Annotated in this window: 106 protein-coding genes and 1 pseudogene (2 of these 107 only partly in view); 71 read left to right on the top strand and 36 right to left on the bottom strand. The window is 69.4% G+C overall.

Annotated features, from left to right (window positions below; genetic code table 11):
* The 15 genes from M4V62_RS19070 to M4V62_RS19000 all read right to left on the bottom strand — a co-directional run.
* A protein-coding gene (locus M4V62_RS19070; RefSeq protein WP_249588455.1) for a hypothetical protein crosses the window boundary here: on the bottom strand, window positions 1-1,048 show its 5' portion. The gene continues 35 nt to the left of window position 1, outside the view; the window shows 1,048 of its 1,083 coding nt (coding positions 1-1,048); it begins with the start codon at window positions 1,046-1,048; its stop codon lies off the left edge, out of view.
* A complete protein-coding gene (locus M4V62_RS19065) occupies window positions 1,045-1,719 on the bottom strand; it encodes a hypothetical protein (protein ID WP_249588454.1) in 675 nt (224 codons plus the stop codon). The genes M4V62_RS19070 and M4V62_RS19065 overlap by 4 nt, the downstream gene beginning before the upstream one ends.
* 191 nt (window positions 1,720-1,910) lie before the next feature.
* Window positions 1,911-2,606, bottom strand: a complete 696-nt coding sequence (locus M4V62_RS19060) for a hypothetical protein (RefSeq protein WP_249588453.1) — start codon at window positions 2,604-2,606, stop codon at window positions 1,911-1,913.
* Window positions 2,603-3,298 carry a hypothetical protein gene (locus M4V62_RS19055; RefSeq protein ID WP_249588452.1) on the bottom strand — a complete coding sequence of 232 codons (696 nt, stop codon included), beginning with the start codon at window positions 3,296-3,298 and terminating at the stop codon, window positions 2,603-2,605. The genes M4V62_RS19060 and M4V62_RS19055 overlap by 4 nt, the downstream gene beginning before the upstream one ends.
* The gene (locus M4V62_RS19050) at window positions 3,295-4,077 is read right to left on the bottom strand and encodes a hypothetical protein (RefSeq protein ID WP_249588451.1); all 783 of its coding nucleotides are present in this window, start codon (window positions 4,075-4,077) and stop codon (window positions 3,295-3,297) included. The genes M4V62_RS19055 and M4V62_RS19050 overlap by 4 nt, the downstream gene beginning before the upstream one ends.
* Window positions 4,077-5,429, bottom strand: coding sequence for a putative T7SS-secreted protein (locus tag M4V62_RS19045; RefSeq protein ID WP_249588450.1), 1,353 nt, complete (start codon window positions 5,427-5,429; stop codon window positions 4,077-4,079). The genes M4V62_RS19050 and M4V62_RS19045 overlap by 1 nt, the downstream gene beginning before the upstream one ends.
* Entirely contained in the window at window positions 5,426-5,767 is a 342-nt protein-coding gene (locus M4V62_RS19040) for a hypothetical protein (RefSeq protein ID WP_249588449.1), read from the bottom strand. The genes M4V62_RS19045 and M4V62_RS19040 overlap by 4 nt, the downstream gene beginning before the upstream one ends.
* A gap of 147 nt (window positions 5,768-5,914) precedes the next feature.
* A complete protein-coding gene (locus M4V62_RS19035; protein ID WP_249588448.1) occupies window positions 5,915-7,342 on the bottom strand; it encodes a hypothetical protein in 1,428 nt (475 codons plus the stop codon).
* Window positions 7,332-9,404, bottom strand: coding sequence for a hypothetical protein (locus tag M4V62_RS19030; RefSeq protein ID WP_249588447.1), 2,073 nt, complete (start codon window positions 9,402-9,404; stop codon window positions 7,332-7,334). Before M4V62_RS19030 ends, M4V62_RS19035 begins: the two co-directional genes overlap by 11 nt.
* A gap of 443 nt (window positions 9,405-9,847) precedes the next feature.
* The gene (locus tag M4V62_RS19025; RefSeq protein WP_249588446.1) at window positions 9,848-10,642 is read right to left on the bottom strand and encodes a hypothetical protein; all 795 of its coding nucleotides are present in this window, start codon (window positions 10,640-10,642) and stop codon (window positions 9,848-9,850) included.
* Between the two features lie 44 nt (window positions 10,643-10,686).
* Window positions 10,687-11,604: a hypothetical protein gene (locus M4V62_RS19020; RefSeq protein ID WP_249588445.1), complete on the bottom strand. Its 918-nt coding sequence runs from the start codon at window positions 11,602-11,604 to the stop codon at window positions 10,687-10,689.
* A gap of 143 nt (window positions 11,605-11,747) precedes the next feature.
* The gene (locus tag M4V62_RS19015; RefSeq protein WP_249588444.1) at window positions 11,748-13,019 is read right to left on the bottom strand and encodes an enoyl-CoA hydratase/isomerase family protein; all 1,272 of its coding nucleotides are present in this window, start codon (window positions 13,017-13,019) and stop codon (window positions 11,748-11,750) included.
* 1 nt (window position 13,020) lies between these two features.
* Window positions 13,021-13,335 (bottom strand): hypothetical protein, encoded by a 315-nt coding sequence (locus tag M4V62_RS19010; protein WP_249588443.1) that lies wholly within the window; start codon window positions 13,333-13,335, stop codon window positions 13,021-13,023.
* A gap of 319 nt (window positions 13,336-13,654) precedes the next feature.
* Window positions 13,655-14,647, bottom strand: a complete 993-nt coding sequence (locus M4V62_RS19005) for a hypothetical protein (RefSeq protein ID WP_249588442.1) — start codon at window positions 14,645-14,647, stop codon at window positions 13,655-13,657.
* 23 nt (window positions 14,648-14,670) lie between these two features.
* Window positions 14,671-15,429 (bottom strand): hypothetical protein, encoded by a 759-nt coding sequence (locus M4V62_RS19000; protein WP_249588441.1) that lies wholly within the window; start codon window positions 15,427-15,429, stop codon window positions 14,671-14,673.
* Between the two features lie 177 nt (window positions 15,430-15,606).
* Between M4V62_RS19000 and M4V62_RS18995 the strand changes: the two genes are divergently transcribed.
* The 7 genes from M4V62_RS18995 to M4V62_RS18965 all read left to right on the top strand — a co-directional run bounded on the left by M4V62_RS18995 (window position 15,607) and on the right by M4V62_RS18965 (window position 24,699).
* A complete protein-coding gene (locus tag M4V62_RS18995; RefSeq protein ID WP_249588440.1) occupies window positions 15,607-16,608 on the top strand; it encodes a BtrH N-terminal domain-containing protein in 1,002 nt (333 codons plus the stop codon).
* Between the two features lie 117 nt (window positions 16,609-16,725).
* Window positions 16,726-17,367 (top strand): hypothetical protein, encoded by a 642-nt coding sequence (locus M4V62_RS18990; protein WP_249588439.1) that lies wholly within the window; start codon window positions 16,726-16,728, stop codon window positions 17,365-17,367.
* A 34-nt stretch (window positions 17,368-17,401) separates the two neighbouring features.
* A complete protein-coding gene (locus tag M4V62_RS18985) occupies window positions 17,402-17,899 on the top strand; it encodes a hypothetical protein (RefSeq protein WP_249588438.1) in 498 nt (165 codons plus the stop codon).
* Window positions 17,900-17,926: 27 nt separating this feature from the next.
* Complete coding sequence (locus M4V62_RS18980; RefSeq protein WP_249588437.1) at window positions 17,927-18,664, top strand: hypothetical protein; 738 nt, start codon at window positions 17,927-17,929, stop codon at window positions 18,662-18,664.
* Window positions 18,665-18,682: 18 nt separating this feature from the next.
* On the top strand, window positions 18,683-23,431 hold the full coding sequence (locus tag M4V62_RS18975) for a DUF6531 domain-containing protein (protein ID WP_249588436.1): 4,749 nt from the start codon (window positions 18,683-18,685) through the stop codon (window positions 23,429-23,431).
* 316 nt (window positions 23,432-23,747) lie between these two features.
* Window positions 23,748-24,083, top strand: a complete 336-nt coding sequence (locus tag M4V62_RS18970; protein ID WP_249588435.1) for a hypothetical protein — start codon at window positions 23,748-23,750, stop codon at window positions 24,081-24,083.
* Window position 24,084: 1 nt separating this feature from the next.
* Window positions 24,085-24,699, top strand: a complete 615-nt coding sequence (locus tag M4V62_RS18965) for a hypothetical protein (RefSeq protein ID WP_249588434.1) — start codon at window positions 24,085-24,087, stop codon at window positions 24,697-24,699.
* 93 nt (window positions 24,700-24,792) lie between these two features.
* On the opposite strand, the gene M4V62_RS18960 is transcribed toward M4V62_RS18965, so the two are convergent.
* Window positions 24,793-25,632, bottom strand: coding sequence for a S1 family peptidase (locus M4V62_RS18960; protein WP_249588433.1), 840 nt, complete (start codon window positions 25,630-25,632; stop codon window positions 24,793-24,795).
* Between the two features lie 350 nt (window positions 25,633-25,982).
* Between M4V62_RS18960 and M4V62_RS18955 the strand changes: the two genes are divergently transcribed.
* The 16 genes from M4V62_RS18955 (at window position 25,983) to M4V62_RS18880 (ending at window position 38,716) form a co-directional block, all read left to right on the top strand.
* Entirely contained in the window at window positions 25,983-26,582 is a 600-nt protein-coding gene (locus tag M4V62_RS18955; RefSeq protein WP_249588432.1) for a hypothetical protein, read from the top strand.
* Window positions 26,583-26,922: 340 nt separating this feature from the next.
* Window positions 26,923-27,654 (top strand): RcpC/CpaB family pilus assembly protein, encoded by a 732-nt coding sequence (locus tag M4V62_RS18950; protein ID WP_249588431.1) that lies wholly within the window; start codon window positions 26,923-26,925, stop codon window positions 27,652-27,654.
* A gap of 17 nt (window positions 27,655-27,671) precedes the next feature.
* Complete coding sequence (locus tag M4V62_RS18945; RefSeq protein WP_249588430.1) at window positions 27,672-28,526, top strand: hypothetical protein; 855 nt, start codon at window positions 27,672-27,674, stop codon at window positions 28,524-28,526.
* Window positions 28,523-29,833: a TadA family conjugal transfer-associated ATPase gene (locus tag M4V62_RS18940; protein ID WP_249588429.1), complete on the top strand. Its 1,311-nt coding sequence runs from the start codon at window positions 28,523-28,525 to the stop codon at window positions 29,831-29,833. Before M4V62_RS18945 ends, M4V62_RS18940 begins: the two co-directional genes overlap by 4 nt.
* A gap of 7 nt (window positions 29,834-29,840) precedes the next feature.
* A complete protein-coding gene (locus tag M4V62_RS18935; protein ID WP_249588428.1) occupies window positions 29,841-30,902 on the top strand; it encodes a type II secretion system F family protein in 1,062 nt (353 codons plus the stop codon).
* Window positions 30,899-31,834, top strand: a complete 936-nt coding sequence (locus M4V62_RS18930; protein ID WP_249588427.1) for a type II secretion system F family protein — start codon at window positions 30,899-30,901, stop codon at window positions 31,832-31,834. Before M4V62_RS18935 ends, M4V62_RS18930 begins: the two co-directional genes overlap by 4 nt.
* Window positions 31,835-31,916: 82 nt before the next feature.
* Window positions 31,917-32,168 (top strand): hypothetical protein, encoded by a 252-nt coding sequence (locus tag M4V62_RS18925; RefSeq protein ID WP_249588426.1) that lies wholly within the window; start codon window positions 31,917-31,919, stop codon window positions 32,166-32,168.
* Between the two features lie 120 nt (window positions 32,169-32,288).
* On the top strand, window positions 32,289-32,672 hold the full coding sequence (locus M4V62_RS18920) for a TadE family protein (RefSeq protein ID WP_425575240.1): 384 nt from the start codon (window positions 32,289-32,291) through the stop codon (window positions 32,670-32,672).
* On the top strand, window positions 32,672-33,130 hold the full coding sequence (locus M4V62_RS18915) for a TadE/TadG family type IV pilus assembly protein (protein WP_249588424.1): 459 nt from the start codon (window positions 32,672-32,674) through the stop codon (window positions 33,128-33,130). The genes M4V62_RS18920 and M4V62_RS18915 overlap by 1 nt, the downstream gene beginning before the upstream one ends.
* The gene (locus M4V62_RS18910) at window positions 33,127-33,606 is read left to right on the top strand and encodes a Tad domain-containing protein (protein ID WP_425575241.1); all 480 of its coding nucleotides are present in this window, start codon (window positions 33,127-33,129) and stop codon (window positions 33,604-33,606) included. Before M4V62_RS18915 ends, M4V62_RS18910 begins: the two co-directional genes overlap by 4 nt.
* A 337-nt stretch (window positions 33,607-33,943) precedes the next feature.
* Window positions 33,944-34,561, top strand: a complete 618-nt coding sequence (locus tag M4V62_RS18905; RefSeq protein ID WP_249588423.1) for a hypothetical protein — start codon at window positions 33,944-33,946, stop codon at window positions 34,559-34,561.
* On the top strand, window positions 34,558-35,616 hold the full coding sequence (locus tag M4V62_RS18900) for a hypothetical protein (RefSeq protein ID WP_249588422.1): 1,059 nt from the start codon (window positions 34,558-34,560) through the stop codon (window positions 35,614-35,616). Before M4V62_RS18905 ends, M4V62_RS18900 begins: the two co-directional genes overlap by 4 nt.
* 37 nt (window positions 35,617-35,653) lie before the next feature.
* Entirely contained in the window at window positions 35,654-35,959 is a 306-nt protein-coding gene (locus M4V62_RS18895; RefSeq protein ID WP_249588421.1) for a DUF6317 family protein, read from the top strand.
* On the top strand, window positions 35,956-37,284 hold the full coding sequence (locus tag M4V62_RS18890) for a putative T7SS-secreted protein (RefSeq protein WP_249588420.1): 1,329 nt from the start codon (window positions 35,956-35,958) through the stop codon (window positions 37,282-37,284). The genes M4V62_RS18895 and M4V62_RS18890 overlap by 4 nt, the downstream gene beginning before the upstream one ends.
* A 101-nt stretch (window positions 37,285-37,385) precedes the next feature.
* Complete coding sequence (locus M4V62_RS18885; protein WP_249588419.1) at window positions 37,386-38,036, top strand: hypothetical protein; 651 nt, start codon at window positions 37,386-37,388, stop codon at window positions 38,034-38,036.
* Window positions 38,033-38,716, top strand: coding sequence for a hypothetical protein (locus M4V62_RS18880; RefSeq protein WP_249588418.1), 684 nt, complete (start codon window positions 38,033-38,035; stop codon window positions 38,714-38,716). Before M4V62_RS18885 ends, M4V62_RS18880 begins: the two co-directional genes overlap by 4 nt.
* A gap of 69 nt (window positions 38,717-38,785) precedes the next feature.
* Here M4V62_RS18880 and M4V62_RS18875 read toward each other — a convergent pair whose 3' ends face one another.
* The 3 genes from M4V62_RS18875 to M4V62_RS18865 form a co-directional block, all read right to left on the bottom strand.
* A complete protein-coding gene (locus M4V62_RS18875) occupies window positions 38,786-39,136 on the bottom strand; it encodes a hypothetical protein (RefSeq protein ID WP_249588417.1) in 351 nt (116 codons plus the stop codon).
* Window positions 39,137-39,506: 370 nt separating this feature from the next.
* Entirely contained in the window at window positions 39,507-40,595 is a 1,089-nt protein-coding gene (locus M4V62_RS18870) for a hypothetical protein (RefSeq protein ID WP_249588416.1), read from the bottom strand.
* Complete coding sequence (locus M4V62_RS18865; RefSeq protein ID WP_249592894.1) at window positions 40,592-41,224, bottom strand: hypothetical protein; 633 nt, start codon at window positions 41,222-41,224, stop codon at window positions 40,592-40,594. Before M4V62_RS18865 ends, M4V62_RS18870 begins: the two co-directional genes overlap by 4 nt.
* A gap of 534 nt (window positions 41,225-41,758) precedes the next feature.
* Between M4V62_RS18865 and M4V62_RS18860 the strand changes: the two genes are divergently transcribed.
* The 7 genes and pseudogenes from M4V62_RS18860 (at window position 41,759) to M4V62_RS18830 (ending at window position 51,407) form a co-directional block, all read left to right on the top strand.
* A complete protein-coding gene (locus M4V62_RS18860) occupies window positions 41,759-44,764 on the top strand; it encodes a BTAD domain-containing putative transcriptional regulator (RefSeq protein WP_249588415.1) in 3,006 nt (1,001 codons plus the stop codon).
* A 97-nt stretch (window positions 44,765-44,861) separates the two neighbouring features.
* The gene (locus tag M4V62_RS18855; RefSeq protein ID WP_249588414.1) at window positions 44,862-45,587 is read left to right on the top strand and encodes a prepilin peptidase; all 726 of its coding nucleotides are present in this window, start codon (window positions 44,862-44,864) and stop codon (window positions 45,585-45,587) included.
* A 71-nt stretch (window positions 45,588-45,658) separates the two neighbouring features.
* Window positions 45,659-46,858: a cyclic dehypoxanthinyl futalosine synthase gene (mqnC, locus tag M4V62_RS18850; protein ID WP_249588413.1), complete on the top strand. Its 1,200-nt coding sequence runs from the start codon at window positions 45,659-45,661 to the stop codon at window positions 46,856-46,858.
* Between the two features lie 7 nt (window positions 46,859-46,865).
* Window positions 46,866-47,465, top strand: coding sequence for an imidazolonepropionase-like domain-containing protein (locus tag M4V62_RS18845; protein ID WP_249588412.1), 600 nt, complete (start codon window positions 46,866-46,868; stop codon window positions 47,463-47,465).
* A 225-nt stretch (window positions 47,466-47,690) separates the two neighbouring features.
* Complete coding sequence (locus M4V62_RS18840) at window positions 47,691-48,383, top strand: demethylmenaquinone methyltransferase (protein ID WP_249588411.1); 693 nt, start codon at window positions 47,691-47,693, stop codon at window positions 48,381-48,383.
* A 228-nt stretch (window positions 48,384-48,611) separates the two neighbouring features.
* Window positions 48,612-48,680, top strand: a pseudogene (locus tag M4V62_RS43915) (zinc-ribbon domain-containing protein); the annotation flags it as partial.
* Window positions 48,681-48,788: 108 nt separating this feature from the next.
* Entirely contained in the window at window positions 48,789-51,407 is a 2,619-nt protein-coding gene (locus M4V62_RS18830; RefSeq protein ID WP_249593233.1) for a hypothetical protein, read from the top strand.
* Between the two features lie 73 nt (window positions 51,408-51,480).
* On the opposite strand, the gene M4V62_RS18825 is transcribed toward M4V62_RS18830, so the two are convergent.
* Complete coding sequence (locus M4V62_RS18825) at window positions 51,481-51,768, bottom strand: serine/threonine kinase (protein WP_249592893.1); 288 nt, start codon at window positions 51,766-51,768, stop codon at window positions 51,481-51,483.
* A gap of 94 nt (window positions 51,769-51,862) precedes the next feature.
* On the bottom strand, window positions 51,863-52,387 hold the full coding sequence (locus M4V62_RS18820) for a GNAT family N-acetyltransferase (protein WP_249588410.1): 525 nt from the start codon (window positions 52,385-52,387) through the stop codon (window positions 51,863-51,865).
* 97 nt (window positions 52,388-52,484) lie between these two features.
* Here M4V62_RS18820 and M4V62_RS18815 point away from each other — a divergent pair, with 97 nt between their 5' ends.
* Genes M4V62_RS18815 through M4V62_RS18800 form a run of 4 tightly spaced genes read left to right on the top strand, consistent with a single transcriptional unit; the run spans window position 52,485 to window position 54,886 of the window.
* Window positions 52,485-53,774, top strand: a complete 1,290-nt coding sequence (locus M4V62_RS18815) for a geranylgeranyl reductase family protein (protein WP_249588409.1) — start codon at window positions 52,485-52,487, stop codon at window positions 53,772-53,774.
* A gap of 59 nt (window positions 53,775-53,833) precedes the next feature.
* The gene (locus tag M4V62_RS18810) at window positions 53,834-54,106 is read left to right on the top strand and encodes a ribbon-helix-helix domain-containing protein (protein ID WP_249588408.1); all 273 of its coding nucleotides are present in this window, start codon (window positions 53,834-53,836) and stop codon (window positions 54,104-54,106) included.
* The gene (locus M4V62_RS18805; RefSeq protein ID WP_249588407.1) at window positions 54,103-54,522 is read left to right on the top strand and encodes a PIN domain-containing protein; all 420 of its coding nucleotides are present in this window, start codon (window positions 54,103-54,105) and stop codon (window positions 54,520-54,522) included. Before M4V62_RS18810 ends, M4V62_RS18805 begins: the two co-directional genes overlap by 4 nt.
* Window positions 54,523-54,559: 37 nt before the next feature.
* Complete coding sequence (locus M4V62_RS18800) at window positions 54,560-54,886, top strand: putative quinol monooxygenase (RefSeq protein ID WP_249588406.1); 327 nt, start codon at window positions 54,560-54,562, stop codon at window positions 54,884-54,886.
* A gap of 81 nt (window positions 54,887-54,967) precedes the next feature.
* On the opposite strand, the gene M4V62_RS18795 is transcribed toward M4V62_RS18800, so the two are convergent.
* A complete protein-coding gene (locus M4V62_RS18795; RefSeq protein WP_249588405.1) occupies window positions 54,968-55,786 on the bottom strand; it encodes a C40 family peptidase in 819 nt (272 codons plus the stop codon).
* A gap of 1,033 nt (window positions 55,787-56,819) precedes the next feature.
* Between M4V62_RS18795 and M4V62_RS18790 the strand changes: the two genes are divergently transcribed.
* From M4V62_RS18790 to recQ, 15 genes are all read left to right on the top strand, one after another.
* Entirely contained in the window at window positions 56,820-57,179 is a 360-nt protein-coding gene (locus M4V62_RS18790) for an NADH-quinone oxidoreductase subunit A (protein WP_003992243.1), read from the top strand.
* 20 nt (window positions 57,180-57,199) lie between these two features.
* Window positions 57,200-57,754 carry a NuoB/complex I 20 kDa subunit family protein gene (locus M4V62_RS18785; protein ID WP_160506582.1) on the top strand — a complete coding sequence of 185 codons (555 nt, stop codon included), beginning with the start codon at window positions 57,200-57,202 and terminating at the stop codon, window positions 57,752-57,754.
* Window positions 57,751-58,473, top strand: coding sequence for an NADH-quinone oxidoreductase subunit C (locus M4V62_RS18780; RefSeq protein WP_249588404.1), 723 nt, complete (start codon window positions 57,751-57,753; stop codon window positions 58,471-58,473). The genes M4V62_RS18785 and M4V62_RS18780 overlap by 4 nt, the downstream gene beginning before the upstream one ends.
* The gene (locus M4V62_RS18775; protein ID WP_249588403.1) at window positions 58,473-59,795 is read left to right on the top strand and encodes an NADH-quinone oxidoreductase subunit D; all 1,323 of its coding nucleotides are present in this window, start codon (window positions 58,473-58,475) and stop codon (window positions 59,793-59,795) included. Before M4V62_RS18780 ends, M4V62_RS18775 begins: the two co-directional genes overlap by 1 nt.
* A gap of 38 nt (window positions 59,796-59,833) precedes the next feature.
* Complete coding sequence (gene nuoE, locus M4V62_RS18770; protein ID WP_249592892.1) at window positions 59,834-60,640, top strand: NADH-quinone oxidoreductase subunit NuoE; 807 nt, start codon at window positions 59,834-59,836, stop codon at window positions 60,638-60,640.
* The gene (gene nuoF, locus M4V62_RS18765; RefSeq protein ID WP_249588402.1) at window positions 60,640-62,001 is read left to right on the top strand and encodes an NADH-quinone oxidoreductase subunit NuoF; all 1,362 of its coding nucleotides are present in this window, start codon (window positions 60,640-60,642) and stop codon (window positions 61,999-62,001) included. The genes nuoE and nuoF overlap by 1 nt, the downstream gene beginning before the upstream one ends.
* Window positions 61,998-64,511 carry an NADH-quinone oxidoreductase subunit G gene (locus M4V62_RS18760; protein WP_249588401.1) on the top strand — a complete coding sequence of 838 codons (2,514 nt, stop codon included), beginning with the start codon at window positions 61,998-62,000 and terminating at the stop codon, window positions 64,509-64,511. The genes nuoF and M4V62_RS18760 overlap by 4 nt, the downstream gene beginning before the upstream one ends.
* Window positions 64,511-65,884 carry an NADH-quinone oxidoreductase subunit NuoH gene (nuoH, locus tag M4V62_RS18755; protein ID WP_249588400.1) on the top strand — a complete coding sequence of 458 codons (1,374 nt, stop codon included), beginning with the start codon at window positions 64,511-64,513 and terminating at the stop codon, window positions 65,882-65,884. The genes M4V62_RS18760 and nuoH overlap by 1 nt, the downstream gene beginning before the upstream one ends.
* Window positions 65,877-66,548: an NADH-quinone oxidoreductase subunit NuoI gene (gene nuoI, locus M4V62_RS18750; protein WP_249588399.1), complete on the top strand. Its 672-nt coding sequence runs from the start codon at window positions 65,877-65,879 to the stop codon at window positions 66,546-66,548. Before nuoH ends, nuoI begins: the two co-directional genes overlap by 8 nt.
* Window positions 66,545-67,360 (top strand): NADH-quinone oxidoreductase subunit J, encoded by an 816-nt coding sequence (locus M4V62_RS18745; RefSeq protein ID WP_249588398.1) that lies wholly within the window; start codon window positions 66,545-66,547, stop codon window positions 67,358-67,360. The genes nuoI and M4V62_RS18745 overlap by 4 nt, the downstream gene beginning before the upstream one ends.
* Window positions 67,357-67,656, top strand: coding sequence for an NADH-quinone oxidoreductase subunit NuoK (gene nuoK / locus M4V62_RS18740; RefSeq protein WP_249588397.1), 300 nt, complete (start codon window positions 67,357-67,359; stop codon window positions 67,654-67,656). Before M4V62_RS18745 ends, nuoK (M4V62_RS18740) begins: the two co-directional genes overlap by 4 nt.
* Before the next feature lie 14 nt (window positions 67,657-67,670).
* Entirely contained in the window at window positions 67,671-69,566 is a 1,896-nt protein-coding gene (gene nuoL, locus M4V62_RS18735) for an NADH-quinone oxidoreductase subunit L (protein ID WP_249588396.1), read from the top strand.
* A 5-nt stretch (window positions 69,567-69,571) separates the two neighbouring features.
* Window positions 69,572-71,143 (top strand): NADH-quinone oxidoreductase subunit M, encoded by a 1,572-nt coding sequence (locus M4V62_RS18730; protein ID WP_249588395.1) that lies wholly within the window; start codon window positions 69,572-69,574, stop codon window positions 71,141-71,143.
* Window positions 71,140-72,804, top strand: a complete 1,665-nt coding sequence (gene nuoN / locus M4V62_RS18725) for an NADH-quinone oxidoreductase subunit NuoN (RefSeq protein WP_249588394.1) — start codon at window positions 71,140-71,142, stop codon at window positions 72,802-72,804. The genes M4V62_RS18730 and nuoN overlap by 4 nt, the downstream gene beginning before the upstream one ends.
* A gap of 187 nt (window positions 72,805-72,991) precedes the next feature.
* Complete coding sequence (recQ, locus tag M4V62_RS18720; protein ID WP_249588393.1) at window positions 72,992-74,932, top strand: DNA helicase RecQ; 1,941 nt, start codon at window positions 72,992-72,994, stop codon at window positions 74,930-74,932.
* A gap of 114 nt (window positions 74,933-75,046) precedes the next feature.
* On the opposite strand, the gene fahA is transcribed toward recQ, so the two are convergent.
* Window positions 75,047-76,342: a fumarylacetoacetase gene (gene fahA, locus M4V62_RS18715; RefSeq protein WP_249588392.1), complete on the bottom strand. Its 1,296-nt coding sequence runs from the start codon at window positions 76,340-76,342 to the stop codon at window positions 75,047-75,049.
* 194 nt (window positions 76,343-76,536) lie between these two features.
* Between fahA and M4V62_RS18710 the strand changes: the two genes are divergently transcribed.
* Together M4V62_RS18710 and M4V62_RS18705 are read left to right on the top strand one after the other, a co-directional pair.
* On the top strand, window positions 76,537-77,814 hold the full coding sequence (locus M4V62_RS18710) for a carboxylate--amine ligase (RefSeq protein ID WP_249588391.1): 1,278 nt from the start codon (window positions 76,537-76,539) through the stop codon (window positions 77,812-77,814).
* A gap of 43 nt (window positions 77,815-77,857) precedes the next feature.
* Window positions 77,858-79,060 (top strand): FAD-dependent oxidoreductase, encoded by a 1,203-nt coding sequence (locus M4V62_RS18705; RefSeq protein WP_249588390.1) that lies wholly within the window; start codon window positions 77,858-77,860, stop codon window positions 79,058-79,060.
* Here M4V62_RS18705 and M4V62_RS18700 read toward each other — a convergent pair.
* Window positions 78,951-79,649, bottom strand: coding sequence for a hypothetical protein (locus tag M4V62_RS18700; protein WP_249588389.1), 699 nt, complete (start codon window positions 79,647-79,649; stop codon window positions 78,951-78,953). The genes M4V62_RS18705 and M4V62_RS18700 overlap by 110 nt on opposite strands.
* A 306-nt stretch (window positions 79,650-79,955) precedes the next feature.
* Between M4V62_RS18700 and M4V62_RS18695 the strand changes: the two genes are divergently transcribed.
* The gene (locus M4V62_RS18695; protein WP_249588388.1) at window positions 79,956-80,780 is read left to right on the top strand and encodes an HAD family hydrolase; all 825 of its coding nucleotides are present in this window, start codon (window positions 79,956-79,958) and stop codon (window positions 80,778-80,780) included.
* 139 nt (window positions 80,781-80,919) lie between these two features.
* Here M4V62_RS18695 and M4V62_RS18690 read toward each other — a convergent pair whose 3' ends face one another.
* Both M4V62_RS18690 and M4V62_RS18685 read right to left on the bottom strand, forming a co-directional pair.
* Window positions 80,920-82,908: a CocE/NonD family hydrolase gene (locus M4V62_RS18690; RefSeq protein WP_249588387.1), complete on the bottom strand. Its 1,989-nt coding sequence runs from the start codon at window positions 82,906-82,908 to the stop codon at window positions 80,920-80,922.
* A gap of 19 nt (window positions 82,909-82,927) precedes the next feature.
* Window positions 82,928-84,451: a peptide MFS transporter gene (locus tag M4V62_RS18685; RefSeq protein WP_249588386.1), complete on the bottom strand. Its 1,524-nt coding sequence runs from the start codon at window positions 84,449-84,451 to the stop codon at window positions 82,928-82,930.
* Window positions 84,452-84,758: 307 nt separating this feature from the next.
* On the opposite strand from M4V62_RS18685, the gene M4V62_RS18680 reads away from it, so the two are divergent.
* The 5 genes from M4V62_RS18680 (at window position 84,759) to M4V62_RS18660 (ending at window position 90,388) form a co-directional block, all read left to right on the top strand.
* Window positions 84,759-85,769 (top strand): polyprenyl synthetase family protein, encoded by a 1,011-nt coding sequence (locus M4V62_RS18680; protein ID WP_249588385.1) that lies wholly within the window; start codon window positions 84,759-84,761, stop codon window positions 85,767-85,769.
* 133 nt (window positions 85,770-85,902) lie between these two features.
* Complete coding sequence (locus tag M4V62_RS18675; protein ID WP_249588384.1) at window positions 85,903-86,853, top strand: CHRD domain-containing protein; 951 nt, start codon at window positions 85,903-85,905, stop codon at window positions 86,851-86,853.
* Window positions 86,854-87,101: 248 nt separating this feature from the next.
* On the top strand, window positions 87,102-88,370 hold the full coding sequence (locus tag M4V62_RS18670) for a LolA family protein (RefSeq protein WP_249588383.1): 1,269 nt from the start codon (window positions 87,102-87,104) through the stop codon (window positions 88,368-88,370).
* A gap of 121 nt (window positions 88,371-88,491) precedes the next feature.
* A complete protein-coding gene (locus M4V62_RS18665; RefSeq protein WP_249588382.1) occupies window positions 88,492-89,469 on the top strand; it encodes an ABC transporter ATP-binding protein in 978 nt (325 codons plus the stop codon).
* A complete protein-coding gene (locus tag M4V62_RS18660) occupies window positions 89,456-90,388 on the top strand; it encodes an ABC transporter permease (protein ID WP_425575242.1) in 933 nt (310 codons plus the stop codon). Before M4V62_RS18665 ends, M4V62_RS18660 begins: the two co-directional genes overlap by 14 nt.
* 58 nt (window positions 90,389-90,446) lie before the next feature.
* Here the strand turns inward: M4V62_RS18660 and M4V62_RS18655 are convergent, their stop codons facing one another.
* Together M4V62_RS18655 and M4V62_RS18650 are read right to left on the bottom strand one after the other, a co-directional pair.
* Complete coding sequence (locus M4V62_RS18655; protein WP_249588381.1) at window positions 90,447-91,028, bottom strand: flavodoxin family protein; 582 nt, start codon at window positions 91,026-91,028, stop codon at window positions 90,447-90,449.
* A gap of 155 nt (window positions 91,029-91,183) precedes the next feature.
* On the bottom strand, window positions 91,184-92,125 hold the full coding sequence (locus M4V62_RS18650) for a M28 family metallopeptidase (protein ID WP_249588380.1): 942 nt from the start codon (window positions 92,123-92,125) through the stop codon (window positions 91,184-91,186).
* A gap of 413 nt (window positions 92,126-92,538) precedes the next feature.
* On the opposite strand from M4V62_RS18650, the gene M4V62_RS18645 reads away from it, so the two are divergent.
* A complete protein-coding gene (locus tag M4V62_RS18645; RefSeq protein ID WP_249588379.1) occupies window positions 92,539-93,744 on the top strand; it encodes a hypothetical protein in 1,206 nt (401 codons plus the stop codon).
* Here M4V62_RS18645 and M4V62_RS18640 read toward each other — a convergent pair.
* The gene (locus tag M4V62_RS18640; protein ID WP_249588378.1) at window positions 93,672-94,547 is read right to left on the bottom strand and encodes an AraC family transcriptional regulator; all 876 of its coding nucleotides are present in this window, start codon (window positions 94,545-94,547) and stop codon (window positions 93,672-93,674) included. The two genes, M4V62_RS18645 and M4V62_RS18640, sit on opposite strands and share 73 nt — an antisense overlap.
* A 112-nt stretch (window positions 94,548-94,659) precedes the next feature.
* Between M4V62_RS18640 and M4V62_RS18635 the strand changes: the two genes are divergently transcribed.
* Window positions 94,660-95,511, top strand: coding sequence for an NAD(P)H-binding protein (locus M4V62_RS18635; protein ID WP_249588377.1), 852 nt, complete (start codon window positions 94,660-94,662; stop codon window positions 95,509-95,511).
* Window positions 95,512-95,610: 99 nt separating this feature from the next.
* Here the strand turns inward: M4V62_RS18635 and rarD are convergent, their stop codons facing one another.
* Both rarD and M4V62_RS18625 read right to left on the bottom strand, forming a co-directional pair.
* Window positions 95,611-96,639, bottom strand: a complete 1,029-nt coding sequence (gene rarD / locus M4V62_RS18630) for an EamA family transporter RarD (RefSeq protein WP_249588376.1) — start codon at window positions 96,637-96,639, stop codon at window positions 95,611-95,613.
* A 125-nt stretch (window positions 96,640-96,764) separates the two neighbouring features.
* Window positions 96,765-97,625, bottom strand: coding sequence for an NAD(P)H-binding protein (locus M4V62_RS18625; RefSeq protein ID WP_249588375.1), 861 nt, complete (start codon window positions 97,623-97,625; stop codon window positions 96,765-96,767).
* A gap of 91 nt (window positions 97,626-97,716) precedes the next feature.
* Here M4V62_RS18625 and M4V62_RS18620 point away from each other — a divergent pair, with 91 nt between their 5' ends.
* Window positions 97,717-98,124 (top strand): winged helix-turn-helix transcriptional regulator, encoded by a 408-nt coding sequence (locus M4V62_RS18620; RefSeq protein ID WP_249588374.1) that lies wholly within the window; start codon window positions 97,717-97,719, stop codon window positions 98,122-98,124.
* Between the two features lies 1 nt (window position 98,125).
* Here M4V62_RS18620 and M4V62_RS18615 read toward each other — a convergent pair whose 3' ends face one another.
* From M4V62_RS18615 to M4V62_RS18595, 5 genes are all read right to left on the bottom strand, one after another.
* Window positions 98,126-99,208, bottom strand: a complete 1,083-nt coding sequence (locus M4V62_RS18615; protein ID WP_249588373.1) for a 2-oxoacid:ferredoxin oxidoreductase subunit beta — start codon at window positions 99,206-99,208, stop codon at window positions 98,126-98,128.
* Entirely contained in the window at window positions 99,201-101,132 is a 1,932-nt protein-coding gene (locus M4V62_RS18610) for a 2-oxoacid:acceptor oxidoreductase subunit alpha (RefSeq protein ID WP_249588372.1), read from the bottom strand. The genes M4V62_RS18615 and M4V62_RS18610 overlap by 8 nt, the downstream gene beginning before the upstream one ends.
* Window positions 101,133-101,440: 308 nt before the next feature.
* Window positions 101,441-102,100, bottom strand: coding sequence for a response regulator transcription factor (locus M4V62_RS18605; RefSeq protein WP_249592890.1), 660 nt, complete (start codon window positions 102,098-102,100; stop codon window positions 101,441-101,443).
* A gap of 179 nt (window positions 102,101-102,279) precedes the next feature.
* Window positions 102,280-103,635, bottom strand: a complete 1,356-nt coding sequence (locus tag M4V62_RS18600) for a sensor histidine kinase (protein WP_249592889.1) — start codon at window positions 103,633-103,635, stop codon at window positions 102,280-102,282.
* 181 nt (window positions 103,636-103,816) lie between these two features.
* Window positions 103,817-105,007, bottom strand: coding sequence for a sensor histidine kinase (locus M4V62_RS18595; RefSeq protein WP_249588371.1), 1,191 nt, complete (start codon window positions 105,005-105,007; stop codon window positions 103,817-103,819).
* A gap of 264 nt (window positions 105,008-105,271) precedes the next feature.
* Between M4V62_RS18595 and M4V62_RS18590 the strand changes: the two genes are divergently transcribed.
* The 11 genes from M4V62_RS18590 to htpX all read left to right on the top strand — a co-directional run.
* Window positions 105,272-105,661, top strand: a complete 390-nt coding sequence (locus M4V62_RS18590; RefSeq protein WP_249588370.1) for an NADH-quinone oxidoreductase subunit A — start codon at window positions 105,272-105,274, stop codon at window positions 105,659-105,661.
* Window positions 105,652-106,344 carry an NADH-quinone oxidoreductase subunit B gene (locus M4V62_RS18585; RefSeq protein ID WP_249588369.1) on the top strand — a complete coding sequence of 231 codons (693 nt, stop codon included), beginning with the start codon at window positions 105,652-105,654 and terminating at the stop codon, window positions 106,342-106,344. Before M4V62_RS18590 ends, M4V62_RS18585 begins: the two co-directional genes overlap by 10 nt.
* Entirely contained in the window at window positions 106,341-107,411 is a 1,071-nt protein-coding gene (locus tag M4V62_RS18580) for an NADH-quinone oxidoreductase subunit C (protein ID WP_249588368.1), read from the top strand. The genes M4V62_RS18585 and M4V62_RS18580 overlap by 4 nt, the downstream gene beginning before the upstream one ends.
* Window positions 107,408-108,376 (top strand): complex I subunit 1/NuoH family protein, encoded by a 969-nt coding sequence (locus tag M4V62_RS18575; protein WP_249588367.1) that lies wholly within the window; start codon window positions 107,408-107,410, stop codon window positions 108,374-108,376. Before M4V62_RS18580 ends, M4V62_RS18575 begins: the two co-directional genes overlap by 4 nt.
* On the top strand, window positions 108,376-108,936 hold the full coding sequence (locus tag M4V62_RS18570) for a NuoI/complex I 23 kDa subunit family protein (RefSeq protein WP_249588366.1): 561 nt from the start codon (window positions 108,376-108,378) through the stop codon (window positions 108,934-108,936). The genes M4V62_RS18575 and M4V62_RS18570 overlap by 1 nt, the downstream gene beginning before the upstream one ends.
* Window positions 108,933-109,562: an NADH-quinone oxidoreductase subunit J family protein gene (locus M4V62_RS18565; RefSeq protein ID WP_249588365.1), complete on the top strand. Its 630-nt coding sequence runs from the start codon at window positions 108,933-108,935 to the stop codon at window positions 109,560-109,562. Before M4V62_RS18570 ends, M4V62_RS18565 begins: the two co-directional genes overlap by 4 nt.
* Window positions 109,562-109,966: an NADH-quinone oxidoreductase subunit NuoK gene (nuoK, locus tag M4V62_RS18560; protein ID WP_249588364.1), complete on the top strand. Its 405-nt coding sequence runs from the start codon at window positions 109,562-109,564 to the stop codon at window positions 109,964-109,966. The genes M4V62_RS18565 and nuoK (M4V62_RS18560) overlap by 1 nt, the downstream gene beginning before the upstream one ends.
* The gene (locus M4V62_RS18555) at window positions 109,963-111,957 is read left to right on the top strand and encodes an NADH-quinone oxidoreductase subunit 5 family protein (RefSeq protein ID WP_249588363.1); all 1,995 of its coding nucleotides are present in this window, start codon (window positions 109,963-109,965) and stop codon (window positions 111,955-111,957) included. The genes nuoK (M4V62_RS18560) and M4V62_RS18555 overlap by 4 nt, the downstream gene beginning before the upstream one ends.
* Window positions 111,958-111,963: 6 nt before the next feature.
* Window positions 111,964-113,553, top strand: a complete 1,590-nt coding sequence (locus M4V62_RS18550; RefSeq protein ID WP_249588362.1) for an NADH-quinone oxidoreductase subunit M — start codon at window positions 111,964-111,966, stop codon at window positions 113,551-113,553.
* The gene (locus tag M4V62_RS18545; protein WP_249588361.1) at window positions 113,550-115,088 is read left to right on the top strand and encodes an NADH-quinone oxidoreductase subunit N; all 1,539 of its coding nucleotides are present in this window, start codon (window positions 113,550-113,552) and stop codon (window positions 115,086-115,088) included. The genes M4V62_RS18550 and M4V62_RS18545 overlap by 4 nt, the downstream gene beginning before the upstream one ends.
* Before the next feature lie 187 nt (window positions 115,089-115,275).
* Window positions 115,276-115,343: the 5' end (the start) of a zinc metalloprotease HtpX gene (gene htpX, locus M4V62_RS18540; protein ID WP_249588360.1), read on the top strand. 796 nt of this gene lie beyond the right edge of the window; 68 of the gene's 864 nt are visible here — the first part of the coding sequence; the start codon lies at window positions 115,276-115,278; its stop codon lies beyond the right edge, outside the window.

Here is a 115,343-nt window from a genome sequence, read left to right as displayed (position 1 = left end):
TGTCCTGGACGGCCTCGATCGTGCCGTCGGGCATGCCGACCGCCCCTGCCTGGCCCGTGCCCGTCCAGCTGATCTCCCAGGTGAGGGAGGCCTTGAGCGGGTACGTCTTGCCGCCGGACGAGCGGCGGTACGTGATGCCGCAGGGCGGGGTCTCCTTGGACTTGCCCTTGGCGTAGGGCTCACCGATCTTGCCGTCGGCGATGGGGCATTCACCGTTGGCGGGGATGGTGGTGGCGTCCTTCGCGCCGGGGTCAAGGGTGAGGGACTTGGGGGTGGCGGTCGTGGTCGCCTCGAGGTTGAAGCCGGGGACGTTGATGGCCGCCGTCGCCTTCACGTCGTCGAAGACGGCCTTGTCGAGCCAGGCCCACGTAGGCAGGTTCACCTTGGTGACGGCCTCGGGCGCGAGGGTGACCTTGGTGCCGGGCAGCTCCATGTGCTGGTAGGCGAGCGCCGCGAGGATCTCCGGCGTGATGGCCTCTTCGTACTGGGGCGGCGCGGGCTCGCCGTTGTCGACCCAGAAGGGGATGTCGCTGCACGACATCCGCTTGAGAGCGTCCGGCTCGTTGGGGTTCTCGACACCTGCCCAGAACATCCCCTCGCCGTCCTTGTCGACGTTGTAGTCCTTGTAGCCGGGGGTGTCGGTCCAGCCGTAGTCGTCCTCGTAGTGGCGCTTGAGCTGGCCCAGGGCGGTTCCCCCCGAACCCAGGCCGGGGGTGTCCAGCTGGTCCTCGATGTCGGCGGACATCTTCTTCTTGAAGTCCTTGGCACCGAGGTACGGGGCGTACCAGCAGGGCGGCGGGTCCCAGTTGACGTCCGCGGAAGAGACGTTTCCGCTGCCGCCGTTCTTGGTGACGGCCCCTGAGTACTGGACCTTGGCGGCGGCGTAGATGCCGGTCTTGTCGCTGCCGCCCTGTTCCTCGGTGCTGGCTCCCTTGTCGTTCTTCTCGGGCTCGCCCGCGTAGGCGGAATCAGCAAGGACGAGGGTGCTGAGAACAAGCGTCAGAGCCGCTGTGCCGGTGCTGAGTGCCTTACTTCGTGACCTGTTCACTGGCACTTCTCCGCCTTCGTCTCGACGAACACCTTGGATGCCTGCCACGGGCCCTTGCCCGTGGGGGACTTGACCATGATGATCCTGAAGTGATCGAAGTCCCCGATGCTGGGCTTCGTCTTCTGGATCTTTCCGGTCTTGACCTCTTTGCCGTAGAACTTGCTGGAGTCCACGCAGGTCGTGACCTCTGCCGACTTGCCGTTCGCGGTGGACCGTGTGGTGGCTTGGTAGTGGCGCCGGGTGCCGGTGGCGGTCCAGCCGCCGTCGACCCGACCGTCGATCTGGGTCTTCGCGTAGCGCAGTCCCTCGCCCGTGGCGTAAGTGATGACGGCCGGGTCCTTGGCCGTGCGCTTGTCGACGCCGCGGTAGATGGCGCGGAAGAAGTTGGCGGCGTCGTCCATCGCGGCCGCCTCGTTCTTGTTCTTCGGCTTGTCCCAGTCGAAGACGAGGTCCATGTCCTTGGGCAGCGTCAGGTCGACGCCGTCCGGCTTGTCGTCCGCCGGGGCGCCCGACGCGTCGGGCGACTTCTTCGGCTTGGCGGCCCCCTGATCGGCGCCGGCGATCTTGTCGTTGTCCTTGGACTTGCCGTCGTCTCCGCTGCCGCACGCCGTCAGGAGCAGGGCAGCGGTCGCGGCGAGCGCGGCGGTGACGGGCATGGTGCGGCGATTCACGGTCGGCTCCCGGTGGGGCGAGGGGTGTCTCCAGCAGGCTGACGCTATCCGTGGGGTTGTTGGTTCCGCCAGGTTTGATATCGGCGCAAGTCGCCTGTTTTCGGCGGACCGTCATCGTGTCGTGACGCGGGGGTGTGCCCCAGCAGAGGCCCCGGCTGCCTTGTGGCCGCCGGGGTGCATCGGTTGCGCGTTCAGAGGCGACCAGGCGGGGGTGATGGCGGGGGCGGTGGCGTGACAGGTGCGGGAGCGGCAGCCAACTCCCTTGACAGGCAATCGTGTTCACGGCGTACGCCGATCACTGCCGCCCATGTCACGGCCGCGCAGGACACCGACGCAGTCGCCATGATGGACAGGAGCCAGAGCGTGGCGTCGGGCGCTGTATTGCTGGGGTCGACCTCGCCCTTGGGGTCCACGTAGAGGCTGATGTGTTCGCCCGTGGCAGCGCCTCTGCAGCCGCCGAAAGGGCCCTCCGCCACGCGGCCGTCGTCGTAGCGCACCTCGCACGTGGTCCGGTCGCCCTCCTGAGCCGTGGCGATGACGACCCCGCCGACCTTGCGACCACGGTCCTCCAAGACCTCGTCCTGGACGAGGAAGAGGGCGAAGAGGACCAGCGCGGCCGTCGCGAGGATGAAGACCGTCAGGGGCAGCCGCCGCTGGTCCGTCGCCACGGCGATGAACCAGAGCAGGCCCAGCGAGAGAGCCAGGCCGGGCAGGAGGAGCCAGCGGCTGATGATCGTGGAGGTCATGGCGGCGACCAGCAGCGCGATGGTGGTCGTGACGGCGTAGAGGCGGCGGGGGTGTGGTCCGCGGAAGGCGCGCGCGAGCCACGTGGGCGGGCGTCGGGTGTCCAGCCCCGCCGGCTCCCCGCGGTCCGGGTCCTCCCTCACATCCGTCCGAACCCTTCCCGCGTCCGGCGGCCCGAGCGCAGTCCCGCCGAGCCCGCCGAGCCCGCCCAGGTCACGGCGCCGACCAGGATCACTCCCGCGATGCCGGACGCCGCGTAGGTGCCGGATGTACTGGGTGCCGATGTCTGCGGGCCCACCTCGCCCTCCGGGTCCTCGATGACGGTGAGGGTGGCGCCGCGGCGCAGGTCCGAGCATCCGTCCCGCAGGTGCTGGGGCAGGACAGTGCCGTCCGCGCGACTCAGTTTGCAGGTCGCGTCGTGTTTCGGGCGCTGCGTCACGCCGGTCACCGTCACCTCGGTCGAGCGGCCCCGTGCGTCCAGGACGTCGGCGGTGTGGCCGGTCCAGGAGAACAGGCACAGGGCGATGGCCGAGGCCGCGTACAGGAGCGTGAAGTACCAAGCCCGGCCGAAGTAGTTGACCTCGGTGAGCAGGATGAGGAGGTAGCTCAGGACCACTGCCATGACGACGTACGCCACGACGCCGTCCCTGCGTACGTGCGTGAACAGAAGACGCGCGACGAGCGGCAGTGCGCATGCCAGCAGGCCGAGGGCCAGCGCCCGGAACGTCAGGGCGGCGGGCGAGAGCCGGTACTCGATGCCGGTGAGGCGGCTGCTGAGGGTGTGCGCCGCGAAGGGTGGGTGGTCGGCGTCGCTCGATCCGCCGGTGCCGGTCATTTGAGGGCCTCTTGCCTGCCGTGCTCCGATGGTCCGTGGCGCTCCGGTGGTCCGTCGTGCTCCGATGGTCCGTGGTGCTCCGATGGTCCGTCGTGCCCCGATGCCTCGTTTCCGGACGGCCCTTCGTCGTCGAACGTCGAGTTGCCCCCGATCAGCGCGACCACCCCCGCCAGCGCAACCACCTGCTCGGACTCCAGGCAGTTGCCCACGACCAGCAGCCCGCGTCCACCGCTGGGCGGGCAGGAGAGCGAGAGCGCCAAACCGATGTGGCTGTCGTCGCCCCCGAGGTCCGGGTGGGGGAACAGTGCCAGCTCGCCGTCCGGGGACATCGAAGGCTGCGAGATCACTCCCAGACCGACCCCCATCCGTGTCGGATACGCCTCTGTGTACACGAGCCGTCCGGTCAACTCCTGACCCAGCAGCCGCGATACGACCTCGCCCAGGTCCAGGTCGTTGCCCACTCTCGGCACCTCGACCACCGTGGCCATGATCTGCCAGACCGCAGGCCCTGCCTCCGAATCCGGGACGGTGACCAGGCCGTACATGATCACCCCCTGTTCCCGGAGCGCCTGCCGCCAGGCCATGAGCGCGGCCGTGAAGTCGGCGCGCAGACCCGGCTCGCGATGCGGATAGCTGCGGTCTATGAGGTCGGTGCAGCGGGCGTGGGCGGCCTCCTCGTCGATGTCGGCCGCCAGGTCGAACCAGTCGTCCGGTGCGAAGAGGCGGACGGTGCCGGTGTCCGGCGTCTGCCGTGCTGAGGTGGACGTCGGCGCGGGCATCAGTTCGTGCTCCGGTTCTGGGGCGGGACGAACGGACCGGTCGGTGTCGGTAACCGGCCCAGGTCCAGGTCGGGCAGTTTCGGCATGGTGAAGAGGTCGGGCTTCCTGGCGTGCGCGATGTCGTTGATCGCCACGGCACCGCCGCCCGGCACAAGGCCCATGAAGTTGCCGCCGTTCGTCATCAGGAAACGGGCTCCCTGGAAGGAGAACTCCGGTGTGTGCAGGCCGCCCTGTCCCATCCCGCTCGCGAATCGGAAGTAGCCGGGCACCTTGGGCAGTCCGCCCCCGCCGATCTTCATCGTCTGGGCCGCGATCTTCGGGTAGCTTCCGGCCGCGCCCGCCATCTTCGTGAGCTTGAGACCGGTCGCGAAGGCCGCGCCACCGAAGGCCAGCGTGACCGCGTCGATGATGACCGTGGGATCGGTGAGCGCCTTCATGAAGCTGCCAGTGGTGCCGACAGCCGACAGATAGTGGCTGGCCAGCGCGACGCCGCCCAGGATGAGCGCGGGCAGCGCGAGGAACTGGAGGCCGGGTATCAGGGACAGCAGCCCGAGCACCGTACTGGCGAAGCCCGCGATGTCACCCAGCACCTTCAAGAGCGGCGCGAGCTCCTTCAGCGCCGCCTTGATGTCATCGAGGATGGCATCTCCGATCTCATCGATCGCGTCGGCCAGCCCTCCGATCGCATCGCCGATCCTGTCCCAGAACCCCGGTTCGTTCGGCGCCCTGTCCATCGCGTGCTTCAGCCGCCCGGCGACGGCCTCGCCCTCATCCGTATAGCTCTGCCGCAGCCGCTCGGCGCGCCCGCGGATCTCCTCGAGGTCGGCGTTGGCCGAGTGCGCCGCCTTCTCCTTCTCGCTGCGGTCCGCCTCCTGCCGCTCCCTTCTGGCCTTGCCCTCATGGGACTTGTCCTTGGCGACGTCCAGCAGGCCAGGCTTCGGCGGCAGTCCGTCGAGGGCCTTCTGAGCGGCGCCCGCGCGCTCCTTGGCGCGCTGGGCCTCGTCCTCCAGCTGCTCGGCGTACGCCTGCTTGCTCTTCATGTACGCCGACCAGTCCTCCAGGGCCTTGGCGGCGTCGGTGAAGGAGTCGCGGGCGTCGTCGACCCTGGGCCGGAAGTTGTCGTGGAACTGCTCCCGAAAGGCCTCCGCCGCCTTGCCGCGCCAGTCGCCGCGGCCCGTGCCGTTCAGTACGTGGGCCATGTCGCGCAGGGCGTCGGCCGTGCGGCGCACGATGCCGGCGACGTCGATGGCGGTCGGCAGATCGCCGGGGCAGGGGCAGTAGCCGATCGCGGGGAAACGGGCGTCGGCGGCGGGATCGGGGCGCAGCCACGGCGGCTGCGGGCTGCCGCTCACGCGGCCTTGGCCCGCGTGGGGGTCGCGCCCTGGGGCGCGGCGTTGCCTTCGGGCTTCTTGCGGAGTTCGGTCTCGATCTGTTCGTCCAGATCGTCGAAGCTCTTCTTGATCTTGCCGAGAGCCTTCGACGCGGACTTTGAGAACTTCGCCAACTCCTTGATCCCGTAGGACCATTCGTCACCGAAGTCGTCCATGCGCCTGGCCAGCTTCGGGACCCCCATCGAGGCGCCGTCGACTTCTTCCATCTCGCGGCACGGCTTCTTCATGACGTCGGAGATGTTCCCGATGTCGCGCTGGGTCCGCTCCAGCATGGCGTAGTCGATGTAGAGGTCACTCATGACGTAAGTGGACTACGGGGGGGTGGAGTTCAGGGCGGGCTCAGTGCGGCCTTGATGCCGGGCTGATGTGGAATTGACGAGGCGTTGACGGGCTCTCTTGCCGACGAGGACGACCTCGGCCTCGCTCCGACCGAGGACGGGCAGACCTCACGCCCGCCCCCGCCCCCGCCCCCGCGAAAAGTCCCCCCGCCCCACCCGCGCCGCAAGCCCCTCGCTCTCGCCGTCCGCGTCCCGGAGCAGCGACCCGTACCCCGTGGCCGCCCACACGCTCCGCTCGCCCGGCACCTCGAAGTACGGCACCCTGCGCCCCTCGGGGCCCTCGTCCGTGAGCACCTCCGGCGCCCGGCGTGCGCGGACCGCGGCCCCGCACTCCTCGCATGCCGCGACGTGCAGCTGCTCGCGCCGCCCCAGGGGGCGCCACCGGATGCGGAGGTCGGCGCGGCCGTGCAGGGGGTTGAAGAAGCAGAGGGGAAGCGGCGGTGCCGTGGAGCCCTCGACGTCCAGCGCGTCCCGGTCCAGCGCGTCCCGGTCCAACGCGTCCCGGCCCTCCGTCACCAAGGCCAGCACACCCGCCAGGTCCGGCAGGCCGCGCGCCGCGTCGAGGACGGTGCCTGCTGCGGCGTATGCGTCAAGTGCGCCTTGCAGGCCAGGAGTTGAGGTGTCCGCGGACTGGACCGCCTCGCCCAGTGCGAGGACCTCCGCCTCGGTCTGGCGACGCAGCGCCGCCTCGTCCGCGGTACGCGCCGCCGCGAACACCGCCTGGGGGAAGGCGAAGGGCGAGCCGGTCGCGCTCGGGTAGCGCTGGGGGCGGCCGCGCCTCCGGCGGCGTACGCCCACGAACGCGAGCAGAGCCCCGGCCGCCAGGGCGAGAGCGACGGCCACCGAGACCGGCAGCAGCCAGGGGGAGCCGCCGTCACCCGCACCGTCGGCGTCCTCGCGAGGGAGGCCGCCGCTCCCGCTCCCGCCGTCACCGTCCCCCAGGTGCTCCGTGGCGTCCTCGTACAGCTTCGTGCCGTCGCCCTCCGCGATCAGCTCGATCGCCTTCTCCGTCTGATCCGCGAGCCCCGCGTCCTTCATCTCGTCAAGGAAGCCGACCGCGCCCACCGCGTCGCGAGCCTGGTGCTTCTCGCCAGGCCACTCGAAGCCGTGCAGATCACCGGTCCACCTGTCGCCGCCCGTCACGAGAACGAGTTCGCGGCGGTCGGCGCGATCGATGCGGTCGTGCACGACCTCCGCGAACGCGTCGGCCTCACCGTCGTACGCGTCGCCCTGCACGATCGGCACCAAGGCCACCTTGATCGGCAGTCCGGTCCTCTCGATCTGCCGTACGAGCTGCTTCTGTCGGGCGGGAGGCACGGAGTCGGTGTACGCGGCGTCGACGTACACGGGTGACGTGCGCAGCGCGTCGGCCACCTTCTCGCCCGGACTCGGGGTTGCGGGCGCTCCAGGCGCTCCAGGCGCTGCGGGCGCTCCGGGAGCCCCGGGCGCCTGTGCGGCCGCAGGCAGCGCCGTCGCGACGAGGGCCGCGAAGGCGACCACCGCTGTCGCGAGGGCACGCTTCACGTCACTGGACACCGGCGTACTCCCTTACCTGGCGGATGAGTTGAGAGATCCCGTCACGAGCCGCGGGCAGCGGGCCCGGCGCCTCCTCGTACGGCACGCGCTCACCGCGTCGCGCGCCCGGGAGGGTCAGCCGGAGCGTGTGCGCGAGGCGGGGCTGCACGGCGACAAGGACGCGGCACTGCGCGCACACCGGAATGGTGCGCAGGCGCTGGTCCTCCGCCGCGTACCGGGCGTCGCGCCACCCCGTGGCCGGGCCGTGCAGCGGGTTGAGCGCGCAGCAGGTCTTGTCGGCCCCGACGAGCGCGCCGCGGCCCGCCCGTGCGAGGACGACGGCGGCCGCGAGGTCGGCGGGTGTGGCGTCGTCGTCGACGTGCCCGTCGGGGTCGCGGTCGGCGAGGAGCGTAGCGGTGTCGAGGCAGTCCCAGACGCGGGTGCGGACGGCGGACGCGAGCGCGCTCTGCTCGTCCGCTGCATCGAACTCCCGGGCCAGGGCGTCGAGTTCGTCGCGCGCCGTGCGGCGCAGATAGTCGTGGGAAGGGTCCGGGGGAGCCTCGAAGGACGTGGTGGCGGAAGACGTGGTGGCGGAAGGAGAAGACGTCGTACGCGGCCGTCGGAGGCCCGGCACCGCGAGGCGCAGGATGCCGAGCAGCGCGGCGACGATCCCGAAGACGAGCGCTGCCGCGACCGCGCCGACCATGAGCCCCGGCCAGAAGTCGCCGGAGAAGAGCGGGGAGAGCGCGTTCTCCTCGACGGGGTCCGGCTCGTCGTCCATGCCGAGCGAGGAGGTCTCGGGCCGGTCGGTGCGCGGCGCCTTGTCGAGGTACGTCATCAGGTCGTCGAGCCGCTCGCCGAGGCGGTGGTCGGTGGAGCGGTCGTCGTCATCGCCGTAGCGGATGGAGTCGGGCAGTTCGAAGGCGACGAGATTGGCGTCGATGCGTACGTCGTAGGTGACGACGTCGATGGAGCCGCCGAGGGGATCGGCGACGACGTACACGCCGTGGTCGCCCTTCGCGCCCATCTTCTGCCGCACGGCCTCCACGAAGAGCTCGGGCTCGCCCCCGGACTCGTCCTCGGTGAGCTGCGGCACGAGCGCGACGAAAACCGGCCCACGGTCGAACTTCGCGATGCGCTCGCCGAGTTCACGCCTCTGCGCGGGGTCGAGGACGTGCGGACTCTCGGGATCGCTGTAGACGGGACCGGGACCGCCCTTCCGCAGCCCGTCGGCGACACGATCGACGCGGCTCGACAGGTCGGTGGCGGTGGGTGGCGGCGCGGCGTCGGCCGTCTCCTGGCCGAAGACGAGGGAGGCGCCGAGGGCGATCGCCCCGGCGACGAGCACGGCCGCCCCGGCCTCGACGCGACGCGCGGTGAGGCGACGGGGCGGGCCCGCCGCCTTGGGGGCGGCGCCGACACCCGTCACGCGACGGCGCCACCACCGGCGTACGTACGGACTGAGGCCGATGACCAGGAGTGGTACGCCGCTGAGCGCGATCCCGGTCACGAACGACTGGTTGTCGCGATCGACGGGATCGATGTGCAGCTTCTCCTCCTCCCCGTGGGCGGCGGCGTCCTCCTGGCGGGCGGCCTCCGCGCGTTCGGCGGCCTTCTCGCTGCCCTGCGCGATGACGTCGGTGAACCGCTCGAAGCTGAGCAACGGGCCTGCATCGTACGGAAGTTCATAGAGCGCGACAGTCGACGCGTCATCGGCGGGCGCCCGCACCCCGAAGGCGGTGGCCTCCGCGACGCCCATGTCGTCGACGAGCACATACAGCCCGTCCCGCCCCAGCCGGTCATGCACGGCCGCGAGCAGCCGGTCAGCGCCGACGCCCTGATCGGGCAGTACGAGGACGTAGGTGGGCACCTTGGTCCGCTGGGCCAGCTTCTTGAACTGCGGGGCGGTGGAGCGGGGGATGTCGCGGGGGAGCTGGTCGGTCACGTAGACGGGGTCGGCGCGCAGGAGGTCGGCGAGGGCGGCGGGTTGGGTGGGGGCGGGCTCAGTGGCGCTCGCGCTCGCGGGGTGCGCGGCGGCCGCGCCGAAGCCGAGCAGGAGGAGGGAGCAAAGGGTGGCGAGCACGGTGAGGCGGCGCCGGCCGCGGGGGCGGACGCGGGGTACACGATGGCCGCGAGGTATGCGATGAGGACCCTGCGCCCACGCGCCGTCGGCCCTGTTCCCCATCACGCTCACCCGTCCCACCCCGTAACTCATTGGGCGCACTTTACTGTCGCGACGGAGGCGTTTCCATGGGGGTGCTGTTACGGGCCGGTGCGGGAGAGCAGGGCGTCGGAGGGCCCTTGGCCTCCCCTCCGCCCGGCCCCATGACCATGTCCCGCAAGCCATTGCAGAGGCCGCGGGACGCGCTGACCCGGTCCGACACCCGAATCGCGATGCGGAATGCGCCGCAGGGGCGCCGGGTGACGAGGGGTGCACCGGCAGCCGAATGTGCGGCGGCGAAGGTCATGACTGTCATCCGCTGGAGGGTCTCGCCGGGGGCGGTTGTCCAGGGCGTCGTGGTGGTGTCAGCCCGCGGAGCCCGACGACACGGGGTCCGCGGAAGGGCTTGAAGGGTCTGTGGGGGCTTCTTCCTCGTCCTCCGAAGGCTCGGTGAAACTCACCGTGCGGAGGACGGCCGCCATGATGTCGCAGAACTCGGTCCAGTAGTCCGTGGACGCGGTGTAGAGAGTGAAGATCGCGGTGAACGGGCCGGTGGGAAAGGGGACATGGACCTGGATCTGGCCGGTGAGCAGATCCACCGCCTCGCCGGTCGCGGTCACTTTCGGACTGAGCTGGTACTTGGTCAGCGTGATGCAGGAGACTGCGGGTCCGCACGGCAGGTCGAGCCAGCGTGCGTCGTTGTGCGGCTCTCGGGAGAGGACCGCGAGGATGCCCTGGGCGGCGACGTCGGTGTCCTTCGCGGACTGGTCCGTCGGAACGGCCGCCACGGTGAAGGCGCACTGGGCGACACCGTCGGCGCCTTCGTATCGGGCCTCGAACCCCCCGCCGTCCTCGCCCTCTGCGGCCCCTTCGGCTTCCTCGGCGGTGGAGAAGAGCCCCATCGCCGAGTACGAGATGCCGTTCCCCGCCATGAGCTCGGCCAGGCCCTCGTAGTAGGGCGCGGCCGGCTCCCAGATGCTTTCGTCGCCACGGGAGTAGAGGCCGCGTACGAACTCGTGGGAGCGTTCGGCGCGCTCCTCGGGGGTGGCGGCCAAAGGGAGGGCGAAGAAGCCGTCGGGGACGTTGAACCAGAGGGGCGGGGGTTCCTCGTCGGCGTGATGGGGCAGCGTTCCGCTCGTGGAGTCGACGGAGGTTGTCATCGTGGTGGGACCGTCCTGGTCGGAAGAGGATGCGGCGTCGGGTTCTAGAAGTCGTCGGGGTGGCGGTCCTCGCACTCCACCTCAGCGCCTTCGGCATCCATGGTCATGTCGTTCTCGGAGAGGCCGAAGAACGAGTCGACTTCGTACGACCTGATGAAGGAGATCTGGTAGTGGCCGCAGGGCAGGCGGCTGACCACCGGGGCACCGGCGTCCGACGACGCCGGAGACGCCGCGACGAAGGCCTCGACTGTGGTCCGCTGTGCCGGTGTGAGGTCGTCGAGCGGGATCAGTTCGAGGGGATGGCGCAGGTACCGGGTGAACTTCTCCTGCGTGACGGCGTGCAGCCTGCACCAGGAGTCGTCACTGAAAATGACCTTGACGTCAGTCCCGTCCTTGAAGGGCTTCGGCTCCACTCGGCTGATCCGGGAGCGGGGGACCTCCCAGAGCACTTCGTCCTCGATGAGGCGATCGTTCTTCTTGGAGTGGGGGAAGCCCACGATGACCAGTCGGCGGTCGGTGACGATCGCGTGCGTGCGGTAGTGCTTCTCGGGTGAGCGCGCGGGATCCAGCTGCCAGGGCAGGGTGCGGGCGACGGAGCCGGAGGCGGCCCACAGGACAGGGAAGTCCTCGATCTCGTCGGCGGGTTCGTCCGGAGTGCCGGAGCCTGACCCCGGTCCCGAGCCGCCGCTGACATTCCCCCCGGCTGAGCTGAGTACGGCCATGATGGCGCCCCCGAGGGCGATCAGTCCGCCCTTGCCGACGTTCCGCGCGACCGAGCCGCCCGTCGAACGAGCCTGGTACACCGGTCCCTCAGGCCAGCCGGGCAGCTCACTCTGGATGTCACGTCGCTCGGTGTCGCGAAACCAGCGCATGCCCCGGACACGCGTGGCTTCGCCGGTGGCGAAGGTGACGTACGCGCGGGTGAGGAGCGTTTCGCCCGGTTCGGGCTGCCAGGTATCCATATCGGCAAGTATCTTCCTGTGTGGTAATCCTGGGGCCTTTGACGTGCGTGAACCTGTTTCCGTCGTCCTGCGTCGACCTCACACTTCGCGCCGGGAGCTCAGCCGCCCGATGCTCGGAAACTTGATGTCCAGCCGGATGACGCTCACCCGCCCGACGCGGATTTCTCGAACTGGTCACCAGGGAAGAGCGCCTCTCCCACGTGCTGGTGGATGCTCTCGACCTTGGGGAAAATCTTGAGACCTGCGTCCATGGCGATACCGGCCCCAAGGGGGTTGATGTTCACCCCCGGGATGAGGTTGGCGCCCTTGGAGCCGAGCCACTGGCCCGCGTGGTAACCCTGGTTGGCGATTCCGCCCATGCGCGATGCCAGACCGCTGGTGGCATGGGAGACCTCGTAGACGTTGTCTGCCATACCGCCGAGCACCACCTTGCCGGGCAGCAGCTTGATCCCGCCCTTGACGAAACCCGCCTGCTCCCCGGTGGAGATCAGCATGCGCGCCTTGCCGATGTTGGTCGCCTGGAACCCCTTGCCGAGGTTGCCGGCCTTGGCCAGGCCGGCGGTCCTGGCCAGCTTCGAGGTCTTGCCGGCCACCTTGATGCCCTTGCTGAACGCCCCGATCCCCGGCATCAACCCCACCGCGTCCATCCCGATCTGCATCCAACTCACGTCCGCGCCAGCTGCCTTGGCGACGCCGTGAGCCGCCAGCGCGAGCCCGCTCGCGATGAGTGCGGCCGTACCGAAGATCGCCGCGAGCGGCGGGAAGGGGAGCGTGATGATGGCCAACAGGCCCAGCACCGCGGTCAGGTCACTCAGCAGATCGCCGATCAGCGCGATCATGTCGGCGTGATCCTTGATCCACTGACCCGTGGCGTCCCACGCGTCAGCGACTCCCTTGGTGAGCTTGTCCCAGAAACCGGGCTCGTCCGGGGCGATGTCCCCAGCCTTGTCGAGCTCCTTGCTGATGGCTCCGGCGGCACGGCTGTAGCGGTCTTCCAGGTCGTGGACCTGCTGCGTGACACCGTCGACGTCTCCCGACGCCTTGGCGGACTCCTCGCTGTTGGGCTTCGCCTCTTCGCGGGCCTCCAGCTTCCGCCCGGCCGACTTCTCGAGCCGGTCCGCCTCGTCCTGGAAGTCCTGGAGCTCACCCGCCCACTTGTGCAGCGCCCGGGATGCCTTGTCGAACGACTCGTGGCTCTTGCGGACGAGCGGCGTGACGTCCTGGCCTATGTACTCCGTGAAGGCGAGGGCGGTCTTGCCCTTCCACGCCCCGCACTCGATCCGCTCCAAGTCCCGTACGGCGTGGCCGAGTTCCGTCGCGAGTCCACCCAGCTTCTTCGCTAGCTCCCGGGTGTCCGTCACGTCCCCAGGGGTGGGGTCCCAGCCGATGTGCGGGAAGGCAGGACGCTTTGCCACGTCACTTGCCCTTCTTCTTCGAGTCCGCCTTCGCCGACTTGAGCGACTCGGCAAGCTCTTGGTCCAGCTCGCTGAACTTCTCGCCGATCTTGTCGATCATCTTGACGGCGCCGTGCGTGTGCTTGCCGAGCTGTTTGACGCCGTAGCCCCACTCGTCGGCGAACTCGTGCACGTCCTCGACGAGCTTGCCCGCGCCGACGGCCGAGCCGTCGGTGTTGCGCAGGGCGCGGCGCGCGGCGTCCATGCGGTCGCTGACCGTGGAGAACGTCTTGCGGAGGTCTTCGAAGATCGTGTCGTCGAGGCGTAGGTCGCTCATGTCCGCTGCGTGTTTCCCCTCGGCGGTCATCGTCGGCTTGCAGGCGCGCGGGAAGGGCGCCGGGACCGACGATAACTGTGGGATGCAGGGATTCGCCAGGGCGAACGCTTATGAGGTGCGGAATGATAGGGAGGTATGTGCAGAACCGGTGCACGCTCGCCTGTTCAGGGTCAGGAGACCTTGCTTCTTCTTTGCCTTCCGCTTTGCTTCCATTTACTTTCTGGGCGTCCCGACCCGGCGGGGACCGACGCGACGGCGCGTGGGCCATCGGGGAAGTGGCGGCTCGGCGTGTGACGAGCCGCCAACCGGACCCGCTTGATCAGCGGTTGACGGACTGGACCTCCTCGACGGTGACCGGCTGATCGTTGCCGTACTCGCCGTCGGGAAGGTCACCGCCCGCGCCATCCGTGCCGGTCCAGGTGATGTCCCAGGTGGCGGTGGCCTGGAGGTTGAAGGTGCCGTTGCCGGAGGAGCGCTGGTAGGTGACGCCGCAGGGCGGCTGCTCCTTGGACTTGCCCTTCGCGTACGGCTCACCGATCGAACCGTCGTCGTTGAGCTCGCACTTGCCGGAGGCGGGGATCCGCACGGCATCCTCGGTACCCGGCTTGATGCTGAGCGCGACGGGCTTCGCGGTCGTCGTCGCCTCGATGTGCAGTCCGGGCGCGTCGAGCGAGGCGGTCACGGACACGGGGCTGAAGTCACCCTTGTCGAGCCAGGCCCAGGTGGGGAGGTTCACCTTGGAGGGGCCGTCGGGGGCGAGGGTGACCTTGGTGCCGGGGACCTTGATCTGCTCGTACGCGAGGCCTGCGAGGATTTCTGGATCGATGACCTGCGGGACGTCCTCAGGGGTCTCGCCGTTCTCGACCCAGAAAGGCTCCCTGTCGCACTTGAACTGCTCGGCCATGGAGGCATTGGGGTTCTGCTGGGCCCCCCACCACATGCCGTCCTTCTCCTTGTCGATGTTGTAGCCGTCCTTGGCGTACGCCTGGTTCTGGTCCGACATGTCACCGAGTACGTCACGGGGTGCGTCGGGATCATGCCGCGCCCCGAAGTAGAGCCGCTGGCGGTACTCCTGGAACTCGGTGGCCTTCCACTCCGGCGCGTACCAGCACCCGGGCGGCGTCCAGTTGGTGTCGACGGAGGCCACGGGGCCGCCGCCGCCCTTGTTGTTGCCGGTGGAGGTGTAGGTGATTTTGGCGACGGCGGCTACGGTGTCGCCGTCCTTTTTCCCGGACACGTTTCCGTCGCCGAACTCCGTGCCTGCCAGGGCCGGGCTCGCGGCCGCAAGCACCAGCGATATGCCGGTAGTCAATAGAACCAGCGGCTTCCGCACGATCATGACCTGCACTCCTCAGCCCCGTCGCGCACCTGAGCCTGCTTGGCCCTCCACAGACCCTTGTTGCTGTCGGAGGCGGTCATGAGGATTTCCCAAGAGGCGAAATCCTGGACGCTCGGCTTGGTGCGGTGCACCTTATCCGTCTTAACTTCCTTGCTGAAGAACTTGGTGGCGTCGCTGCAGAAGGAGACGACAGCCGACCTCTTGTTCTTCACCACGTCAACCTTGGTGCCGCTGAATTTCTGCTCACCCGTGACCGTGTAGCCGGCGTCGACGTTCTTCTTGATCTGGTCCTTCGCGTACTTGAACGCCGGTCCTTGGTACTCCGAGTAGAACTTGTAGGCGGCGTCTTCCGGGTCTTGCTTCACGATTCCGTGCCGGATCGCCGTCACGAAGCTCTGCGCGTCCTTCACGGCCGCTGCCTGGTCGGCGTCCGGAAGGCTGCTCTTCTCGAAGACAAGGTCGATGTCCGAGGGAAGTTTCATCTCGGGCCGGTCGATCGCTGGTGTCTCGCTCTTCTTCGCGCTCGGCGACGCACTCTTCGCGCCCCCGTCATCCGCCCCAGCGATCTTGTCCTTCCCCGAGTCCTTGTCGTCCCCACCCCCGCATCCGGTCAGGAGCAGGGCAGTGGCAGCCGTCAGCGAGACGACGGCGACGGGCAGGGTGCGACTGCGGTTCACGTGGGACTCCCGGTGGGGCGACAGTTCTGCAAGCCATCCGAAGGTACTGAAGTGGTCAATGGATTCGCCAGGTTTCACAATGGCAAGTAGTGAATGTCTCGTGAGGTGAATGGCCGTACAAAGTCACCCAGTTCGGTCGCAGCGGGGACGAATGGCCCGCCCGTCACCGCCCGTCACGAATAGCCGGAATGGAAGGCTCCACAGACGCGTAGACAGACGATGCACGTGAAGGGTGGGGGAGGAAGAATGAGCGGCATGGCCAAGGTGAAAGACATCGATGCCCGCGGTATGCAGCACTGTGAGACGACAGCACTGGGCGTGCTGCTGCGGCATGAGGGGCTCGACTTGTCCGAGCCCATGCTGTTCGGGCTCGGCTCCGGGCTGTCCTTCATCTACTGGGACAGCAAAGCCATGGGCTTTCCCTTCCTGGGAGGCCGGGTCAAGCCGTTCGAGCTCACCAGGAACCTGGCCGCCGTACTCGGGCTCGAATTGCTGGTCGAGGAGACCACGTCCCCGCGCAAGGCATGGCAGAACGTGGCGGCACCCATCGACGCCGGTCGGCCGGTGGGCCTTCAGCTCGACAGCTACCACCTGGACTACTTCAGCACCAAGGTGCACTTCGGCGGGCACGTCGTGGCCATGTACGGCTACGACGAACAGGACGCCTACCTGGTGGACACCGCCCCGCAGGGCGGAGCCGTCTCGACCGGCCTCGCCGCCCTCGCCAGGGCCAGGGCCGAGCGCGGCCCCATGACCGCCAGGCACCGCTCCTTCACCATCACGGCGCCCGGCAGCCTGCCGTCGCCCAGCAGCCTGCCGTCACCGCAGGACCGGATCATCCCCGCGATCAAGACCTGCGCCGACGCCTTCCTGAACCCGCCCATCGCGAACCTGGGCCACCGGGGCATCGAGAAGGCCGCCAAGCAAGTGCCGAAGTGGCTGCAGCGCAGCGAAAACCCGCGGGAGGACCTGCCACAGGCCGCCGTCCTCATGGAGAGGGCAGGCACCGGCGGCGCACTGTTCCGCAATCTCTACCGGGACTTCCTCGCCGAGTGCGCCCAGCAGATCGACAGCAGCCACCTGCGCACCGGCCACGGCCTGTATGCCGAGGCCGCCACCCTCTGGACGCAGGTGGCCGCACTCGTCTCGACAGCAGGCGAATCCGACGACGCGAAGCACCTCGCGCAAGCAGGCTCGATCCTCCACGAGCTCTCGCGCATCGAACGCGAGGCGATGCAGGCACTCAGCATGCTCTAGGGGCCGGGCGGCCGGGCGGCCGGGCGTACGGGCGTACGGGTGGCCCTCGCCACGGGATCGGAGTGCCGCCTCGTACGCTGACAAGCCAGAGTCAACAAAGGGGACGGGGACAACAGCATGGCCCGCTACACCGAAGCGCAGACCATCGCCCGCGGCGGATTCAGCATCAAGGTGCCGGAGACCTGGTGGGAGTTCGACGTCCGCCCGGAGTCGCGCGACGCCAGCATCCGCCAGATGATCAACGACCGCGTACGCGAACGTCCCGAGCTGGAGCCGCACCGCAACACCTTCGAGGGCTTCCTGCGCAAGGCGTCCAAGGAGGCCTGGCAGTCCGGAGCCCTGTACTGCGGCTGCATGGCGGAGAGCTTCGGCGGCGACGTGCCGATCACCGGCTCGGTCACGGTCTCCCTGGTCGGCGCCCGCACGTCGAGCGGCGACGTGCTGCCGACCGACCCGGCGGCGATCGTGGCCCAGCTCGGCGTACGGGAGGCCAAGCGCGAGGGCGACACGTACCGGAAGGTGACGACGGTGGACATACCGGGCGTGGGGATGGCGGCCAGGACGTTCGGCATCGAGGACGTCTCGGTCCCCGGCGACGACCGCACGATGCGCGTCGTACTGATGCAGACGTTCATTCCGGTGCCGGGGCAGGAGGGCAAGGTCGCACTGGTGGCGGGGAGCAGCCAGGTCCTGGACCTGGCGGAGTCGTTCTTCGACATCTTCGATGCGGTGACGTCCACCTTCCGCTTCGCGGAGTAGCGGAGTAGCGGAGCAGGAGGGAAGGGGGAGGGGCATGGAGATCCGTTTGAATCCTCCGGACGGCATCCCTCCGGTGTTCATCGGGATGCCCTTCGAGGAGGCCGTGAAGGCGGCGGAAGTCTGGGGAGACGTAAGGGTGTTGGGGCCGACGTCCCTCGATCCGACGGTCAAGATTCAGGCGGTGAACGACGGGTTCGACGTCCTGCTGATCCTCAGGGACCAGAAGACGGTCAACGCGGTGGATGTGTCGGGCCCGGATGGCGACGACGGCGACGGCGACGACGGCACGGACCTCCGAGTGCTGTACGACGGAGTTGACGTATTCCGCACCCCTGCACGCCAGTTGCTGCCAATGTTCGCGGATCGGGGACATCGGATCGACGACACCGATCCAGAATCCCCTGTCGTCCTGGATCTCACGATCGCCTTCTCCCGTTGGACGTCGCAAGATGTCCCGGTGGACCCGGAAGACGGGCTGCCCCTCTACTTCACGGCGGCCCTCGTCTCGAACGAGAACCCCCGTACGCCCTGAGGTCCGGCCACATCGAACCCGCATGACATGAGCGAGAATCCCCGCATGGCGATGGCACGGCACTGGTACGCATCCGCCCCCGTCGTGGACGGACTGCCCCTGCTGGACGAACCGGGCTTCTGGGCGGCTCATCTCGCCGATCTCGGTGAAGGCTTCCCGGCAGACGCGTTCGGCGTCGACGCCGCGGATGCCGGTGCCGCTCTGGAGCTGCTGCACGACAGGTCGGCCTGGCCGATGTTCAGGGTGCCGCTGGCCGGCGGCTTTGCGATTCTCGTGCACTACAACAGCGGTGAGCACTTCACGACCACGGACTACTTCCTCACGCATAGGGACTGGCCGGACTCCCGAGCCCTCGTCCTCGCCAGCGACGATCAAGACCGCATCGGCCCCGGCCTGTGCTGGCCGGAGCTGGCTGCTCTCCTCACAGCCCCCGCGGGATCCACCGGAATCACGGACCCTCACGCCCGGCTGCTGCTCCTCCTGCCCGTACTGGGCGACACGGAGGCTCCGCCCGAGGCAGTGTCCGCGGTCGTCGAAGCACTGGTCGCCCAGGGAGCCCCGCCCGCCTGCGAGGCGCTGGCCCTGCGTTTGCTGGCGGGGCATCCCATGTGGGGCGCCGCGACGTGGACGTACGACGACGACGATGAGCAGAGCTGGATCTGCGACGGCGAACACAGCCCGCGGCAAGACCCGTTCGGGGAGCACCTGCCCGACGCGCAGCGGGCTTCGCTGGAGGCGGTGTTTGCCGGGCGTACGCCGGGATAGGTTCAGTGGCGGGTCCAGGTGGGGAGGCGTCAGGCCCAGTCGGACCCGGAGCTATCTGAGCCGCCTTCGGATCACCCGTTGTTGCCGCTGCCCTCCGCCGTGCCGCCTTTCCGTAGTCCGCACGCAGCTAGTAACTTCGCATGTGCGTACGAGCGCTTGTGGGGCGGAAGCTACGGGGGTTGCGGGATGGCGGGGAATCGTCCGGCGGATTGGCATGTCCTGGACTTGGACAGGGACCCGACTCCCGGCGATCCGGACCGTGTGCGGAACCTGGCGAAGAATCTGCACGATTTCGCCGACGACGTGTCGAAGGTCCTCCGCGACATCAAGGGGATGGCGGGCGAGGACGCCATCCTCACCTGGGCGGGCAAGACGGCTGAATCGTTCACGGCGGAGTTCGAGGACGCGCCGGGCAAGCTGAAGAAGCTCAAGAAGAGCTACGAGATGGCCGGCGACGCCCTCTCCACGTACTGGCCGGAGCTGGAACGCGCCCAGGCCCTTGCCGACAAGGCCCTGGTCAAGGGCCGTGAGGCGCAAGGGGACTTGTCCTCCGCGCAGACCCGGCTGACCTCCGCCGACTCGTGGATGGACAAGGCGGGCAAGGAGGCCGACAAGTACAAGGACGACAAAGACTCCGGCAAGGACGTCCCCAAGCCGGACCCGGACAAGGTCAAGGCCGCCACCCGCAACGCCAACTCCGCCGAGAAGGCCCAGACGGCTGCCAAGTCCGATGTCTCCGCCGCGAAAAGCAACCTCGACGCCGCCAAGAAGATGGCCGAGGACGCGCGCAAGATGCGCGAAGACGCCGCCGGGACCGCGAAGAAGAAGCTGGAGGACGCCTCCGACGCGGGTATTCAGAACCGCAAGTGGTGGGAGGAGGTCGGCGACTGGGTCACCGACAACTGGGACACCATCGTCGCCGTCTGCAAGGTCGTCGTCGCCGTACTCGGCGTCATCGCCATGATCATCGGCGGGCCGATCCTCGGCGCCATCGTCCTCATCGCCGCCCTCGTCGTCCTCGCCGACACCCTCAACAAATACGCCAACGGAGAAGCAGGCCTACTCGACGTCGCCTTCGCCGCCCTCGACTGCATCCCCGGCATGAAGGGCCTCACCTCCCTCCGCGGTCTCGCCAAGGGCGCGATGGGCCTCAAGGCCGGGATGAAGGGTCTGTCGCTCGGCGTCAAGGGCCTGGGGAAGGGCGCTCGTGCCATGGGGCGGCAGGTGAAGAAGCTCTTCACCTGCGGCGACCCGATCGACATAGCCACCGGCGACATGGTCATGTCCGCAACCGACGTTGAGCTGAGTGGCATGCTTCCTCTTGTGCTGGAGCGCCACTACCGCACGAGCGTCAGCAATGGCCGTCTCTTCGGGCGCAGTTGGACTTCCACTCTCGATCAACGGCTGCGACTTGAAGCCACGAGCGCACTGCTCGCCACCGCCGACGGGATGATCCTCGTCTATCCGGTGCCGGAACCGGACGTGCCTGTCCTCCCCGTGGAGGGCCCGGCCTGGCCGTTGTGCTGGGACGGCCACCCTGGTGGCACGCTCACCGTGGAGCAGCCCGAGACCGGCCTGAGGCTTCACTTCCGACCGTCGCAGGGGGGTTCCCCTGACGAGCTTCCGCTGGCCATGATCAGCGACCGAAACGACAACACCATCGAGGTCACATACGACACCGACGGACTGCCTGACGAGGTCACCCACCACGGTGGTTACCGCGTCGGCGTGACGTGCGCGGACGGGCGGGTCACAGAGCTATCCCTGCGCAGCCACCCCGAGCAGCCCACACTGGTTCGATTCGGGTACGACGAGCACGGACGCCTGGCCGAGGTGTACGACTCCTCCGGACAGCCGCAGAAGCTCTTCCACGACGACCAGCACCGCATCAACGGCTGGGAGGACCGCAACGGTGCGTGGTACCGGTACGAGTACGACCCCGATGGTCGTTGCGTGGCCACGCGCGGAGTGGACGGCCTGCTCAACAACACCTTCGACTATGACGACGAGGCACACGTCACGACCGTGGTCGATGCACTCGGATTCAGCACGCGCTTCCAGTTCAATGACTCCTACCAGCTTGTCGCCGAGACCGATCCCATGGGGAACACGGTGCTGCAGGAGTGGGACCACCGCGACCAGATGGTGTCCTGGACCGATGCGCTCGGCCGTACCCTCCGCATGGAGCGGGATGACATGGGCAACCTCACGAAGGTCCAGTTGCCCGACGGGGCCACCTCCAGAGTGAGTTACAACGACCTCAACTTGCCGGTGGAGCAGGTTTCCTATGACGGCACCACCGTGCGGCAGGAATGGGACGAGCGGGGCAACTGCATCTCGCTGACAGAGGCCGACGGGGCCACCACGCGGTTCACCCGTGGGGGAACAGGTGCTCTCACATCAGTGACCGACGCGTTGGGGGCGGTGTCCCGTTTCACGAACAACGAGGCCGGGCGGCAGCTCACCGCGACGGAACCACTGGGCGCGACGACCCGGTACGAGTACGACCCCTTCGGCCGCCAAACCGCCATCAGCGACCCCTTGGGCGCGACGACACGGCTCCTCTGGACCGTCGAAGGGCAGATGGCGGCCAGGACACATCCCGACGGTTCCATCGAGTCCTGGACGTACGACGGGGAGGGCAACTGGCTGACGCACACCGACGCACTCGGCCAGGTTACCCGCCACACCTATGGAGCCTTCGGGCTGTTGGTTTCCCGCACCACCCCGGATGGAGCCCGTTACACCTTTACCCACGATGCCGAGCTCAGGCTGATCCAGGTGATGGGGCCCGCGGGGCTCGCATGGGACTACGCGTACGACCCGGCAAGCAGACTCATATCGGAGTCCGACTTCGACGGCCGCACCATCGCCTACCAGTACGACGCAGCCGGACAACTCCTGAGTCGCACCAATGCCGTGGGGCAGACGACGACCTTCACCTATGACGTGGCGGGGAATCAGGTCGAGAAGTGCGTGGACGGCGTGACGACGGTCTACACGCACGATGCCGCGAGCCGTGTGCTGACGGCTGTCAGCCCCGATGCCACGCTCACGTACACGTACGATCAAGTGGGCCGCAAGACCACAGAGGCCGTCGACGGTCGCACACTGTCCACGTCGTACGACGCCCTGAGCCGTCCCACCCGACGTACCACCCCAGCGGGGGCCACCAGCACGTACCGCTATGACACGGCGGGGCGCCGCACGACGCTCACCGCCTCGGGCCATGCCCTGACGTCTGTGTACGACGACCTTGGGCGCGAGATCGCCCGCGGCATCGGGGGCACGGGCACCTCCCTCGCCCTGAGCTGGGATGCCGAGGGACGTCTCACCGAACAGGCGTTGACCGGCTCGGGAGGCTCACGGCCGCACTTGCGCCGGGCCTACGCCTACCGGGCCGACGGCAACGCCGTGTCGGTGGACGACTTCGCGACGGGCCGGCGGGAATTCGATCTCGACACGATGGGCCATGTCACGGCCGTGCGCGCCGACGGCTGGAGCGAGTCGTATGCCTACGACGCGTCGGGCAATCAGACGCGGGCCGCGTGGCCGGACGCGTTTCACGGCGCCGACGCCCGGGGCGATCGTTCCTACTCCGGCAGCCGTGTCACGCGTGCCGGCTCCGTCCACTACGAGTACGACGGCGCCGGACGTGTCGTATTGCGCCGCAAGACACGGCTGTCCCGCAAACCGGACATCTGGCGGTACAGCTGGGACGGTGAGGACCACCTCACTGCTGTCACCACCCCGGACGGCACCTGCTGGCGGTACGCGTATGACTCGCTTGGGCGTCGCGTCGCCAAGCGGCGGCTGGCCGCGGACGGGGAGACGGTCGTTGACGAGATCCGCTTTGTCTGGGACGGCCCGCACTTGGTGGAGCAGACGGCCTGGCCGTCGAACAGCCCCGACCAGTCGACGACGATCACATGGGATCGTGACGGCCTGATCCCGGTCGCCCAGACTGAACGGACGACGAGGGAAGGCGCACCCCAGGACGGCGCGAACCCAGGGGATGTCGACGAACGCTTCTTCGCCATCGTCACCGATCTCGTTGGCGCCCCGACCGAACTCGTCGACGAGGAAGGCATCATCGTCTGGCGGTCCGAGACCACGCTCTGGGGGCTCACCACGTGGAACGCGGACGCCAGTACCTCCACCCCTCTCCGATTCCCGGGCCAGTACTTCGACCCCGAGACCGAGCTGCACTACAACAACCTCCGTCACTACGACCCGACCACCGCGACCTACATCAGTCCGGACCCCTTGGGACTTGACGCGGGACCCAACCCACGTGCCTATGTGGCCAATCCCCAGCGTTGGACCGATTACTTGGGGCTTGTCTGCGATTCTGTGATCCTCGGCAGGAACCTGGCAGCGGACGGGCGTCCCGTGCTACCGGGTCAGGCCGCGGCGCATATTGTTCCCTCCGGAATCAAACGGCCGAAGTCCCTGGCGGTCGACAGTCGAGCCATATTGAAGCGGTACAACGTTGATATCAATGATGCGGCGAACGGGATACCTTTGGGTCATGCGAAGCCGCATAACTTTACACATCGGGACAAGTTCCTTATCAGGCTGAACCAGCATCTGGTGGACACGGAGGCAATCGGCTTGGCCCGTGGCCACAGTGTCGCTCAGATCGGTGCCTCGATCCGTCAGGAATTGCGGAGCATCGGTAAGCAGGTACAACATGAGCTCTCGCCCGGCCAGATGGTGAACGGTGCACCTTCACCCACCGCGACCTGGACGAGGCTGACACCCTGACGGAAAGTGGAAGGCAAGAGGTGGCAAGCGCATGACGACCGAAGGTCGAGAGGTTCCCATTTCCGTGTACCGACTGCTGCCAAGTATGCGGGAGTTCCAACTTCTTCGCTTCGATAGCTCCCTGGTAGATGTCATGCGCTGGCAGCTGAATGGCTCAGAGGGAGAACACCCCACTGATTTCGGTGTGGAGTGGACAGGTGACTCGCGTTGGCGTAAGAGTGACTTCCCCAATGGATCTCCTAGTGTGCCCACACTCAGTCGCCGTCTCGTTGACTGTCTGGGTGACGACCTCGCTGCGGCCGGCAGCCTCTTGCCGGTGCACTTCGAATCTCCCGAAAAAACCTCAAGGCCCCAGGCGCTCCAGGAGGATGAATACTTTCTCTACCTCGTGGAGCGCGCGGTCGACTGCCTCGACCTGCAGAGGTCTTCGCCTCCGGACCAGCTCGGTCGAATCCAGGAATCGGTGTTCCGCCCGGATGCCGTGCCCACGGAGCTCCCGGCGTTCAGGGCGACGCAATTTCCCACTGCGGTCTGCTGGAACGGCTGGATGGTGAAGCGCCTGACCGACCTCCTGGGGGATCAATTGGAGACTCGCCTCATCTGGTCGGAGGACCCGACGCTCACTCCGCACCCCAACCCCTGGGGATTCTGACGTGACTGTTTCCATGACATTCCTGGACCATATGCGTCGTGGGGCGAAGGAAATCCTGGATAGGTTTCCTGATGGTCTCAAGCCTGAGATCTATGTCGTCTCGTTCAACATCTGGCGTGTCAACTACGACCCCCGATTCCCGTTCCTGACCATCGGCTACAACACCGAGAGCGAGGTCCGCCGCGCACTGGACACGGAGTGTTCGTACGAGGGAGCGGCCCGGTGGGAGTATTCCTATTGGCTGTTGGAGGGATTCGAAAAGCTCGGGCGCGTTCCCGAGGATCCGGTCGGTGGTGAGCTCTACGTTGAAGAGATGAGGAAGAGGGGGATTTGGTACGACGGCGAGGCTGGGCCCCTTGAGCGACCGCAAGTCGAGGTCGGGGTGGAGGACATGCGGGATTCTGTGGACGAGCGGCTTGTTCTTGATTTCGATGAAGTGTGCATCGGCCTTGCCCGTCATCTGCATGACAGTGGTCAACTCGACGCCGCACTCGGCAGGGCAGTGCCGATTGTCGTCTTCGACATGGACCGTCCTGAGTGGGAGATCGAGGCGACAGAGGCAGCCAATCCTCCGAGCCTGATCGCTGAGTTCTCAGCCCATGTCGGTGGTTCGTGACGAGTAACGCAGGCGGGAGAGCCCAGGCCCTGGAGGGGCGGCCCCGGATCCCCCGCCCGCGCCCGTGATCCAGCGCGCGGGATCAGCCTCGGCTCAGCGGCGGTTCATCGCCCGCTTGATCTTCTTCCCCGCCGCCGACTCATCCAGCGTCTTCCACAGCTTCGACGAGCTTGTGGATGCGTACACGCCCGGAGCGCCCTGCGCCCCGCAGCCGTCGCCGTACGAGACGACGCCTATCTGGATCGGGGCCCTGCGGCCGGGGACGTTGCGGAAGATGGGGCCGCCGCTGTCGCCCTGGCAGGAGTCCTTCGTCTCTACTCCCGCGCAGAAGTTGACCTTTGAGTTGTACTCGGCGTAACTCGTCCCGCATTCCGCGTGCGAGAGGATCGGGACCTTTACCTCGCGGAGGCGGTCCGGGGTGTTGGGGAGTTCCGTGTCCGTGTTTCCCCAGCCCGCGACCGTTGCCTTCTGGCCCGGGCGGATCAGGGCGTCCGTGCCCTGCGTGGGGAGGGCGATCGGGGAGATGCCCCGCACCGGCTTGCTGAGTTGGATGAACGCTACGTCGTACGCCTCCTGGCCCTTCAGGTAGCGGGGGTGCACGACCACGCCGCCCTTGGCCACGTTGCGTATCTGGCCCTGGCCGGCCTTCGAGAGGACCGTGCGGCCCACCGCCACCTGGAGCTTCTTCGGCTTCAGGGGCTTGCCCGCGTCGTCCACCAGGCAGTGTGCCGCCGTCATGACCGTGTCCGCCGTCACGAGGCTGCCGCCGCAGAACTGGCGGTCGAGCGCGCTGCCGGAGCCCTTGTCCATCACCGCCGCCATGAACGGGTAGGCGTCGTTGGAGACTTCGGTGCCGCCGATGATCGCGTGCGCGGCGGGGGTGGTGGTGGCCAGCATGGCGAGCGTCGCCGTGGCCACGCCGGCTGCCGCCATGGTCTTGCGGGGCGCCGGTCGTGCGGTACGTCGTACGCGCGAAGAGTGCGAAGAGTGCGAAGAGCGCGAAGGACGCGAAGGACGCGAGGGAAAGGAAAGTCTCATGGGGGTTGAATTTCTCTTCCGTGTCGAACAAGCAGGATTCTGTTGTGCGGTACGCCGCCGACCCACGCGTTGTCGCTGCTGCGGGGCGTGGCGTGGCGTGCCGGACTGTGAGACGGGGGAGGGTGGGTGCGGGTTCATTGGAGGGCTGCGGGATGTCGAGAGAGGCAGGGCGGGCCGATGCGCCGAAACGCTTGGAACCGACACCACCCCTGACCGGGGCGTGGATCGACGCCTGGATTTCCCGTGTGCGGGCATCCCTTGCCGCCCACCTCGCCGACTTCGAGGCCCGGTTCGGATATCCGCCCGACTCCAACTCGATTGAATCTGCCGAAGGGTTCGGTGGAGCGGAATGGTTCGATGTCGCCGCCGCTCTGCCCGCCGCTCTGCCCGCCGCTCTGCCCGGCGATCTCCTGCTCCTCTATCGCCATGTGAGCCAACTCAGCCTGCCGGACGTCGGAGTCGGGCTATTTGTGCACTCCCTTCCACAGACCGTGGCCGGGCTTCGTGGGGACTTGCCCACGCGGATCGTCGGCGCTGTTGAGGGCTCTGCTGTCGCGGACCCCGTCGTCGAGGACCCCGTCGTCGTCTTCGGATCCGACGGCGGCGGGGCGCTCTTCGCGCTCAGTCGTACGGATGGGGCGACCGTGTACCGCCTTCCGCCGGGGCGGGTCGAGGGCAGCGTCTATCACTGCGGGGCCGCAGCGGCCGAGGGAGCCGAGGCTCTGGCCGCGAGCCTGCAGGGGTTCCTTGCTCACGTCGAGACCCGCGTCGAGCGTGAGCTGTTGGCCGAACTCCGCCCAACCGGGAACCACCCCCGCCCCTCCCGGCGTCATCCGTGCGGCTGAACGATCAGCTGCTCATCGGTCACCGCCGGGTTGGTGTTCCTCATCACCGCCCCCTGCGGCGCCCGTTGCGCAAAGGGTGGATATTCGCGTACGCACATCCTCATCTCCTCCTCCGCATCCCGGAATGGGTGGGAACCATGGAGTACGGATTGCGTGTGGATAACGATGAGGGGTGCGGGCCGCAGCAGTCTTAACGCGCCTTGAGGGGCTTATGTGCTGCTGATACGGTGCGATGACTTGACACTGTGCCTGGGGCTGAATAGCCCGCCCGAGGCGGGCGAAGAGAGTCGCGAGTGTCTGAAAATGACCGAATCTTCTTGGGCGTGCGGGGAGCAGTTGCGTGAAGATCCAAGAGCGTACGGGGGCGGGCAACAACCGTTCCGCCGCGCCGGTTCAGCCAGCGGTCGGTGAGCGCCTTCCCGCGCCGCCTCGCGAGCGCAAACCGGCACTCGCGGCCCTGGCCGTTCTGCTCATCCTCGTCGGCGCCCTCGGTGCCACCGTCCTCGTGCTGCGCGCGGGAGAGCGTGTAGAGGTCGTGAAGGTGACGGCGGAGATCCCGGCGGGGGAGTCCGTGAGCGACAGCAACATCACCTCCGTCATGGTCGCCGACGACGCGAGCATCAACTACGTGAAGTGGTCTCAGGTCGACGGGCTGAGGAAGCTCAAGGCCACCAACACCATTCCCAAGGGCGCCGTGGCCGTCGGCGAGATGTTCTCCAGCAAGAGCGGACTGCCCGCGGGCAAGTCGGCCGTCGGCGTCTCCCTCAAGGAGGGGCAGTACCCCGCGTCCGGCCTGAAGTCCGGCGACAGCGTGGACGTCTACCAGGTCGGCGACTCCGCCTCCTCCGGCTCCGACAAGGAGACGGGCGGCTCCGCCGGAACGGGCGCGAGTGACTCGCCCATCGTCTCGGCCGCCCAGGTCCGCACCGTCGCGGACAAGAGCGACGCCACCGTGAGCACCGGCGCCCTCGGCGTCACGCTCCTGGTCGACACCGCCGACGCCGCCGCCGTCACCAGGGCCGCTTCCGCCGGCGCGGTCGCTCTCGTCCAAGTGTCTCCCAACGGCAACTAGAGGCGAGTAGAAGAGACATGGCGCTCATTGCTCTCGCTGCCGACAAGGGGTCTCCCGGAGTCACCACCGCGGCCGTCGCGCTCGCAGCCGTCTGGCCGCGGCGCGTGCTGGTCGCGGAGACCGACCCCGCGGGCGGCGACCTGGTCTACCGCAGTGCCGCCGCGCACGGCGGACCGCTCAACCCCAACACCGGGATGCTCAGCATCGCGGCCACCGCACGCCGCGGCCTCGTGCCCGACCAACTCTGGGACCACACCCAGCCGTTGAGCGGGGGACTTGAGGTGCTCGTCGGGCTCGGTGTGGCCGAGCAGGCCGCCGGGCTCGCGGGGCTCTGGCCGACCCTCGGCCGTGCCTTCTCGCAGCTCGCCGACTCCCCGCACGCGCCCGCAGATGTCATTGCCGACTGTGGTCGTATCAGTGGGGACACTCCCGCCGTCGAGCTCTTCCCGCAGGCGGCCCTCGTGCTGCTGGTCTCGCGGACCGAGCCCGAGGCCATCGCGCGCGTGCGCGACCGTGCCGCCGCCCTCGCCGCCAAGCTGCACGGCGGATCGCGGGGGGCCGCCTCGCTGGCGACCCCGCTCATCGGCGTACTCCTGATCGCCGACCCCTCGACGTCCGCCAAGCTCGTCCACCAGGTCAACGACATGCTGATGGCCGCGCAGACCGGCGCCCGCGTCGTCGGCACGCTCGCCGAGGACCCGGCGGGTGCCGAGCAGTTGGCGGGCCGCAAGCGCGGCCGTCTCGACAAGTCGATGCTGATCCGCTCGGCCCGCAAGGTGACCGTCGACCTGTACCAGCAGTACGGCGCCGCCTGGGCCAACCCGGCCGCGGGCGCGCAGGGCATGCAGGGCACGCACGGGGCGGGCCGATGAGCGTTCCCGTCGATCACCAGCTCGTGAAGCGGTTCCGGCAGGACGCCGGTGACCGCATCGCCGAGCAGCGCCGCCTGGACCAGGTCTCGGGCGTCACCCCCATGTCGGGCGAGGACGAGCGGCAGTACGCCCGTGCCGTCATCGCCCAGATCCTGGAGGAGTACGCCCGGATAGAGATCAACGCCGGGCGCACCCCGCTGGACGCCGACACCGAGGAGAAGTACGCGGCCGCCGTGCACGCGGCGCTCTTCGGCGTCGGACGGCTCCAGCCGCTGCTCGACGACCCCGAGGTCGAGAACATCGACATCAACGGGTACGACCAGGTCTTCGTCGGATACGCCGACGGGCGCGAGACCAAGGGCGACCCGGTCGCCGAGACCGACGAGGAGCTCATCGAGCTCATCCAGATCCTCGGCGCGTACTCCGGTCTCTCCTCGCGCCCCTTCGACTCCGCGAACCCGCAGCTCGACCTCCGGCTGCCCGACGGCTCGCGTCTGTCGGCCGTCATGGACGTCACGCGGCGCCCCGCGCTCTCCATCCGACGTGCCCGCATGGGCAAGGTCTTCATGTCGGACCTGGTGGGCAACGGCACGGTGACACCCGAGGTGGCGCACTTCATGGCGTGCGCGGTGCGGGCCCGCAAGAACATCATGATCGCGGGCGCGACGAACGCCGGAAAGACCACGCTCCTTCGCGCGCTCGCCAACGAGATCCCGCCGCACGAGCGCCTGGTGACCGTCGAGCGAGCCCTGGAGCTCGGCCTCGACCAGTACGCCGATCTGCACCCGAACGTCGTCGCCTTCGAGGAGCGCCTGCCCAACTCCGAGGGCCAGGGCCAGATTTCGATGGCGGAGCTCGTGCGCCGTTCGCTGCGCATGAACCCCTCGCGGGTCATCGTCGGTGAGGTGCTCGGCGACGAGATCGTGACGATGCTGAACGCGATGTCGCAGGGCAACGACGGCTCGCTCTCCACGATCCACGCCAACAGCTCGAGTGAGGTCTTCAACCGCATCTCGACGTACGCCCTCCAGGCCACCGAGCGGCTGCCCATCGAGGCGAGCCAGATGCTCGTGGCCGGAGCCGTCAACTTCGTCGTCTTCATCCAGCGGCGCAACAACTACCAGACCGGCGGCAAGCTCCAGCGCATGGTGACCTCGGTCCGCGAGGTCAACGGCGTCGACGGCCGCGTCCTGTCCAGCGAGGTCTTCGCGGAGGCCGCCAACGGGCAGGTCGTCGCGCACGCGCCGATCGCCTGCATGGACGACCTGGCCGTCTTCGGCTACCGCCCCGCCGGGCAATGGGGGTGAGCACGACATGAACTCACTCGGCTCGATGGGCGGCCTTTTCTCGCTGCCCGTCCTGTACGCACTGGGCTGCGGCCTCGCGGTCGGCGGTGGCCTCGCGGTCCTCGCGATCGCGCTGCGCGGTCTGCCGGTGAAGCCCGAGCACGAGAAGCAGAAGGCCAGCGAGCGGATGAGCGAGCTGATCCGCTTCGCGGGCCAGCGCGGCTCGCTCGCGATCGGTGTCGGCCTGGTGGTGCTTCTCCTCACCCGCTGGGCGGTGGCGGGCATCGCGTCCGGCATCCTCGTCTTCTTCTGGGACAAGCTGTTCGGCGGAGCGGCGGAGGAGCGGTCGCAGATGCGCCGCGTCGAGGCCCTCGCCGCCTGGACGGAGTCCCTGCGCGACACGATCGCGGGCGCGGTCGGCCTGGAGCAGGCGATCCCCGCCTCGGCACGGGCGGCGGCTCCCGTCCTGCGCCCCCACCTGGACGCCCTGGTGGACCGGTTGCGTGCGCGTACGCCGCTGCCCGAGGCCCTTCAGGTCCTCGCCGACGAGATCGACGACGCGTCGGCGGACATCATCGTGGCGGCCCTGATCCTGAACGCGAAGCTGCGTGGACCCGGCCTGCGCCAGGTCCTCGGCGCTCTGGCCAAGTCGGCCCGCGAAGAGGTCGACATGCGCCAGCGCGTGATGGCGCAGCGGGCGTCGACGCGGCGGTCGGTACAGATCGTGGTCGCGGTGTCGATCGCGTTCGTACTCGGCCTCTCGATCTTCAACCGCGACTTCGTCGCGCCGTACGGCACGGCGGTCGGCCAGCTCGTCCTGGCGTGCGTCTGCGGTCTGTTCGCGCTCGGGTTCTGGTGGCTGCGGAAGCTGTCGACGGTGGAGACGCCGGACCGGTTCCTGGTCAGGGACGAGCCCGGGGTGCAGTTCGTGCGGCCGCGGGGGCCGGGGAGTGCCCCTGCTGCGGGTGAGCAGGCGCCGCTGAACGGTCCGTCGGGTCCGTACGGCCAGCCGCAGCCGGGTGCGGGGCAGCCGGGGCCGGGTCAGCCGGGTCAGCCGGGCTTCTCGAATTCTGAGGGGGTACGTCGATGAGCCTGACGATGCCGATAGTGATCGGCGCCATCATGGGCCTTGGCATCTACGCCCTCGTCCGTGCGCTGATGCCCTCCAAGCGCAGCGCGGTCGCCACGGTCGCGCGGATCGACGCCATGCGGGCCCGGGGCGCGGCGTACGAATCGCATCGCGCCTCGTCCGACGAGAGCCAGGGCAATGCGGGTCGGCTCGGGTCGGCCCGTACCCGGGTGGGCATGCGAGTCGCCGACTTCTACCTCCAGCAGGGCTGGGAACAGCGCTCGCTGCGGGCCGACTTGGCGGTGCTCGACCGGAGCTGGGAGAAGTTCCTGGCGACGAAGACGCTGCTTGCGGCCGCGGGTGTGTTCTTCGGCCCGTTCCTGTTCGCCGTCATCTGGACCCTGGGCATGGGCAGCAGCCCGATCATCCCGGTCTGGCTGGCCCTCATGTTCGGTGCTCTCTTCTTCTTCCTGCCCGATCTCGAAGTGCGGCGGGACGCGGCGAACAAGCGGCGCGACCTGCGCCGCGTCATCGGTGCCTATCTGGACCTGGTGTCGATGAGCCTGGCGGGCGGGCGTGGTCTTCCCGAGGCCTTGATGGCGGCGGCGGAGATCTCGGACGGATGGGCGACGCGGCGCATCCGAGCGGCCCTCGCGGACGCGCGCATCACCGGCATCAGTCAGTGGCAGGCGCTCGGCGCCCTCGGCGAACAGCTGGGCGTCGAGGAGCTCAAGGACCTGTCGGCGTCCCTGGCGCTTGTGGCGGACGACGGCGCCAAGGTGCGCGAGTCGCTCGCCTCCCGCGCCGAGACGATGCGCCACCGCGAGATGGCCGAGATCGAGGGCAGCGCGGGCGAGAAGTCCCAGTCGATGCTCGTCGCCCAGCTGTTGCTGTGTGCGGGCTTCCTGGTCTTCCTCATCTTCCCGGCGGCGATGCGCGTGTTCCAGGTCTAGCAATCTTTACGGCGATGGACGGGCCGGCCGACACGGCGGCGGCCCGAGACCCTTCCCCCCACTCCTGAAAGGACAACTCACCATGAACGGACGGAACTTCAGTACCGGCAACCCCGGTCTGGACCTCGTGATCACCTTCCTGCAGGGCCGCGTGCAGCGTGCCCGCTCCGGCGAGCTCGACCGTGGTGCGTCCGCGGTCGAGTGGGTCATCATCTCCGCGGTCGTCGTGGCGATCGTCGGCGTGGTCGCCGCGATCATCAACGAGGCGCTCGGCTCGGGTGCCAAGAAGGTCGGCGAGTGCATCAAGGGCGCGGACGCCGGCAGCACCTGCTGACCAGCAGCACCTGCTGATCAATCGGTTATCGGGGAACGAAGGCGGGGACGAGTGCGCGGGTGCGTGAAGCGATGGGTGCGCCGCAGGGTGGAGGCAGTCTCCACCCGCGGTGAATCCGGCATGACCGCGATCGAGTTCGTGCTGCTCACTCCGGTCCTCTTCTTCATGATCTTCGCGACGGTGCAGTTCGCGCTGTACTTCTTCGCGGATCATGTCGCCCAGGCCGCGGCGCAGGCGGGTGCGCGCAAGGCCCGCGCGACGGCCGACGAGAACCCGGGCGGCTGGCGTGGCGACGCGCGCGACGTGGTCGACGACTACATCCAGCAGCTCGGACCGCAGTTGGTGATCGGCCCCGACGTGAAGACGCTGGAGCCGAAGGCGAACACGGTCGGGGTGGAGATCACCGCGAACGTGCCCTCGGTCTTCCCGGGCCTCGACCTGACGGTGCACGCGCAGTCGTCCGGGCCGGTGGAGCGGTTCGTGGAGGACGGTGAGGGCGGCTGATGAGGAACGTATGGGCACGTGCTCTTCGCCGACACCGCGCGCTCGGTCGCGAACTCAGGACGGATGACCGAGGGCTCTCGACCATCGAGGTGGTCATCCTCGCCCCGGTGATGATCCTCTTCATCCTGGTCCTGGTGGCCTTCGGCCAGCTCGTCGACGGCCGGGGGGCCATCGACGGAGCGGCGCGGGACGCCGCGCGTGCGGGCTCGATCCAGAAGGACCAGGCCACGGCGATGGCGGAGGCGAAGGCGGCCGCGGAGGCGGACCTCGCGGACGTCTGCTCGGGACCGGTCAGCGTCAACAAGACGAGTGCGGGCTTCGAGGCCGAGGTCGACCCCTTCTTCACGGTCGAAGTGAGCTGCGAGGTAAGGGGATTGGACATGATCGGCGTGGACGTCCCGACGACGCTGAAGGCGAGCTTCAGCTCCTCGCTCGACCCGCTGCGGAGGTCGGTGTGAGAAGGGCCGCCCCACGTCTGCACCCAGGTCTACGTGACTGGACCACATCCCGCCGCGAGCGCCTCGACGACCGCGGCTCGGGCGCCGGAGCCGTCATCATCTTCGCGCTCGTCTTCCTCTCGCTCTCGGCCTTCGTCATCGACGGCGGCCTGTCGATCTCCAAGCGGGAGCGAGCCGCCGACATAGCGGAACAGGCAGCGCGCTACGCGGCACAGGACATCGACCGCGAGGGCATCTACGAGGGCGCCAAGGGCGCACCCATCAACTACGAGAACTGCGGCGCACGGGCGCAGACGTTCGCCCGGGAACTGGGCATGAGCGGCCCGGACGTGGCGGCGACGCACTGCGTGACGGCGAACGCGAACCAGGTCGAGGTCGAGGTACAGATGACCTACAGCCCGGTGTTCGTCGGGATGTTCTACGGCGGGGACGTGACGGTGCGGGGGCGGGCGGTCGCGGAGAACGAGGTCGGCTGAGCCGGGGGCCACGTCCTCCGTGCTCTCCGTGCTCTCTGCACTCCCCGCGCTCCTTCACTCCGGCTTCCACTGGGTGGCTGCCGCCAGGTAGGTCCGGGGGATTGCCGTTCCCCCGGTGGTGGTGCTGAAGGCGCCGCTTTCGTCGCCGGAGCGGATGCCATGGGCGGTCTCGGAGCGCTGTCCACATGAGGGGTCATCCCACTCATCCGACTTTCACTCTGCGGAGCTTCGATCTTGCGGTGACCTTCGGTGGGGGCGTGGGGTTTTACCGCCTGTTCCCCTTTGCGGGAGGTACAGGAGGTAGGGCCGGGTGCGTACGAGGGTTGGATTGCCGTGGGTGTGTGCTGTCGCGCTGTTGGTGGTGGGGTGCGGCGGGGGAGCGGAGCCGCAGGGCTCCGACGAGATCCCGGGCGTGGGCCAGGGGGCGGAGAAAGCGCCGACCAAGGCGTCCGCCGCCCCCGGCGACGGGATCGCGCGCCCCAGGATCACACTCCCGGAAGGCGATCAACTCGTCTTCGATCCGCAGGAGACGGGCGATGCGAGGACGGACGCGGTACTGCGTGACAACGCCGAGTACTTGCGTGCCGTGGACGAGGCGATCGGCGATCAGAAGCCGAAGTCCAAGGCGGTGGCCTTCTACAGCAAGGGCTCGGCCTACCTGGACTCGGTGGAATGGATCGGCGGCTTCGTCAAGGAAGGCAACACGGTGACGGGGACGGTGCGCTACGTCGATCGGCGGGTCACGTTCGGCGAAGACGGTTCAGTCGGGCTCACGTACTGCGGGGACGAGTCCAAGGGGTACACCAAGGACCTCAAGACGAAGAAGACCAACGTCACCCCGGTCACCGAGGATTCGTACGTCTTCTACAACGACCGGCTGAGGAAGAACGCCAAGGGCGTGTGGCAGGTCACCAAGAGCGTTTCGGAGCGAGGCAGCAAGGCCTGCCGCCCATGAACGGTCACCGCGCCGCAGCCGTCGCGCTCACCATCTGCACCACATTGCTGATCTCGTCGCAGGCGGCGGCACCGTCGGCCTGGGCCGATCGCACCAGTCACGGAGGAGCCGGCAGCGAGGTGAAAGGCGGTGCGAGCGGCCGCGTCATCACCGCGCAGACCCGTGTGCGGACCTCGGTTCACGGCGGTGGCACGGACCACGCCTCCGCCACCGGCTCGCCCTCCCCGGTCGGTGTGGCCTGGACGCCTCCTGCCTGCTGGTACGAGCCCGCCTTCTCGCCGAAGGAGATCGAGAGCACCGTCAAGGCGTGGCGGGCCTTCGGGGTGAATGCTCCGCTTGTCGGCGGGATCGGACACGTCATCAGCGCCGCGCTGGAGCACCGCTACAAGGACGGCCACCCCTACAAGAACTACAACCTCTCCAAGCAAGGAGAGGGAATTTTCTGGGCGTCGGTGATCAACCCGAACCGGCAGGACGACCCCGAGGCGACGTCGTGCGACCGGCAGCCCTTCTGGGTGGACGAGGGGCAGACCCCGGCCGAGCCCATGGCGGCCTCGCCGGAGATCCTCGCCCAGTACGCGTACGACGAACTCCCCGTCCCCGGAACGGAGATCAAGATGGCCCCGAGGGCCAGGTCCACGGTGAACCTGCCGACCTGGGTCTGGCTGGACGAGGGCAGGTTCAAGAAGATCTCCGTCACCGCGAGCCTGCCCGGCACGGGCCTCTCGGCGACGACGACGGCCGAGCCCGAGTCCCTGCACATCGACCCCGGCACACCTGACGCGACCCGCTTCCCCGCGTCGGGCGGCTGCGCGCCCCGCAAGGGCGGCGGCATCGGTGAGCCGTACGCGCGGGGCAAGGCGGAGACGGCGCCGCCGTGCGGGGTGACGTACTTGCGCTCCACGGCAGCAAACGAGACGTACGCCCTCCGGGCCACCCTCACCTGGAAGATCCGCTGGTCCAGCAGCACGGGGGAGGGCGGCGGGCTGCCGTCCGGCTCCTTCGGAGCGACCCAGCGGATCCCCGTACAGGAGATCCAGTCAGTGAACCGCTGACCCCACCGCTCAAGTCCGGGAGCCGCAGGAGCCCTCCATGGCCGACAAGCTCAAGACCGACGGCGACGAACTCGCCCACTTCATGAAGCTGTTGAACAGATCCGCCGACTCCCTGAAGGGCCTCCGCAAGGCCCTGAGCAACGCGACCATCACCGGCCTCGGCACCGACGATCTCGACTGTGCCTGCGAGGACTTCCAGTCGGACTGGAAGTACGGGGCGGAGGAGATCGGGGCGCAGACCGAGGACCTCGCGAAGATCATCGGCCAGAGCAAGGACAGCTACGAGGAGGTCGACAAGGCCCTGGCGGAGGCGCTGGAGAAGGCGAGGAGGGGCAAAGGATGACGTACGCACCGGGGCAGGAGACGCCGCACCCGCCCGCCTCGTCGAACCACGGCACCCTGGACGACCTGACCAAGCCCCAGGGCCTGAAGTCCGCGCCCCACATCCCGAACCCCGCCTACCCGGCGCTGGGCTTCAACCCCGTACCCGGTAGTCCCGACACCGTGCGCTCCCTGCACAAGAAGCTGGCGAGCTGCGCCAAGGTCCTGGACGACACCCACGGCCAGGTCACCAAGCTCATGGCCGGCAGCTACTGGGAGGGCGACGCGGCGGTCGCCTTCCGCGAGCAGATCGACGGGGGTCCGCTGCCCCTAAACCTCAAGAACGCGGCGCACTCGCTGACGAAGGCGGCCAAGCAGCTTTGGCGTTGGCACGACGAGCTCGACGAGTTCCAACGGCGCGCGCGGCTCCTGAACGAGGACGCGAAGGACGCCAGGGCCGCGGTGGAGGCGGCGCAGGGGCGGGTCTCCGAGGTCCCGGACGGGGCTGATGACCGCAAGGCCGCCCTGAAGCGAGCCAACGACAAGGCCGACGAAGCCAGGGCCGAGCTCGACCGCATCCTCGGCAAGGCGCGGCGGCTGGCCTCGGAGCACGAGGAGAAGGCGGGCCACAGGGCACGCAAGATCCGCGACGCGACACGGAAGCTGGCCCCCAAGGAGCCGGGTCTCTTCGAGGAGATCGGCGAGTGGCTGACGGAGAACCTGCCGGACATCCTCAGCTTCGTGGCGGGGGTGGTGGGGTTGGTCGCGCTGTTCGTGGTCACGGGTGGGGTTGCGGCTGCGGTTCTGTTGTTGGTGGCGGGGGCGTTGAGTGCGGGGGCAGTCGCGTTGCGGGTCTCGGATCCGGCGGTGCGGCAATCCCTTTGGGACGGCGTCACCAAGTCAGAGATGGACTCCGACTTCTGGAGCAATGCCGTCGGGGTGACGAGCGATGTGGTCGGCATGGCACCTGGGCTCAGCGCCGTGGTCAAGGGAGGTGCTGGTGCTGTACGCAGCCTCAGCGGAGGGGCTGAAGTCGTCACCCTCGGGCAGCGGCTGACCACCGTCGGGACCAAGACCGTGGACGAGGCACGTGCCATCTCCCGTCTGGGCAACCCGTTCCTGGAGTTCACCGTGCGCGGCGCAGCGGATGCCGAGAAGGCCGGGAGTGTCGTCGAGGTGACGTCCGGTTCGCTCGGTGTGGCCACAGCGGGTTACGGGCTGGCCGCCGGCGCTGCGGAGGCACTCGAAAGCGACACGGCCGCGGGTGGTACCACCGGGGTGGACGGTGTGCGGCTCGGCCTCGACAGCGGCGGACTCATCGATCTCGCCCGCCATGCCTTTCCCTGACCAACTCCCCCTGAAGAGAGACATCTCCGATGAACCTCACGGATCACTCCACAGCCTGGGACCATCCACCGACACGTCGAGCCTGGTTCCAGCACATGGTCATGAACGTCGTCGGCCTTCTCGGCTGGATCGGCGGGTGGATTGCGCTTCTCGGCATCTCCACGAACACGCCCAACTGGGTTGTGTGGATCTTCATGCCGTACTTCCTCTACGCGCCCTACCGTGTCTACCTCCAGCTCAAGGGGTACTTCCCCGCAGCCGTACGCATGCAGCGGATCTTGTGGCAGTACCCCTGGCAGGTCCTCGCCGACGTTCCCCGTGGCCTGGCGAAGCATCCTGAGGCCCAGGACGACGGAATGTGGTTCGAGCTCCGCAACCCGGAGAACCCGGAGGAAAAGATCCCTTTGGTGTTCCTCGTCCATGGCCGTCAGTACTGGTGGCTCAGGCGGATCGGCGGTCCTCGTACCGACCCGCGGCTGAAGGCCGAGATCGAACCCCTCTGGTTTGCCGGAGACCCACGCTTTCTTGCCGTGGTCGCCGCACCGGGGCGCAACGCCAAGGCCCCCAAGCGCATGCACGTGCTCTATCAGCGAACCGCCCTCAACAGGCGTGCAGACACCGCTGGATGGGACGTGAGCCCCGCAGCTCTTGAGCGTGCGCGCCGCGCCGGGGCCAGGCTGCCCGACCCGGTCCCGCACCCTCGCAACTCGCGGAACCGCGACCCTGAACAGGCTGATCAGAACAACTCATGAACAAGGTCCCCCACTTCACGCTCCACGATTCCGTCCATGCCCATGACACGGCGATCTGGTTCGCGCTCCCCGCTGGCTTCACCCACGTCCCGATCGCCGAGCTTCTCGCCTCCCCCGGCACCGCCGCCGCAAGCCAGCGCCACGTCGCCATTGCCCGACTCCTCGAGGCGGCTCCGAACTCCACGACCCGGCAGGCTCTCACCGCCCAACTGGCCACAGCCCAACAACTCCTGCTGGCCCTACGGGAAGTCGGCACAGTCCACAGCTCAATCGGACTGCACCGTGATGACACGGAGAACGGCGACGGCAGTCCTCTTCTCTCCCTCTTCACGATCACCTGGCGAGACACGGCGTGGTCCCCGCGCTCCTTCGCCGCCGCCCGGGCCGTAGCCACCGCCGCCCACCACACCCGCATCGAGTACGCCGACCTGGCGTGCGGCCCGGTCACCCTCAGCGAAACCCTCCGGGCCCCGGCCCCCGCGGCCGGCCTACCACCGAGCCGAGGACCCTTGCTCCAGCTCCACGCCCACCTTCCGCATCCGACGGGCAAGCGCTTGGCGGTCCTCACTCTGAGCACGGCGGCCGCGGCGCGCCGCGAGGAGTACCGGGCGCTGCTGCGTCAGATCACGGAACTCGTCAGCTTCGAGAGTCCACTTGAGGGTGGATCAAGCAAGACGTGACCCCCGGATGGTGGGGGCTGGGGGGGAGGGGATTGGAGGAGTGGGACGGACGCCTGAGAGGGCGGCCTGCTAGTCGCCCTCTCCCTTGCCCTTCCCCTTGCCGCCCTTCTCCTTCACACCTTCGGAGACATCCTTCGCCAGCTTGTCGTCCAGCTTCTTGAACTCCCGTACGACCGCGTCGGACATGTCCGCCAGCGCGGTCAGCTGCTGGGTGATGTCCTCGCGGCCGTCCTCCCAGTTGGACTCGAAGTCCTCGAGCGCGTCGTACACGCCGCCGTCGCCGATGTCGTCCTTGTAGGACTCGAAGGTCTTCTTCGTGCGGTTCATCCTGTCCTTGACGGACCGGAGCCTGCTCCCGTAGTCCTCAAGGTCGCTCAGCGGAAGCGCGAGGTCGCTCTTGCCCTTACCGGCCATGGTCATGTCCCCCTTGCGTAGCTCTCCGCGTCCCGCTGCCGGGAAGCGACGATATCGCGTGGCCCGTGAGGCGTGAGCTGCCTGCTGTTCCTGTCCGCCCCGTCAACAGTCAAACCCCGCGGGTGAATCTCGGTCAACGCCATTCCTCGGGGTCGAGAGCAGCCGCGACGAAACCGTCCCCTGTCGTGACCAGCAGGTCGGGCTGGTCCACTCCTGAATTCGCTCGGTCCGTCCCCTGGCAGAGGACCGATACGAGCAAGGGGAAATATGAGGGGAATTGAAGCGCCTTTGTGAATGAACCGTAGGTTCCCGTTACGTCGGAATCCGGTGTCGCCATCCCTGCGTCACCCCCCCGCTCGGCGAATTGGCCAGCACCTCAGCGGTTGATCGACTGGACTTCCTGTACGTCCATGTCCTGGGTCGTCTCGAAGGTGCCGTCAGGCATTGTCTCGCCCGTGCCTCCCGTGCCTTCCCAGGAGATTTCCCAGGTGATGGAGGCCTTCAGCTGGTACGGCTTTCCGTCGGTGGCGCGGAGGTACTTGATGCCGCACGGCGGATCCTGTTTTGTCTTGCCCTTGGCGTAGGGCGTGCCGATGCTGCCGTCGTCGTTGATCTCGCATTCGCCCGATGCCGGGAAGGTTTCCGCGTCGGCCGTGCCCGGTTCCAGGTGCAGGCTCTTCGGCTTGGCCGTGGTCTCCGCCCAGAGCGGGGTGTTCGGGAGCTCCGCGCGGACCTTGACGTCCTTGAAGGTGCCCTTGTCCAGCCAGGCCCAAGTGGGCAGATTCACCGTCGACTTGGCCTCGGGCTTCAGCTCCACCTTGGTTTCCGGGACCTTGACCTTGTCGTACGCGTACTCGGCGAGCATCTTCGGCGTGGGGGCGTTCGGGTCGTCCGGGATCTCGTTCGCGTCGACCCAGAACATGATCCGGCCGCAGTCCCAGGACTTGGGGTCCGAGTCGTCGGGCGCGACGCCCCGCCAGAAACGGCCGTCCTTGCCCTCGTTGTAGTCCTTGTAGCCGTCGGCCTGGCTGTTCGAGTCCGCGTGCAGGTCGAAGTTGTCGGCCGGCTTGCCGTCGCGGTAGTGGTCGGTCCACAGGCCCTTGCCCCACCAGGACTCGTGAATGCCCACGTCGCCGCCGCCGTCCTTGTCCACGAACTCCTTGAGCTCCGCGGAGGTGAAGGCCGGTTCGTACCAGCAGGCGGGGGGCTCCCAGTTGGGGTCGATCGGGGCGAGGTTGCCCTTCTTGCCGCCGCTGTCGCCGCCGGAGGGGTACGAGAGCTGGATCGAGGAGACCCCGGCCGACAGGGTGCCCTTCTTGTCGGAACCGCCGCTCGGCTTCTCGCTGGACGGTGGCTGGGTGGTGTTGTCCCCGGGTCCTGCCGCGTGGGCGGCGCCGGCCGACCACAGCACGGCCGTCGCCGCGCATGCCGCGGACCATCGCACGGCACGGCGTGAGGATGTCATCGCCGGCACTCCTTCACTCGGCCCTCGACCTCGATCTGCAGCACCTTCCAGATCTTCTCCGAACCCTTGGGCTGCTTCATGAGGAGACGGAATTCCTGGTAGTCGTCGAGACTCGGCTTCGTGTACCTGATCTTCTTGGTCTCGACGTTCTTGCCGTAGAACTTGCTCTGGTCGCGGCACATGGTGACGAGCACACCGGCCGTGCCCACCTTGTCGGTCTTGGTGCGGTAGTAGCTGTCTGTTCCGGTGGCGGTCCATTTGTCGTCCACCCACGACTTGATCTGCTTCTGCGCGTAGCGGGTGGCGTTGCCCAGCGAATAGAACTGGTACGCCGGATCCTTGGGGTCCTGCGCGGTGATCCCGTGGTTGAGGGCCCGGATGTAGTTCTCGGCGTTTTCCTGGGCCGCCGCGTGACGCGGGTCGGACGACTTCGACGAGCCGAATTCGACCTTCAGGTCTCCCGGGAGACTGACGTCCGGCGCACCGGGCTTCGCGGGAGCCGAAGTCTTCGACTTCTCCGAGCCGCCGCCCGCCCCCTCGATCTTGTCCGAGGCGTCATCACTCCCACCGCCCCCACAGGCAGTGAGAAGCAGAGCCGCGCCCGTCACCAGCGCGGTCACGATGGGCATTGTGCGACGGGCCACGATTGCAGTCCCCCAGAGTTCGTTCGGCAGTTCGGCAGTTCGGCAGAGTCAGGTATGTGTGCAGGAGAGAATGGAGCCGGGCGACGCTACCAGCCGTGGGTTACCAGCACTGGTGGGCCCTGTGAAGGTTCTCGCGCCCCGCGTGATGACGGAAGCGAACGGTCCTCAAGTGCTACGTGGGCGCAGCGAATCCGTGCCGGAACTGTGACGAGGGGGCGTGAATGCCGGACGAATGCCCCCGCCAGGTGGTCAATCGCAGGGTTGGAACGGGCCGGATCGGGCGGGAAGCGTGCAAGGAGAGTTGCACTTACGGTGCAACTCGGGCTTAAACGGGCACCTGGAGAAGCCCCTTGAGGGCCGTTGCCCCCGGATTCCCCTGTCTGACCTTCGGCCCCTTCCGTACCATCGCCTCAGTACGCTCAGCGCAAAGACCGCTGCACACTCCCGAAGACCGTTGAAGACCCCTGCCCACCGCTCATCCCCATCCGCTCCCTCCCAGAGGACATCAGGACACCCGCCATGGCGCGCACCACTTCAAGTTCGACAGGCGGCCCGTCGGCTCCACGGAATCGGACGCCGCAGCCGCTGCCCCGGCGTCGACGTACGTTCGGGGACTTCGTCAAGGCGTTCCTCGCCTTCGTCGCGCTGGCCGCGCTGGTCTTCGGCGTGCCTGGCGCCCTCGCGTACGCCGTGGGGTGGCCGCTTCCGGGCGGTGCGCCCTCGCTGGACTGGTTGCAGCAGGAGATCACGGTCGGGACGTTCATCAACGTACTGACCGTCGTCGTCTGGCTCGCCTGGGCCCAGTTCACCGCCTGTGTGCTGGTCGAGGTCAAGGCCGCGCTCTCCGGTGTCGGCATGCCGGGCCGCATTCCCGGCGCCGGCGGCAGCCAGCTCCTCGCCCGGCAACTCGTCGCCGCCCTGCTCCTGGTGGGCGCGACCGCCGCCAGCTTCGCGCCGGGGCTCTCGCAGTTCGGGCAGTCGTTGGAGGGGAACCAGAAGCCCGCGTCCGCCGCTTCCGCTCAGCAGACCCCCGGCGGTCTCTTCGGGCAGGAGCAGGCAGGGAGCGCCGCAAGTGCCGTCGCCGAGCAGGCCGAGCAGGCGGCCGCCCATGCGGATGGGAGCAAGAGCGAGGACACGAAGTACTACCGGATCCAGCCGCCCGAAGGACGCCATCACGACTCCATGTGGGAGATCGCCGAGCGGCACCTGGGCGACGGACGCCGGTACAAGGAGATCTACCAGCTCAACAAGGACCGTGAGCAGCCCGACGGCTCGCGGTTGTCCGAGGCCAGCCTCATCCGGCCCGGCTGGATCATGGAGATGCCCGCGGACGCGCACGGCGGCGAGCTCGTCGAGATGCCCGACGAGGCGCCCAAGGTCTCGCAGGACGTGAAGGAGCAGATCTCCGACTACGCCAAGTCCGGCGACCACCAGCAGGGCGGCGGCGCCAAGGAGCAGGGCGGCGGTCAGCAAGGCGGCTCCGGCTCCGGCTCAGTCGATCGCGACACCGCGCACATCACCATTCCCGAGCAGCGGCCCTCCGAGGGCGGTGGACAGGGGCAGCAGGAGGCTCCCGTCGCCAGCAGCGGCAGCGAGTCCGAAGGATTTTCCTTCGGGCTGCCCGAGGCCCTCATCGGCGCCCCGCTCCTCGCCGCCGGACTGCTCGGCGCGCTCGGCCGCCGTCGGCGTCACGCGCTGTGGCAGTCCGCCATGGGTGCCATCGGCGGTCGTCGCGGCATGGAGCCGCCGACGCCGACCGGCGGCGCGGCCGACGCGATGGACGCGCTGCTCGTGGGGGCCGACCCCGAGGGCGTACGGCTTCTCGATCTGTCCCTGCGGGGGCTCGCCGCCTCGCTCGCCGAGGAGTCCCGGGCCCTTCCCACCGTGTACGCGGCCTGGCTCAGCGGCGGTGACCTGCACCTCCAGCTCGCCCAGCCCGCCGGACGCCCGCCCGCCCCCTGGCAGTTGGGGCAGGACCAGACGTTCTGGATGCTGGCGCGCACCGACGCCGAGCAGTACGAGGACGTGGACACCGCCGCTCCCTACCCGGGCCTGGTGAGTCTGGGAACGCTCGACGACTCGCGGCTGCTGCTCAACCTCGAAGCCGTACCCGGTGTCGTCTCGCTGAGCGGGCGCGAGGCCGACCGTGCCGCCGTCTTCGCCTCCGTCGCCGCCGAGCTGGCCACCAACGGCTGGTCCGACCGCATGACCATCACCCTCGTCGGCTTCGGACAGGACCTGACGCCGCTCGCGCCCAACCGTCTGCGGCACCTCGACGACATCGAGGCGCTGATCGAGACGATGGAGGCCGAGACGCGGCAGCGCCGTGGGGCGCTCGGAGCGGCCGGTCACGACTCCGTGCTCACCGGCCGTACGGGGCCCGCCCAGCACACCCGCTGGGCCCCGCACCTGGTGCTGCTCGCCGCCGAGCCCACCGGGGACGATGCCGTGAAGCTCGCCGAACTGGCCGCCGACGCGAGCCGGTTGGGCATCGGGTACCTCGTCGGCACCGAGTCCGGTGACCTGCCGGGCGCCGCCTGGGAGATGGAGATCACCCCCGAGGGCAAGCTCCTCGCCCCGCTGCTCGGCCTCGAGCTGGAGGCGCAGGCGCTGCCCGAGGCCCAGCAGCGGGCCGTCGTGGAGCTCTTCCTCGACGCGGACCCGGGGGAGGGCGGGACCGCAGGTTCCGCCGGTTCCGCCGGTTCCGGTCGTGTGGCCGCGACTCCGCCGTTCCTCGTCGACGTCACCGAGCAGGGGCGGCCCGCGGTGTACGCGCGCCTCGTCGGTACGTACGAGATCATCGGCCTCGACACTCCGGACGGCGAGCGCAGCCCGCTGATGCACGAGGCCCTGGCGCTGCTCCTGCTGCACCGCGAGGGCGTGCACCCGCGGGTGCTCTCCTCCGCGCTGTGGCCGCGCGGTGTCACCGAGGACGTGCGCGACGCGCTCGTCGAGCGGCTGCGGGAGTGGCTCGGCACCGAGCCCGACGGGTCGCCGCGCCTTTCGGCCGACCGGAGCGGGCGGCTCACGCTCGCCAAGTCCGTGGTCTCCGACCTGGACGTCCTGCGGTCGCTGTACCACGAGGCGACTCAGGGGCGCGGGGCCAACAGCCGGGCCGTGCGCGGGCGGATGCTCACCGATGCCCTGGTGCTCGTGCGCGGGCCGCTGCTCGCGGACCGGCCGCAGGGGCGGTACGCGTGGCTCACGCACGAGATCATCGACGCGCAGCTGCCGCTGCTCGTCGCCGACATCGGGCTCGCCCTCTCCGAGTTCCACCTGGAGAAGGGGCGCGCGGAGAAGGCCATCGAGGCGCTGAACGCCGCGCTGAACTCTTCTCCGGGGGATGAGCGGCTCTGGAACGAGTTGCTGCGGGCCACGCATGCGGTGGGTGACCCGGGGCGCCTTCAGCAGGTGGCTGCCGATCTCGTCGCCCGGAGTGGGGCGCGGGGCGTGCCGCCGCGTACGGAAGCCTTGCTGGACGAGCTGCTTCCTACCTGGCGCAGTGGCCTCACCGCCGTGGGGTAGTTCTTTCGCTGCGGAGGGTGGGGCGTTTCGAGGCCGCCGCTTCGCGGCGGACCTCTCCCACCCACCCACCCGTATCTCCGCATCTAGAGGGTGACCGTTGGACCCGCTGTTGTACGTCGTCGTCGGCAGCGCCCTCTGGGGCGCCGCCGCCGGGCTGCTCGTCCCCCGTGCCGTCTACCGGCTCTCCGTGCCGCCCGACGAGGCATGGCGGGACAGCTGCCCAGACGGGCACCCCCTGGGCGGCTGGGTCGGGCTCGCGCGGTGCCCGCAAGGCGACCGCTTCGGCCCCCGCACCCCGACCGTCGCCCTCGCCACCGCCCTCGTCTGCGCCGCCCTCGCCGCCGCCACAGGCCCGCGGCCCGAGCTGGCCGTCTGGCTGGTGCTCGCGCCCTTCGGGGTCCTGCTCGCCGTCGTCGACTTCGGTGTGCACCGGCTGCCCGACGTGCTGACTCTTCCGCTCGCCGCAGCCGCGCTCGCCCTCCTCGCGGGCGCCGCGCTGCTGCCTGAGCACGGCGGCTCCTGGGCGCACGCGCTGTACGGGGCGCTCGGGCTCGGCGGTGCGTACTTCGTGCTCTTCCTCATCAGCCCGAACGGCATGGGCTTCGGGGACGTGAAGCTCGCGCTCGGTCTGGGGGCCGTCCTGGGCTGGTACGGCTGGGGCGCGGTGCTGCTCGGCACCTTCGCCGGGTTCCTGCTCGCCGCCCTGTACGGGACAGTGCTGGTCATCGCGCGCCGCGCCGGGCGCAAGACGGCGATCCCGTTCGGGCCCTTCCTGATCGGCGGGGCGTTCGTGGGGCTGCTCTTCGGGGCGTACGCCGCCTGACGTCGGGCGGCCGAAAGGGCTGGCGTACGCTGGATCGGTCCGTCCAGAACCCTTACGAAAGGGACGCCCCGGTGACCGAGAAGGCCGACCTTCAGTCCGTCCTCGACCGTGCCGCCGCAGGTGGGCGGATCAGCGCCGAAGAGGCGCTCGACCTCTACCGCGATGCCCCGCTGCACGCGCTCGGCGCCGCCGCCGACGCCATCCGCCGCCGCCGGTACGCCGGGACCGAGCACATCGCGACGTACATCATCGAGCGGAACATCAACTACACCAACGTGTGTGTGACCGCCTGCAAGTTCTGCGCCTTCTACGCCGCACCGAAGGACACCAAGAAGGGCTGGACGCGCGACCTCGACGACATCCTGCGGCGCTGCGCCGAGACCGTCGAGCTCGGTGGCACGCAGGTCATGTTCCAGGGCGGGCACCACCCGGACTTCGGCGTCGAGTACTACGAAGAGCACTTCTCCGCGATCAAGAAGGCCTACCCCCAGCTGGTCATCCACTCCCTCGGCGCCTCCGAGGTCGAGCACATGGCCCGCATCTCGAAGGTCTCCGCCGAGGAGGCCATCCAGCGCATCCACGCCGCCGGGCTCGACTCCTTCGCCGGCGCGGGCGCCGAGCTGCTCCCGGCCCGCCCGCGCAAGGCGATCGCCCCGCTCAAGGAGAGCGGCGAGCGCTGGCTGGAGATCATGGAGATCGCCCACGGGCTCGGCGTCGAGTCGACGTCCACGATGCTCATGGGCACGGGCGAGACCAACGCCGAGCGCATCGAGCACCTGCGGATGATCCGCGACACCCAGGACAGGACCGGCGGCTTCCGGGCCTTCATCCCGTACACGTACCAGCCCGAGAACAACCACCTCAAGGGCCGGACGCAGGCCAGCATCTTCGAGTACATCCGCATGATCGCGATCTCGCGGATCTTCCTCGACAACGTGGCCCACATCCAGGGTTCCTGGCTGACCACCGGCAAGGAGGCCGGCCAGCTCACCCTGCACTACGGCGCTGACGACCTCGGCTCGGTGATGCTGGAGGAGAACGTCGTCTCCTCCGCCGGTGCCAAGCACCGCAACAACCTGCGCGACATGATCGACATGATCCGCAGCGCGGACCGCGTCCCGGCCCAGCGCGCCACGACGTACGAGCACCTCGTCGTGCACGACGACCCGGCGAACGACCCGACCGACGACCGCGTCGCCTCGCACATCTCGTCCACGGCGATCGAGGGCGGCACGGCCCACCCCGAGCTGAAGCTCCTCGCTTCCAACTGAGGCAACTGTGCGCACACTTCACGTCGCCGATGGGACCCCCGAGGCGGCGGTCCTGGTCGACGGGGCGGTCATCGCCGCCGTCGGCCCCTACGAGGAATTGGCCGCGGCGCACCCCGCTGCCCGCGTACGGCGCTGGCCCGGCATCCTCCTGCCGGGTCTGCTCAATCCGTACGGCCCCGAGATCCTCGAAGGCACCTACCACCCCGACCCGCGCGAGGCCGACGAGTTCGGCACGCAGCCCATCGGCGGGGAGCGCGCGCGGGCCGTCTTCCGCGCCGATCCGTCCCGTCTGGGCGCCAGCGCGCGACGCGGCGTGCAGCGGCTCTTCGCGCACGGCACGGTGGCCGTCGCGGGCGAACTGAAAGCCCGGCCCGTCATCGACACCGTCCGCAGGGCGGGCCTGGCGATCGGCCGGCGACCCGAGCGGCTGCCGGGCCCGGTGTCCCTGTCACCGACCCCACTGGTCCTGCTGCCACCCCTGAGGGAGGGTGCCCCGGCCCGCTTCGCGGTCTTCGACGTACCCGACCGCGCGGAGCTGGTACGACAGGGCACGGCGACATGCGTGGCGACGGTGATGGGCGGACGCCTGGTGTACCGAGCCCGCTGAGGGCCCCGTAAGGGGCGCGGGGAACTGCGCGAGCAACCACAAGGAACCCGCACCCGCCAGGCAGCCGCACCTGGCAGACGCTTCCGCGCAAAGCCCGCCGCAGGCGAAGTGCCCGCCGCAGGCGAAGTGCCCGCCGCAGGCGAAGTGCCCGCCGCAGGCGAAGTGCCCGCCGCAGGCGAGGCGGGCCGCGGCCAAGGCAGAAGCCCGGCCTGACACAATGGCCGGGTGACCCGAGCCTCCCTGGACAAGCAGCCGCACGAAGTCGCCTCGATGTTCGACGACGTGGCGGAACGGTACGACCTCACGAACGACGTGCTGTCGCTCGGGCAGGCCCGGCTGTGGCGCAAGGAGGTCGCGAAGGCCGTCGACGCGCGGCCCGCGCAGAAGGTCCTCGACCTCGCCGCGGGGACCGCCACCTCGTCGCAGCCCTTCGCGCGGGCGGGCGCGTACGTCGTGCCCTGCGACTTCTCGCTCGGCATGCTCCAGGTCGGCAAGGGCCGCCACCCCTGGATGCCGTTCACGGCAGGGGACGCGACGAAGCTGCCGTTCAAGGACGACACGTTCGACGCCGTCACGATCTCCTTCGGCCTGCGCAACGTCCACGAGACGGACGAGGCGCTGCGGGAGATGTACCGCGTGACGAAGCCCGGCGGCCGGGTCGTCATCTGCGAGTTCTCGCACGCGACGTGGGCGCCGTTCCGCACGGTCTACGAGGAGTACCTGATGCGGGCGCTGCCGCCGGTCGCGCGCACGGTCTCCTCCAACCCCGACGCGTACGTCTACCTCGCGGAGTCCATCCGCTCCTGGCCGGACCAGCCGACGCTGGCCGCGCGGTTGCAGGACGCGGGCTGGTCGAAGGTGGCGTGGCGGAATCTGACGGGTGGGGTCGTGGCCCTGCACCGGGGGTTCAAGGCCTAGGCCTGCGCTCTTTCCTGCGCCCTTTCCGCGCCTGGACCGGGAGTGCGCAGAATCCTGCGTTGTGAACCGAGTTGACGGGAACCAGCCGCCGGGCAAGATGTGTCCGTTGTGATACGACTCCGCCGACGCGGCGGGTCGATGCGAAGCCGCTCTTTCGCACCGGCCGCCGCGGGATCTTTCGGCACGGGTCGGTCATTCTGGTCATCTCCCCAATGACGGAGCGTTCCCATGGCGTCGCATTGCCCTCACTGCGGGGCACCCACCCCTGACGAGGCCCGCTTCTGCATGAAGTGCGGGCGAGAACGTCCGCGTGACACGACGGTGGACGCGGGGCCCGCGGAGCTGCCTGCGGCAGAGCTTGGCGGCCCGACCGGCGTTGGGGACTCCGGTGAGACCCCGGCGGCAGTGGCGGAGCCCGAGTCTGACGCACCCGCCGGTGAGGCGCCGGAAGCTCCGGCACCCGAGGGTGCGGGGCCCGAGGGTGCGGGACCCGAGGGTGCGGGACCCGAGGGTGCGGGACCCGAAGGTGCGGGACCCGAGGGTGCGGGGCCCGAGGGTGCGGGGCCCGAAGCGCCAGCGCCCGAAGCCACGCCCGCAGGACCCGGGTTCACCGCAACCTCCCTGCCCGCGCCCGTACTTCCGCCCGCCCCGGTGCCCGCCGCCCCCGCGCCTCCGCCCCCTCCCGCGTACGTTCCCGCCGCGCCCGCCGCGCCCGCCGCTCCCTCGCCCCTCGGCGCCTTCTTCGGACGGGCGTTCAGGGGCGACTGGGCCGGGGCCGCGCAAGCCGCCCTGTGGCCGGTGGGCTTGGTGCTCGTCGCGGCTGTCGCGCTGGCCATTCCCTCCTACGGGCAGGGCGACGACAGTGACGTCGTCGTCGGGTTCGGCGAGCGGATGCGGATCGCTCTCGCGCTGCTGCTCCAGGCCGTCGGCGGCGGCTTCGAGATCTCCGGGAGCGAGCGGCAGCAGTCGTCCCTCTTCGGCGGCGAGAGCTCCAGCGTGGACGTCGCCTTCGACGGCACCGCCACGCTGCACCTCATCCCGCTCACCGCCACCGCCCTGTGGATCGGGGCCCTCTTCATCGGCGTACGCATCCTGCGCAACCGCGTCCTCCTGCGCTCCGGAGGCCTCGGCGGCGGCACGGCGGGGCTCGAATCGGCCGTGCGCGTCACCCTGTTGGTGACCGTGGGCACCCTCGTGCTCAGCCTCTTCGCGCAGCCCGAGATCGAGGGCGTCGAGCTCTCCTCCTCGCCGGTGCTCGCCGCGCTCGGTGCCTTCGTCCTCGGAATCGCCGTGTCCGGCGGTGTGCTGCACCGCCACGACCTGGCCCACTGGCTGGCGGCGCGGCCCGGCTGGCAGGCGGCGTTCCGCGCCACCGGCACCGCGCTGCGGGCGCTCGCCATCGTGCTCGCGCTCTGCTCGGTCGTCGCGTTCATCAGCCTCGCCCAGATCGACGACCTCGAAGGCCTCACCGACCTCGACGACGCGGACGTGTCCCCGCTGCTCATCGCCCTGCTCCTGCTGCCGAACCTCGGCGCGGCCGCCCTCGGTCTCGGCTGGGGCGCGCCGCTCGACGCGTCGGTGCAGGGGAGTAGTTCGGCGTACGGCGGCGGCTACGAGAGCGAGTCGTTCGGGCTCTCCGAGCTCGGCGACGTCACCAACGACTGGGCGATCGTGGGCGCGTTGGCGCTCGGGCTCGTGTGTGCGCTGACCATCGGCGTCCTCGCCGCACGCCGCTCCGCGCACCGAGGCGAGCAACTGCTCGCCGCCGGTGTCTTCTTCGGGCTCTTCCTGCTCCTCGCCGGGCTCGGCGGATTCAGCGTCGACGCCTCCGGGAGCGCGGCGTCGGAGTTCGGCTCAGGCGGCGGCGGGAGCGGCTCGGGCAACGGCAGCTTCGAGGCGGGCGTGAGCGTGCCGGACGCGCTGTTGTTCGGGCTGCTCTGGGTGTTCGCCGCCGCGTTGATCGCGCCGTTCCTGCTCCAGATGACGGGACAGCGGACGGGCGTCGTGGCGCCGATGCCGCACGTCCCTCCGATGCCGGCAGGACCCGCGGGCGCGCCCAGCACTCCCAGCACTCCCAGCACTCCCGGTTCCGTGGCCACCGCGCCCACCGAAGGCGCCGTCGGTGCAGTCGGTGCAGTCGGTGCAGTTGGTGCCGTCGGAGCCGTGGGGCCCGTCAACGGCACCACCCCGGTGCCCCAACCCGCGTACGACCCGGCCGCGAACCCGGCCTACGCCCCCGCCGCCTACGACCCCAACACCTTCCAGCTGCACCAGCGGCCCCCGGCCACCCCCCAGTCCCGCCGCACCGCCCTCTGGGTCGGCACCCTCGCCGCCGCCTTCCTCATCGGCAGCGGCATCGCGGCCGGCGTCCTGCTCTGGCAGAACAACGACGACGGCAAGGCCGACAAGGCCGGGGGCAAGGACGACAAGCCCGCCATCAGCCGCAGCGAGGACCCCAGCGAGAACCCCACCGAGAACCCCACCGAGGCGCCCTCGCCGTCCCCCGCGTTCACTCCCACCGAAGAGCCGAGCGAGACCCCCGACACCGTGGACGAGGGCCCCGAACTGCCCGCAGGGTACGACCTGGTGTCCGACGTGAGCGGCTTCGAGTTCGCCGTGCCCGACGGCTGGACCCGGCACGGCGAGGAACGGCCGGGCCAGGTCGTGTACGGCGGGTCGACCGGCCGGGAGGAGTTCATCGTCGGCGTGGTCCCGAACGCCCCGTACACCTCGTACGAGAACTTCACGACCATCGAGAAGGACGCCAAGAAGGACCCGAAGAAGTCGGACTACGAGCGGATCCGTCTTGAGCCGAACACCTTCCAGGGGCGCAGCGGCGCGATCTGGGAGTACACCTACACCGACACGGCGGGCCGCGAGATCCATGCCCTGAACCAGAGTTACGTCGCGGACAACGGCACCGAGTACGCCATCCAGCTCTCCTGGCGCGCGGACTTCTGGCCCGCGGGCGAGGGCGAGGAGACCCACCGGACCGCGCTCGAGCACTGGCGGATCAACGGCTGAGGGGCTGCCTGAGGGACGGCCTGAGGGACTGGCCGAGGGGCCGGGCGGCGGCTGGAGCACGGCTGGGGCACGGCTAGAGCACGGCGCCGACCTCGTTGTTGCCCGGCTCGTCCAGTTCCTGGCGCAGCCCGCCGTCCCCAGGCCCCGGGCGGCGCGGCTCGCGCACTCCCGCGCCGCCGTCGCCCTCGCCGGGGCCGAGCTCGAACCAGACGGTGACGACGGCGTCGCGCGGGATCCACGTGTCGGGGAGCGGGTACTGCCGGACGACATGGTCGAGGACGACGAGGTGGAAGTCGGGGCGGTCCGGCGCCGCGAGCAGCACGCCGTGCTTCGCCGCCGACTCGCGCGCGTCGACGGCCATCAGACCGATCAGCCGCGGCACGCGTACTTCGCCGGCTGTCCTGGGTGCCTTCGGCACGGGCGTCACCCCCCAGCGGTACCGGCAGGGTAGACCCCTACAGGGCGAGCCGGAAGCGGTGTGCCTCCCGCTTCGACACCGGCGTCGTGAAGGTCTCGGCCAGCTCCATGCCGAGCCGCCGGGTCACCGCGACGGACCGTTCGTTGCGGGCGTCGACCATCGCCACCACGTGCCCCACGCCCGCCGCGCGCACCCGCTCCAGGGTGGCCTGCGCGGCGGCGGTCGCGTACCCCTTGCCCCAGGCGGCGCGGCCGAGCCGCCAGCCGATCTCGATCTCGCCCTTGGGTCCCCAATCGTGCGGCCAGGGCTGCGCCCCGGTGAAGCCGATCGGCTCGCCGTCCGCGTCGAGCAACGTCCAGAAGCAGAAACCGTGTTCGGCGTCGTGTCTGCGCTGCCGGGCGGTCAGCTCCTCGTACACGGAGAGCTCGGCCGGCGCGCCGCCGTGGAACTCCATGACGTCCGGGTCGTCGAACAGCCGGTGCCAGACGAAGGCGTCCTCGTGGGTGGGAACACGCAGGTGTACGGCGGGCAGGGTCTTCGTCGGCAGTGCCTGCTTTGTCACGGGTGGCCCTTCGGCTGGCTGATCAGTACCGCTGCATAGACTGCCCATAACCCGTGCCCTCCGGCACACAGATTTCGAGCCTTGGGGAGAACCCGCCGTGACCGAGCCCCAGCCCCTCACCGAACACACCGCTGATGTGATCGTCGTCGGGGCCGGGCCAGCCGGTTCCACGACCGCCTACTACTTGGCGAAGGCCGGACTCGACGTACTCCTCCTGGAGAAGACCGCGTTCCCAAGGGAAAAGGTCTGTGGCGACGGCCTGACGCCGCGCGCCACCAAACAGCTCGTCTCCATGGGGATCGACATCTCCGAGGAGGCGGGCTGGCTGCGGAACAAGGGCCTGCGCATCATCGGGGGCGGTGTTCGGCTCCAACTCGATTGGCCGGAACTCGCCGCCTACCCGAACTACGGCCTCGTCCGTAAGCGCGACGACTTCGACGAGCAGCTCGCCAACCAGGCCCAGAAGGCGGGCGCCCGACTGCACCAGCGGTGCAACGTCGGCGCCCCGATCGTCGACGACCGCACGGGCCGCATCACCGGCGTGCACGCCAAGCTCGGCGAGGAGAAGACCCCGGTCACCTTCCACGCCCCGCTGGTGGTCGCCGCCGACGGCAACTCGACGCGGCTCTCCCTCGCGATGGGTCTGCACCGCCGCGACGACCGCCCGATGGGCGTCGCCGTCCGTACGTACTTCACCTCGCCCCGCCACGACGACGACTACCTGGAGTCCTGGCTTGAGCTGTGGGACCGGCGCGGCTCCGAGGACCGGCTCCTTCCCGGCTACGGCTGGATCTTCGGCATGGGCGACGGCACGTCGAACGTCGGGCTCGGCATCCTCGACTCCTCCTCCGCCTACAAGGAGCTGGACTGGCGCGAGGTGCTGAAGGCCTGGTGCGCCTCGATGCCGGAGGACTGGGGCTACACCCCGGACAACATGACGATGCCGATCCGCGGCGCCGCCCTGCCCATGGCCTTCAACCGCCAGCCGCACTACACCAAGGGCCTGCTCCTGGTCGGCGACGCGGGCGGCATGGTGAACCCCTTCAACGGCGAGGGCATCGCGTACGCCATGGAGTCCGGGCAGATCGCGGCGGACGTCATCGTCCAGGCGCACGCCCGCCAGACCCCCGCCCAGCGGGAGTTGGCGCTGCACCGCTACCCGAAGGTCCTCAAGGACACCTACGGCGGCTACTACACGCTGGGCCGCGCCTTCGTGAAGCTCATCGGCAACCCGAAGGTCATGAAGATCGCCACGCAGCGCGGCCTGACCCACCCGATGCTGATGCGCTTCACGCTGAAGATGCTGGCGAACCTGACCGACCCGACGGGCGGCGACGCGATGGACCGCATCATCAACGGCCTGAGCAAGGTGGCTCCGAAGGCGTGAGGCTGGGCGGCTGAGCGGAAGCCGAGCGCAGTGACCCTGTCGGGAGTATGGTGGCAAGTATGGCTACTAAGAAGGTGACCGTCACCATCCCCGAAGACCTTCTTGAGGAGATCCGTTCCGAGGTGGACGAGCGCGGGATCTCGGCGTACGTGACCGAGGCCCTGCGCGCCCAGCGCGACCGTGACCAGCTGAGGGAACTTTCCGACTGGCTCCAGGAGGAGCATGGCCCGGTGACCGACGAGGAGCGGCAACAGTTCGCGGCGGAACTGGCCGAGATCGAAGCCGAACATGCCCGGCGCCGTGACCACGGGAGCAACGGGGCGGCGGCTTGACCAGGCAGGCGCCGAGCCGGAAGCCGGTGTCGGTCTTCGTGCTGGACTCCGAGGCGTTGTCGCAGGCCGTACGCGGCGACCGGCGCATGATCGGCGTGATCGAGGGGGCGGCTCGAGGCGAGGTCGACCTGGTGACGTCGCCCATGACCCTTGTCGAGGCCTTCGACGGCAAGGTGAAGGAGCAGCGCTGGGATTGGGTTCTCTCCCGTGTCGTGGTCGCCGACATCGGCAAGCAACAGGCCCGCGCGGCACGCAAGTTGCTCGCCGACGTCGGTTTGCACGGTCACAAGTACGCGATCGACGCCGTGCTTGCCGTCGTGGCCATGGAGCAGCGGGGGCACGTCACCGTCTTCACCTCAGACGTCGACGACCTGGAGAAGTTCGTCCCACCGCACATCGTCGTCCGCAAGGTCTGATTTGGCCGTAGTGCGTGGTCGGAGGCACGCTGAACCCATGATTTTCATCGCCGTCAAGTTCACCGTCCGCCCCGAGCACGCCGACACCTGGCTGGAGCGGACCGCCGAGTTCACGCGGGCCACGCGCGCGGAGGAGGGCAACCTCTTCTACGACTGGTCCCGCAGCGTCGACGACCCCAACCAGTTCGTCCTCCTGGAGGGCTTCGCCTCGCAGGAGGCGGGCGCCGCGCACGTCGGTTCCGACCACTTCAAGGCCGCCATGGAGACGATGTCCGAGGCGATCGCCTCGACCCCGGAGATCATCCACACGGAGATCCCGGGCAGCAGCTGGTCGGAGATGGGCGAGCTCTCGCCGAAGAGCTGACGCCTGCGCCTCGCTGGACGCACAGAAGGGCCGGGAACCCCACAGGGGGTTCCCGGCCCTTCCAGGTGGCTGTGAGGGCCCTCAGAGGACGCGCACGGCGCCGTCGGCGGGGTAGCCCGACAGGTCCTGGATGACAACGCCCTTGCCGGGGTTGGCGGCGTCGAGGTACTGGCCGTTACCGATGTACACACCCACGTGGTACGCGGAGCCCGCGCCGCCCCAGTAAAGGATGTCGCCCACCTGGACGTTGGAGAGCGAGACCGGCGTACCGGAGACCGACTGGTCCTGCGAGACGCGCGGAAGGTCCACGCCCGCCTGCTTGAACGCGGCCTGGACGAGGCTGGAGCAGTCCCAGGCGTTGGGTCCGGAGGCACCCATGACGTACGCGTCGCCGAGCTGGGCCTTGAGGAAGCTGATGACCGAGCCGACGCTGCCGCTGGCCGGGGCGGGCGCCTCGGCGGTCGAGGCGCTGGAGCCCGAACCGGCGGCGCTGAGCGTCGTGCGCTCGGCGGAACGCGAGGCGCGCTCCTCCTCCGCCTTCTTCTTGGCGGCGGCCTCGGCCTTCGCCTTGGCCTCGGCCTTCTTCTCGGCCTGGGCCTGGTCTTCCTTGGCCTGCTTGGCGGCCTTCACGGCGGCCGCGTCCTGCTCGGCACGGAGCTCGTAGCTGTCGGCGGTCTGCTGCGTGGCTTCCGCGGACTGCGCGATCTGCGTGGAGAGATCCGTGGTGAGCGTGGGCATTTCGATGGTCTCGGTCACCGGCTCGGCGGCGGTCGCCGTGCCAGCAGCCGCGGCCACTGCCAGGGTGCTGAGGACGCCACCGGCAACTCCGGCGCGCAGGGCCTGCTTCGTGGCGCTACGACGGGGCTTCCGGTGGCTGGGTATGTGAGCGGTGTGGGACATGAGACCAACCGCTATCAGGGAGTCCGGGTTCCCTTCAAGAAACGTGGGCTGCGCCACAGTTGCCCGCGGAGGCCTCGAATCCCGGGCGTGTCACTTCTTATTGACGCCGTAACGGGCAATGCGGACAACGGCGATCACGCCTGTGATCATGGGTTTTCTGCGATACGCCCGAATTGCCCGTGGACTACCACCGGTTGAGTCGGTTGGCCAAGCCCCGCTTCTCCGCCGGATCATGGGGTGTGGCACAGGTCACATGTTTGACCCTAGGGGATCTCCCTGAGATCCCGCCGAGACCTTCCTGAGATCTCCCGAAGAAATCAGGGGTGTTGTGGGTGTGGGGGATCGGTGACGGATCGACGCCGGATCGACGAGGGGTCGGTGTCCGGTCGATGGGGAGCCGGTGTTCGGTCGATGCGGAACCGGTGGCGGATCGATGCGGAATCGGTGGCGGTCGATGCGGAGCCGACGGCGGGGTCGATGTGGATCGGGTGCCGATTCGACGCGCTCGGTCCGAGCGCGTCGAATCGGGTTCCGTCGGTCGGCTCGGTGTGAGCGTGCCAGTCGACTCGGCGCGAGTGCGTCGAATCGGCCTCCCTCGGCCGCGTGCCGACCGCTCGTGAATCCGTGCACGCGTCCATGGCCGTCCACCCTCATCCACACCTCTCCCGCCAAAGTGTGAACGAGCCGCCACTATCAAGCCATCGCGTCCAGCGCCAATTTGCTTGCGGCGGCCATCGCTTGATAGAGCGACCCCCTCCCGACCAGCGGTAACTCGCTGAGATGTCACCTCTGGTGATCACTCAGGCGCTTCGCGTATGAAGATCACCGCTCATCCGACTTCATGATCCTTCGTCAGGTGGTGGAGATCACAAAGCCGTTGTCGCACCCCGTGTCGCAGATCACAGACCGGCGGGCATAAGATGCGGGGCAGTTGGGCTTGTGACCTGCTTCACATGTACGCGATCTTCGTGAGTGCGGGCCGCGGTCCGATGCAACCGCCAACAGTCAGTGCCGACTGAGAGGAGCGAGGAGCGTGAACGCCTATGCGCCCATCCTCGTGCTGGGAGCCCTCGGGGCAGGCTTTGCGATCTTCTCCGTGGTCATGGCCACGCTTATCGGTCCAAAGCGGTACAACCGCGCCAAGCTCGAGGCGTATGAGTGCGGAATCGAGCCGACGCCGACTCCGGCCGGTGGTGGGCGATTCCCCATCAAGTACTACCTGACGGCGATGCTCTTCATCGTCTTCGACATCGAGATCGTCTTCCTTTACCCCTGGGCCGTCACGTTCGACGCGCTGGGGATTTTCGGGCTCGTGGAGATGCTGCTCTTCGTGCTCACCGTCTTCGTCGCGTACGCGTACGTATGGCGGCGCGGCGGCCTGGAATGGGACTAAGGGTCTGAGGGGCAAAGAGCATGGGACTCGAAGAGAAACTGCCGAGCGGATTTCTGCTCACCACCGTCGAACAGGCCGCGGGCTGGGTGCGCAAGTCATCCGTCTTCCCCGCGACCTTCGGCCTCGCGTGCTGCGCCATCGAGATGATGACGACGGGAGCCGGGCGCTATGACCTGGCTCGCTTCGGCATGGAGGTCTTCCGCGGTTCACCGCGCCAGGCCGACCTGATGATCGTGGCCGGACGCGTGAGCCAGAAGATGGCGCCGGTCCTGCGGCAGGTCTATGACCAGATGCCCAACCCCAAGTGGGTCATTTCCATGGGGGTTTGCGCTTCATCGGGCGGGATGTTCAACAATTACGCGATTGTGCAGGGTGTGGACCACATTGTCCCTGTTGACATCTATTTGCCCGGCTGTCCGCCGCGGCCCGAGATGCTGATGGACGCGATCCTCAAGCTCCACCAGAAGATCCAGGGCGGCAAGCTCGGGGTCAACGCGGAGGAAGCGGCCCGCGAGGCGGAGGAGGCGGCCCTCAAGGCCCTCCCCACCATCGAGATGAAGGGGCTGCTGCGGTGAGCGACGCGCACGACGAGCACCTGAACGGAAACGGCGTCCCTGCCCCCCGCGACGAGGCCGGCGAGGTCATCGGCGTACGCAAGGGCATGTTCGGCGCCAACAACGGCGGCGACACGTCCGGTTACGGCGGGCTCGTGCGGACGGTCACCCTGCCGGGTGCCACCGCGCGCCCCTACGGCGGCTGGTTCGACGAAGTCGCGGACGAGCTGGAGGGGGCCCTGGAAGAGCAGGGGCTCCTGCCCGAGAACGCGATCGAGAAGACGGTCGTCGACCGCGACGAGCTCACCTTCCACATCGCGCGCGAGCACCTCGTCAGGGTCGCCCAGACCCTGCGCGACGACCCGGCCCTGCGCTTCGAGCTCTGCACGGGCGTCTCGGGGGTCCACTTCACCGAGGACAAGGGCCGCGAGCTGCACGCCGTCTACCACCTGCGCTCGATCACCCACAACCGCCTGATCCGGCTCGAAGTCAGTGCCCCTGACGCCGATCCGCACGTCCCCTCGCTGGTCGCGGTCTACCCGACGAACGACTGGCACGAGCGCGAGACGTACGACTTCTTCGGCCTGATCTTCGACGGTCACCCAGCCCTTACGCGGATCATGATGCCGGACGACTGGCAGGGCTTCCCGCAGCGCAAGGACTACCCCCTCGGCGGCATCCCCGTCGAGTACAAGGGCGCCCAGATCCCGGCTCCGGACCAGCGGAGGTCGTACAGCTGATGAGCACGTCACATGCATCCGCGCGCGAGACGACCGAGGGGACTGTATATACAGTCACCGGCGGCGACTGGGACGAGGTCGTCCAGTCCGCGGCCCGGTCCGACGACGAGCGCATCATCGTCAACATGGGTCCGCAGCACCCCTCCACCCATGGTGTGCTCCGGCTCATCCTGGAGATCGAGGGCGAGACCGTCTCCGAGGCCCGCTGCGGCATCGGCTATCTGCACACGGGCATCGAGAAGAACCTCGAGTACCGCACGTGGACGCAGGGCACGACGTTCGTCACGCGCATGGACTATCTGACGCCGTTCTTCAACGAGACGGCGTACTGCCTGGGGGTCGAGAAGCTCCTCGGCATCGAGGACCAGATCCCGGACCGCGCCTCGGTCATCCGCGTGCTCCTGATGGAGCTCAACCGGCTCTCCTCGCACCTGGTGTGCATCGCCACCGGCGGCATGGAGCTGGGCGCGACGACGATCATGATCTACGGCTTCCGTGATCGTGAACTCGTTCTCGACATCTTCGAGTTGATCACCGGCCTGCGCATGAACCACGCGTACGTCCGGCCCGGCGGACTCGCCCAGGACCTGCCCCCGGGCGCGGTGGACCAGATCCGCGAGTTCGTGAAGAAGATGAGCAAGAACCTCGGCGAGTACGACAAGCTCGCCACCGGTAACCCCATCTTCAAGGCCCGCATGCAGGACGTCGGCTATCTCGACCTCGCGGGCTGCATGGCCCTCGGCGCCACGGGACCGGTCCTGCGCTCGGCGGGCCTGCCGCACGACCTGCGCAAGTCGGACCCCTACTGCGGCTACGAGAACTACGAGTTCGACGTGCCGACCGCCGACACCTGCGACTCCTACGGACGCTTCCTGATCCGCCTGGAGGAGATGCGCCAGTCGCTGCGCATCGTCGAGCAGTGCCTGGACCGCCTGGCGCCGGGTCCGGTCATGGTCGAGGACAAGAAGATCGCCTGGCCCGCGCAACTGGCGCTCGGTCCGGACGGTCTCGGCAACTCGCTCGATCACATCAAGAAGATCATGGGCACCTCCATGGAGGCCCTGATCCACCACTTCAAGCTGGTGACCGAGGGCTTCAGGGTCCCGGCCGGGCAGGCGTACACCGCGGTCGAGTCGCCCAAGGGCGAGCTCGGGGTGCATGTCGTCTCCGACGGCGGCACCCGCCCCTACCGGGTCCACTTCCGCGACCCGTCCTTCACCAACCTGCAGGCCATGGCGGCGATGTGCGAGGGCGGCCAGGTCGCCGACGTCATCGTCGCCGTCGCGTCCATCGACCCCGTGATGGGAGGCGTCGACCGGTGACCACCACTCCCCAGCAGGGCACGGGCGTCAGCCTGGGCATGCCCCAACTCCCCGCCCCCGACTTCCCGGCCGACGTACGGGCCAGGCTCGACGCGGACGCCAAGGAGATCATCTCCCGCTACCCGGACTCCCGGTCCGCGCTGCTCCCGCTGCTGCACCTCGTGCAGTCCGAGGAGGGTCACGTCACGCGCACGGGCATGGCCTTCTGCGCGGAGGTGCTCGGCCTGACCACCGCCGAGGTCACCGCGGTCGCGACCTTCTACACGATGTACCGGCGCAAGCCCTCCGGTGACTACCAGGTCGGCGTCTGCACGAACACGCTGTGCGCCGTCATGGGCGGCGACGCGATCTTCGAGTCGCTCCAGGAGCACCTGGGCGTCGGCAACGAAGGGACCACGGAGGACGGCAAGGTCACGCTGGAGCACATCGAGTGCAACGCGGCCTGCGACTTCGCCCCCGTCGTGATGGTCAACTGGGAGTTCTTCGACAACCAGACTCCCGAGACCGCCAAGCGGCTCGTCGACGACCTGCGCGCGGGCGTGCAGGTCGAGCCGACCCGCGGCGCCCCCTTGTGCACGTACAAGGAGACGGCCCGGATCCTGGCGGGCTTCCCGGACGAGCGCGCGGGCGCCGTCGAGGCGAGCGGCGGCGCGGGCCCTGCCTCACTGATCGGACTGCGCCTGGCCAAGGGCGAGTTGCCGCAGCCCCGGGTGGTCCACCCGCGCGCGGGCGGCCCGCAGGACGAGGCGCCTGCCGAGCACCTCAGCTCGCACGACGCACCGCAGCAGACCTCGGCATCCGACCCGGCCCACCCGGCCGGACCGACCGCCGAGGAGGGGGAGTGATGACCTTGGCAGCCGAGATCGACAACGAGACGAGCCCCGAGAAGCTGCTCGCGCCGGTGCTTTCGGCGTTCTGGGACGAGGAGAAGTCCTGGACGCTGGAGACCTACCGACGGCACGAGGGGTACGAAGGCCTGCGTAAGGCCCTGGCCATGGCGCCGGACGACCTCATCGCGTACGTGAAGGACTCCGGTCTGCGCGGCAGGGGCGGCGCGGGATTCCCCACCGGAATGAAATGGCAGTTCATTCCGCAGGGAGATGGAAAGCCGCACTATCTAGTTGTCAACGCCGACGAATCGGAGCCGGGGACCTGCAAGGACATCCCGCTCCTCTTCGCGAACCCGCATAGCCTCATCGAGGGCATTGTGATCGCCTGCTACGCGATCCGTTCGTCGCATGCCTTCATCTATCTGCGCGGTGAAGTCGTCCCCGTGCTCCGGCGGCTGCACGAGGCCGTGCGTGAGGCGAAAGAGGCGGGATTCCTGGGCGAGAACATCCTGGGCAGCGGTCTCGATCTCGAACTCACCGTGCACGCGGGCGCGGGCGCGTACATCTGTGGTGAGGAGACCGCGCTGCTCGACTCGCTCGAAGGCCGCCGTGGCCAGCCGCGACTGCGTCCCCCTTTCCCGGCCGTCGCGGGCCTCTACGCATGCCCCACTGTTGTCAATAACGTCGAGTCCATCGCGTCGGTTCCCGCGATCCTGAATCGCGGAAAAGACTGGTTCAAGTCGATGGGGAGCGAGAAGTCCCCCGGCTTCACGCTCTATTCGCTGAGCGGCCACGTCACGAGCCCCGGCCAGTACGAGGCCCCGCTGGGCATCACCCTGCGCCAGCTGCTCGACATGAGCGGCGGGATCAGGGCGGGCCACCGGCTCAAGTTCTGGACGCCGGGCGGCTCTTCGACGCCGATGTTCACCGACGAGCACCTCGATGTCCCCCTGGACTACGAGGGAGTGGGCGCCGCGGGGTCGATGCTCGGCACGAAGGCGTTGCAGTGCTTCGACGAGACGACCTGTGTCGTGCGGGCCGTCACGCGCTGGACCGAGTTCTACGCCCACGAGTCCTGCGGCAAGTGCACGCCCTGCCGAGAAGGGACGTACTGGCTGGTGCAGTTGCTCCGCGACATCGAGGCAGGCAAGGGCGTCATGTCCGACCTCGACAAGCTGAACGACATCGCCGACAACATCAACGGCAAGTCGTTCTGCGCCCTCGGTGACGGCGCCGCTTCGCCGATCTTCTCCTCGCTCAAGTACTTCCGCGAGGAGTACGAGGAGCACATCACCGGCAAGGGCTGCCCCTTCGACCCGGCCAAGTCGACTCTCTGGGCCGACAGGCCCTCCGCACATTCGGAGGTGAACGCATGACAGTGACCACCAACAGCGCTCCCTCCGGAGGGGGCGAGGCACCGGTTCCGCCGGAAGACCTCGTGTCGCTGACGATCGACGGCATCGAGATCAGCGTCCCCAAGGGGACGCTGGTGATCCGGGCCGCCGAGCTCCTCGGCATCGAGATCCCCCGGTTCTGCGACCACCCGCTGCTCGACCCGGCGGGCGCCTGCCGCCAGTGCATCGTCGAGGTGGAGGGCCAGCGCAAGCCGATGGCCTCCTGCACCATCACCTGCACCGACGGCATGGTCGTGAAGTCGCAGCTGACGTCGCCGGTCGCGGAGAAGTCGCAGCGCGGTGTGATGGAGCTGCTGCTCATCAACCACCCGCTGGACTGCCCGGTCTGCGACAAGGGCGGCGAGTGCCCGCTGCAGAACCAGGCGATGCAGGTCGGCGACACGGACACCCGCTTCGAGGGCAAGAAGCGGACGTTCGAGAAGCCGGTGCCGATTTCGACGCAGGTCCTTCTCGACCGCGAGCGGTGCGTGCTCTGCGCGCGCTGCACCCGGTTCAGCAACCAGATCGCCGGTGACCCGATGATCGAGCTGCTCGAGCGCGGTGCGCTCCAGCAGGTCGGCACGGGCGAGGGTGATCCCTTCGAGTCGTACTTCTCCGGGAACACCATCCAGATCTGTCCGGTCGGCGCGCTGACCTCGGCGGCGTATCGCTTCCGCTCCCGGCCCTTCGACCTGGTGTCCTCGCCGTCGGTCTGCGAGCACTGCGCGGGCGGCTGCGCGACCCGCACCGACCACCGCCGCGGCAAGGTCATGCGGCGGCTCGCCGCGGACGACCCCGAGGTCAACGAGGAGTGGCTCTGCGACAAGGGGCGCTTCGGCTTCCGTTACGCGCAGAAGCCGGACCGCCTCACCACGCCGCTGGTGCGCAACTCCGAGACGGGTGAGCTGGAGACCGCAAGCTGGCCCGAGGCTCTCGAAGTCGCGGCCAACGGGCTCGCCGCCGCGCGCGGCCGGGCCGGTGTGCTGACCGGCGGTCGCCTCACCGTGGAGGACGCCTACGCGTACAGCAAGTACGCGCGCGTGGCGCTCGACACGAACGACATCGACTTCCGCGCGCGCGTGCACAGCAGCGAGGAGGCCGACTTCCTCGCCGCACGCGTGGCGGGACGGGGCCGGGATCTCGACGGCACCGGCGTCACGTACGCGGAAGTGGAGAAGGCACCCGCCGTCCTGCTCGTCGGACTTGAGTCCGAGGAAGAGGCGCCCGGGATCTTCCTTCGGCTTCGCAAGGCCTGGCGCAAGCACGGCCAGCGGACGTTCTCCCTCGCGACGCATCAGACCCGAGGCCTGGAGAAGGCGGGCGGCACGCTGCTCCCCGCTGCTCCCGGCACCGAGACCCAGTGGCTCGACGCCCTTGCCTCCGGAGCCGGCCTGGAGGGCGACGGCGCCAAGGCGGCCGAGGCGCTGCGCACTTCGGGCGCGGTGATCGTGGTCGGCGAGCGTCTGGCCGCCGTGGCGGGCGGGCTCACCGCCGCCGTACGGGTCGCGTCCGCGACCGGTGCGCGGCTGGTGTGGATCCCGCGCAGGGCGGGGGAGCGCGGCGCCGTCGAGGCGGGCGCGCTGCCTTCGCTGCTGCCCGGCGGGCGCCCGTCCACCGACCCGCGCGCGCGGGAGGAGGTCGCGACCGCCTGGCGCGTCGCCGAACTCCCGCACCGCTACGGCCGCGACACCGGCCAGATCATCGAGGCCGCGGCGACCGGCGAACTGGGCGCGCTCCTCGTGGCGGGCGTGGAGGTCGCCGACCTGCCCGACCCGGCACGCGCGCGTGAAGCACTCTCCGAGGTCGGGTTCCTGGTCTCCCTGGAGCTGAGGCCCAGCGAGGTCACCGAGCACGCCGATGTCGTACTGCCCGTGGCCGCGGTCGCGGAGAAGCCCGGCACCTACCTCAACTGGGAGGGCAGGGCCCGGATGTTCGGCGCCGCGCTCAAGCCCGACCAGATGACGCGCACGCTGGCCCCGACCGACGCCCGTGTGCTGCACATGCTGGCCGACGCCGGGGACGTGCACCTGGGCCTTCCCGACCTGGCGACGGCCCGGCGCGAGCTGGACCGGCTCGGCGGCTGGGAGGGGACGCACGCCACCGACCCCGTGGAGAGCGCCGCTCAGCCCCCGAGGCCCGCCTCCGGAGAGGCCGTTCTCGCGGGGCACAGGCTGCTGCTCGACCAGGGCCGCCTCCAGGAGGGCGACGAGGCGCTCGCGGGCACGCGGCACGCCGCGGTCGCCCGGCTCTCGGCGGCCACCGCGGCCGAGGCGGGCGTCAAGGACGGCGACGTCCTGGCCGTCACCGGATCCGCGGGGACGACCGAACTGCCGCTCCTGGTCACCGAGATGCCCGATCGCGTGGTGTGGCTGCCGCTGAACTCGACCGGGGGAGGCGTCACTTCCGACACCGGCGCGCGCCCCGGCGACCTCGTCCGCATCGGCCCGGCGCTCCTGCCGGAGCCCTCTGAGGCCCCGGAGGTGACGTCGTGATGCACACCGTGGTGCCGCTTGCGGCGGAAGACCTGTCCATGTTCGGCCGTGACCCGTGGTGGCTGGTCGCCGTCAAGGCGGTCTTCTGCTTCGCGTTCCTGATGGTGACGGTGCTCTTCTCCATCGTGTGGGAGCGCAAGGTCGTCGCCTGGATGCAGCTGCGCATCGGCCCCAACCGGCACGGCCCCTGGGGCATGCTGCAGTCCCTCGCGGACGGCATCAAGCTGATGCTCAAGGAAGACCTGATCGTCAAGCGCGCGGACAAGGTGGTGTACATCCTCGCGCCGATCATCGCGGCCATCCCGGCCTTCATGGCGATCGCGGTGATCCCCTTCGGGCCCGCGGGCAACGAAGTCTCGATCTTCGGCCAGCGCACGACGATGCAGCTCACCGACCTGCCGATCGCGATGCTCTACATCCTCGCGGTCGCCTCGGTCGGCATCTACGGCATCGTGCTCGCCGGCTGGAGCTCAGGATCCACCTATCCGCTCCTCGGCGGCCTGCGCTCCTGCGCGCAGATGATCTCGTACGAGATCGCGATGGGCGCCGCGTTCGCCTCGGTGTTCCTCTACTCCGGGTCGATGTCGACCTCGGCGATCGTGGAGGCGCAAGCGGACCGGTGGTACGTCCTGCTGCTTCCGGTCTCGTTCCTGATCTACATCGTGACGATGATCGGTGAGACCAACCGCGCGCCCTTCGACATGCCGGAGTCCGAGGGCGACCTCGTCGGCGGCTTCAACACCGAGTACTCGTCGATCAAGTTCGCGCTGTTCATGCTCGCCGAGTACGTCAACATGGTCACCGTCTCGGCGGTCTCGGTCACCCTCTTCCTGGGCGGCTGGCGGGCCCCGTATCCCATCAGCACCTTCTGGGAGGGCGCGAACCACGGCTGGTGGCCGATGCTCTGGTTCGTGATCAAGGTCCAGCTGCTGCTGTTCTTCTTCATCTGGCTGCGCGGCACGCTGCCACGCGTCCGCTACGACCAGCTGATGAAGCTCGGCTGGAAGGTCCTGATCCCGGTCTCGGTCGTCTGGCTGATGCTCGTCGCGACGGTCAGGGCGATGCGGAACGAGGAGTACGACTTCACCTCGATCGCGCTCTATGTGGGCGGCGGGGTCATCGCGCTCCTGTTGCTCTCCGTCGTCGTCGACATCTTCCGCGACAAGCGCGAGAAGGAAGCGGCAGCCGAGGAGGAGCCGGTCGCCTTCGACCCGATGGCGGGCGGATTCCCGGTCCCGCCGCTGCCCGGACAGAGCTTGCCGCCCGTACCGCGCCGACGCTCGCGTCAGGAGCGCGAGTTGATTGTCAGTGGTGGGCCGGATACTCAAAGTGACGGAACCCGAAGTGACGGAAAGGAGGCGTCCGATGGCTGAGTCGAAGAAAGAGTCACACCAGTCGCAGCACGAGTCGAACCAATCGAAGCAGGGGTTCCAGAACCCCGTCGCGGGCTTCGGCGTGACCTTCAAGGCCATGTTCAAGAAGCGGCTGACCGAGCAGTATCCGGAGCAGGAGAAGACCACCGCTCCCCGCTTCCACGGCAGGCACCAGCTCAACCGCCATCCGGACGGCCTGGAGAAGTGCATCGGCTGTGAGCTCTGCGCCTGGGCCTGCCCCGCGGACGCGATCTATGTGGAAGGCGCGGACAACACCGAGGAGGAGCGCTACTCCCCGGGCGAGCGGTACGGCCGCGTCTACCAGATCAACTACGCCCGCTGCATCCTGTGCGGCCTGTGCATCGAGGCGTGCCCCACGCGCGCGCTGACGATGACGAACGAGTTCGAGCTGGCCGACAGCAGCCGCGAGAAGCTCATCTTCACCAAGGAGCAGCTGCTCGCCGGCCTGGAGGAAGGCATGGTCGAGTCACCGCACTCGATCTTCCCGGGCACGGACGAGCAGGACTACTACCGCGGTCTGGTGACGGAGGCCGCTCCCGGCACGGTGCCCCAAGTGGCCCTCTCCAAGGGCGAGACGCCCCAGGAAGCCGCTTCCACCTTCGGGGACTCCGAGCCCGCGTCGGGGGAGGTGATCAACCGATGACCCAACTCGCCGCCTACACCACCTCCACCGGTGAGGCCGTCCAGTTCTGGGTGCTCGGCACGGTCGCCGTGATCGGCGCCCTGTGCACGATCCTCATGAAGAAGGCCGTGCACAGCGCGCTCTGCCTCGCCGGGACCATGATCATCCTGGCGGTCTTCTACCTCGCCAACGGGGCGTACTTCCTGGGCATCGTCCAGGTCGTCGTCTACACGGGCGCGATCATGATGCTCTTCCTCTTCGTGGTCATGCTCGTCGGCGTCACCGCCGCCGACTCCCTGAAGGAGACCATCAAGGGGCAGCGCTGGCTTGCCGGGCTCTGCGGTTTCGGCTTCGCCATCCTGCTCTTCGCGGGCATCGGGAACGCCTCGGTGAACGAGTTCGCGGGCCTCGGCAAGGCGAACGCGGGCGGCAACGTGGAGGGCCTCGCCGAGGCCATCTTCACGAAGTACGTCTTCGCCTTCGAGATCACCGGCGCGCTGCTCATCACCGCCACCGTCGGCGCGATGGTGCTCACCCACCGCGAGCGCACGGAGCGCGCCAAGACGCAGCGCGAGATGTCCGAGGAGCGCGTGCGCGGCAAGCACCTGCCGCCGCTGCCCGCCCCCGGTGTCTACGCCCGGCACAACGCCGTGGACGTCGCGGGCCTGCTCCCCGACGGCACCCCGTCGGAGCTCACGGTCAACAAGACGCTGCGTGAGCGCGGCCAGATCCGCGATGTGTCGGACGAGGCCCTTGACGACCTGCGGGCCCTCGAACAGCGTTCCGAGGACCGTCTCGAGCGGTCGTCCAAGAGCGAGGAGGCGTCGAAGTGAATCCGGTCAACTACCTGTATCTCGCGGCGCTGTTGTTCTCGATCGGCGCCACCGGCGTGCTGATCAGGCGGAACGCGATCGTGGTCTTCATGTGTATCGAGCTGATGCTCAACGCGTGCAACTTGGCCTTTGTCGCCTTCTCCCGGCTGCACGGCAATCTCGACGGCCAGATCATCGCGTTCTTCACGATGGTCGTCGCCGCGGCGGAAGTCGTGGTCGGCCTCGCGATCATCGTGTCGCTGTTCCGCTCCCGTCACTCGGCCTCGGTCGACGACGCCAGCCTGATGAAGCTGTAAGGGGTCGCTGAAAAGTGGAGAACCTGATCGCGCTGCTCGTAGCGGCGCCTCTGCTCGGAGCGGCCGTACTGCTGTGCGGCGGGCGGCGGCTCGACCGTGTGGGCCACTGGCTCGGCACGCTGCTCGCTGCCGCCTCCTTCGTCGTCGGCATCGTGCTCTTCGCCGACATGCTGGGCAAGGGCGCCGAGGAGCGCTCCCTGTCGCAGCACCTGTTCAGCTGGATCCCCGTCGAGGGATTCCAGGCGGACGTCGCCTTCCAGCTTGACCAGCTGTCGATGACGTTCGTCCTGCTGATCACCGGTGTGGGCACCCTGATCCACATCTACTCCATCGGGTACATGGAGCACGACGAGCGGCGCCGCCGCTTCTTCGGCTATCTGAACCTGTTCCTCGCGGCGATGCTCATCCTGGTCCTCGCCGACAACTACCTCCTGCTGTACGTCGGATGGGAGGGCGTCGGCCTCGCCTCGTACCTCCTGATCGGCTTCTGGCAGCACAAGCCCAGTGCGGCCACCGCCGCGAAGAAGGCCTTCCTGGTCAACAGGGTCGGCGACATGGGCCTGTCGATCGCGATCATGCTGATGTTCACCACCTTCGGGACGTTCGCCTTCGGGCCCGTCCTGGAGGCCACCGGGCAGACGTCGGAGGGCAAGCTGACGGCCATCGGCCTGATGCTGCTGCTCGCGGCCTGCGGCAAGTCGGCCCAGGTGCCGCTCCAGTCCTGGCTCGGCGACGCGATGGAGGGCCCGACCCCGGTCTCGGCCCTCATCCACGCGGCGACGATGGTGACCGCGGGCGTGTACTTGATCGTCCGCTCCGGCGCGATCTTCAACGGCGCACCGGACGCGCAACTGGTCGTCACCGTCGTGGGCGCGGTCACGCTCCTCTTCGGTGCGATCGTCGGTTGCGCGAAGGACGACATCAAGAAGGCCCTCGCCGGCTCGACGATGTCCCAGATCGGGTACATGATCCTGGCCGCGGGCCTCGGCCCCATCGGCTACGTCTTCGCGATCATGCACCTCGTGACGCACGGCTTCTTCAAGGCCGGGCTCTTCCTGGGGGCCGGTTCGGTCATGCACGGCATGAACGACGAGGTCGACATGAGGAAGTACGGCGGCCTCAGGAAGTACATGCCGGTCACCTTCGTGACCTTCGGGCTCGGCTATCTGGCGATCATCGGCTTCCCCGGCCTTTCCGGCTTCTTCTCCAAGGACAAGATCATCGAGGCGGCGTTCGCCAAGGGCGGCACGGAGGGCTGGATCCTCGGCTCGGTCGCGCTGCTCGGCGCCGCGATCACCGCGTTCTACATGACGCGCGTAATGATCATGACGTTCTTCGGAGAGAAGCGCTGGCAGCCGGATGCGGAAGGCAACGAGCCGCATCCGCACGAGTCGCCCAAGTCCATGACGATCCCGATGATCGTGCTCGCCTTCGGGTCGGTGTTCGCGGGTGGCTTCTTCAGCATCGGCGACCGCTTCATGCACTGGCTGGAGCCGGTCACCCAGCACGACCACGGGCACTCGCCGCTGAGCGCCACCACGGTCACGGGCGCCACCATGGTGGTCCTGCTCATCGGTGTGGCCCTGGCCTACGTGCAGTACGGCCGCCGTCCCGTCCCGGTCGCCGCCCCGCGCGGTTCGCTGCTCACCCGGGCCGCCCGGCGCGATCTCCTCCAGGACGACTTCAACCACGTCGTCCTGGTCCGCGGCGGAGAGCACCTCACCCGCTCCCTGGTCTACGTCGACCACACCCTGGTCGACGGAGTCGTCAACGGCTCGGCGGCCTCGGTCGGCGGGCTCTCCGGGCGGCTGCGCAAGATGCAGAACGGCTATGCCCGCTCCTACGCGGTCTCGATGTTCGGCGGCGTTGCGGTACTCATCGCCGCGACCCTGCTGATGAGGGCGGTCTGATACCGATGTCCTTTCCTCTGCTGACAGCGACGGCGGCCCTGCCCGCGCTCGGCGCGATCGCCACGGCAGCCGTCCCGGCCGCCCGGCGTACCGCCGCCAAGTGGCTCGCGCTGCTCGTGTCGCTCGCCACGCTCGCGCTCGCCGTGACCGTGCTCGTGCGCTTCGACCCCGACGGATCCCGCTATCAACTGACCGAGTCCCGCGCCTGGATCGCGGAGTTCGGGGTGCGGTACGAGCTCGGCGTCGACGGCATCGGTGTCGCCCTCATCGCGCTCACCGCGCTCCTGATGCCCTTCATCATCCTGGCGGGCTGGCACGACGCCGATCCCCTGGAGACGAAGTCCTCGCGCTGGCGCCCGACTCAGGGCTTCTTCGCCCTGATCCTGGCCGTCGAGGCGATGGTGATCATCTCCTTCGCGGCCACGGACGTCTTCCTCTTCTACATCTTCTTCGAAGCCATGCTCATCCCGATGTACTTCCTCATCGGCGGCTTCGGGGACCGCGCCCACGCGGGCAGCGACGAGAAGGCGTCGGCGCAACGCTCGTACGCGGCCGTGAAGTTCCTCCTCTACAACCTGGTCGGCGGCCTCATCATGCTGGCCGCCGTGATCGGCCTCTACGTGGTGGCGGGGAACTTCTCGCTCCAGGAGATCGCCGAGGCGCGGGCCAACGGCACGCTGGACATGGCGACGAGCACCGAGCGGTGGCTCTTCCTCGGCTTCTTCTTCGCCTTCGCGGTGAAGGCGCCGCTGTGGCCGCTGCACACCTGGCTGCCGAACGCGATGGGCGAGTCCACGGCCCCGGTCGCCGTGCTGATCACGGCCGTGGTCGACAAGGTCGGCACGTTCGCGATGCTGCGGTTCTGCCTCGGGCTCTTCCCCGAGGCGAGCAAGTGGGCGACGCCGGTCGTCCTCGTGCTCGCCCTGATCAGCATCATCTACGGCGCGCTGCTCGCCGTCGGCCAGCGCGACATCAAGCGCCTGGTGGCGTACGCGTCGATCTCGCACTTCGGGTTCATCATTCTCGGCATCTTCGCGATGACCTCACAGGGCCAGTCCGGCGCGACGCTCTACATGGTCAACCACGGGATCTCGACCGCCGCCCTGATGCTGGTGGCCGGCTTCCTGATCTCGCGGCGCGGTTCGCGGCTCATCGCGGACTACGGAGGGGTGCAGAAGGTCGCACCCGTACTCGCGGGCACCTTCCTGATCGGCGGCCTCGCGACGCTCTCGCTGCCGGGGCTCGCGCCGTTCGTCAGTGAATTCCTGGTCCTGGTCGGCGCGTTCGCGCGCTATCCGGTGGTCGGGATCATCGCCACCATCGGCATCGTGCTCGCCGCGCTCTACACCCTCGTCCTCTACCAGCGGACGATGACGGGCCCGGTGAAGCCGGAGGTCTCGGCCATGCCGGACCTGCGGGTACGTGAACTCGTGGTCGTCGCACCGCTGATCGCGCTCCTGATCGGCCTCGGTGTCTACCCGAAGCCGCTCACCGATCTTGTGAACCCGGCGGTCAAGCACACCATGTCCGACGTACAGCAGAAGGACCCGAAGCCCGACGTGGAGGCGGCCAAGTGAGCGCATCAGCCGTCCACAGCCTGTGGACAATGGCGTCGGCCGCGGCGCCCCAAGATCAGATCGACAAGATCGACACTCCCACCATCGAGTATGCGCAGCTGTCGCCGACGTTGATCGTCATCGGCGCGGCGGTCATCGGGATCCTCATCGAGGCCTTCGTGCCGCGCAAATCCCGGTACTACGCGCAGGTGTTCGTCGCCGTCGTCGCCCTCACCGCGTCTTTCGCCGCGGTCGTCGGCCTCGCGGCCACCGGGTACGGCACGACGAAGGCGCACATCGCCGCGATGGGCGCCATCGCGGTCGACGGGCCCGCGCTCTTCCTCCAGGGCACGATCCTCCTCGCGGGGCTCGTCGCGATCTTCACCTTCGCGGAGCGGCGGCTCGACCCGGTGACACACGGCAATCGAGTCGACTCGTTCGCCGCGCAGGCCGGATCGACGCCGGGCAGCGAGGGCGAAAAGGCCGCCACGAAGGCCGGGTTCACCACCACCGAGGTGTTCCCGCTCGCGCTCTTCGCGATCGGCGGAATGCTCGTCTTCCCGTCGGCGAACGACCTCCTGACGCTCTTCATCGCCCTTGAGGTCTTCTCGCTGCCGCTCTACCTCCTGTGCGCGCTCGCCCGCCGCAAGCGCCTGATGTCGCAGGAAGCCGCCGTCAAGTACTTCCTGCTCGGCTCGTTCTCCTCGGCGTTCCTGCTCTTCGGGATCGCCCTGCTCTACGGGTACGCGGGCTCGGTGTCGTACGGCACCATCGCGAAGGTCATCGACGGCAGCGTCCAGACGGTCAACCCGGCACTCGCGGACACCATGGGCAACGACGCGCTGCTCCTGATCGGCGCCGCGATGATCGTCATGGGTCTGCTCTTCAAGGTCGGCGCGGTGCCGTTCCACATGTGGACGCCCGATGTGTACGAGGGCGCGCCCACCCCGGTCACCGGCTTCATGGCCGCGGCGACCAAGGTGGCCGCCTTCGGCGCGCTGCTGAGGCTGCTCTACGTGGTCCTGCCGGGTCTGCGCTGGGACTGGCGTCCCGTGATGTGGGGCGTCGTGGTCGTCACGATGCTGGTCGGCGCGATCGTCGCGATCACCCAGACCGACATCAAGCGGCTGCTCGCGTACTCCTCGATCGCCCACGCGGGCTTCATCCTCGCCGGTGTCATCGCCATGACCCCGGACGGCATCTCGTCGGTCCTCTTCTACCTGGCGGCCTACTCCTTCGTGACGATCGGCGCGTTCGCGGTGGTCACGCTGGTGCGGGACGCGGGCGGCGAGGCCACGCACCTGTCGAAGTGGGCGGGGCTCGGCCGGCGCTCGCCGCTGGTCGCAGCCGTCTTCGCGGTCTTCCTGCTCGCCTTCGCGGGCATTCCGCTGACCTCCGGGTTCTCCGGAAAGTTCGCGGTGTTCAAGGCGGCGGCCGAGGGCGGCGCCGGTGCGCTTGTCGTGGTCGGTGTGATCTCGTCCGCGATCGCGGCGTTCTTCTACATCCGTGTGATCGTGCTCATGTTCTTCAGCGAGCCGAAGGCGGACGGCCCGACCGTCGCCGTGCCCTCGCCGATGACGATGACGGCGATCGGCGTGGGCGTGGCGGTGACGCTGGTCCTGGGCGTGGCCCCGCAGTACTTCCTGGATCTGGCGAACCAGGCAGGGGTCTTCGTCCGGTAACCGCTCATGGGGGCCACCTCTCCGGTAGCCCACCTGTTCTACTCGCCGCCGCCCGGCACCCCGTCCGACAGGGGTGCCGGGCGGCGGCCTGTGGATAACTTCCAGAGGTGTCGGTCCTGAGCCCTATCGTGGAGTCAGTGGTCGAAGCGCGACGTACGGGGGCAGGGCGATGGATGGGATCAAAGGCATGAGCGAGGTGACCGTACCGAGCGCGGTGGCGGAGAGTGACGCACTGCGGACGCTGCACCGCGTCTTCGGATATGACGCGTTCCGTGGTGAGCAGGAAGCGATCATCGAGCATGTGGTCGCGGGCGGTGACTCCGTCGTCCTGATGCCCACCGGTGGCGGCAAGTCGCTCTGCTATCAGATCCCCGCCCTGGTCAGGTCCGGCACGGGCGTGGTCATCTCTCCCCTCATCGCGCTCATGCAGGACCAGGTGGACGCGCTGCGGGCGCTCGGCGTGCGGGCCGGGTTCATCAACTCCACGCAGGACTTCGACGAGCGGCGCGTGATGGAGGCCGAGTTCCTCGCGGGGGAGCTCGACGTGCTGTATCTCGCGCCGGAGCGGCTGCGCCTTGAGGGGACGCTCGATCTGCTCTCCCGCGCCAAGATCTCCGTCTTCGCGATCGACGAGGCGCACTGCGTGGCGCAGTGGGGCCACGACTTCCGCCCCGACTATCTGGCGCTCTCCCTGCTCGGCGAGCGCTGGCCGGACGTCCCGCGGATCGCCCTGACGGCGACGGCGACGCACGCCACGCACCGGGAGATCACCGAGCGGCTCGGCATGCCGGACGCGAAGCACTTCGTGGCGAGCTTCGACCGTCCCAACATCCAGTACCGCATCGTGCCGAAGGCCGAGCCGAAGAAGCAGCTCCTGGCCTTCCTCAAGGAGGAGCACGCGGGCGACGCGGGCATCGTCTACTGCCTCTCGCGCAACTCGGTCGAGAAGACCGCCGAGTTCCTGTGCAAGAACGGCATCGAGGCCGTTCCGTACCACGCGGGCCTGGACGGCGGGACGCGCGCGCGGCACCAGTCGCGCTTCCTCCGGGAGGAGGGTCTGGTCGTCTGCGCCACGATCGCCTTCGGCATGGGCATCGACAAGCCGGACGTCCGGTTCGTCGCCCACCTGGACCTGCCGAAGTCGGTCGAGGGGTACTACCAGGAGACGGGCCGCGCGGGACGTGACGGCCTGCCCTCCACGGCCTGGATGGCGTATGGCCTCCAAGACGTCGTCCAGCAGCGGAAGATGATCCAGGGCAGCGAGGGGGACGAGGCGTTCCGCCGCCGGGCGGCCTCGCACCTGGACTCGATGCTGGCGCTGTGCGAGACGGCCCAGTGCCGCAGGGCCCAGCTCCTCACGTACTTCGGCCAGGACGCGGCCCGCGAGTCCTGCGGCAACTGCGACACCTGTCTCGCGCCGCCGGAGACCTGGGACGGCACGGTCGCGGCCCAGAAGGTCCTCTCCACGATCGTCCGTCTCCAGCGCGAGCGCGGGCAGAAGTTCGGGGCGGGCCAGATCATCGACATCCTGCTCGGCAAGAAGACCGCCAAGGTCATCCAGTTCGACCACGACCAGCTCTCGGTCTTCGGCATCGGCGAGGAGCTCGCGGAGGCCGAATGGCGGGGCGTGGTGCGGCAGTTGCTGGCCCAGGGACTGCTCGCGGTCGAGGGGGAGTACGGCACGCTGGTCCTGACCGAGGAGAGCGGCACAGTCCTCGGCCGGGAGCGGGAGGTGCGGTTGCGCAAGGAGCCGAAGCGGCCCGCAGCGGCGAAGTCCGCGAAGGGGGAGCGCAAGGCGAAGTCGGCGGCGGCCGTCGCCGAGCTGCCTCAGGAGGCGGTGCCGGTCTTCGAGGCGCTGCGGGCGTGGCGCGGTGCGCAGGCCAAGGAGCTGGGCCTGCCAGCGTACGTGATCTTCCACGACGCCACGCTGCGGGAGATCGCCACGCTGCGCCCCTCTTCGCTCGCGGAGCTGGGCGGCGTCGGCGGGCTGGGCGAGAAGAAACTGGCGACGTACGGGGAGGGTGTGCTCGGGGTCCTCGCGGAACTGGAGGGTACGGCGGCTCCGGTGCCCGCACAGGCCCCGGAGCCCTCGGAGGAGGAGTGGCCGGAACCGCCGGAGGACTTCTGAGCGCCCTGAAGGGGCGCGGGGAACTGCGCGCCCAGCCACGACGACGCCGCGGCCGACCCGACCCGACCCGGCGCGGCAGGGGGCCGGGGGTGACCTCACCCCCGGCCACCAGGACTACCGAGCCGAGGCGACCCTGCCAGAAACCTCGCCGAGGCCCACCCGGGTCCCGTCCGGCCCGGGGGCCCACGCCGAGAGGGTCACCTCGTCCCCGTCCTCAAGGAACGTCCGCTTCCCGTCCGGAAGGACAAGGGCGTCGCGGCCGTTCCAGGTGATCTCGATGAGGGAGCCGTACTGCCCCTCGGAGGGGCCGCTCACCGTGCCCGAGCCGTACAGGTCGCCCGTGCGCAGGGACGCGCCGTTCGCCGTCATGTGGGCCAGCTGCTGGGCGGCCGTCCAGTAGACGGTGGAGAAGGGCGGCTCGGAGATGACGTGGCCGTTCAGGGTGACGGTGATGCGCAGGTCGTAGCCGGCGGGCTCGTCCGCGACGGACTCCGCCGAGTCGTCCAGGTAGGGGAGGAGTTCGTGGGTGCGCTCCGGAGGGGCGACCCGCGCCGTGTCCAGGGCCTCCAGGGGGGTGATCCACGCGGAGACCGAGGTGCAGAAGGACTTGCCGAGGAAGGGGCCGAGCGGCACGTACTCCCAGGCCTGGATGTCGCGCGCCGACCAGTCGTTGAGGAGGGTGAGACCGAAGACGTGTTCCCTGAAGTCCGCGAGCGGCACCGGGGTGCCGAGCTCCGACGGCGTGCCCACGACGAATCCGACCTCGGCCTCGATGTCGAGGCGGACGGAGGGGCCGAAGACCGGGGCGGTCTCCGAGGGCGCCTTGCGCTGCCCCGACGGACGTACCACGTCGGTTCCGGAGACCACAACGGTGCCGGACCGGCCGTGGTAACCGATGGGGAGGTGCTTCCAGTTGGGGGTCAGAGGGGTCGGCGCGTCCGGGCGGAAGATCTGCCCCAGGTGGGTCGCGTGGTGCTCGGAGGCGTAGAAGTCCACATAGTCCGCGACCTCGAAGGGGAGGTGCAGCGTGACCTCCGACAGCGGGTGCAGCAGAGGGCGTACGACCTCGCGGTGAGCAGGGATCGTCACCCACGCGGTGAGCGCGCGTCGCACGTCGGACCAGGCCGTGCGGCCCGCGGCGAGCAGCGGGTTGAGCGTGGGCCCGGCGAGCAGCGAGACATAGGGCGAGCCGAGCGCGGCCGCAGCGGCGCCCGCGTCGAGGACATGATCGCCCAGTCGTACGCCGACCCGGCGCTCCGCGGCCCCTGCCGCTTCCCCGACCAGGGAGAACACGCCGTACGGAAGATTGTGCGGCCCGAAGGGGTCGCCCTCCGCGAGAGCGAAGGGGTCGCCTACGGAGCGGACGGAAGGGTCGCTCCCGGCCTGATCGAGCGGGGTGTGCTCGGACATGCGTACCTGCCTCGCTTTCCATATGGGTGTGCCACACGTTACGTGGAAGCCCCCGGTTGGGGCAGTGTCTAAAGAGTTCGCAATGTCCGAATAAGCCTTGCTGGAGTGGTCAGTTCCGGCTTAGCGTCCTGTGGGGGGACGCGGACGGGGTGGGTCCGGGTCATACGGAGGGACACGTGGGGGGACCCGTGGCCATGAGGAACGACAGCCTGCCCTTCGCGGTGGACCGTGAGGTGCCCGGCCTGATCGTGAAGTTCGGCAGTTATCCGCTGCACCACGGCGGCGTGGGGGCGATCCGCAGCCTGGGGCGGCTCGGCGTGCCCATGTACGCGATCACGGAGGACCGGTACACACCTGCCGCTGCCTCCCGCCATCTCACCCGCGCCCTTCCCTGGCCGACCACCGGGGCGGAGGAGCCGGAGCGGCTCGTCGAGGGGATGCTGCGCGTCGCGCGCCGGATCGGCAGGCCCACGGTCCTGATCCCGACCGACGAGGAAGCGGCCGTCCTCATCGCCGAGCACCAGGAGCCGCTGAGCGGGGCGGGGTTCCTCTTCCCGCGCGTGGAGCCGGGGCTGCCCCGCCGCCTCGCCAGCAAGCAGGGCCTGCACGAGCTGTGCGTGGAGCACGGCATCGCCTCACCGGCCGCGTCCTTCCCCGAGAGCTACGGGGACATCGAGCAGTTCGCCGCCGCGGCGGTCTTCCCGGTGGTCGCCAAGAACCGCGAGGCGTTCACACGCCGCTCCCGGCCCGCGGTGAACGGGACGACGCGCATAGAGACCCCGGCGGGCCTGCTCGGCCTCGCCCGCGACTGGGGCGAGCGGCCCGGGGTGATCCTCCAGGAGTATCTGCCGCGGGAGCAGGCCGAGGACTGGATCGTGCACGCGTACTTCGACGAGGACTCGGCGCCGCGCGCGATGTTCACGGGCGTCAAGGTGCGCTCCTGGCCGCCGCACGCGGGGATGACGGCGCATGCGTACGTCGTCGACAATCCGGAACTCGCGGACCTCGCCGCGCGTTTCATCAAACAGATCGGCTTCACCGGCGTCATCGACCTCGACCTGCGCTATGACCGACGCGACGGTCAGTACAAACTGCTCGACTTCAACCCCCGCATGGGCGCGCAGTTCCGGCTCTTCGAGAACGAATCCGGGGTCGACGTCGTCCGTGCGATGCACCTGCACCTGACGGGGCGCCCGGTCCCGAAGGGGGAACAGCGCGCCGGTCATCGGTATGTCGTGGAGAACATCGACCTGCCCGCCCTCCTCGCCTACCGCCGCAGCGGCTACACCACGCCGCACGCGCCCCCGCGCGCGAGCGGCACGGAGCTGGCGTGGCTCGCTTCGGACGACATGAAGCCGTTCTTCATGATGCTCGCGCGTTTCATACGGCCTGGGGCGAAGCATCTGTATCAGCTGTGGCGCACCAACCGCCGCGGCAGCGGCACCGGTTCGCACAGCGCCACCACGAAGTAGGCACACGGCACACGCGGCAAGTGACGTCCTGGGGAGGGACTTCGTGATCAGTCCAGTAGCAGTCATCGGGGCGGGGCCGTTCGGCCTGTCCACCGCGGCCCATCTGCGGGCCAGAGGCATTCCGGTCCGGGTCTTCGGTGATCCGATGGTGAGCTGGCGCGCGCACATGCCCGCGGGGATGCTCCTGAAATCGACCCCGGTGGCCTCGAACATCGACGCCCCGCAGCGCGGCCACAACCTCCTCGACTACTGCGACGCGGCGGGGATACGGCGCCTGGTCACCGACGAGGACATCATCCCGGTCCAGACCTTCATCGACTACGGGGAGTGGTTCAAGGAGAAGCTCGTGCCCGACCTGGAGCAGGTGCGGGTGGTCTCCGTCGACCGCAAGGGCACGGCGGGCTTCGACCTGAAGCTGGACTCCGGCGAGCAGTTCACGGCCCGCGCGGTCGTCGTCGCGACCGGCCTCTCGGGCCTGGCGCAGCTCCCGCCTGCGCTCGCCGCGGCCGCGCCGGACGGGCCGACCCCCACAGGGCCCGTCTCGCACAGTTCGCAGCACAGCGACCTGTCGCGGTTCGCGGGGCGTGAGCTGATCGTGGTCGGCGCGGGACAGTCGGCCCTGGAGACGGCCGCGCTCGCCGCCGAAGCGGGCGCGAGCGTACGGGTGGTGGCGCGCGGCAAGGGGTCCGTGGCCTTCGGCGAGCCGCCGTGGAAGCAGCCGAAGCTGCGCCCCGAGTCGCCGTTCGGCCGCGCCTGGTCGCTCTACGCGATCAGTTACTACCCCCACCCCTACCGCTATCTGCCCCCGCAGGCCCGCCACTTCCTGGTCCGCCGCGTCCTCGGCCCGCTGGGCGCGTGGTGGCTGCGTGAGCGCTTCGAGGGCAAGGTCGAGAAGCGTGAGGTCCGCCGCATCGCGTCGGCGGACGTCCAGGACGGCAGCCCGGTCCTGAGGGTGGAGACCCTGGGCGGGCGCATCCGTGACCTCTCCGCCGACCACGTCATCGCGGCGACGGGCTACCGCGTGGACATCGCCGCGATGGACTTCCTGGGCCCCGCGCTCCGCGCCCGCCTCACCACGAGCCGAGGCACACCGAAGCTGGGCGCGGGCTATGCCTCGTCGGTCCCCGGCCTGTACTTCACGGGGCTTCCGGCGGCGGCGTCGTACGGCCCTGTGATGCGGTTCGTGTGCGGCACGGAGTTCGCTTCGCCGCGGCTGGTGGGGCATCTGGCGCGGGCGCACGCGTGAAGTCAGCGAGGACGCGCGCTGAGAACGGGTCGGTCGCCGGATCCTCCGGCGTGACGAGACTGACGGCGTAGCCGCCTTCCACGGACTCCACCCGCCCGGCGTACGGCGGCTGCGGGTGGGGCCAGTAGAAGACCGAGAAGGGACCTTCGCCCGCGCTGTCGAGGGCGTAGCCGTTCTCCTCCCAGAAATCCTCCATCGCCTGGCCTGCCGAGAAGGTGACGATGCCGGCGTATCCGTCGGCGTCGTCACCATCGGCTTCCGGGACACTCCAGGCAGCCAGGGATTCCGCACGGACCGGCGCTCCGTCCAGGAAGAGCCCGGGCCAGCGGCGGTGCTGACGCATGACGAATCGCTTCATCGCCGCGGGGAAGCCTGCGTCCACGATGAAGTCGGTTGAGTGGCCGGTGATTTCCATGGGATCCGTATCGAGAAGTACGAGAAGTACGAGAAGTACGAGAAGTACGAGAGGCGATCGTCGGGCAGAGAGGTCGACTTCTTCGCCCTCGTCGCCGGAGGGGAGCGGCAGCCCGCCTTCGGTCGGCTTGAGATACAGGCCGTAGACCCAGTACTCCGGCAGTTCATGGCACATGAGGTCCTGGTAGGGGGGACTCGTCGACGATCTGCCGGAAGTACTCAAGCATGCCGTCCAGAGAAAGCAGTCCGCCGCCGGGCCCGCCGGGCAGGGGCGCGAGGAGCGCGTGTGTCGGCCTGCGTCGGCTCGTGCGTCATGGCTCTCACGGGGTGCGGGCCGGGCCAAGTACTACCTTCGGGTCGGTTCGCCGCGACACGTCCAAGTGAATCCTCCGAGCGCCGGTTGTGCGACCAGCGCACTGCGCGCGTCACAGGTCCTGTGACGTTGCTTTCGGCATCGCCCAGGATCCGTATTCTCTGGATCATGGCTGCACCCCTCGCATATTCACTCATCGCCACTGACCTGGACGGGACGCTGCTGCGCGGCGACGACACCGTCTCCGACCGGTCGCTGGCCGTGCTGGCCGCGGTGGCCGCAAAGGGGGCGCGTCACCTGGTGGTGACCGGGCGGCCCGCGCCGCGCGTGAAGCCGCTTCTCGACGATCTGGGGGGCGGTGGCCTCGCCGTCTGTGGGCAGGGGGCGCAGTTGTACGACTCCGGTGCCGACCGCATGATCTGGTCCGTGACGCTCGACCGCGAACTCGCCGAGGCCGCGCTCGGGAAGATCGAGGCGGAGGTCGGGCAGGTCTACGCCGCCGTGGACCAGGACGGCGTGGAAGGGCTCACGCTCATCGAGCCCGGGTATCTGATGCCGCACCCCACCCTGCCCGCCGTCCGCGTGAAGGGGCGTGACGCCCTCTGGGCCGAGCCCATCAGCAAGGTGCTCCTGCGCCATCCCCGGCTGACCGACGACGAGTTGGCGGCCGTCGCCCGCGACGCCGTCGGGTCCCTCGCCACCGTCACCATGTCCGGGCCCGGCACCGTCGAGCTCCAGCCCCGCGGAGTGACCAAGGCGACGGGCCTCGCGCTGGCCGCCGAGCGGCTCGGGATGACCTCCGAGGACACCATCGCCTTCGGTGACATGCCCAACGACGTACCGATGTTCGTGTGGGCGGCCCGCGGTGTCGCCATGGCCAACGCCCACCCCGACCTCAAGTCGGCCGCAGATGAGGTCACTTCGTCCAATGAGGACGACGGGGTGGCCGTCGTGCTCGAGCGAATGCTCGAAGCAGGGGGCGTGGAGCGCTAGGGCCTGTCGTCAAACTCCCGTCGTCCGCCCGGAGGGCGGGCCACGCGGCGCCCGGTGCGGCGAGAGTGCGTGCATGGCGTCGCGGGGCAGACGGGAGTTTGACGACAGGCCCTAGCCCGCCGTCCTCGGGATGCGAGCGTCAGCCCGCCGTCCTCGGGATGCGCTTCTCCCACGTCCTGTGGAACACCACCTCGTCCCCGTCCTTGCACACCACCTCGTTCGACGTGATGAAGTCCGCCGCGTCGCACGTGATCTCGGAGCGGGACTTGATCGACACGTCCCACCCCAGCTCCGGGCGGTGCAGGCGGATCGTCCAGTCGGAGCGGGTGCGGGCGCTGAGGGGATCGGACTCGTTGATCGTGTACGTCTCCACCGCGTCCTCGGTGAATTCGAGGCCGTCCGGGTAGACCCGCGTACCGCCGTAGCGCGGGTCCACCTCCATGCGCCACTCGCCCTTCGCCACATCGCGTACGACCAGGCGCTCGGGCCGCAGCTCGTCGAGTGTCGCCGGGTACACCACCCCAAGCGGCTCCGACTGCTCCGGAGCGGCGAAGGTGATCGAGGGGTCCAACGCGCCCTCCCGCACCGGGAGTTCCAGCGAGCTGCCCGCCGGGTCGAGGACGAAGCCCGCCGAGTCCGCCTGCGGCCAGATCCACGGCCAGTACGCCGACGACACCGCGAGCCGGATCCTGTGGCCCGGCGGGAAGGTGTGGCCGATCGCGTTCAGCTCGAACGTCACGTCCTCCGTGCCGCCGACCGGCCACGGGTCCACGCGGTCCCGGCCGCCCCGCGCCGACAGGTTCAGCACGCCCCGGGTGACCAGGGTCGACGAGCCGTCCGGGGCCACGTCGCACACCCGCGCGATCGCCTGGCCGGACGGGGCGTCCATCTTCAGGCGCAGCGTCACCTTGGGGCGGCCCAGGATGCGTACGGCCGAGGGGACCTCGAACTCGAAGCACGCCGACTTCGCGTCCTCGTCCCGCTGGTCCGGCGGCAGGTCCGCGTCGTTGCCGAAGGGGAAGTAGCGGCCCGCGTCCAGGCCCGTGTGCTGGGGGGAGTTCACCACCAAGGGCGTGCCCTGGAGGGCGTACGGGATCGGGGTGACGTTCGGGGACGGCCAGGAGGGGTCCCCGACCCAGCCGCCGGGCAGCTCGGCGTAGACCGTCGCCGGCGGGTGGGAGTCGCTGATCCAGGAGCGGAGCTTCGGCTCGGCCATCACACCCGTGTCGATGCCCTTCAAGTGGTGGTCCCACCAGCGCAGCGTCTCCTGGAGGAAGCCGATCGCCGGGCCCGGCGGAAGGCCCCGGTCCGGGTACTGGTGCGACCACGGGCCGATCAACCCCTGTACGTCGCCCGGCAGATGCTCGACCAGGCGCAGGACCGTGTCCCGGTAGGGGTCGTGGAAGCCGCCGACCGCGAGCACCGCCGCGTTGATCGCCGAGTAGTCCTCGCAGACGCTGCCGTGCTGCCAGTACGCGTCCCGGGTCTGGTGGTCCAGCCAGGTGTGGATGAACGGGTCGACCGCTTCGAGGCGGGTCAGCCACATGTCCCGCCAGGCGTCGCCGACGAACAGCGGGTCCGGCGGGCGGGACACGAAGGCCAGCATCGTCGCCGCCCACGCGTGCATGTCCACGGCGAGGACGGAACCACCCATGTAGTGCACGTCGTTGTCATAGCGGTCGTCCGCGGAGCAGACCGTGATGATCGCCTTGAGCGGCTCGGGCGCGAGGGCCGCGATCTGGAGGGAGTTGAAGCCGCCCCAGGAGATGCCGAACATGCCGACCTTGCCGGAGCACCAGGGCTGCTCGGCGAGCCAGTTGACGACCGCGACCCCGTCCGCGAGCTCCACGGCGTCGTACTCGTCGCCCGGCATGCCCTCCGAGTTGCCGTGCCCCCGCACGTCCACACGCACGGAGGCGTAGCCGTGGCCCGCGTACCAGGGGTGGCGCTGGAAGTCGCGCGGCGCCGTCCAGTCGCTCAGGCGGTAGGGGAGGTACTCCAGGAGCGCGGGGACGGGTTCGTCCGTCACCGGCCGCCAGATGCGCGCGTAGAGCTTGGTCCCGTCCGGGAGGGGTACCTGGACGTCCTCGCGCGTGGTCTCGTACGGGAAGGAAGTGCGAATCTGCATGGCGGGAACCTCAGTGTCCTCAGTGGACGGGGTGCATGGTGCGGCGGAGCCACGGGGCGAGCAGGATGACGGCGACACCGGCGGCCACCGCGATCGCGCCGTTCACGCCGAAGTACGCCGGGTTGGAGACCTCTCCGTACAGCTTCACGATCTGTGCCTGGATGCCGTTGGCGAGGGCGAGCGAGAGGAACCAGAGGGCCATGGTCTGACTGGCGAAGGCCTTGGGTGCGAGCTTCGTCGTGGCCGACATGCCCGAGGTCTCGACCAGGATGTCGCCGAGGCCGAGCAGCAGGTACGAGCCGACGATCCACCAGACCGCCATCTTGTACGTGTCGTCGCCGTGCCCGGAGGTGGGCAGGACCATCAGGAGGAACGACAGACCGCCCAGGATCACACCGAAGGCGATCTTGTTCGAGGCGTGCGGCTGGCGGTGGCCCATCCGGGCCCAGACCGCGGCGACGACGGGGGCGAGCGCGACCTCGAAGGCGCCGAGCGCGGAGGCGTACCAGCTGGCGGGGAAGGTGAAGCCGAGGATCGACGTCTCGGCGTTCGTCGATGCCAGCAGGATCATCGTCGAGTAGGCCTGGAAGAGGATGAAGTTGAAGACGACCGAGGCCAGGAAGAGGACCACGTAGGGCTTCAGGCGCCCGCGTTCCTCGCCGCTCACACGCGGGCTGCGGAACATGACCACGAAGTAGACGATGGGCGCGATCACCGAGATGACGGTGAGTACGTCGACGAAGCGGTCCATGGTGAGCCAGCCGACGCCCGCGAGCACCGCCGCGAGGGCCCCGAACGCGAGGATGCCCACGACGATCAGGACGACCGCGCGGCGCATCGCGTCCTTGGGCAGCGCGAATTCGGCGGACGCCTTGCGTCCGGCGAGGTGACGGCGGCCCAGTACGTACTGGATCAGACCGAACGTCATGCCGATCGCGGCGGCCGAGAAGCCCCAGTGCCAGCCCTTGTGGTCGCCGAGCCAGCCGGTGATCAGGGGGCCCGCGAAGGCGCCGATGTTGATGCCCATGTAGTACAGCGCGAAGCCCGCGTCGCGCCGGTCGTCGTCGGTGCGGTAGAGCTTGCCGACCATCGAGGCGACGTTCGGCTTCAGGAGGCCGGTGCCCGCGCTGATCAGGCCGAGGCCCACCCAGGTCATCGTCGCGGTCGGGACCGCCATCGAGTAGTGGCCGCAGGCGATGAGGATGCCGCCCCACAGGACCGCGCGGTACGAGCCGAGGATGCGGTCGGCGAGCCAGCCGCCCGCCACCGAGACGAGATAGACGAGCGTTCCGTACGCGGCCGACACCGAAGCGGCGGTCCCGGAATCCATGCCCATTCCGTCGTTCGCGACGGAGTCCGCGAAGTACAGGACGAGGATGGCCTGCATGCCGAGGAACGAGAAGCGCTCCCAGACCTCCAGGCCCGACAGGGTGAGCAGCCCGCGCGGCTGCCCGAAGAAGGCGTGGTCGTCGCCGGGCGGCGGCTCCGTCGACTCCCTGGAGGGGTCCGCGGGCGGTTCTGCGTCGGCCTCAGTGCGGGACAAGGGTTCTGCTCCCGGTAGTTCCGTTGTTCATGGGGCTTTCGGGGATTACGGGGATTACGGTGCGATGCGGTCTTCTGTGTCGTATCAGCTGATCAAGAACATACCGGTGGTGATCGCACGCCGCCTGGGCGGCATTGCACAGGCGGGTGCCCACTGTGATCGAAAGGCGACCGGATACGCTGACTTGAGTGATGGCAGCGACACATCGACAAACCGTGTCATCGACGCGATCATCACGCAAAGATCGACCGAGTGATGATCGACCGAGTGACCGACTTGTGATCGTCAGCAGACAGGAGAACCCCTCGTGACCGTCGTCGGGCCCTTCGGCCTCAGCGTGCGGGACCAGGCTCTCGAAGCCGATGTCCAGGCCGGATTGGCGGCCGTCGAGGAAGGCCTGCTCGACGCCACCAAAAGCGGGGTCCCCTTCATCACGGAGGCCGCGCAGCATCTGGTGCGTGCGGGCGGCAAGCGGTTCAGGCCGCTCCTCGTGATGCTCGCCGCGCAGTTCGGCGATCCGTACGCGCCGGGCGTCGTGCCCTCCGCCGTCGTCGTCGAGCTGACGCATCTCGCGACGCTCTACCACGACGACGTGATGGACGAGGCGGACGTGCGCCGCGGCGTCGAGAGCGCCAACCAGCGCTGGGGCAACTCCGTCGCCGTGCTCACCGGTGACTTCCTCTTCGCCCGCGCCTCGTACATCCTGGCGGACCTCGGCCCGGACGCCGTCCGCATCCAGGCGGAGGCCTTCGAACGCCTGGTCACCGGCCAGATCCTGGAGACGGCGGGCCCGACCGAGGGCCGCGACCCGATCGACCACTACCTCGACGTGCTCGGCGGCAAGACCGGCTCGCTCGTCGCCGTGGCATGCCGTTTCGGCGCCATGATGTCGGGCGCCGACGAGACCGTCGTGGACGTCCTGACCCAGTACGGCGAGCGGCTCGGCGTCGCCTTCCAGCTCGCCGACGACGTACTGGACATCGCGTCCGACTCGCACGAGTCGGGCAAGACGCCCGGCACCGACCTGCGCGAGGGCATCCCCACCCTTCCGGTCCTGCGGCTGCGCGAGCGGGTGGAGAAGCTCGGGCTCGCCGAGGACATCGCTCTGTGCGAGCTCCTCGACTCGGACCTGACGGACGACGCGCGGCACGCCGAGGCGCTGACGCGACTGCGGGCCCACCCGGCCCTGGAGCAGGCGCGCAAGGACACCGTGCGGTTCGCGGAGGAGGCGCGGGACACGCTCGCGCCGCTGCGGGACTGCGACGCGAAGACGTCGCTGGTCGAGCTCTGCGATCTGGTGGTGCACCGGGCGGGCTGAGGCCCTACGGAGTGTGACATACGTCACACGTTCTGTTGGTCTTGGATTGAGTCCAGGATCAGATCGATTCCGTACCTATGCCCGGAAGCCGACGCAGTGGGGTGTCGGCTCAGGTACGGGGAGATTTCTGACCATGGGCACTTTGAGTACCTCTACTACGCGCCGTCGCACGACCCTGCTCGTCTCCGGTGTCGCCGTCGCAGCCGCGGCGGGCGTGGCGTTCTCGGCGCTGCCGGCCGGCGCCGCCGAGAAGACCGACGGAGGCGGATCCATCTTCGCGGCGAGCCTGAACGGCGCGAACGAGGTGCCGGTGCAGGGCGGGCCCGCGGTCGGCGACAAGGACGGCCAGGCGCTTGAGTTCGTCCAGGTCAAGGGCGACAAGGTGTCGGTCACCGTCAAGTGGCGCGGCACCGGCAAGCCGACCGCCCTCCACATCCACCAGGGCGCGAAGGGCACCAACGGCGGCGTCAAGGTCGACTTCACCGATCTGCTGGGCAAGAGCAAGGGCCACCGCGTCACGGGCACGGTCAAGGTCCACGACGCCGCGCTGCTGGAGCAGTTGAAGGCGGATCCGGGCAGCTTCTACGCCAACCTGCACACCGCCGAGTTCCCCGGCGGCGCGGTCCGCGGCCAGCTCCACAAGGTGACCACGGCCGTCGACTTCCGCGAGGCCGCCGCCCACTTCCAGGCGTCCGTGATCCAGGGCGAGCAGATCTACGAGTGCAAGAAGGCCGACGACGGCTCGGGCAAGTTCGCCTTCGCGCAGCGTGACGTGCGCGCACGGCTCGGCGGCAACATCGCGCACGACTTCGTCGCCCCCAACTCGGGCACACCGCGCTGGACGGCCCCCGACCGCAGTCAGGTCACCGGCAAGCTGATCTCCAGGACCCCGAACGGCGACAAGAACATCCCCGAACTCGACCTGGCGGCAACCCAGACCGGCAAGCCGCGCGGGCTGCTCGCGGGCACCGCGGAGATCCTGCGCCTGAACACCGTGGGCGGGGTCGCACCAGCGGGTGACTGCAAGCCCGGCGCGATCGCGAAGGTGCCGTACAAGGCGGACTACGTGTTCGTGCAGCGCTGAGCCCTGACTGTCGGGCGGTGCTTCCCCTACTGGTTGGGGGAGGCGCCACCCGTCTGTGTCATCCCACAGCAGTACGTGGAGTTGCTCCCGGGGTCTGACGCTTCTGGCTGGCCGATTTGGTCATATGGAGAACAACAAGGTCCAGCAAGAACAACCACTCCTGACCTATTCGGGTGAGAATGGCGGCGCGGGGTGGACGCACGCACGTACTGGGAAGGCCGCCGCCGACCACGGAGGTAGGGCACACAATGGCACCGTACGAACCGGAGCAGAACACCAGTGAGACCGGGGAGCTGCGCGCAGGCCGCCGCAAGGCGGCGCGCTATGTGGTCCCCGTCGCGGTGGCGGGGGTGGCGGCGGCGACCATCGGGCTCGTCCCGGCGCTCGCGACGTCGGGCGACCCCAAGCTGCCCGACGTGACCGCACAGGAACTCATCGAGAAGATCGCCGCTTCGGACACGGAGCAGCTCTCGGGCACCGTGAAGATCAGCACCGACCTCGGCCTGCCGTCCTTCGGCGGCGACATGGCCGGCAGCTTCGCACCGGGCAGCGGCTCGGGCGGCGAGGGCGAGGACGGCAAGGGTTCGGCCGCGGACCCGCAGTCCAAGCTGATGGAGCTGGCGTCCGGCACGCACACGCTGCGCGTCGCCGCCGACGGCCCCGACAAGCAGAAGTTGTCCGTCCTGGACGACGCCGCCGAGTACAGCCTGATCCACAACGGCGACGACGTGTGGGCGTACGACAGCAAGTCGAACGAGGTCTACCACTCCAAGTCGGCGGGCAAGGCCGCGGACTCCGGCAAGAAGGACCTCCCGAAGGATGTCCCCTCCACGCCCAAGGAGCTGGCCGAGGAGGCCCTGAAGGCGGTCGACGACACGACGTCGGTGAAGGTGGACGGCACCGCGCAGGTCGCGGGCCGTGACGCCTACCGCCTGGTCATCAAGCCCAAGCAGTCCGGCTCGACGATCGGCCAGATCACGGTCGCGGTGGACTCCAAGACGGGTACGCCGCTGAAGTTCACGCTCACTCCGTCGAGCGGCGGCAGCGCGGTCGTCGACGCGGGCTTCACGAAGGTCGACTTCGGCAAGCCGGCCGCGTCGACCTTCGACTTCACGCCGCCCAAGGGCGCGAAGGTCACGGAGGGCGATGACGCCAAGGCCGAGAAGCACGGCTTCAAGGACGGCGGCAAGGAGTTCGGCGGCAAGGAGTTCAAGGGCAAGGAGTTCAAGGGCGAGGAGGACCTGAACGGTCTGAACGTCATCGGCGAGGGCTGGAACTCCATCGCCGAGCTGAAGACGCCGGGCGGCCAGGGCATCCCGACGGGCGGCTCCGGAGATGTCCCGCCGGACGCCCAGCGGCTCCTCGACTCGCTCGGCGACAAGGTGTCGGGCGACTTCGGCTCGGGCACGGTCTTCAAGACGCGCCTGGTCAACGCCCTCATCACCGAGGACGGCACGGTGTACGCGGGCGCGGTGACAAAGGACGCCCTCGTCAAGGCAGCAAACGCGGCGAGCTAGGAGCGCCCCTTAAGGGGCGCGGGGAACTGCGCGACAAGCCACGAAGCACTCGCAGAAGACGTACAGGCGGCGGGCTCAGGGGGACAACCTCTGAGCCCGCCGCACCGGTGAGGGAGGACAAGTGCCCCGCACAGACGGCAGCCCGACGCAAAGCGTGATCGAGACCTCCGCGCTCACCAAGCGCTACGGCAAGCAGCTTGCCGTGGACCGCCTCAGCCTCACCGTCCCCGCCGGAAGCGTCTTCGGCTTCCTTGGCCCCAACGGCTCCGGCAAGACGACCACCATCCGGATGCTGATGGGCCTGATCGAGCCGACTTCAGGCCACGCCACGGTCCTGGGACGCCCCATGCCGCGCGACACCCGTACCGTGCTCCCGCACGTGGGCGCGCTCATCGAGGGCCCGGCTCTCTACGGCTTCCTCTCCGGCCGCGACAACCTCCTGCGGTACGACGCAGCCGACCCGACCGCCGACCCGCGCACCCGCCGCGCCCGTGCCGAATCGGCCCTGGACCGGGTGGGTCTCACGGCCGCCGCCGGCAAGAAGGCGAAGGCGTACTCACTCGGCATGAAGCAGCGCCTCGGCCTCGCGGCCGCGCTGCTCCAGCCGCGCAGGCTCCTCGTGCTCGACGAGCCGACCAACGGCCTCGATCCGCAGGGCATGCGCGAGATCCGGGCGCTGGTCAGGGAGTTGGCCTCGGAGGGCACGACCGTCTTCCTCTCCTCGCACCTCCTGGACGAGATCGAGCAGGTCTGCACGCACGCCGCGGTGATGGCCCAGGGCCGCCTGATCACCCAGGGCCCGGTCGCCGAACTGGCCGCCGGTGCGCGGGGGCGTCTGGTCGTGACGACCCCGGACACGGGTGACGCCGTCCGCGTCCTGAAGGAGCTCGGCGTGACGGATCTCGTCGTGGCGGAGGACCGCGTGACGGGCGAGCCGCCGGGCGCGGGAAGCGGCGCGGACACCGGCACGGACCTCGCGGAGCTGAACGCCGCCCTGGTCGGCGCGGGTGTACGGGTGCGGGGCTTCGGCGTCGAACGGGCCTCGCTGGAGGACGCGTTCGTGGCACTGACGGGGGAGGGATTCGATGTCGCGGGCTGAGGTCGATGACGTACGCGGGACAAGTGAGGTGAGCGGGAAGGGCGACGCGCGGGAGGTACCCGACGCACGGGAAGTGCGGCGGATCTGGACGCTCGGGCTCTTCCGCAGCGAACTGGGCATCACCTTCCGCCGCTGGCGCACCCTCGCCCTGCTCGGTGTGCTCGCCGCCGTGCCGGTCCTGGTCGGCATCGCCCTCAAGATCGAGACCAGCGACGGTTCGACGGTCGGCGGGGGCGGCGAGGGAGGTGGGCCCGCGTTCATCGCGCAGGTCACCAACAACGGCCTGTTCCTGGTCTTCACGGCGCTCGCCGCGACGCTTCCCTTCTTCCTGCCCATGGCGGTCGGGGTCGTCGCCGGTGACTCCATCGCGGGCGAGTCCAGCTCGGGGACGCTGCGCTATCTCCTGGTCGCCCCGGCGGGACGGACGCGCCTGCTGCTGGCCAAGTACGCGACGACGATGACGTTCTGCCTGGTCGCGACGCTCGTGGTGGCCGTCTCCGCGCTCGCCGTCGGGGCGTTGCTCTTCCCGGTCGGCGAGGTCACCACGATCTCCGGCACCCGGATCAGTTTCGGCGAAGGGCTGCTGCGTGCCCTGCTCATTGCCCTCGTAGTCGCCGCGTCACTGATCGGTGTGGCGGCGCTCGGTCTCTTCGTGTCGACGCTGACCAGCAGCGGCATCGCGGCGATGGCGACGACGGTCGGGCTGCTCATCACGATCCAGATCCTCGACCAGATCCCCCAGCTGCACGCCATCCAGCCGTACTTCTTCTCGCACTACTGGCTGTCCTTCGCGGACCTGATGCGTGAGCCCGTCTACTGGGACGAGCTGGTCAAGAACCTCGGACTCCAGGGCCTGTACGCGGTGCTGTTCGGCTCGGCGGCGTGGGCGCGGTTCGGGACGAAGGACATCACGGCGTAGGACATCACGGCGTAGGACTGCGTCCGGACGTCCGGACGCCGGGGCGGCGTGGGCGGGTTCAGTTCTCGTACGGGAAGCGCGCGAGCGGCGGCTCCTGCGCGAAGAACGTCTTGGCCTCCGTCAGCGCCCGCTCGTCCTTCAGTACGTCGCCGGGCTTGCTGCCGTTGCCGAGCAGTACGCCGCCGAAGCGCATCCCGAGATACGCGGCGGAGTTGCGCAGGGTGCCGACGAGCGGCTCCGCGACGACCGGCTCCTTGTCGGCCAGCGCCGTCACGCCCCACAGGGTGCGCCCGGTCAGCGTGGCCTTGAAGTCGACGCCGGGGATGCGCAGCCAGCCCGACCAGTAGTCGAGGTAGCGCTTGGTGGTGGCCGAGACCGAGTACCAGTACAGGGGCGAGGCGATGACGATGTCGGTCGCCTCGATGGTCGCGTCGAGCAGCGTCGCAGTGCTGTCGCCTGACGGGCGGACGTAGTCGCTGTCGTGGCGGAGGTCCTCGAAGTCGGGCAGCGGGTGGTCGGCCAGGTTCAGCCAGCGCTGCTCGACGTCCGAGGAGAGCTGTTCGGCGGCCCTGCGGGCCAGGATCTCCGTGTTGCCCTCGGGGCGGGAGCTGCCGAGCACGAAGAGGAACTTGCGGGTCATGGTGTGCCCCCTGGGGTGTGGCGTGGTGGTGCGCGGCCGCACAGGGCCGCGCAATTACCTGCGTGTGCACTATATGCATACGCAGGTAATTGCGTCCAGGGGGTTCCGGGGGCCCGGGGTTCCGGGGGAGCCGGGGCTGCCCGGGAGGCGACCGGCTAGGAGGAGAGACCCCACACCGCGTACGCCACGGCGTCGCTGTTGTGGTTGAGCGCGGTCCCGTCGATGTTCGACTCCGTGTCGCACGCGGAGTGGTAGCACTTGTCGAACGGCTCACCGGCCGTGCCGCCCCAGTTCTGGGCCTGCTCGGCGGTCTTCTCGTAGTCGGCGCCGCTGAAGAGACCGCCGACCGGGACGCCCGCGTCCTTGAACGGGGCGTGGTCCGAGCGGCCGTCGCCCTCCTCGTCGGGCTCCGTGGCGAGGTCGAGGCCGCCGTAGAAGTCCTTGAAGGTCTTCTCGATCGTGGGGTCGTCGTCGTAGACGAAGTAGCCCGGGTTCGGGGAGCCGATCATGTCGAAGTTCAGGTAGTCCTTGATCTTCGAACGCTCGTCGGCCGGCAGTTTGTCGACGTAGTGCGAGGAGCCGACGAGTCCCAGCTCCTCGGCGCCCCACCAGGCGAACCGCAGGTGCTTGGTCGGCTTGTACTGCTCGCGCGCCACGGTGAGCGCGGTCTCCAGGATCGCGGCCGAGCCCGAGCCGTTGTCGTTGATGCCGGGGCCCGAACCGACGCTGTCGAGGTGCGAGCCCGCCATGACGACCTGGTCGGCGTCGCCGCCGGGCCAGTCGGCGATGAGGTTGTAGCCGGTCTTGCCGTTGGAGGTGAACTCCTGGAGGGACGTGGTGAATCCGGCCTCGTCCAGCTTGCCCTTCACGTAGTCGACGGAGGCCTTGTAGCCCGCGCTGCCGTGGGCGCGGTTGCCGCCGTTGGACGCGGCGATGGACTGCAGCTGCGAGAGGTGGGCCTGGACGTTGGCCACGGAGATGTCGGGGGCGGCCGCCGTGGGGGCGGGGGCCGCGGAGGATATCGCGTTGGTGGTGAGGAGGCCGGTGACGGCTATGACGGCGGCCGCCGTGGCGCGTCCGGGAACGGAGAGCTTCATGTGGGGGGGCTCCGTGTTCTGTTGGATCGTTCGTTCTGTGGGGGGTACGCCAATTCGGTGAACGTCGAAGCGAATTGGCGTGCCTGATGGTGCTGGTGAGCTTGACCGCGCGTCAAGAGCGCATATCGGTCGACGTGTTCCGCAGGGCGGTCGGTCGGCCCCTTCCGCGCGGCGGCCGTTGGCAACTTCTCGCTCGCGATCCGCGTCACCTAGGGGCCGCTTGGGGGGCCGCTCAGGGTGATCCCGGATCGCTGGGATCACCTCCGTTCCCGCAAGCTGGGATCAAGGGCCGGCGGAGGGTCGGCGGCTGTCTGTGCGGGGGTTTCGCGGGGGTCTCGCGGGGGTTTCGCGGGGATTCGCGAGGGGTCGGCGAGGGGTCCGCAGGGGCTTCGCCCAGGGGGAGAGGACGCGACGTGCGACGACGCAAAGGGCTGCCGAGCGGGCCCACGCTGGTCCGGGTGGCGGTCGCCCCCATCGATCTGAAACTCTTCGCGCTCTCCGGCATCGCCACGGTCCTGGTCACGCGCGCCTTCCTCGCCCTGGCGGGGTATCCGAAGCTGGGCGGGGGCGGCGCGGGCGGTCTGCACATCGCTCACATGCTCTGGGGCGGGCTCCTGATGATGGCGGCGATCGTCCTCATGCTCACCTTCATCGGCCGGACGCCCCGCATCGCCGCCGCCCTCGTCGGGGGTGTCGGCTTCGGCCTCTTCATCGACGAGGTGGGCAAACAGATCACGGACGAGCCGGGCTACTTCTACCAACCGGCCGCAGGGATCATCTACTTGAGCTTCGTCCTGCTCCTTCTCCTGACCCACTTGATACGCAGGCACACGGCGAACGCGACGCTGACGCACGTCACGGCACGGACCGCCGCGCAACGCACCGTGAACGTCGCCGACCTCGCCCTGGCCGGAGTCGCCGCGGGGCTCACGGCCGAGCAGCGGCAGACGGCGACACGTCTCGTCGCGGGCTCCGGGAGCGAGGTCGACGCCGCCCTGGTGAGGCTGCTCGCGGTCCTGCCCGAGCGTCCGCCCGCCGAGCCGGCGCGGTGGAGGTCCTGGGCCACCGGCGTCGGACGCGTCCTGCGGCGGGTGGCCCGCAGCCGTGTCGTGCTCGGTCTCGCGGTGTTCTGCCTGCTGACGGAGGCGGTCCTGTTCGCCGTGTGGATGACCATGGACGTCGTCGGCGGCGAGCTGGCGAACGGTCCGCATCCGGGGGCCCATCTGGCCGTCGCGCTCACCGAGGTGACCTCGGCCGTCCTCGGGGTGGTGGGGCTGACACGGCTCGGCTCCGACCGGATGTCGGCGCTCCGGCTCTTCCAGGCGGCCCTGCTCGTGGACATCCTGTTCGGCCAGATATTCAAGTTCACGCTGTCCCAGTTCGCGGCGGTCATCGAACTGGGCATAGACCTCGGCCTGCTCTGGGTGGTCTCCGTCTTCGCGTCAGGTCAGGGCCGGGCTGTTGTGGAGTCGGGTCAGGGCCGGGCTGCCTTGGGGCCGGGTCAGGGCCGGGCTCCGGGGCCTGCGTGGCGTGCAGGGGACGGGGGTCAGCCCGCCGCCCTGAGCGAGCCGGAGCCGGAGCCGGAGTCCGGGCGCCCTGCGGTCAGCGAGGCGCGGTAGCCGCTCGGTGCGATGCCGCGGATCCGCTTGAAGGCGTCGCTGAAGCTGAAGCCGTCCGCGTACCCGACCTGTCCGGCCACGGCGGCCACCGTCGCGCCCGGCTCGGCGAGCAGCTCGGCGGCGAGCGTCATCCGCCACTCGGTGAGGTAGGCCATGGGGGGCCTGCCGACCAGCTCCGCGAAGTTGCGGGCGAACGCCGCCCGGGACACCTGGGCGCGTGCGGCGAGCGAGGCCACCGTCCAGGGCCGCGAGGGCTCGTCGTGCATGGCGTGCAGGGCGGGGCCGACCACTTCGTCGCCGAGCGCGCGGTACCAGGCGGGCGGACAGGCATCCGGCAGGTCGAACCACTCGCGAAGGGTGCAGGCCAGCATCCAGTCGAGCATCCGGTCCATCACGTACTGGCGCCCCGGCCGGTCGGCGGCCACCTCCGCGGCGATCAGTTCCAGGATGGGCATGCAGTCGTCGCCCGCGGGGACGATCAGGAGCGGCGGCAGCATGCTGATCAGGCGCCGGCCGACGGCGCTGTCCAACTGGTAGGCACCGGTGACCAGTTCGCACTCGTCGGAGCCCGCGGCCGAGAGGGCGAACGGGGCCGTCGTGCAGACCACGGCCGCGTCGCCCTCCCGCAGGGCGCAGGGCGTGCCCGGCACGACCGTGACGCGGGCCGTGCCGCGCACCACTGTGGCCAGCGTCAGCGCCGCCCCTTCGCTGTGCTCCGACTCCCAGGGCCCGCTCAGGACCGTGCGGTTGAACAGTGCTCCGTCCGCGCGTACGCCGCGCAGGAGATCCCCCAGTGCGTCCATGCCCCCACCGTAGACGGATCCCGCGCGCCGGGCCGCGGGCCGTGGACGCACTCCCATCCGCGCGAGACGAACGCCCATGTCTGTACCGCCCGGAACGCGATTGGCTGAGCCCATGACCGACAACAAGGAAGCACAGACAGCGAAGTCGACCATCCTCGTCCTCGGCGCCACCGGCAAGACCGGCCGCCGGCTGGTGCCCCGGCTGCGGGACGCGGGCCGGACCGTGCGCGCCGCGTCCCGCTCCGGCGAGACCCGCTTCGACTGGGCCGACCGCACCACCTGGGCCCCGGTCCTGGAGGGCGTGGGCGCCCTCTACCTGGTCGGCCCGCCCACCCCGGAGCCGATCGCCGACTTCGTGGACCAGGCCGTGGCGGCGGGCGTACGCCGCTTCGTGGTCCTGTCCGGGCGGGGCGTCGAGGTGTACGGCGACTCCTTCGAGCCGTCCATGGCGGAGGCCGAGCGCGTGGTGCGCGAGGCGGGCGTGGACTGGACGGTGATCCGCCCCAACAACTTCACGCAGAACTTCGACGAGGACATCTTCGCCGCGCCGCTTCTCGCAGGTCGCCTGGCGCTGCCCGTCGGCGACGTGCCGGAGCCGTTCATCGACGTGGACGACATCGCGGACGTGGCCGCGGCGCTGCTCACCGAGGACGGGCACACGGGCCGGGTCTACGAACTCTCCGGGCCGCGCGCGCTGTCCTTCGCCGATGCGGTGGCGGAGCTGGCGGAGGCGTCGGGCAGGCCGATGCGGTTCGAGGACATCACGGCGGACGCGTACGTGGCGGAACTGACCGAGGGCGGCGTCTCCGCCGACACGGCACGCGCCCTGGCGGACGTCCTTGCCTGGCTGGCCGACGGCTACAACGCGGCGCCGGTGAGCGGAGTACGCGACGTACTGGGCCGGGAGCCCCGGGACTTCAGCGTGTACGCGAAGGCGGCGGGGGAGGCGAAGGCCTGGGGCTGATTTCCCGCCGGGGGCGCCCCGTAAGGGGCGCGAGGAACGGCGCGACCAGCCACGAAGCGCCCGCAGAAAAGCAACCGGCAACCAGCAGCCGACCGCAGGTCAGACCGCGGACTCGGACCCCCGCCCGGCGGCAGGAGTCATCGGCTCGGTCTCCCGCCCGGCGGCGGGGGCGGCAGCGGAAGCCGCCGAAACAGCAGCCTGACGCCCCGCGGAAAGCCGCACCGCATTGCGCCGAGCACCCCGCAACGCGTCCCAGGTCAGCAGCGTCAACGCCAGCCACACGAGCGCGAACCCGGCCCACCGCTCGGGCGGCATCGCCTCGTGGAAGTAGAGGATGCCGAGCAGGAACTGGAAGACGGGCGCGAGGTACTGCAGCATCCCCAGCGTCGCGAGCGGCACCCGGATCGCGGCGGCGCCGAAGCAGACCAGGGGAATGGCGGTGACCACACCGGTCGCCGCGAGCAGCGCCCCGTGGCCGACACCCTCCGTGCCGAACGTGGCGTCGCCCCGCGCGCCGAGCCACACCAGGAACGCCACCGCGGGCAGGAACTGGATCGCGGTCTCGGCGGCGAGCGACTCCAGACCGCTGAGGCCGACCTTCTTCTTCGCCAGGCCGTACGTGGCGAAGGAGAAGGCGAGGCAGAGCGAGATCCACGGCGGCTGCCCGTACCCGAAGGCGAGGACGAGCACCGCCGCGAGGCCGACGGCGACGGCCGTCCACTGCACGGGGCGCAGCCGTTCGCCGAGGATCAGGACGCCCATCGCGATGGTGACCAGGGGGTTGATGAAGTAGCCGAGGGAGGCCTCCACGACGTGGCCGGAGTTCACGGCCCAGATGTAGACGCCCCAGTTGATCGTGATGACCCCCGCGGCGATCGTCACCAGGCCGAGTTTCCGCGGCTGGCGGATCAGCTCGCCCGCCCAGGCCCAGCGCCGCACGAACAGCAGCGCGATGCCGACCACGACGAGCGACCAGGCCATGCGGTGCGCAAGGATCTCGCCCGCCCCGGAGGGCTTGAGCAGGGGCCAGAAGAGGGGCACGAGGCCCCACATCCCATAGGCAGCGAAGCCGTTCAGCAGTCCTATGCGCTGTTCGCCCTTCGACTGCTCAGCTGCGGCAGCGTCCACGGCCCCTCCTTGGTGCACGGCAGCCCCACGCTGCATCCAAGAAGGTAACGGCCAGGACGCCTCGGTGTCATGCCCGTCTCACGAAAACGGTCATGACCCGTCTCACCCTGCGGCGTCCTGCGGCGTCAGCCCTTGAGCGCCACCGCGACCGCGTCGGCGAGCGGCGTCGTCGGCCGCCCGATCAGCCGGGACAGATCACCGCTCGTACCGGCGAGCAGCCCCCGCTCGATCGCCGAGTCCACGTCGACGAGGATCGTGGCGAACTGCTCCGGAAGGCCCGCGCCGGTCAGGATCGCGTGGTTCTGCTCGGCGGGCACGTTCGCGTACGAGATGTCCTTGCCGGTCTGCCGGGCGATCTCGGCGGCGTACTCGCCGAGGCTCCACGCGACGTCACCGCTCAGCTCGTAGACCTTGCCCTCGTGGCCCTCGCCGGTCAGTACGGCGACGGCGGCGGCCGCGTAGTCGGCGCGCGATGCGGAGGCGATCCGGCCCTCGCCCGCGGAGGCGACGACGGCGCCGTGCTCCAGGACGGGGGCGAGGTTGGCCGTGTAGTTCTCGTGGTACCAGCCGTTGCGCAGGAACGTGTGCGGCAGGCCGGAGTCGAGGATGAGCCGCTCGGTCTCCTTGTGCTCGTCCGCGAGGCTGAAGTCGGCGTCGGGCCCGCCCAGGACGCCGGTGTACGCGAGGAGCGCGACGCCCGCCGCGCGCGCGGCGTCGATCACCGCCGCGTGCTGCGGCACGCGCTGCCCGACCTCGCTGCCCGAGATCAGCAGGACCCGGTCACCCGAGGCGAAGACGCCGGCGAGGGTCTCGGGCGCGCTGTAGTCGGCGACCCGCAGCTCGACGCCGCGCGCGGCGAGGTCGGCGGCCTTCTCCTTGTCGCGGACGACGGCGGCGATCTGCCCGGCGGGCACCTGCGCGTCGAGCAGCCCGTCGATGACGAGACGGCCGAGGTTTCCGGTGGCTCCGGTGACGACGATGCTCATGTCTGATATCTCCCTTTGATGAGGTTCCGAGAATGAGCCTACGTCGAGCGCTAACTATTGGAAAGTACCCACTTTGAAGTAAGGTACGGGCATGACAGTAAGTGCCTGGAACCTCGGCGACGAGGGCATGTGCCCGCAGCGCCTCGTCCTGGAACACGTCACGAGCCGCTGGGGCGTCCTGGTCCTGATAGCCCTGGACGAGCGCTCGTACCGCTTCAGCGAGCTGCGCAGGGCCCTCGGCCGGGTCAGCGAGAAGATGCTGACGCAGACCCTGCAGACCCTGGAGCGCGACGGCCTGGTGTACCGCGACGCCAAGCCGGTCATCCCGCCGCGCGTCGACTACTCGCTCACCGACCTCGGGCGCGAGGTCGGCGGGCAGGTCCGGGCGCTCGCCGAGTGGACCGAGCACCGCCTCGCTGACGTGCAGGAAGCGCGTCTTGCATACGACGAGGCCCGGTTCCTGAAGGATCAGAACCGGGCCTCGGGCAGGGCGAGTTGAGCTAGCCGACGACCGTCCAGGTGTCGCCGCCCGCGAGCAGAGCGGCCAGGTCGCCCTTGCCGTTCTGCTCGATGGCGGTGTCGAGCTGGTCGGACATCAGCGTGTCGTAGACCGGGCGCTCGACGTCGCGGAAGACGCCGATCGGGGTGTGGTGCAGGGTGTCCGGATCCGCGAGCCGCGACAGCGCGAAGGCCAGCGTCGGCGAGGTGGAGTGCGCGTCGTGGACCAGGATCTGAGACTCGGTCTCAGGCGTGACGGGGACGACTTTGAGATCACCGGTCGCCGGATCCCGTACGACGCCCTTGGCGCCCTCGGCCCCGAAGCGGATGGGCTGTCCGTGTTCGAGACGGATGACGGCTTCCTCGGCCTGCTGTTTGTCCTTGAGGACCTCGAAGGCGCCGTCGTTGAAGATGTTGCAGTTCTGGTAGATCTCCACCAGCGCGGTGCCGGGGTGCTCGGCGGCCTCGCGAAGCACCGAGGTGAGGTGCTTGCGGTCGGAGTCCACCGTGCGCGCCACGAACGACGCCTCCGCGCCGATCGCCAGCGAGACGGGGTTGAAGGGCGCGTCCAGCGAGCCCATCGGCGTCGACTTGGTGATCTTGCCGACCTCGGAGGTCGGGGAGTACTGACCCTTGGTGAGCCCGTAGATCCGGTTGTTGAAGAGCAGGATCTTCAGATTCACGTTGCGGCGCAGGGCGTGAATGAGGTGGTTGCCGCCGATGGACAGCGCGTCGCCGTCCCCGGTGACCACCCACACGCTCAAGTCCCGCCGCGATGAGGCGAGTCCGGTGGCGATGGCGGGGGCGCGGCCGTGGATGGAGTGCATCCCGTAGGTGTTCATGTAGTACGGGAAGCGGGAGCTGCAGCCGATGCCGGAGACGAAGACGATGTTCTCCTTGGCCAGGCCGAGTTCGGGCATGAAGCCCTGCACGGCGGCCAGGACCGCGTAGTCACCGCAGCCGGGGCACCAGCGCACCTCCTGGTCGGACTTGAAGTCCTTCATGGACTGCTTGGCCTCGGCCTTGGGCACCAGGGAAAGCGCTTCGATCGTGCTCCCGGTGCCTTCGGTCTTCGTGTCAGCCATTGATGGCCTCCTTGAGAGCCGTGGCGAGCTGCTCGGCCTTGAACGGCATTCCATTGACCTGGTTGTACGAGACCGCGTCCACGAGGTACTTGGCGCGGAGCAGTGTGGCGAGCTGCCCGAGGTTCATCTCGGGAATCACCACCTTGTCGTAACGCTTCAGGACCTCGCCCAGATTCCGCGGGAACGGGTTGAGGTGGCGCAGATGGGCCTGCGCGACGCTCTCGCCGACCGCGCGCAGGCGACGTACCGCCGCGGTGATGGGGCCGTACGTCGAACCCCAGCCGAGGACGAGCAACGTGGCGTCGCCGGTCGCGTCGTCGACCTCCAGGTCCGGGACCTCGATGCCGTCGATCTTGGCCTGGCGGGTGCGGACCATGAAGTCGTGGTTGGCGGGGTCGTACGAGATGTTGCCGGTGCCGTCCTGCTTCTCGATGCCGCCGATGCGGTGTTCGAGGCCGGGCGTGCCGGGGATCGCCCATGGACGGGCCAGCGTCTGCGGGTCGCGCTTGTAGGGCCAGAAGACCTCGGTGCCGTCGTCCTCGGTGTGGTTGGTCCCCGAGGCGAACTGCACGCGCAGGTCCGGGAGTTCATCGGTGTCGGGGATGCGCCAGGGCTCCGAACCATTGGCCAGATAGCCGTCCGACAGCAGGAACACCGGCGTGCGGTAGGTGACCGCGATACGGGCCGCCTCGATCGCCGCGTCGAAGCAGTCGGCGGGAGTCTTCGGCGCCACGATCGGCACCGGCGCCTCGCCGTTGCGCCCGAACATGGCCTGGAGCAGGTCCGCCTGCTCGGTCTTGGTCGGCAGGCCGGTGGAAGGCCCACCGCGCTGGATGTCCACGACCAGCAGCGGCAGTTCGAGCGAGACCGCGAGCCCGATGGTCTCCGACTTCAGCGCCACACCGGGCCCGGACGTCGTCGTCACCGCGAGCGAGCCGCCGAACGCCGCGCCGAGCGCGGCGCCGATGCCCGCGATCTCGTCCTCGGCCTGGAAGGTCCGCACGCCGAAGTTCTTGTGCTTGGACAGCTCGTGCAGGATGTCGGAGGCCGGAGTGATCGGGTACGAGCCCAAGTAGAGCGGCAGATCGGCCTGTTGACCCGCGGCGATCAGGCCGTACGACAGGGCGAGGTTCCCGGAGATGTTGCGGTACGTGCCGGCCGGGAAGGCATGGGAGGCGGGCGCGACCTCGTACGAGACCGCGAAGTCCTCCGTCGTCTCGCCGAAGTTCCAGCCGGCGTGGAAGGCCGTGATGTTGGCTTCGGCGATGTCCGGCTTCTTGGCGAACTTCGCCCGCAGGAACTTCTCGGTGCCCTCGGTCGGCCGGTGGTACATCCACGACAGCAACCCCAGGGCGAACATGTTCTTGCTGCGCCCCGCGTCCTTGCGCGAGAGGTCGAACTCCTTGAGCGCCTCGACCGTCAGCGTCGTCAGCGGCACCGGATGGACGCTGTAGCCGTCCAGTGAGCCGTCCTCCAGCGGCGAGACCTCGTAGCCGACCTTCTGCATCGCCCGTTTGGAGAACTCGTCCGTGTTGACGATGATCTCCGCGCCCCGCGGCACATCGGCGATGTTCGCCTTCAGCGCCGCCGGGTTCATCGCGACGAGGACGTTCGGCGCGTCGCCCGGCGTGAGGATGTCGTGGTCGGCGAAATGCAGCTGAAAGGACGAGACGCCCGGCAGGGTCCCGGCAGGAGCACGGATCTCGGCGGGGAAGTTCGGCAGTGTCGAGAGGTCGTTCCCGAAGGACGCCGTCTCCGAAGTGAACCGGTCACCGGTGAGTTGCATACCGTCACCGGAGTCACCCGCGAAGCGGATGATCACCCGGTCCAGACGGCGTACATCCTTCTCACCAGCAGGCTTGCGCTGCTCTCCGACGACTGCCCCATCGGCCTGCTCGGCTGGGCTACTGACCTGGCTGGTCACTGAACTGGACCTCCCTCGGGCGGCTGAGCGGGAAGGGCTGGGCGACCGGCCTTCCCAAGGCCCACCCTACGTCTGTAAGGGTCGCCTTCCCGGGGTAGATCGCATGACGGACGCACTTTTGAGACGCGCATATGCCCCGTTTTGCCACGGTGTGCCTCGCCCCCCGGCCCGACATGGAAGACGCCCCCCACTCATCCTTTGGTTCTAGGACTGTTCTCCGTACTCGCTCTCCGTGCGCTTGCGCTGTCGTCGTTCCGGCTCTCGTTCCGGCTCCCGCCGCAACAAATATCTGACAGGGTGTCAGATTGCTAGGAGTTGAGGTAGGTGAGAACCGCCAGTACGCGCCGGTGGTCCCCGTCGCTCTGGGAGAGCCCCAGCTTCAGGAAGATGTTGCTGACGTGCTTCTCGACGGCCCCGTCACTCACCACCAACTGCCGGGCGACCGCGGAGTTCGTCCGCCCCTCGGCCATCAGACCGAGTACCTCGCGCTCGCGCGGTGTAAGCCCCGCGAGGACGTCCTGCTTGCGGCTGCGGCCGAGCAGTTGCGCCACGACCTCCGGGTCGAGCGCGGTGCCGCCCTGCGCGACACGCACCACCGCGTCCACGAACTCGCGCACCTCGGCGACACGGTCCTTGAGCAGATAGCCGACGCCACGGCTGGATCCGGCGAGGAGTTCGGTGGCGTACTGCTCCTCGACGTACTGCGAGAGGACGAGCACCCCGAGCCCGGGGAACTGTTGGCGCAGATGCACCGCGGCCCGCACCCCCTCGTCGGTGTGGGTCGGCGGCATCCGCACGTCGGCGACGACCACATCGGGCAGCGCGCCCTCCGAGGAGAGTTCGTTGACCGTCTTGATCAGCGCGTCCGCGTCGCCCACCCCCGCGACGACGTCGTGCCCGCGGTCGGTCAGCAACCGGGTCAGGCCCTCCCTCAGCAGCACTGAATCCTCGGCGATGACGACCCGCACTTTGTCCTCCACGTTCACGGCCCCCCGGCATATTCGATTCTGGTTGTCCCCCGGCACCTCAGTATCGCGCGTACGAACGCGCATGAAGGGGCGTTACGGCGTTCGATGACACGGCAGAACCCACCCGATCACCCCGAGCTCCGGGGTGATCGGGTGGGTGGACGGCAGAAGGCCCGCCGCTACGCCCGCCAGGGCAGCTCCGCCGTCACCGTCGTGGGCCCGCCCGCAGGCGAATTCACGACCAGGATCCCGTCGACCGCGTCGAGCCGCTCGGCGAGCCCCGCAAGACCGGAGCCACTGGTCACGTCCGCGCCCCCCGCCCCGTCGTCGGAGACCTGAAGCATCAGCCGGTCCTCGACCTGCCAGACGTCGACCGAGCCACGGGTCGCCCGTGCGTGCTTGCTGATGTTCTGCAGGAGCTCGGAGACCGTGAAGTACGCGATGCCCTCGATCGCGGCGGCGGGCCGCGCGGGCAGGTCCACCTCGACCTGGACCGGGACCGTGCACCGGGCGGCCAGCGAGGACAGCGCCGCGTCCAGGCCGCGGTCGGTGAGGACCGCGGGGTGGATGCCGCGGGCCAGGTCGCGCAGCTCCTGGAGGGCGACCTTCACCTCGCCGTGCGCCTCGCCCACCATGCGGGCCGCGGCCTCCGGGTCCTCCGTCAGCTTCTCCTTGGCGAGCCCCAGATCCATGGCGAGCGCCACCAGGCGGGCCTGCGCGCCGTCGTGCAGGTCGCGCTCGATGCGGCGCAGGTCGGCCGCCGCCGTGTCGACGACGACGCCGCGGTCCGACTCCAGCTCGACGACGCGCGTCGCCAGGCTGGAGGGGCCGAGCAGACCGACCACCATGACGCGGTCGACGGTGGTCAGGGCCCGGATGATCCAGGGCGTGGCCAGCGTGATCAGCAGGCCGGTGAGGGCGGTGACGCCGATCTCGAAGGGGTTGTCCAGGTAGATGCGGTGGTTGTCGTCGCCGTAGAGCTGGATGCCGCCCTGGCCGCCGTAGAGCGGGAAGAGCCACTGCCACAGCGGGTACGTGAGCATCGCCCAGCCGTACGTCCAGAAGGCCACCGACACGGTGAAGGAGAAGACCGCCCACGGCATGTGGAGGACGGAGTAGAGGACGTGCCGCCAGGAGACGCCGCTCTTGAGCACGGCGCCCATCCACCCCATCGGGCCGCCGCCCTTGGGCCGCAGTGGCTCCGGGTTCGCCACCTCCACGCCGAGCAGCGCCCGTGCCCGCACCCGCTCCAGGGAGCCGAAGCCGCGGCAGGCGGCGAGCCCGGCGGCGAGCACCGGGATGCCGATGAACGTGATCAGCAGGCCGACGCCGAGCGACAGCATCGTGACCGCGAACGTGAACGTGACGATGCTGATCGGCAGGCTCAGGAGCACATAGCCGAATTCCTTCCAGGCACGGGCCTCGATCGGCGCGCGCAGCCCGGCGGGGACGCGGGGCCGCCGCTCGTCGAGGTCGGATCCCCGGAACTCCGAACGGTCCATGCGTCCGTACTCCTGTCCGTACTCCGTGGCCATCGGTGTCGTCCGTTTCTGCTCGGTCTGCGGTGCGCGGTGCGCGGTGTGCGGGTTCGCGGTGCGCGGTCTGCGGTCCGCGGTTCCCGCGGTATCTCCAGAGTGCTGGCCGAGGCTGATCCGGACCATGTGGTGCGTAGGTGTCTTGGACCGGGGGTTTTCCCTACCCCCGGGCCCCCGTGCGTCATCCCTGGGCTGCGTGGTCCCGGTCCCGCCACGGCAGCTCCGCCGTGATCGTCGTGGGCCCGCCCTCCGGGGAGTCGATCACGAACAGGCCGTCGACCGCGCCGAGCCGGTCCGCGAGCCCCGCCATGCCCGTGCCCCCGTCCAGACTCGCGCCGCCCCGGCCGTCGTCCCACACCTGGATGAGGAGGCGCTGATCGGCGCGCCACACCTCCACGGACGCCGTACGCGCCCCGCTGTGCTTGCTGACGTTCTGCAGGAGCTCGGAGACCGTGAAGTACGCGCTGCCCTCGATCGCCGCGGCCGGGCGCGACGGCAGATCGGCCGTCACCTTCACCGGGACCGTGCACCGGGCGGCGAGCGAGGACAGTGCCGCGTCCAGGCCTCGGTCGGTCAGGACCGCGGGGTGGATGCCGCGGGCGAGGTCGCGCAGCTCCTGGAGGGCGAGCTTCACCTCGCCGTGCGCCTCGTCGACCATCGCCGCCACCGTGTCGTCGGCCTGCCCCTCCAGGAGCTTCTCCTTGGCCAGACCGAGCCCCATGGCGAGCGCCACCAGGCGGGCCTGTGCCCCGTCGTGCAGGTCGCGCTCGATGCGGCGCAGGTCGGCCGCCGCCGTGTCGACCACGACGCCGCGGTCCGACTCCAACTCGACGATGCGCCGCTCCAGTTCGTCGGAGGGCGAGAGGAGTCCGCGCACCATCGCGCGATCGGCGTTGGTCAGTCCGCGCACGATGTAAGGGAGCACCGGCCACAGCACGAAGAGCCCGATCACGCTGACGGTGAACGTCACCACGCCCCAGGGCAGCCGCATGAACGAGTACAGCATCGTGCGCCAGCCGACCGGATCCTTCAGGCTCGTCCACAGCCAGCCGAAGAAGCCGTGCCCCCGCTGCCTCGGCATCGGACTCGGCTCGTCGATCCGCAGCCCGAGCAGCATCCGCGCCCGCGCCCGCTCCCACTTGCCGATGAGGCGCGCACCGAGGAGCGCGCCCGCGAGCAGCGGCAGGCCGACGACGGTCACGGCGAGACCGCCGCCGGCCGCGAGCGTCACGACCACGTACACGAAACCGGCCACGCCCAGCGGCAGGTTGGCGAGGAGGTGGGCGATCTCCTTCCAGGTCTGCCGGTCGTACGCCGCGAAGCGCGCGGGTGGTGGCGGGGGCGTGGACGAGGGCCTGGTGCTTGCGGTCATACGCGCCAGAGTGCACGGCTTGTCGCCGCGATGCCATGAGGAGGGCCGCCCGGACTCCCGGGGGATAACCCCACCCGTCGGTGCACCCGCCGGTGCACTCGCGGTGCACCCGCGGTTCACCCGAGGCGCCCCGTCACGGCCGATCAGTCCTTGCCGATGCGTGACGCTCTGCTTACCTCGTCTTTAGCAGGCCCTAGACTCCCGTGCGTACAGATCGTCGAACAGTGATGAGTGTCAGAGGCGGTCAGGGAGTGAGGGGCTGACGTGCACGTGACAGACGTCGCGGCGAGCTACTACCAGTCGTACTCCGTCGTCGGACTGCTCGCCGTCGTCGGCGTGCTGTTCGTCGCCGTCGCCTTCGGTGCGGGGCGGCTGCTGCGGCCCGTCGTGCCGACACCCGAGAAGCTCCTGACGTACGAGTGCGGCGTCGACCCGGTCGGCGACGGCTGGGCCCACACCCAGGTCCGCTACTACGTCTACGCGTTCCTCTACGTCATCTTCGCCGTCGACTCGATCTTCCTCTTCCCCTGGGCGACGGTTTTCGCCGCGCCCGGCTACGGTGCGACGACGCTGGTGGAGATGTTCATCTTCCTCGGCTTCCTGACCGTGGGCCTGCTGTACGCATACAAGAAGGGCGTCCTCACATGGACGTGACCCCGGAGCCCGTGCTCCTGCCCGAGCCGACCCTGCTCCCCACGCCCGAGCCGCAGAAGCTGGGCGTGCTCTCGCGCCTGGCACCCGAGCCGATGAAGGTGGTCCTCAACTGGGGCCGCCGGTACTCGCTGTGGGTCTTCAACTTCGGCCTCGCCTGTTGCGCCATCGAGTTCATCGCCGCCTCCATGGCCCGGCACGACTTCATCCGGCTCGGCGTGATCCCGTTCGCGCCCGGCCCGCGCCAGGCCGACCTGATGGTGGTGTCGGGCACGGTCACGGACAAGATGGCCCCGGCCGTGAAGCGCCTGTACGAGCAGATGCCCGAGCCCAAGTACGTCATCTCCTTCGGCGCCTGCTCCAACTGCGGCGGTCCGTACTGGGATTCGTACGCGGTGACCAAGGGCGTCGACCAGATCATTCCGGTCGACGTGTACGTACCCGGTTGCCCGCCCCGACCCGAAGCGCTGCTCCAGGGCATCCTCAAGCTCCAGGAGAAGATCGCTCGGGAGTCGCTGGCGGAGCGGTACGGCACTGGTGGACGCCCTTCGGTGGCGGCTCTGCAGAGCGGACTCGTGAAGCCGCCGGCGGCGAGTGCGTCCGGGGCTGATTCCGGGGCTGAGTCCCGGTCCGGGGCCGAGTCCGGGTCCGGGCCCGAGTCCGTGGCGGGGGAGGGGAAGGCATGACCGGCTGGCTGCCGAGCCCCGTCGAGGAGCTCTTCGGCGCGGAGGCCACGGCGGACGAGTCGTACGACCTCCTGACGGTCGACGTCCCGCCGAGCTCGTGGATCGCGGCGCTCGAAACCGCGCGCACGACCCTGACCTGCACCTACTTCGACTGGCTGAGCGCCGTCGACGAACCGGGCACGGGCTTTCTCGTCTCGGCCCACGTCGTCGCCCTCTCTCCGGTACGTCGTCTCCTCATCCGTACGACCGTCCCGCACGACGCCCCGGTCCTGCCGACCGCGGTCGACGTCTACGCGGGCGCGGCGTGGCACGAGCGCGAGACGCACGAGATGTTCGGCGTCGCTTTCGAAGGCCACCCGCACCTGGTGCCGCTGCTCCTGCCGGACACCTTCGAAGGCCACCCCCTGCGCAAGGACTTCGTCCTGGCGGCGCGGGTCGCGAAGGCGTGGCCCGGCGCGAAGGAGCCGGGGGAGTCGGAGCACGGCGGTCCCAAGCGCCGCCAGATGCTGCCTCCGGGCGTACCCGACCCGAACGAATGGGGCCCCCTGAAGGGCCAACTCCCCGCGGCCCCGGCCCGCCCGGCCCGCGGCGCCGCCCGCGCGGCAGGCGACCGTCCCGTACGCCGGGCGCGCACGGCGGGCGAGGGCTCGGCGAGCCAGGCGGCTGGCGGGCCTGCGGCCGCGGGTTCGGCGGCTGCGGGTCAGGCCGAGGGCGCGCAGCCGGAGGCACCTGCTCCGCGCCGGTCGCGCAGCGTGAGCCAGGGCTCGGCGTCGCAGCGACCGGCGCCGGAACCGCCGCCGGAGTCGAAGACGCCGGAGCCGAAGGCGGAGGCTGCCTCGGCACCCGAGGCGAAGTCCGAGAAGCCCCCGGCCAGTTCCGACGCCCCATGGCACCAGGCCCGCCCGGCGTTCGAGGACACCAAGAAGCCCGCCGACACCACCGAAGACAACGGCCCCGACGGCCCTGAAGACAACGGCCCCGAAACCAACGGCCAGCCCGAAGCCAACGGCCAGCCCGCAGAGAACGACCAGCCCGCAGAGAACGACCGCCCAGGAGGCACGGAGTGACCGACGCGCTCGACGTCGCCCTGCGTCTCCTCATCGTCTTCGCCGTCTTCCTCGTCCTGCCCCTGGTCATCGGCCAGACCGAGCACAAGGTGATGGCCCACATGCAGGGCCGCCTCGGCCCCATGCACGCGGGCGGCTTCCACGGCTGGGCCCAGCTCGTCGCCGACGGAGTCAAGTTCGCGCAGAAGGAGGACGTCGTACCGGCCGAGGCCGACCGCCGCATCTTCCAGCTTGCCCCCGCCGTCGCCCTGCTGCCCTACCTCCTCGTCCTGGTGGCCATCCCCATCGGCCCGAGCGAAGGCGCCGTCGGCCAACTCGTCGACGCGGGCATCTTCTTCGTGCTCGCGGTCATGGGCGTCGGCGTACTCGGCTCGCTCATGGCGGGCTGGGCGAGCGCCAACAAGTTCTCCCTCCTCGGTGGCCTGCGCACCGCCGCCCAGCTCCTCGCGTACGAACTCCCGATGCTGCTCGCCGCGGCCTCGGTCGCGATGGCGGCGGGGACGGTGTCGCTGCCCGGCATCCTCAACGCCTTCGAGTGGTGGTGGCTGCCCTGGCAGATCGTCGGCGCCCTCGTCTTCTTCGTCGCGGGCCTCGCCGAACTCCAGCGCCCGCCCTTCGACATGCCGGTCGCCGACTCGGAGATCATCTTCGGTGCGTACACCGAGTACACGGGCCTGCGCTTCGCCCTCTTCCTCCTCGCCGAGTACGCCGGAATCGTCGTCCTCTGCGGCCTCACCACCGTCCTCTTCCTCGGCGGCTGGCACGGCCCCTGGGGCGCCGACGGCCTCGGCTGGGTCTGGACCCTCCTGAAGACGGGCGTACTCGCCTTCCTCGTGATCTGGCTGCGCGTCAGCTACCCCCGTCTCCGCGAGGACCAGCTCCAGAAGCTCTCCTGGACCCTCCTCGTCCCGCTCGCCCTCGCGCAGATCGCGCTCACCGGAATCGTGAAGGTGGCGATCAACTAATGCCTCCGATCCCTGGCAGCGGCCTGGCCAAGGGCCTCGCCGTCACCCTCCGCACGATGACGAAGAAGACCGTCACCGAGCAGTACCCGGAGCACCAGCCCGAACTCCCGCCCCGCACCCGGGGCGTCATCGGTCTCTTCGAGGAGAACTGCACGGTCTGCATGCTCTGCGCCCGTGAGTGCCCGGACTGGTGCATCTACATCGACTCCCACAAGGAGACGGTCCCGCCGGCCGTCGAAGGCGGCCGCGAGCGCAGCCGCAACGTCCTCGACCGCTTCGCCATCGACTTCTCCCTCTGCATGTACTGCGGCATCTGCATCGAGGTCTGCCCCTTCGACGCACTGTTCTGGTCCCCGGAGTTCGAGTACGCCGAGACCGACATCCACGAACTCACCCACGAGCGCGACAAGCTCCGCGACTGGATGTGGACGGTCCCGGCCCCGCCGGCCCTGGACCCCGCGGCCGAGGAGCCCAAGGAGATCGTCACCGCCCGCAAGGCGGCGGAGAAGCTCGCCGCGGCCCAGGAAGCCGAAGCAGCCGGACCGGAGGGAGACGCGTGACCCTCGCAGCAACCGCCCCTCTGGCCCCCCTGGCGGCCAACGCCCCCCAAGGCTTCCTCTCCCCGACAGGGGTGGAGATCGCCTTCCTCCTGGTCGGCCTCGTCACCCTCGGCTCGGCGATCGTCACCGTCACCACCAAGCAGCTGGTGCACGCCGCCCTGTGGCTGGTGGCGACGCTCGGCGGCCTGGCTGTCGAGTACCTCCTGCTCACCGCCGAGTTCATCGCCTGGGTGCAGGTCCTCATCTACGTCGGCTCCGTCGTCGTCCTCCTCCTCTTCGGTCTGATGCTGACGCGGGCCCCCATCGGCCGCTCCCCGGACGCCGATTCGGGCAATCGTCCGGTCGCGCTCGCGGTGGCCGTCCTCGCGGCGGCCGCCCTGGTCTGGGTCGTCGTCGACGCCTTCCGGACGACCTGGATCGACCTCGACCGCGCCGCCGACGAGGCCCAGGGCTCCACCGCCGTGACCGGAAAGTTCCTCTTCCAGCACTGGGTGCTGCCCTTCGAGGCCCTCTCGGTCCTGCTCCTCGCCGCCCTGGTCGGCGCGATCGTCCTCTCCCGCAGGAACGCCCGCATGACCCGCCTGAACGGCGACACCGGCACTACCGGCGACAAGGAGCAGCGCTGATGCACCTCGCCTATCCCGCCGTCCTGGCCGTCCTCCTCTTCTGCGTAGGCCTGTACGGAGTCCTCGCACGCCGCAACGCGATCCTGGTCCTGATGTCCGTCGAGCTGATGCTCAACGCCGTCAACCTCAACCTGGTCGCCTTCGACGTCTGGCTCCGCGACGCCCTCCACTCCGGCCAGGCCCTGACCCTCTTCACCATCGCCATCGCCGCGGCGGAGATCGGCATCGGCCTCGCGATCGTCCTCGCGGTCTACCGCAACCGCGGCTCCTCCGCCGTCGACGAACTCCGCGACACCGCCGAGGGCCCCGACGACCCCGAAGACGATGCCGAGGGCGCGGCCACCGAGGAGCCCGCCCCGGCAGAGAAGTCGCAGAAGTCGCAGAAGGCTGAGGCCACCGCGTGACCACGACCACCCTCGCCGTACTCGTCCCCCTCCTGCCGTTCCTCGGCGCGGTCGCAGGCCTGCTGCTCGGCCGCACCGTCCCGGGTCTCGTACGCCCCCTCGCGGTGCTGCCCACCCTGGCGGCGCTGGTCATCGCCGTCCTGGTCGCGGCCCGCCACGGCGGCGGCGCCGACATCGACTCCGCCACCGAGCTCACCCCGACCGGCTCGGTCCCCATCGAACTCGCCCTGCACATCGACGGCTTCGCCGCCCTGGTCGCCGTCCTGGTCGGCGTCGTCGCCTCCTGCGTGCAGATCTACTCGACGGGTTACCTGCGCGACGACCCGCGCTACCCCTCGTACGCCGCTCTCGTCTCCCTCTTCACCTCCGCGATGCTGCTCGTCGTCTACTCCGGCGACCTGATGGTGCTCCTGGTCGGCTGGGAGATCATGGGCATCTGCTCGTACTTCCTCGTCGGCCACTACTGGGAGACGCCCGAAGCCCGCGCCGCCTCCCTCAAGGCCTTCCTGGTCACCAAGCTCGGCGACGTCCCCTTCCTGATCGGCCTGTTCGCGCTCGCCGTCGACGCCGGGTCGTTCCGCATCACGACGATCCTCGCGAAGGTCGCCGACGGCGGCCTGGACCACCCGACGCTGATCGCCCTGCTGCTCCTGGCCGGTGTGGCGGGCAAGTCCGCGCAGTTCCCGCTGCACACCTGGCTGCCCGACGCGATGGCCGGCCCGACCCCCGTCTCCGCGCTCATCCACGCCGCGACGATGGTCGCCGCCGGTGTCTACTTCGTGGCCCGGCTCCTCCCGGTCTTCGCCGCCTCGTCGGCAGCCCTGGTCGTCCTCGCCGTCATGGCCGCCGTCACGATGGCGGGATCGGCCCTGGCCGCGCTCGCCCAGGACGACATCAAGCGCGTCCTCGCCTACTCGACGATCGGCCAGCTCGGCTATCTGACCGGCGCCCTCGCCGTCGGCGACCGCGGGGCCGCCGTCTTCCACCTCCTCTCGCACGGCGCCTTCAAGGCGCTCCTCTTCCTCGGAGCGGGCGTGATCATCCACGCCGCCGGCACCAACTCCCTCGCCGCGATGTCCCGCATGAAGGGCCTGCGCGACCGGGTTCCCGACGCCTTCTGGACGATGACCGTGGCGCTCCTCGCGCTCGCCGCGATCCCGCCCTTCAGCGGCTTCTTCTCCAAGGAAGCCGTCCTGGGCGCCGCCGAGCACGCGGCCACCGGACACTCCGAGACCGCCCCCACCGCGGCGGGCTGGATCGTCCTCGTCGCCGGTCTCGTCACCGCCCTGCTCACCGCGGCCTACGCGACGCGCCTGTGGCTCCTCGCCTTCAACGGCCAGGGCCCCGCAGCCCCGGACCACGGCCGCCAGCCCATCACGATGACCGCCGTGCTCTGGGTGCTCGCCGTGCCCTCACTCGCCTTCGGCCTCACCGTCGGCGTCCTGCCGGACTGGTTCGACGGCCACTCGCTCACCCCGACCCTCACCACCTCCGTCCTCGGCACGGGACTCGCCCTCGTCGGCGGGCTCGTCACGTACGGAGCCTGGCGCCACACCACGGCGCTCGCCGTCCGCCACCCGATGGGCGCGGTCGCCGTCGACGCGGGGGCCGACGGAGGCCTGGTCGAGGCCGAGGCCATCGCCACACACACCCCCGCCTACGGAGACGTGGCCGCCGCCCACGACCCGGCCGACCCCGGCCGCCTCCTGCTCGGCCCGCTGCACCGGCACGCCGCCGTCGGCTTCCACCTCGACGCCCTCTACGCCGCGCTGTTCGTGCGCCCCGTCCAGGCCGCCGCGCGCCTGGTCCGGTTCCTGGACCGCGAGGTCGTCGACACGTACGTACGCGGCGCGGGCACCGCACCCCGCTGGCTCGGCGCGGCCGTCCGCCGCGCGCAGACCGGCAACGTGCAGACCTACCTGAGCGCGCTGCTCGCAGGCACCGTCGTCCTGGCTGTCGCCGCCGTCCTCGTCGCCACCGTCGGAGCGTGAGCAGCCGTGATCGATATCAGTGAATCCGTGATGCAGCTTCTTCTGGCGTTGATCGTGGTCGGCCCGCTCCTCGGCGCCGTGGCCGCCCTGCTCCCGGCCCCGCCCGGACTGAAGGGGAAGTCGCCCGACCAGGCCGTGCTGCGCCACGGCGTGATCGTGACCGGCGTCATCCTCATCGCGGCGATCGTCCTGGCGCTCGGCTTCGACCATGACCACCCGTCAAAGATGCAGGCCACGACCGATATCAGCTGGATCCCCGCACTCGACGTGCGCATCCACCTCGGCATCGACGGCATCTCGCTCCCCCTCCTGGTCCTGACCGCGCTGCTGACCTTCCTCTGCGCGCTGCACTCCTACTTCAAAATGCCTGCGGGCCCGTCTCCCAAGGCATTCGTCGCGCTGATCCTCGTGCTCGAGTCCGGCACCCTCGCGACCTTCGCCGTCCTCGATCTGCTGCTGTTCTTCCTGGCGTTCGAGATGGTCCTCATCCCGATGTACTTCCTCATCGCGCGCTGGGGCGGCGCCCAACGCACGCAAGCGGCTTGGAAGTTCATCCTCTACACGCTGCTCGGCTCCGTCGTGATGCTGCTCGGTCTCCTCCTCATCGGCCTCAAGTCCGGCACATTCGACATGGTGGCACTCGCCACTGACAACGGCCGCGGGCTGACCACATCCGTGCAGGTCATCGCGGTTTTGGCGATCGGGATCGGGCTCGCGGTCAAGACGCCGATGTGGCCGCTGCACAGCTGGCTGCCGGACGCGCACACCGCCGCGCCCACCGTCGGCTCGGTCCTGCTGGCCGGTGTGATGCTGAAGATGGGCACGTACGGCTTCGTCCGGATCCTGCTGCCGGTCGCGCCGGACGGGATGCGGGAGTTCGCGCCGTACCTCGCGGCCTTCGCGGTCGTCGGGATCATCTACGGCTCGCTCGCCTGCCTCGCCCTCGCCAAGCAGGGCGCGAAGGGCGACCTCAAGCGCCTCATCGCGTACTCGTCCGTGGGCCACATGGGCTTCGTCCTGCTCGGCATCTCGACGATGAGCCCGACCGGCGTGAACGGCGCGCTGTTCGCCAACATCGCGCACGGTCTCATCACCGGCCTGCTGTTCTTCCTCGTGGGCGCGCTGAAGGACCGCACCGGCACCAGCGACCTCGACACCCTCGCGCAGGAATCGGGCGCAGCGCTCTACGGCAAGGCCCCGCGCCTGGGCGGCCTCCTCGCCTTCGGCGCCGTCGCCTCGCTGGGCCTGCCGGGCCTGGCCGGGTTCTGGGGCGAGATGCTCGCCCTGTTCGGCGCGTTCAAGCCCGCCGACGACCTCAGCCGCCCCGCCTTCCTCACCTTCATGGCGATCGCCGCCTTCGGCACCCTGCTCACCGCCGCGTACATGCTCATCGTCGTACGCCGCGTCTGCATGGGCCCGATGCCCCAGGGCGCCGCCACGACCGATACCCCGGCGCTCGCCGACGTCCAGGGCTATGAGTTCGCCGCCTGGACCCCGCTCGTCGCCCTCACCGTCCTCGCCGGACTCTGGCCCGCCGCTCTGCTCGGCCTCACCGACCCGGCCGTGCAGCAGCTCCTCTCAGGAGGCAAGTCGTGACCGTGGCCGCCGAAAGCGCCGCCGGCGTCGTCCAGTCCGTCGACTGGCTCGCGATCGCTCCGCCCACCATCGCGGCCGTCGTCGGTCTCCTCGTGCTCGTCGCCGACCTCTTCGTGGGCGACAAGAAGAAGGCGCTGCTCGGCTGGATCTCCGTGGCGGGCCTCGCCGTCGCCGCGCTCTCCCTGCTGCCGATCCTGAACGACGACCGCTCGACGTTCTGCCTGACCGGCGGCGCGGACGCCTGCAGCTACACCGCCGACCGCTTCACGCTCGTCATCCAACTGCTCGTCCTCGGCGGCGCCCTGCTGGCCGCGCTGCTCTCGATGAGCGCGCTCAAGGACGCGAACGGCACGGAGAAGGAACTCCCCGAAGGGGAGTTCTGGTTCCTGCTGCTCTCCTCCGCCGCGGGCGCCGCGCTGCTGCCCGCCTCGCGCGATCTCGCCACGCTCGTCGTCGCCCTGGAGGTCGCCTCGCTGCCCGCCTTCGCGCTCGTGGGCCTGCGGCACGGCGACAAGCGGTCCTCCGAAGCGGCCCTGAAGTTCTTCCTCTCCTCCGTCACCGCGACCGCCGTGACGCTGATGGGCGTCAGCTTCGTGTACGCCGCGACCGGCACCCTGCACCTCACGGAGATCGCCGAAGAGCTCCAGCACGTCGACGGACAGCTCGACACGCTCGCCCAGACCGGCGTCGCCCTCACCCTGGTCGGCTTCGCCTTCAAGGTGGCCGCCGTGCCCTTCCACTTCTGGGTGCCCGACACCTACGTGGGCGCCCCCTTGCCGGTGGCGGCCTACCTCTCCGTGGTCGGCAAGGCGGTCGGCTTCACCGGCCTGATCCTCGTCACCGTCGTCGCCTTCCCCTCGTACGCGGACGTGTGGGGCCCCGCACTGGCCGTGCTCGCCGCCCTCACCATGACCGCGGGCAACGTGGCGGCGCTGCGCCAGCAGTCCACGCGCGCGTACAGCGCCGTCCGGCTGCTCGCCTGGTCATCGGTCGGCCAGGCGGGATACCTCCTGGTGCCGATCGCCGCCGCCGGATACGCCGACAACCCCGCTGAGGCCGAGAAGGCCATCGGTTCCACCGTCGCGTACGCCCTGATGTACGCGGCCGTGAACCTCGGAGCCTTCGCCGTCGCCGCGCTGGTGGGCCGCACCCAGCGCCTGAACCGCGTCAGCGACTACCGGGGCCTGTACGCGAGGAGCCCCCTCGCGGCCCTGGTGCTCGGCTTCTTCCTGCTCTGCCTCGCGGGCCTGCCGCCGGGCATCATCGGCCTCTTCGCGAAGGTCACCGTCTTCTCGGCGGCGGTCGACGCGGGCCTGGGCTGGCTCACCGTGGTGATGGCCGTGAACGTGGTGATCGCCCTCTTCTACTACCTCCAGTGGACCGCGCTGCTCTTCCGCGCCCCCGAGGGCGAGCCGGTCAAGCACCGCGTCCCGGCGCCCCTGACGGCGGCCATCGCCCTGACCGCGGTCCTCGGCATCGCGCTCTCCGGCGCGCCGCAGCTCGTCCTGAGGTTCTCCGACACCGGCCTCTTCTGACGCGTTCGCCTTCGCCACAAGGTCTCCACTGGGCCGCTCGGGCATCACCCGAGCGGCCCACATCGCTCCTGCGCGCACAAGGGAACTAGTGCTCCCCGCCTGGCGTTGACCAGTACGGGAGGGTCCACTGAAGAGTGGAAGCACCAGTAGACAGAGGGTTCCCCCACGCACCACAGGAGGGCGTACCGTGCACCGCCGGCACAACGGGCTGAAGACCGCCGTACTCCTCGGGGGACTGTCCGCTCTCATCCTCGT

The sequence above is a fragment of the Streptomyces durmitorensis genome, assembly GCF_023498005.1.
Classification (GTDB): domain Bacteria; phylum Actinomycetota; class Actinomycetes; order Streptomycetales; family Streptomycetaceae; genus Streptomyces; species Streptomyces durmitorensis.
The sequence above is the reverse complement of the archived record's forward strand: the minus strand, read 5'-3'. Positions and strand labels throughout refer to the sequence as shown.

Coding starts and splice junctions, on each gene's coding strand:
- recQ (WP_249588393.1), top strand. CDS start 72,992: ATGAGCGAGGTGACCGTACCGAGCGCGGTGGCGGAGAGTGACGCACTG.
- M4V62_RS18580 (WP_249588368.1), top strand. CDS start 106,341: ATGACCGGCTGGCTGCCGAGCCCCGTCGAGGAGCTCTTCGGCGCGGAG.
- nuoK (WP_249588364.1), top strand. CDS start 109,562: ATGCACCTCGCCTATCCCGCCGTCCTGGCCGTCCTCCTCTTCTGCGTA.
- M4V62_RS18615 (WP_249588373.1), bottom strand. CDS start 99,208: ATGGCTGACACGAAGACCGAAGGCACCGGGAGCACGATCGAAGCGCTT.
- M4V62_RS19010 (WP_249588443.1), bottom strand. CDS start 13,335: ATGAGCGACCTACGCCTCGACGACACGATCTTCGAAGACCTCCGCAAG.
- M4V62_RS18795 (WP_249588405.1), bottom strand. CDS start 55,786: ATGTCCCACACCGCTCACATACCCAGCCACCGGAAGCCCCGTCGTAGC.
- M4V62_RS18875 (WP_249588417.1), bottom strand. CDS start 39,136: ATGACCATGGCCGGTAAGGGCAAGAGCGACCTCGCGCTTCCGCTGAGC.
- M4V62_RS18585 (WP_249588369.1), top strand. CDS start 105,652: ATGGACGTGACCCCGGAGCCCGTGCTCCTGCCCGAGCCGACCCTGCTC.
- M4V62_RS18695 (WP_249588388.1), top strand. CDS start 79,956: ATGGCTGCACCCCTCGCATATTCACTCATCGCCACTGACCTGGACGGG.
- M4V62_RS19050 (WP_249588451.1), bottom strand. CDS start 4,077: ATGCCCGCGCCGACGTCCACCTCAGCACGGCAGACGCCGGACACCGGC.
- M4V62_RS18810 (WP_249588408.1), top strand. CDS start 53,834: ATGGCTACTAAGAAGGTGACCGTCACCATCCCCGAAGACCTTCTTGAG.
- nuoF (WP_249588402.1), top strand. CDS start 60,640: ATGACCTTGGCAGCCGAGATCGACAACGAGACGAGCCCCGAGAAGCTG.
- M4V62_RS18670 (WP_249588383.1), top strand. CDS start 87,102: ATGGCACCGTACGAACCGGAGCAGAACACCAGTGAGACCGGGGAGCTG.
- nuoE (WP_249592892.1), top strand. CDS start 59,834: ATGCCCCAACTCCCCGCCCCCGACTTCCCGGCCGACGTACGGGCCAGG.
- M4V62_RS18730 (WP_249588395.1), top strand. CDS start 69,572: ATGTCCTTTCCTCTGCTGACAGCGACGGCGGCCCTGCCCGCGCTCGGC.
- M4V62_RS18570 (WP_249588366.1), top strand. CDS start 108,376: ATGCCTCCGATCCCTGGCAGCGGCCTGGCCAAGGGCCTCGCCGTCACC.
- M4V62_RS18635 (WP_249588377.1), top strand. CDS start 94,660: ATGACCGACAACAAGGAAGCACAGACAGCGAAGTCGACCATCCTCGTC.
- M4V62_RS18690 (WP_249588387.1), bottom strand. CDS start 82,908: ATGCAGATTCGCACTTCCTTCCCGTACGAGACCACGCGCGAGGACGTC.
- M4V62_RS18785 (WP_160506582.1), top strand. CDS start 57,200: ATGGGACTCGAAGAGAAACTGCCGAGCGGATTTCTGCTCACCACCGTC.
- M4V62_RS18745 (WP_249588398.1), top strand. CDS start 66,545: ATGACCCAACTCGCCGCCTACACCACCTCCACCGGTGAGGCCGTCCAG.
- M4V62_RS18885 (WP_249588419.1), top strand. CDS start 37,386: ATGAACGTCGTCGGCCTTCTCGGCTGGATCGGCGGGTGGATTGCGCTT.
- M4V62_RS18620 (WP_249588374.1), top strand. CDS start 97,717: ATGACAGTAAGTGCCTGGAACCTCGGCGACGAGGGCATGTGCCCGCAG.
- nuoH (WP_249588400.1), top strand. CDS start 64,511: ATGCACACCGTGGTGCCGCTTGCGGCGGAAGACCTGTCCATGTTCGGC.
- M4V62_RS18900 (WP_249588422.1), top strand. CDS start 34,558: ATGAACGGTCACCGCGCCGCAGCCGTCGCGCTCACCATCTGCACCACA.
- M4V62_RS18880 (WP_249588418.1), top strand. CDS start 38,033: ATGAACAAGGTCCCCCACTTCACGCTCCACGATTCCGTCCATGCCCAT.
- fahA (WP_249588392.1), bottom strand. CDS start 76,342: ATGTCCGAGCACACCCCGCTCGATCAGGCCGGGAGCGACCCTTCCGTC.
- M4V62_RS18960 (WP_249588433.1), bottom strand. CDS start 25,632: ATGGCGGCAGCCGGCGTGGCCACGGCGACGCTCGCCATGCTGGCCACC.
- M4V62_RS19020 (WP_249588445.1), bottom strand. CDS start 11,604: ATGGATACCTGGCAGCCCGAACCGGGCGAAACGCTCCTCACCCGCGCG.
- M4V62_RS18985 (WP_249588438.1), top strand. CDS start 17,402: ATGGAGATCCGTTTGAATCCTCCGGACGGCATCCCTCCGGTGTTCATC.
- M4V62_RS18625 (WP_249588375.1), bottom strand. CDS start 97,625: ATGAGCATCGTCGTCACCGGAGCCACCGGAAACCTCGGCCGTCTCGTC.
- M4V62_RS18760 (WP_249588401.1), top strand. CDS start 61,998: ATGACAGTGACCACCAACAGCGCTCCCTCCGGAGGGGGCGAGGCACCG.
- M4V62_RS18995 (WP_249588440.1), top strand. CDS start 15,607: ATGGCCAAGGTGAAAGACATCGATGCCCGCGGTATGCAGCACTGTGAG.
- M4V62_RS18675 (WP_249588384.1), top strand. CDS start 85,903: ATGGGCACTTTGAGTACCTCTACTACGCGCCGTCGCACGACCCTGCTC.
- M4V62_RS18710 (WP_249588391.1), top strand. CDS start 76,537: ATGAGGAACGACAGCCTGCCCTTCGCGGTGGACCGTGAGGTGCCCGGC.
- M4V62_RS18775 (WP_249588403.1), top strand. CDS start 58,473: ATGAGCACGTCACATGCATCCGCGCGCGAGACGACCGAGGGGACTGTA.
- M4V62_RS18655 (WP_249588381.1), bottom strand. CDS start 91,028: ATGACCCGCAAGTTCCTCTTCGTGCTCGGCAGCTCCCGCCCCGAGGGC.
- M4V62_RS18925 (WP_249588426.1), top strand. CDS start 31,917: ATGAACGGACGGAACTTCAGTACCGGCAACCCCGGTCTGGACCTCGTG.
- M4V62_RS18895 (WP_249588421.1), top strand. CDS start 35,654: ATGGCCGACAAGCTCAAGACCGACGGCGACGAACTCGCCCACTTCATG.
- M4V62_RS18920 (WP_425575240.1), top strand. CDS start 32,289: ATGACCGCGATCGAGTTCGTGCTGCTCACTCCGGTCCTCTTCTTCATG.
- M4V62_RS18650 (WP_249588380.1), bottom strand. CDS start 92,125: ATGAAGCTCTCCGTTCCCGGACGCGCCACGGCGGCCGCCGTCATAGCC.
- M4V62_RS18870 (WP_249588416.1), bottom strand. CDS start 40,595: ATGACATCCTCACGCCGTGCCGTGCGATGGTCCGCGGCATGCGCGGCG.
- M4V62_RS18800 (WP_249588406.1), top strand. CDS start 54,560: ATGATTTTCATCGCCGTCAAGTTCACCGTCCGCCCCGAGCACGCCGAC.
- M4V62_RS18990 (WP_249588439.1), top strand. CDS start 16,726: ATGGCCCGCTACACCGAAGCGCAGACCATCGCCCGCGGCGGATTCAGC.
- M4V62_RS18860 (WP_249588415.1), top strand. CDS start 41,759: ATGGCGCGCACCACTTCAAGTTCGACAGGCGGCCCGTCGGCTCCACGG.
- nuoI (WP_249588399.1), top strand. CDS start 65,877: ATGGCTGAGTCGAAGAAAGAGTCACACCAGTCGCAGCACGAGTCGAAC.
- M4V62_RS18825 (WP_249592893.1), bottom strand. CDS start 51,768: ATGGCCGTCGACGCGCGCGAGTCGGCGGCGAAGCACGGCGTGCTGCTC.
- M4V62_RS18980 (WP_249588437.1), top strand. CDS start 17,927: ATGAGCGAGAATCCCCGCATGGCGATGGCACGGCACTGGTACGCATCC.
- M4V62_RS18640 (WP_249588378.1), bottom strand. CDS start 94,547: ATGGACGCACTGGGGGATCTCCTGCGCGGCGTACGCGCGGACGGAGCA.
- M4V62_RS18700 (WP_249588389.1), bottom strand. CDS start 79,649: ATGTGCCATGAACTGCCGGAGTACTGGGTCTACGGCCTGTATCTCAAG.
- M4V62_RS18865 (WP_249592894.1), bottom strand. CDS start 41,224: ATGCCCATCGTGACCGCGCTGGTGACGGGCGCGGCTCTGCTTCTCACT.
- M4V62_RS18945 (WP_249588430.1), top strand. CDS start 27,672: ATGGCGCTCATTGCTCTCGCTGCCGACAAGGGGTCTCCCGGAGTCACC.
- M4V62_RS18940 (WP_249588429.1), top strand. CDS start 28,523: ATGAGCGTTCCCGTCGATCACCAGCTCGTGAAGCGGTTCCGGCAGGAC.
- M4V62_RS18915 (WP_249588424.1), top strand. CDS start 32,672: ATGAGGAACGTATGGGCACGTGCTCTTCGCCGACACCGCGCGCTCGGT.
- M4V62_RS19055 (WP_249588452.1), bottom strand. CDS start 3,298: ATGACCGGCACCGGCGGATCGAGCGACGCCGACCACCCACCCTTCGCG.
- M4V62_RS18660 (WP_425575242.1), top strand. CDS start 89,456: ATGTCGCGGGCTGAGGTCGATGACGTACGCGGGACAAGTGAGGTGAGC.
- M4V62_RS18930 (WP_249588427.1), top strand. CDS start 30,899: ATGAGCCTGACGATGCCGATAGTGATCGGCGCCATCATGGGCCTTGGC.
- M4V62_RS19040 (WP_249588449.1), bottom strand. CDS start 5,767: ATGAGTGACCTCTACATCGACTACGCCATGCTGGAGCGGACCCAGCGC.
- M4V62_RS19025 (WP_249588446.1), bottom strand. CDS start 10,642: ATGACAACCTCCGTCGACTCCACGAGCGGAACGCTGCCCCATCACGCC.
- M4V62_RS18935 (WP_249588428.1), top strand. CDS start 29,841: ATGAACTCACTCGGCTCGATGGGCGGCCTTTTCTCGCTGCCCGTCCTG.
- M4V62_RS18890 (WP_249588420.1), top strand. CDS start 35,956: ATGACGTACGCACCGGGGCAGGAGACGCCGCACCCGCCCGCCTCGTCG.
- M4V62_RS18595 (WP_249588371.1), bottom strand. CDS start 105,007: ATGACCGCAAGCACCAGGCCCTCGTCCACGCCCCCGCCACCACCCGCG.
- M4V62_RS18600 (WP_249592889.1), bottom strand. CDS start 103,635: ATGGCCACGGAGTACGGACAGGAGTACGGACGCATGGACCGTTCGGAG.